Source organism: Phenylobacterium sp. (assembly GCF_036563285.1).
Taxonomy (GTDB): Bacteria; Pseudomonadota; Alphaproteobacteria; order Caulobacterales; family Caulobacteraceae; genus Phenylobacterium.
Window position 1 is genome coordinate 1 of record NZ_DATCMR010000012.1, and the last position, 111950, is coordinate 111950.

At 70.1% G+C, this 111950-nt stretch carries 105 protein-coding genes, 1 tRNA gene and 1 pseudogene (1 of these 107 running past the window's edge); 57 read left to right on the forward strand and 50 right to left on the reverse strand.

The annotated features are described in order from the left end of the window. Positions 1-499 precede the first annotated feature (499 nt). From VIL76_RS18360 to VIL76_RS18370, 3 genes are all read left to right on the forward strand, one after another. Positions 500-991: a hypothetical protein gene (locus VIL76_RS18360; protein WP_332046521.1), complete on the forward strand. Its 492-nt coding sequence runs from the start codon at positions 500-502 to the stop codon at positions 989-991. 119 nt (positions 992-1110) lie between these two features. Then, entirely contained in the window at positions 1111-2400 is a 1290-nt protein-coding gene (locus VIL76_RS18365) for a L,D-transpeptidase family protein (protein ID WP_332046522.1), read from the forward strand. Further along, positions 2381-3496, forward strand: a complete 1116-nt coding sequence (locus tag VIL76_RS18370) for a hypothetical protein (RefSeq protein ID WP_332046523.1) — start codon at positions 2381-2383, stop codon at positions 3494-3496. Before VIL76_RS18365 ends, VIL76_RS18370 begins: the two co-directional genes overlap by 20 nt. Here VIL76_RS18370 and VIL76_RS18375 read toward each other — a convergent pair. Continuing rightward, positions 3480-4184, reverse strand: coding sequence for a VOC family protein (locus VIL76_RS18375; protein ID WP_332046524.1), 705 nt, complete (start codon positions 4182-4184; stop codon positions 3480-3482). The genes VIL76_RS18370 and VIL76_RS18375 overlap by 17 nt on opposite strands. 70 nt (positions 4185-4254) lie before the next feature. On the opposite strand from VIL76_RS18375, the gene VIL76_RS18380 reads away from it, so the two are divergent. Then, the gene (locus tag VIL76_RS18380; RefSeq protein WP_332046525.1) at positions 4255-5076 is read left to right on the forward strand and encodes an enoyl-CoA hydratase; all 822 of its coding nucleotides are present in this window, start codon (positions 4255-4257) and stop codon (positions 5074-5076) included. A 3-nt stretch (positions 5077-5079) separates the two neighbouring features. Here the strand turns inward: VIL76_RS18380 and VIL76_RS18385 are convergent, their stop codons facing one another. After that, positions 5080-7026, reverse strand: coding sequence for a PQQ-binding-like beta-propeller repeat protein (locus VIL76_RS18385; RefSeq protein ID WP_332046526.1), 1947 nt, complete (start codon positions 7024-7026; stop codon positions 5080-5082). Positions 7027-7237: 211 nt separating this feature from the next. Here VIL76_RS18385 and VIL76_RS18390 point away from each other — a divergent pair, with 211 nt between their 5' ends. The 3 genes from VIL76_RS18390 to aspS are packed head-to-tail and all read left to right on the forward strand — an operon-like array spanning position 7238 to position 10979. Continuing rightward, entirely contained in the window at positions 7238-8572 is a 1335-nt protein-coding gene (locus tag VIL76_RS18390; RefSeq protein WP_332046527.1) for a serine hydrolase domain-containing protein, read from the forward strand. A 1-nt stretch (position 8573) separates the two neighbouring features. Further along, entirely contained in the window at positions 8574-9140 is a 567-nt protein-coding gene (locus VIL76_RS18395) for a hypothetical protein (protein WP_332046528.1), read from the forward strand. Positions 9141-9200: 60 nt separating this feature from the next. Next, complete coding sequence (aspS, locus tag VIL76_RS18400) at positions 9201-10979, forward strand: aspartate--tRNA ligase (RefSeq protein WP_332046529.1); 1779 nt, start codon at positions 9201-9203, stop codon at positions 10977-10979. On the opposite strand, the gene VIL76_RS18405 is transcribed toward aspS, so the two are convergent. Next, the gene (locus VIL76_RS18405) at positions 10976-12010 is read right to left on the reverse strand and encodes a pentapeptide repeat-containing protein (RefSeq protein WP_332046530.1); all 1035 of its coding nucleotides are present in this window, start codon (positions 12008-12010) and stop codon (positions 10976-10978) included. The genes aspS and VIL76_RS18405 overlap by 4 nt on opposite strands. An 87-nt stretch (positions 12011-12097) precedes the next feature. Then, positions 12098-14569, reverse strand: a complete 2472-nt coding sequence (locus VIL76_RS18410; RefSeq protein ID WP_332046531.1) for a ribonucleotide reductase — start codon at positions 14567-14569, stop codon at positions 12098-12100. A gap of 180 nt (positions 14570-14749) precedes the next feature. Here VIL76_RS18410 and VIL76_RS18415 point away from each other — a divergent pair, with 180 nt between their 5' ends. Next, complete coding sequence (locus VIL76_RS18415; protein WP_332046532.1) at positions 14750-15151, forward strand: NADH:ubiquinone oxidoreductase subunit NDUFA12; 402 nt, start codon at positions 14750-14752, stop codon at positions 15149-15151. A 7-nt stretch (positions 15152-15158) separates the two neighbouring features. Next, a complete protein-coding gene (locus tag VIL76_RS18420; protein ID WP_332046533.1) occupies positions 15159-15968 on the forward strand; it encodes a DUF2155 domain-containing protein in 810 nt (269 codons plus the stop codon). Here VIL76_RS18420 and aat read toward each other — a convergent pair. The 3 genes and pseudogenes from aat to accB form a co-directional block, all read right to left on the reverse strand. Continuing rightward, positions 15941-16555: pseudogene (gene aat / locus VIL76_RS18425) on the reverse strand (leucyl/phenylalanyl-tRNA--protein transferase); the annotation flags it as partial. The gene VIL76_RS18420 and the pseudogene aat overlap by 28 nt on opposite strands. A gap of 13 nt (positions 16556-16568) precedes the next feature. After that, positions 16569-17927, reverse strand: a complete 1359-nt coding sequence (accC, locus tag VIL76_RS18430; protein ID WP_332046534.1) for an acetyl-CoA carboxylase biotin carboxylase subunit — start codon at positions 17925-17927, stop codon at positions 16569-16571. A gap of 5 nt (positions 17928-17932) precedes the next feature. After that, positions 17933-18424 (reverse strand): acetyl-CoA carboxylase biotin carboxyl carrier protein, encoded by a 492-nt coding sequence (gene accB / locus VIL76_RS18435; RefSeq protein ID WP_332046535.1) that lies wholly within the window; start codon positions 18422-18424, stop codon positions 17933-17935. A gap of 145 nt (positions 18425-18569) precedes the next feature. On the opposite strand from accB, the gene thiS reads away from it, so the two are divergent. Both thiS and VIL76_RS18445 read left to right on the forward strand, forming a co-directional pair. Continuing rightward, positions 18570-18770, forward strand: a complete 201-nt coding sequence (gene thiS / locus VIL76_RS18440) for a sulfur carrier protein ThiS (protein ID WP_332046536.1) — start codon at positions 18570-18572, stop codon at positions 18768-18770. Position 18771: 1 nt separating this feature from the next. After that, positions 18772-19560: a thiazole synthase gene (locus VIL76_RS18445; RefSeq protein ID WP_332046537.1), complete on the forward strand. Its 789-nt coding sequence runs from the start codon at positions 18772-18774 to the stop codon at positions 19558-19560. On the opposite strand, the gene VIL76_RS18450 is transcribed toward VIL76_RS18445, so the two are convergent. Genes VIL76_RS18450 through VIL76_RS18460 form a run of 3 tightly spaced genes read right to left on the reverse strand, consistent with a single transcriptional unit; the run spans position 19557 to position 24466 of the window. Then, positions 19557-20288 (reverse strand): DsbA family protein, encoded by a 732-nt coding sequence (locus tag VIL76_RS18450; RefSeq protein WP_332046538.1) that lies wholly within the window; start codon positions 20286-20288, stop codon positions 19557-19559. The two genes, VIL76_RS18445 and VIL76_RS18450, sit on opposite strands and share 4 nt — an antisense overlap. A 41-nt stretch (positions 20289-20329) precedes the next feature. Then, complete coding sequence (locus VIL76_RS18455; RefSeq protein ID WP_332046539.1) at positions 20330-21736, reverse strand: M48 family metalloprotease; 1407 nt, start codon at positions 21734-21736, stop codon at positions 20330-20332. Between the two features lie 48 nt (positions 21737-21784). Further along, complete coding sequence (locus tag VIL76_RS18460) at positions 21785-24466, reverse strand: ribonuclease E/G (protein WP_332046540.1); 2682 nt, start codon at positions 24464-24466, stop codon at positions 21785-21787. Positions 24467-24884: 418 nt separating this feature from the next. On the opposite strand from VIL76_RS18460, the gene VIL76_RS18465 reads away from it, so the two are divergent. The 3 genes from VIL76_RS18465 to prfB all read left to right on the forward strand — a co-directional run bounded on the left by VIL76_RS18465 (position 24885) and on the right by prfB (position 29771). After that, the gene (locus VIL76_RS18465) at positions 24885-26099 is read left to right on the forward strand and encodes an N-acetylmuramoyl-L-alanine amidase (protein ID WP_332046541.1); all 1215 of its coding nucleotides are present in this window, start codon (positions 24885-24887) and stop codon (positions 26097-26099) included. A gap of 119 nt (positions 26100-26218) precedes the next feature. Further along, the gene (locus VIL76_RS18470; protein WP_332046542.1) at positions 26219-28597 is read left to right on the forward strand and encodes a penicillin-binding protein 1A; all 2379 of its coding nucleotides are present in this window, start codon (positions 26219-26221) and stop codon (positions 28595-28597) included. A gap of 48 nt (positions 28598-28645) precedes the next feature. Then, positions 28646-29771 (forward strand): peptide chain release factor 2 gene (prfB, locus tag VIL76_RS18475; protein WP_332046543.1). Its coding sequence is split into 2 segments (ribosomal slippage): positions 28646-28714 and positions 28716-29771, totalling 1125 coding nucleotides; the frame shifts between segments, so codons are not numbered across the junction. Between the two features lie 148 nt (positions 29772-29919). Here prfB and VIL76_RS18480 read toward each other — a convergent pair. From VIL76_RS18480 to VIL76_RS18505, 6 genes are all read right to left on the reverse strand, one after another. Next, a complete protein-coding gene (locus VIL76_RS18480; protein ID WP_332046544.1) occupies positions 29920-32388 on the reverse strand; it encodes a hypothetical protein in 2469 nt (822 codons plus the stop codon). 70 nt (positions 32389-32458) lie between these two features. Continuing rightward, entirely contained in the window at positions 32459-32899 is a 441-nt protein-coding gene (locus tag VIL76_RS18485; protein WP_332046545.1) for a polymer-forming cytoskeletal protein, read from the reverse strand. Continuing rightward, positions 32877-34034: a M23 family metallopeptidase gene (locus VIL76_RS18490; protein ID WP_332046546.1), complete on the reverse strand. Its 1158-nt coding sequence runs from the start codon at positions 34032-34034 to the stop codon at positions 32877-32879. The genes VIL76_RS18485 and VIL76_RS18490 overlap by 23 nt, the downstream gene beginning before the upstream one ends. A gap of 256 nt (positions 34035-34290) precedes the next feature. Beyond that, entirely contained in the window at positions 34291-34635 is a 345-nt protein-coding gene (locus VIL76_RS18495; RefSeq protein ID WP_332046547.1) for a DUF3140 domain-containing protein, read from the reverse strand. 34 nt (positions 34636-34669) lie between these two features. Continuing rightward, the gene (locus tag VIL76_RS18500) at positions 34670-34891 is read right to left on the reverse strand and encodes a DUF378 domain-containing protein (RefSeq protein ID WP_332046548.1); all 222 of its coding nucleotides are present in this window, start codon (positions 34889-34891) and stop codon (positions 34670-34672) included. Positions 34892-35005: 114 nt separating this feature from the next. Continuing rightward, a complete protein-coding gene (locus VIL76_RS18505) occupies positions 35006-35611 on the reverse strand; it encodes a LuxR C-terminal-related transcriptional regulator (RefSeq protein WP_332046549.1) in 606 nt (201 codons plus the stop codon). Positions 35612-35716: 105 nt separating this feature from the next. Between VIL76_RS18505 and VIL76_RS18510 the strand changes: the two genes are divergently transcribed. Next, entirely contained in the window at positions 35717-36172 is a 456-nt protein-coding gene (locus VIL76_RS18510) for a pyridoxamine 5'-phosphate oxidase family protein (protein WP_332046550.1), read from the forward strand. Here the strand turns inward: VIL76_RS18510 and VIL76_RS18515 are convergent. Beyond that, complete coding sequence (locus VIL76_RS18515) at positions 36169-36630, reverse strand: peroxiredoxin (protein ID WP_332046551.1); 462 nt, start codon at positions 36628-36630, stop codon at positions 36169-36171. The genes VIL76_RS18510 and VIL76_RS18515 overlap by 4 nt on opposite strands. An 8-nt stretch (positions 36631-36638) precedes the next feature. Next, positions 36639-37961: a tyrosine--tRNA ligase gene (gene tyrS / locus VIL76_RS18520; protein WP_332046552.1), complete on the reverse strand. Its 1323-nt coding sequence runs from the start codon at positions 37959-37961 to the stop codon at positions 36639-36641. A gap of 180 nt (positions 37962-38141) precedes the next feature. On the opposite strand from tyrS, the gene VIL76_RS18525 reads away from it, so the two are divergent. The 6 genes from VIL76_RS18525 to VIL76_RS18550 all read left to right on the forward strand — a co-directional run bounded on the left by VIL76_RS18525 (position 38142) and on the right by VIL76_RS18550 (position 46149). After that, positions 38142-39239 (forward strand): anhydro-N-acetylmuramic acid kinase, encoded by a 1098-nt coding sequence (locus VIL76_RS18525; protein WP_332046553.1) that lies wholly within the window; start codon positions 38142-38144, stop codon positions 39237-39239. A gap of 116 nt (positions 39240-39355) precedes the next feature. Further along, positions 39356-41164: an NAD(P)/FAD-dependent oxidoreductase gene (locus VIL76_RS18530; protein ID WP_332046554.1), complete on the forward strand. Its 1809-nt coding sequence runs from the start codon at positions 39356-39358 to the stop codon at positions 41162-41164. 112 nt (positions 41165-41276) lie between these two features. After that, positions 41277-42797 (forward strand): DUF4173 domain-containing protein, encoded by a 1521-nt coding sequence (locus VIL76_RS18535; protein ID WP_332046555.1) that lies wholly within the window; start codon positions 41277-41279, stop codon positions 42795-42797. A gap of 8 nt (positions 42798-42805) precedes the next feature. Continuing rightward, positions 42806-43510, forward strand: a complete 705-nt coding sequence (locus VIL76_RS18540) for a response regulator transcription factor (RefSeq protein WP_332046556.1) — start codon at positions 42806-42808, stop codon at positions 43508-43510. After that, entirely contained in the window at positions 43507-45090 is a 1584-nt protein-coding gene (locus VIL76_RS18545) for a HAMP domain-containing sensor histidine kinase (protein ID WP_332046557.1), read from the forward strand. The genes VIL76_RS18540 and VIL76_RS18545 overlap by 4 nt, the downstream gene beginning before the upstream one ends. Positions 45091-45120: 30 nt before the next feature. Beyond that, entirely contained in the window at positions 45121-46149 is a 1029-nt protein-coding gene (locus VIL76_RS18550; protein WP_332046558.1) for a M23 family metallopeptidase, read from the forward strand. Here the strand turns inward: VIL76_RS18550 and VIL76_RS18555 are convergent. From VIL76_RS18555 to VIL76_RS18565, 3 genes are read right to left on the reverse strand one after another with little or no spacing between them, the layout of a single operon-like run. Next, positions 46146-46514: a nuclear transport factor 2 family protein gene (locus VIL76_RS18555; protein ID WP_332046559.1), complete on the reverse strand. Its 369-nt coding sequence runs from the start codon at positions 46512-46514 to the stop codon at positions 46146-46148. The two genes, VIL76_RS18550 and VIL76_RS18555, sit on opposite strands and share 4 nt — an antisense overlap. A 4-nt stretch (positions 46515-46518) precedes the next feature. After that, a complete protein-coding gene (locus VIL76_RS18560; protein ID WP_332046560.1) occupies positions 46519-47916 on the reverse strand; it encodes a M20/M25/M40 family metallo-hydrolase in 1398 nt (465 codons plus the stop codon). A 5-nt stretch (positions 47917-47921) separates the two neighbouring features. After that, positions 47922-48572 (reverse strand): alpha/beta hydrolase, encoded by a 651-nt coding sequence (locus VIL76_RS18565; protein ID WP_332046561.1) that lies wholly within the window; start codon positions 48570-48572, stop codon positions 47922-47924. A gap of 139 nt (positions 48573-48711) precedes the next feature. Between VIL76_RS18565 and VIL76_RS18570 the strand changes: the two genes are divergently transcribed. From VIL76_RS18570 to VIL76_RS18615, 10 genes are all read left to right on the forward strand, one after another. Beyond that, the gene (locus tag VIL76_RS18570; RefSeq protein WP_332046562.1) at positions 48712-49149 is read left to right on the forward strand and encodes an Rrf2 family transcriptional regulator; all 438 of its coding nucleotides are present in this window, start codon (positions 48712-48714) and stop codon (positions 49147-49149) included. After that, a complete protein-coding gene (locus VIL76_RS18575; RefSeq protein WP_332046563.1) occupies positions 49146-50276 on the forward strand; it encodes a cysteine desulfurase family protein in 1131 nt (376 codons plus the stop codon). The genes VIL76_RS18570 and VIL76_RS18575 overlap by 4 nt, the downstream gene beginning before the upstream one ends. Next, the gene (sufB, locus tag VIL76_RS18580) at positions 50276-51745 is read left to right on the forward strand and encodes a Fe-S cluster assembly protein SufB (RefSeq protein WP_332046564.1); all 1470 of its coding nucleotides are present in this window, start codon (positions 50276-50278) and stop codon (positions 51743-51745) included. Before VIL76_RS18575 ends, sufB begins: the two co-directional genes overlap by 1 nt. Further along, positions 51742-52146: a hypothetical protein gene (locus VIL76_RS18585; RefSeq protein ID WP_332046565.1), complete on the forward strand. Its 405-nt coding sequence runs from the start codon at positions 51742-51744 to the stop codon at positions 52144-52146. Before sufB ends, VIL76_RS18585 begins: the two co-directional genes overlap by 4 nt. After that, on the forward strand, positions 52146-52892 hold the full coding sequence (gene sufC, locus VIL76_RS18590; RefSeq protein ID WP_332046566.1) for a Fe-S cluster assembly ATPase SufC: 747 nt from the start codon (positions 52146-52148) through the stop codon (positions 52890-52892). Before VIL76_RS18585 ends, sufC begins: the two co-directional genes overlap by 1 nt. Further along, complete coding sequence (sufD, locus tag VIL76_RS18595; protein ID WP_332046567.1) at positions 52889-53914, forward strand: Fe-S cluster assembly protein SufD; 1026 nt, start codon at positions 52889-52891, stop codon at positions 53912-53914. The genes sufC and sufD overlap by 4 nt, the downstream gene beginning before the upstream one ends. Before the next feature lie 3 nt (positions 53915-53917). Beyond that, positions 53918-55132, forward strand: coding sequence for a cysteine desulfurase (locus VIL76_RS18600; RefSeq protein WP_332046568.1), 1215 nt, complete (start codon positions 53918-53920; stop codon positions 55130-55132). Beyond that, the gene (locus VIL76_RS18605) at positions 55132-55491 is read left to right on the forward strand and encodes an SUF system Fe-S cluster assembly protein (RefSeq protein ID WP_332046569.1); all 360 of its coding nucleotides are present in this window, start codon (positions 55132-55134) and stop codon (positions 55489-55491) included. The genes VIL76_RS18600 and VIL76_RS18605 overlap by 1 nt, the downstream gene beginning before the upstream one ends. Then, positions 55491-55895, forward strand: a complete 405-nt coding sequence (locus tag VIL76_RS18610; protein WP_332046570.1) for an iron-sulfur cluster assembly accessory protein — start codon at positions 55491-55493, stop codon at positions 55893-55895. Before VIL76_RS18605 ends, VIL76_RS18610 begins: the two co-directional genes overlap by 1 nt. A 67-nt stretch (positions 55896-55962) precedes the next feature. After that, entirely contained in the window at positions 55963-56244 is a 282-nt protein-coding gene (locus VIL76_RS18615) for a 2TM domain-containing protein (protein WP_332046571.1), read from the forward strand. On the opposite strand, the gene VIL76_RS18620 is transcribed toward VIL76_RS18615, so the two are convergent. From VIL76_RS18620 to VIL76_RS18650, 7 genes are all read right to left on the reverse strand, one after another. Next, complete coding sequence (locus tag VIL76_RS18620; RefSeq protein WP_332046572.1) at positions 56241-56459, reverse strand: hypothetical protein; 219 nt, start codon at positions 56457-56459, stop codon at positions 56241-56243. The genes VIL76_RS18615 and VIL76_RS18620 overlap by 4 nt on opposite strands. Then, on the reverse strand, positions 56459-57271 hold the full coding sequence (locus tag VIL76_RS18625) for an enoyl-CoA hydratase/isomerase (RefSeq protein WP_332046573.1): 813 nt from the start codon (positions 57269-57271) through the stop codon (positions 56459-56461). The genes VIL76_RS18620 and VIL76_RS18625 overlap by 1 nt, the downstream gene beginning before the upstream one ends. 81 nt (positions 57272-57352) lie before the next feature. Continuing rightward, positions 57353-58408: a GGDEF domain-containing protein gene (locus tag VIL76_RS18630; protein WP_332046574.1), complete on the reverse strand. Its 1056-nt coding sequence runs from the start codon at positions 58406-58408 to the stop codon at positions 57353-57355. 107 nt (positions 58409-58515) lie between these two features. Next, positions 58516-60201, reverse strand: a complete 1686-nt coding sequence (locus tag VIL76_RS18635) for a DEAD/DEAH box helicase (protein ID WP_332046575.1) — start codon at positions 60199-60201, stop codon at positions 58516-58518. A gap of 155 nt (positions 60202-60356) precedes the next feature. Further along, a complete protein-coding gene (locus VIL76_RS18640; protein ID WP_332046576.1) occupies positions 60357-62291 on the reverse strand; it encodes a PQQ-binding-like beta-propeller repeat protein in 1935 nt (644 codons plus the stop codon). Positions 62292-62370: 79 nt separating this feature from the next. Beyond that, positions 62371-64434, reverse strand: coding sequence for a DNA topoisomerase IV subunit B (parE, locus tag VIL76_RS18645; RefSeq protein WP_332046577.1), 2064 nt, complete (start codon positions 64432-64434; stop codon positions 62371-62373). A gap of 109 nt (positions 64435-64543) precedes the next feature. Then, complete coding sequence (locus tag VIL76_RS18650) at positions 64544-66475, reverse strand: PDZ domain-containing protein (RefSeq protein WP_332046578.1); 1932 nt, start codon at positions 66473-66475, stop codon at positions 64544-64546. A gap of 51 nt (positions 66476-66526) precedes the next feature. Between VIL76_RS18650 and VIL76_RS18655 the strand changes: the two genes are divergently transcribed. Continuing rightward, positions 66527-66892 carry a Kazal-type serine protease inhibitor family protein gene (locus VIL76_RS18655; RefSeq protein ID WP_332046579.1) on the forward strand — a complete coding sequence of 122 codons (366 nt, stop codon included), beginning with the start codon at positions 66527-66529 and terminating at the stop codon, positions 66890-66892. Positions 66893-66947: 55 nt separating this feature from the next. Here VIL76_RS18655 and glnA read toward each other — a convergent pair whose 3' ends face one another. Further along, positions 66948-68357, reverse strand: a complete 1410-nt coding sequence (glnA, locus tag VIL76_RS18660; RefSeq protein WP_332046580.1) for a type I glutamate--ammonia ligase — start codon at positions 68355-68357, stop codon at positions 66948-66950. A gap of 45 nt (positions 68358-68402) precedes the next feature. After that, positions 68403-68741 (reverse strand): P-II family nitrogen regulator, encoded by a 339-nt coding sequence (locus tag VIL76_RS18665; RefSeq protein ID WP_332046581.1) that lies wholly within the window; start codon positions 68739-68741, stop codon positions 68403-68405. A 212-nt stretch (positions 68742-68953) separates the two neighbouring features. Here VIL76_RS18665 and VIL76_RS18670 point away from each other — a divergent pair, with 212 nt between their 5' ends. The 3 genes from VIL76_RS18670 to VIL76_RS18680 are packed head-to-tail and all read left to right on the forward strand — an operon-like array spanning position 68954 to position 72506. After that, entirely contained in the window at positions 68954-70486 is a 1533-nt protein-coding gene (locus VIL76_RS18670; protein WP_332046582.1) for an acetyl-CoA acetyltransferase, read from the forward strand. 2 nt (positions 70487-70488) lie between these two features. Next, positions 70489-71058 (forward strand): histidine phosphatase family protein, encoded by a 570-nt coding sequence (locus tag VIL76_RS18675; protein ID WP_332046583.1) that lies wholly within the window; start codon positions 70489-70491, stop codon positions 71056-71058. After that, positions 71055-72506 (forward strand): NAD(P)H-hydrate dehydratase, encoded by a 1452-nt coding sequence (locus VIL76_RS18680; protein WP_332046584.1) that lies wholly within the window; start codon positions 71055-71057, stop codon positions 72504-72506. The genes VIL76_RS18675 and VIL76_RS18680 overlap by 4 nt, the downstream gene beginning before the upstream one ends. Before the next feature lie 62 nt (positions 72507-72568). Here VIL76_RS18680 and rplI read toward each other — a convergent pair whose 3' ends face one another. From rplI to rpsF, 3 genes are read right to left on the reverse strand one after another with little or no spacing between them, the layout of a single operon-like run. Next, on the reverse strand, positions 72569-73162 hold the full coding sequence (rplI, locus tag VIL76_RS18685; protein ID WP_332046585.1) for a 50S ribosomal protein L9: 594 nt from the start codon (positions 73160-73162) through the stop codon (positions 72569-72571). A 14-nt stretch (positions 73163-73176) separates the two neighbouring features. Next, positions 73177-73458, reverse strand: coding sequence for a 30S ribosomal protein S18 (gene rpsR, locus VIL76_RS18690; protein WP_332046586.1), 282 nt, complete (start codon positions 73456-73458; stop codon positions 73177-73179). An 18-nt stretch (positions 73459-73476) separates the two neighbouring features. Then, positions 73477-73839, reverse strand: coding sequence for a 30S ribosomal protein S6 (gene rpsF / locus VIL76_RS18695; RefSeq protein ID WP_332046587.1), 363 nt, complete (start codon positions 73837-73839; stop codon positions 73477-73479). Between the two features lie 226 nt (positions 73840-74065). On the opposite strand from rpsF, the gene VIL76_RS18700 reads away from it, so the two are divergent. Further along, positions 74066-74557 (forward strand): DUF2059 domain-containing protein, encoded by a 492-nt coding sequence (locus VIL76_RS18700; protein WP_332046588.1) that lies wholly within the window; start codon positions 74066-74068, stop codon positions 74555-74557. A gap of 7 nt (positions 74558-74564) precedes the next feature. Here VIL76_RS18700 and VIL76_RS18705 read toward each other — a convergent pair whose 3' ends face one another. From VIL76_RS18705 to VIL76_RS18735, 7 genes are all read right to left on the reverse strand, one after another. Then, entirely contained in the window at positions 74565-75110 is a 546-nt protein-coding gene (locus VIL76_RS18705; RefSeq protein ID WP_332046589.1) for a peroxiredoxin, read from the reverse strand. Positions 75111-75168: 58 nt separating this feature from the next. Beyond that, positions 75169-76029, reverse strand: a complete 861-nt coding sequence (locus tag VIL76_RS18710; RefSeq protein ID WP_332046590.1) for a calcium-binding protein — start codon at positions 76027-76029, stop codon at positions 75169-75171. A gap of 93 nt (positions 76030-76122) precedes the next feature. Beyond that, the gene (locus VIL76_RS18715) at positions 76123-77091 is read right to left on the reverse strand and encodes a DUF4402 domain-containing protein (protein ID WP_332046591.1); all 969 of its coding nucleotides are present in this window, start codon (positions 77089-77091) and stop codon (positions 76123-76125) included. A gap of 110 nt (positions 77092-77201) precedes the next feature. Continuing rightward, on the reverse strand, positions 77202-80021 hold the full coding sequence (locus VIL76_RS18720) for a hypothetical protein (RefSeq protein WP_332046592.1): 2820 nt from the start codon (positions 80019-80021) through the stop codon (positions 77202-77204). Then, positions 80002-80904: a hypothetical protein gene (locus VIL76_RS18725; protein WP_332046593.1), complete on the reverse strand. Its 903-nt coding sequence runs from the start codon at positions 80902-80904 to the stop codon at positions 80002-80004. Before VIL76_RS18725 ends, VIL76_RS18720 begins: the two co-directional genes overlap by 20 nt. Continuing rightward, complete coding sequence (locus VIL76_RS18730) at positions 80904-81440, reverse strand: hypothetical protein (protein WP_332046594.1); 537 nt, start codon at positions 81438-81440, stop codon at positions 80904-80906. Before VIL76_RS18730 ends, VIL76_RS18725 begins: the two co-directional genes overlap by 1 nt. 74 nt (positions 81441-81514) lie before the next feature. Beyond that, positions 81515-82033: a DUF4402 domain-containing protein gene (locus VIL76_RS18735; protein ID WP_332046595.1), complete on the reverse strand. Its 519-nt coding sequence runs from the start codon at positions 82031-82033 to the stop codon at positions 81515-81517. Between the two features lie 719 nt (positions 82034-82752). Here VIL76_RS18735 and fabD point away from each other — a divergent pair. The 11 genes from fabD (at position 82753) to VIL76_RS18790 (ending at position 90514) form a co-directional block, all read left to right on the forward strand. Further along, on the forward strand, positions 82753-83697 hold the full coding sequence (fabD, locus tag VIL76_RS18740; protein ID WP_332046596.1) for an ACP S-malonyltransferase: 945 nt from the start codon (positions 82753-82755) through the stop codon (positions 83695-83697). A 16-nt stretch (positions 83698-83713) separates the two neighbouring features. Further along, the gene (fabG, locus tag VIL76_RS18745) at positions 83714-84454 is read left to right on the forward strand and encodes a 3-oxoacyl-[acyl-carrier-protein] reductase (RefSeq protein ID WP_332046597.1); all 741 of its coding nucleotides are present in this window, start codon (positions 83714-83716) and stop codon (positions 84452-84454) included. A 122-nt stretch (positions 84455-84576) separates the two neighbouring features. Next, positions 84577-84816 (forward strand): acyl carrier protein, encoded by a 240-nt coding sequence (locus VIL76_RS18750; protein WP_012522113.1) that lies wholly within the window; start codon positions 84577-84579, stop codon positions 84814-84816. Between the two features lie 86 nt (positions 84817-84902). Beyond that, a complete protein-coding gene (gene fabF / locus VIL76_RS18755) occupies positions 84903-86192 on the forward strand; it encodes a beta-ketoacyl-ACP synthase II (protein WP_332046598.1) in 1290 nt (429 codons plus the stop codon). Between the two features lie 74 nt (positions 86193-86266). Beyond that, positions 86267-87235 carry an endolytic transglycosylase MltG gene (gene mltG, locus VIL76_RS18760; protein WP_332046599.1) on the forward strand — a complete coding sequence of 323 codons (969 nt, stop codon included), beginning with the start codon at positions 86267-86269 and terminating at the stop codon, positions 87233-87235. Continuing rightward, on the forward strand, positions 87235-88116 hold the full coding sequence (locus VIL76_RS18765) for a YicC/YloC family endoribonuclease (protein ID WP_332046600.1): 882 nt from the start codon (positions 87235-87237) through the stop codon (positions 88114-88116). Before mltG ends, VIL76_RS18765 begins: the two co-directional genes overlap by 1 nt. A 9-nt stretch (positions 88117-88125) precedes the next feature. Further along, a complete protein-coding gene (gene gmk, locus VIL76_RS18770; protein ID WP_332046775.1) occupies positions 88126-88788 on the forward strand; it encodes a guanylate kinase in 663 nt (220 codons plus the stop codon). 95 nt (positions 88789-88883) lie between these two features. Continuing rightward, positions 88884-89078: a hypothetical protein gene (locus VIL76_RS18775; RefSeq protein ID WP_332046601.1), complete on the forward strand. Its 195-nt coding sequence runs from the start codon at positions 88884-88886 to the stop codon at positions 89076-89078. 161 nt (positions 89079-89239) lie between these two features. Then, positions 89240-89593 (forward strand): response regulator, encoded by a 354-nt coding sequence (locus VIL76_RS18780; protein WP_332046602.1) that lies wholly within the window; start codon positions 89240-89242, stop codon positions 89591-89593. Between the two features lie 70 nt (positions 89594-89663). Beyond that, positions 89664-89858 (forward strand): hypothetical protein, encoded by a 195-nt coding sequence (locus VIL76_RS18785; protein ID WP_332046603.1) that lies wholly within the window; start codon positions 89664-89666, stop codon positions 89856-89858. A gap of 104 nt (positions 89859-89962) precedes the next feature. Continuing rightward, positions 89963-90514, forward strand: a complete 552-nt coding sequence (locus VIL76_RS18790; RefSeq protein ID WP_332046604.1) for an RcnB family protein — start codon at positions 89963-89965, stop codon at positions 90512-90514. Between the two features lie 64 nt (positions 90515-90578). Here the strand turns inward: VIL76_RS18790 and VIL76_RS18795 are convergent, their stop codons facing one another. Beyond that, complete coding sequence (locus tag VIL76_RS18795; protein WP_332046605.1) at positions 90579-90776, reverse strand: hypothetical protein; 198 nt, start codon at positions 90774-90776, stop codon at positions 90579-90581. Between the two features lie 113 nt (positions 90777-90889). Between VIL76_RS18795 and VIL76_RS18800 the strand changes: the two genes are divergently transcribed. From VIL76_RS18800 to VIL76_RS18840, 9 genes are all read left to right on the forward strand, one after another. Next, positions 90890-91063: a hypothetical protein gene (locus VIL76_RS18800; protein WP_332046606.1), complete on the forward strand. Its 174-nt coding sequence runs from the start codon at positions 90890-90892 to the stop codon at positions 91061-91063. Positions 91064-91174: 111 nt separating this feature from the next. Continuing rightward, on the forward strand, positions 91175-92650 hold the full coding sequence (locus VIL76_RS18805; protein ID WP_332046607.1) for a UbiA family prenyltransferase: 1476 nt from the start codon (positions 91175-91177) through the stop codon (positions 92648-92650). Further along, positions 92647-93948, forward strand: a complete 1302-nt coding sequence (locus VIL76_RS18810) for an FAD-binding oxidoreductase (RefSeq protein ID WP_332046608.1) — start codon at positions 92647-92649, stop codon at positions 93946-93948. The genes VIL76_RS18805 and VIL76_RS18810 overlap by 4 nt, the downstream gene beginning before the upstream one ends. Further along, positions 93945-94691: an SDR family NAD(P)-dependent oxidoreductase gene (locus tag VIL76_RS18815; RefSeq protein WP_332046609.1), complete on the forward strand. Its 747-nt coding sequence runs from the start codon at positions 93945-93947 to the stop codon at positions 94689-94691. Before VIL76_RS18810 ends, VIL76_RS18815 begins: the two co-directional genes overlap by 4 nt. Further along, positions 94688-95614, forward strand: coding sequence for an NAD-dependent epimerase/dehydratase family protein (locus tag VIL76_RS18820; protein WP_332046610.1), 927 nt, complete (start codon positions 94688-94690; stop codon positions 95612-95614). The genes VIL76_RS18815 and VIL76_RS18820 overlap by 4 nt, the downstream gene beginning before the upstream one ends. Positions 95615-95616: 2 nt before the next feature. Beyond that, complete coding sequence (locus VIL76_RS18825) at positions 95617-96933, forward strand: NAD(P)/FAD-dependent oxidoreductase (protein ID WP_332046611.1); 1317 nt, start codon at positions 95617-95619, stop codon at positions 96931-96933. Continuing rightward, positions 96933-98273, forward strand: a complete 1341-nt coding sequence (locus VIL76_RS18830) for a hypothetical protein (RefSeq protein WP_332046612.1) — start codon at positions 96933-96935, stop codon at positions 98271-98273. Before VIL76_RS18825 ends, VIL76_RS18830 begins: the two co-directional genes overlap by 1 nt. Positions 98274-98312: 39 nt before the next feature. Further along, complete coding sequence (locus VIL76_RS18835; RefSeq protein WP_332046613.1) at positions 98313-100613, forward strand: hypothetical protein; 2301 nt, start codon at positions 98313-98315, stop codon at positions 100611-100613. Between the two features lie 38 nt (positions 100614-100651). After that, positions 100652-102370, forward strand: a complete 1719-nt coding sequence (locus tag VIL76_RS18840) for a hypothetical protein (RefSeq protein ID WP_332046614.1) — start codon at positions 100652-100654, stop codon at positions 102368-102370. Here VIL76_RS18840 and VIL76_RS18845 read toward each other — a convergent pair. Both VIL76_RS18845 and VIL76_RS18850 read right to left on the reverse strand, forming a co-directional pair. Continuing rightward, on the reverse strand, positions 102367-102798 hold the full coding sequence (locus tag VIL76_RS18845) for a GtrA family protein (protein WP_332046615.1): 432 nt from the start codon (positions 102796-102798) through the stop codon (positions 102367-102369). The two genes, VIL76_RS18840 and VIL76_RS18845, sit on opposite strands and share 4 nt — an antisense overlap. Beyond that, positions 102795-103463 (reverse strand): class I SAM-dependent methyltransferase, encoded by a 669-nt coding sequence (locus tag VIL76_RS18850; protein WP_332046616.1) that lies wholly within the window; start codon positions 103461-103463, stop codon positions 102795-102797. The genes VIL76_RS18845 and VIL76_RS18850 overlap by 4 nt, the downstream gene beginning before the upstream one ends. A 136-nt stretch (positions 103464-103599) precedes the next feature. Here VIL76_RS18850 and VIL76_RS18855 point away from each other — a divergent pair, with 136 nt between their 5' ends. Then, positions 103600-104136 (forward strand): hypothetical protein, encoded by a 537-nt coding sequence (locus VIL76_RS18855; RefSeq protein ID WP_332046617.1) that lies wholly within the window; start codon positions 103600-103602, stop codon positions 104134-104136. Here VIL76_RS18855 and VIL76_RS18860 read toward each other — a convergent pair. The 7 genes from VIL76_RS18860 to VIL76_RS18890 form a co-directional block, all read right to left on the reverse strand. Continuing rightward, positions 104133-105359 (reverse strand): glycosyltransferase, encoded by a 1227-nt coding sequence (locus tag VIL76_RS18860; protein ID WP_332046618.1) that lies wholly within the window; start codon positions 105357-105359, stop codon positions 104133-104135. The two genes, VIL76_RS18855 and VIL76_RS18860, sit on opposite strands and share 4 nt — an antisense overlap. Beyond that, complete coding sequence (locus tag VIL76_RS18865) at positions 105359-107599, reverse strand: glycosyltransferase family 2 protein (protein WP_332046619.1); 2241 nt, start codon at positions 107597-107599, stop codon at positions 105359-105361. Before VIL76_RS18865 ends, VIL76_RS18860 begins: the two co-directional genes overlap by 1 nt. Next, a complete protein-coding gene (locus VIL76_RS18870) occupies positions 107592-109088 on the reverse strand; it encodes a glycosyltransferase (RefSeq protein WP_332046620.1) in 1497 nt (498 codons plus the stop codon). Before VIL76_RS18870 ends, VIL76_RS18865 begins: the two co-directional genes overlap by 8 nt. 140 nt (positions 109089-109228) lie before the next feature. After that, on the reverse strand, positions 109229-109717 hold the full coding sequence (locus tag VIL76_RS18875; RefSeq protein ID WP_332046621.1) for a hypothetical protein: 489 nt from the start codon (positions 109715-109717) through the stop codon (positions 109229-109231). 116 nt (positions 109718-109833) lie between these two features. Continuing rightward, positions 109834-109908: transfer RNA gene (locus VIL76_RS18880), tRNA-Val, on the reverse strand. Positions 109909-109955: 47 nt separating this feature from the next. Continuing rightward, complete coding sequence (gene gph / locus VIL76_RS18885) at positions 109956-110648, reverse strand: phosphoglycolate phosphatase (RefSeq protein ID WP_332046622.1); 693 nt, start codon at positions 110646-110648, stop codon at positions 109956-109958. Continuing rightward, positions 110638-111950: the 3' portion of a M20/M25/M40 family metallo-hydrolase gene (locus tag VIL76_RS18890; protein WP_332046623.1), read on the reverse strand. 931 nt of this gene lie beyond the right edge of the window; only the last 1313 of its 2244 coding nucleotides appear in the window; its start codon lies beyond the right edge, outside the window; it ends in the stop codon at positions 110638-110640. Before VIL76_RS18890 ends, gph begins: the two co-directional genes overlap by 11 nt.

Sequence of the window (111950 nt, forward strand, 5' to 3'; positions counted from 1 at the left end):
GATGCGGCAGCATCGGCGGGAGGGGGACCGGTCGCCGAAGAGCGACCGGTGGAGGGGGCAGGCGACCACGCGGCGCTCGCCACCGCCGACGGCGCGACCGCTGCCGAACCCCCGGACAGCTCGTAGGCGCGGCCTGCCCCCCTCCACCACGCGCTCTTCGGCGCGCGGTCCCCCTCCCGCCACCGCTTCCGCGGTGGGGGAGGTAGCAAGGCGCGCGCCCCGGCGCCCTCATCCGTCCGCGAACCCACGAACACGTCCAAAGCCCCCGGCCTCCCGGCCGGCCGGGCCCGTCCGTGTTTTCCGTGTGGTCCGTGGTCATTTCAGAGCGGCTTCGCCGCCTCCACGGCGCCGCCGAAGCGTAACAGGCGCAAACCTTTGTAACCGCGGCCGGAACCTGGGCCCACGGTCGTGGTTATAGCTCCCGCTGATAGTCACGCCTGTCTGGAACGGCCGCGGTCCGGACAGGGCAGCAGGGAGGTCCGCGGCCAAGGTTCGTCCTATGACCGACACGCCCAAGCTGCCCGCCGCCGAAACCGAGGCCGTCGACGCCGACCGCCGCAAGTTCCTCGGCACGACCGCCGCCATCGTCCCCCCCGCCATGGTCATGCTGCTCTCGACCAGCATGGCCTCCTCCGCCATCGCCGCCTCCGGCGACGTGGCCGTGGTGACCCCGGGCGGCGACAGCGACAACGACATCAACCCGCTGCTGGCCTTCCTCGGCATCCCCGTGGCCGCGGCGGCGACCAACCGCGGTGGGCCTGCGCCGATCGCGGCGGCCGCCCCGGTCGGGACCGCGGCGCCGGCCGCCGTCGAGACCCCGCTCGCCTCGTCCGGCGGCAGCGCCGCCCCGGTGGCCGCAGCGCCCACGCCCGGCTACGCGCCCCGCGCCGTCGCCGCCGCCCCGACCCGCAGGGCTCCGCCCGTGGCCGCCGCCGGCGCGTCGGGCACGCCGCGCGACGTCGCCATCCGTAAGGCCGGGGAACGCGGTTGACGCTCAGCCTGGCCGCTGGGCCGGGCAGGGGGGCGAAGTCACACCGCAGGCGCCGACACGCCGCCCCGCGCCATCCGGCTCTCCGCCGCGCCGCGCTCGCGCTCGGCGCGGTGCTGCTCGTGGCCTTCCTCGTTGTGCTCGTGCGCCTGGGCGCCGCGGCCCCGGTGCGCGCCGTGGCGCTCACCGTCGACGACGAGCTCGCCCGCGCCCACGCGTCGGCCGACGTCGTCGAGTTCTACCAGGCCCGCGAGATGCGCCCGTTCTGGGTCCGCTCCGCCGGCCTGCCGCCGTTCTGGACCCGCGGCGAGCTGCGCCCCGAGGCCCTGCAGATGGCCAAGATCACCGCCGACGCCCTGCCGGCCGAGGTCACCCCCGCCGCCCGCGCCCGTGTCGCGCAGGCCATGGCCGCCGCCCGCTCCGGCCGCCCGGAGGACCTCGCCCGCGCCGAGGTCGCCCTGTCGCTGGCCCTCGTCGACGCCGTCGACAGCCTGCGCCCCGGCCCCGAGATGGCCTTCGTCGACCCAGACCTGCCGACCCGCCCCGGCGCGTTGGAGACCCTCGAGCAGGCCGCCTCCGTCCGCGAGCTGAACCGCTACCTCGCCAACGTCGCGGTCCCGAACCCGGTCTACCGCGACCTGCGCGCGGCCTACGACCGCTACCGTGGCCCCGACGCCGCGCTCATCCAGCTGAACCTGCAGCGCGCCCGCGTCCTGCCCCCGCCCACGTCCAGCCGCTTCATCCTGGTCAACCCCGCCGCCCGCGAGCTCACCGTCTACGAGGACGGCAAGGCCAAGCAGTCCATGCGCGTCATCGTCGGCACGCGCGAGGACGCCACGCCCATGATGGCCGGCCTGATGCGCTACCTGGTCTTCAACCCATACTGGGAGATCCCGGTGGAGATGGTGAAGGAGAGCATCGCGCCCGCGGTGATGCGCCAGGGCCCCGGCTACGTGGCCAACCGCAACTTCCAGGTCCTCTCCGACTGGGGCGACGACGCCGTGCCGCTCGACCCCGCCGCCGTCGACTGGCCTGCCGTGGCCGGCGGCGCCGTGGAGCTGCCCGTCCGCCAGAAGCCCGGCGGCGACAACATGATGGGCCAGGTGAAGTTCATGCTGCCCAACGAGCTGGGCATCTACCTGCACGACACGCCGGACCGGTGGGCCTTCGGCCCGGGCGGCGGCCAGCGCCTGATGAGCGCCGGCTGCGTGCGCCTGGAGCGCGCGGGCGACCTGGTGGCCTGGCTGCTCGGCAAGGACCGCCCCGACCCCGCCAAGGTGGGCTCCAACCACCGTGTCGAGCTCGGCCAGGCCGTGCCGGTCTACATCACCTACCTGACCGCCGCGCCGGGCAAGGGCGGCGTCGTCTTCCACCCCGACGTCTACGGCCGCGATGTCCGCCCTGCTCGCTGAGACGGCCGCGCCGACGGCGCTCGGCCGCTTCGCCGTCTCGCCGGCGGTGCGCCGCATCGAGCTCGGGGCCGCCGCAGCCCTGTTCAGCGAGCGCGCCCAGCAGCTCTACGGCCTCAACCCCACCGCCGACGCCATCTGGCAGGCCCTCGCCGCCGGCGTGGCCGCCGAGGACATCGCCGCCGACCTCGGCCCGCAAGGCGCCGAGTACGTCGACGCCTGTCTCCAGCCCTGGCTCGCCGCCGGCTTCCTCGTCCCCGCTGACCTCGTCACGGGCGCACCGACCTCCGAGCACCACCTCAGCATCGCCGGCCTCGCCTGCCGCATCGCCATCCACGGCCATCTCGACCTCAGCGCCTTCGCACAGTTCGCCGCCCCGGCCGCCGAGGCGCCGCTGCAGCTCACCGCCGTCGAGCACCCCCTCGGCTGGTTCCTGCTGGTGGGCGACGCGCCCCGGGGCCTGTTCCCGCCCAACCGCATCGTCTCCGAGCTGAAGGCGGTCCTCACCGACGAGCTCACCCGCGCGGTCGGAGGCGGCGCCTTCCTGATCCACGCCGGCCTCCTCGCCCACGAGCGGCGCGGCCTGCTGGTCTCCGGCCACCCCGGCGCCGGCAAGACCACGCTCACCCTGGCGCTCGCCGCCCGCGGCTTCGGCTACGGCTCCGACGACATCGTCCGCGTCGACGCCGGCCGCCTGGAAGGCGTGCCCTTCAGCCCCGCGTCCAAATCCGGCGCCTGGGACCTCGCCGCGCCCTACGTCCCCGTCGTCCGCGACCTGCCGGTCCACCTGCGTGGCGACGGGCAGCAGGTCCGCTACGTCCCCACCGCCGGCTTCGAAGCCGGCGATGTGGACAGCCTGGGCTGGGTCCTGCTCCTCGATCGCCGCGCGGGCGCGCGGCCCGTGCTGGAGCCCGTGCCGCCGATGGCGGTGCTGACTGAGCTCCTGGCCAGCGCCTTCGCCGCCGACCACCGCCTGAGCGCCGACGCGCTCGAAGCCTTCGCCGCCCAGCTCGCCGCCGCCGACTGCCGCCGCCTGGTCTACTCGGACCTTGCCGAAGCCGTGGCGGCCATCGAGGCCCTGGTCAGCTCACCAGCCTGACCCGCGTCCCGCACAGCACGACCTCGCCGTCCTGGAGGAGCCCGCGCGCCTGCGCCCGCTGCCGCACCTCGTCTGGACCGCGGACCCGCACGTCGAACGCCGACAGCCCGTCGCCCCGCCCGTCGCGGGCCTCCACGAACCGCACGTCGACGCCCTCCAGCCCCAGCACCTGCGTCCAGCGCCGGCGCATCGCCTCCGGATCGGCCGCCTGGATCTCGCAGCCGACGATCTCCAGCGCGACGTCGTTGCGTACGTTCGCCTGCCAGTCCGGCCCACCCCATTCCCACTTTGCCGGGGGCTCCATCTGGTCGATGGAGACGATGGCGCCGCCGATGTCCTTCGGGTGCAGGTGGGTGGCCCAGACCCCCTCGCGGTCTGTGTTCCAGACGGTGCGCACGCCATTGTCGGCCAGCCGCTGGCGCGCCACGCCGATATCGTCCACCTGGAAGATGGCCATGTAGCCGCCGTCGCCGCCGCGCTTCTCAAGCAGCCGCCCCGCCGTGGTCCCGTCCTGCTTGGGCGAGACCACCTCCAGGAAGGTGTCGCCGATCGGCCAGACGGCGTTCTCGAGACCGAAGTGGCCCACGCCCGGGTCCGGATAGTCGGGGCCCAGGCCCAGCACCTCGGCGATGTCGGCGCGGGCCTTCTGCAGGTCCTTGGCCACCAGCGCGATCTGTCGCAGCCTCATTGTTCGCCTCCCCAAGCTGGTTGGGGCGAAGCTTAGGGCCTATCACGGGCGTCGGACAGAGGAGGGGACGATGGCGCAGATCGACACCGGCACGAAGGACCTGCTGGCGGACCTCGACGGGGGTGTGCTCACGCTCACGCTGAACCGGCCGGAGGCGCGCAACGCCATGAGCGGCGAGATGACCGCGGCGCTCGCCGAACGCCTCGCCTGGGCCGAGCTCGACCCGGACGTGAGGGTCGTGGTGCTCACCGGGGCAGGGCACGGGTTCTGCGCCGGCGGCGACGTGAAGGGCATGAACGCCCGCAACTCCGGAGAGGGCCGGCCGGAGACCCTCGACGAGGCCATCCACCGCCAGCGGGTCAACCAGCGCGCCACCGCCGGCAAGCTCTTCAAGATGCCGAAGCCCACCATCGCCGCCCTGCCGGGCGCGGCGGCCGGCGCGGGGCTCGCCCTGGCGCTGGCCTGCGACCTGCGGGTGATGGCCAAGACCGCAATCCTCACCACCGCCTTCGCCCGCGTCGGCTTCTCCGGCGACTACGGCGGGACCTACTTCCTGACCCAGCTGGTGGGCTCGGCCAAGGCGCGGGAGCTCTACTACCTCTCCGAGCGCATCTCGGCGGAGGAGGCCCTGCGGCTGGGCATCGTCAACTGGGTCGTCGAGCCCGACGAGCTGCAGGCCAAGGCCCGCGAGGTCGCCCAGCGGCTCGCCCGCGGCCCAACCATCGCCTACCGCTACATGAAGGAGAACCTGAACCGCGCCATGGCCGGCGAGGTGGACGACTGCCTGGACCTGGAGGCCACCCACCACGTCCACTGCGGCCAGACGGACGACCACAAGGAAGCCGCCCGCGCCTTCGTGGAAAAACGCGAGCCGGTGTTCTCCGGGCGGTAGCGTCTACTTCCCGTCGACGGAGTAGGCGAGCAGGACGTTGACGCCGTTGGAGCCTACGCGCGCGGCGCCGTTGTTGCCGCTCATCAGGTAGACCATGCCATTGGCTATGGTCGGGCCCATGCCGTCGATCCCGCCGCCGGGCTGGCCCTTGATGCCGTTGACGGTGTCGTAGGTCTGGGCGGTCGTGGAGTGCTCCCAGACGATCTTGCCGGTCTTGGCGTCGTAGGCCCGGAACCACCCGTCGAGGGCGCCTTCGAACACCACGCCAGGCATGATCGCCGGCGCCGCGGACTGGGCCCGGGCGCAGGCGCTGGGCTTGCCCTTGTCGGAGGCGTAGACGCAGGGCGCCTTGGGCGCGGGGGTGGCCCAGAGGATCTTCCCGGTCGCTGGGTCAAGCGCGTAAAGGCCGGGCTTGGCGGGTTGGCGGGTGGTGGCCATCTGCTGGCCGCGCATCTCGCCGAACAGCAGGCCGAGGTCGGAGATCGGCACGTAGACGCGCTCGTCGTCCATGCCGATGCCCCATTCGACGCCGCCCAGCGCCGAGCCGTTGCCCACCTGGGTCTGCCAGAGGACCTTCCCCGTATCGGGGTCGAGTCCATAGACGACGCCGGACTTCTGGCCGGCCACCAGCACCTGCTTGCCGCCCTTCAGGTTGAACAGCACCGGCGTGGCGCCGAAGTCGTAGTCCGGGCCCATGGGCGTGGGGCAGTTGCCGGACTGCGAGTTCGGCCCGCAGCCCATGATGAAGTTGTCCTTCTCGGTGACCTGCCGTTCCCAGCGGATCTTGCCCGTGGCGATCTCCATCGCCATCACGGCATCCGAGCCCTTGGTGTCGACGTCGGTGTAGCTGTCGCCGGTGACCACGTAGGCGAGGCCGCGCTTGCGGTCGACGGACGGGGCCGCCCAGATGGCCGCGCCGGCTGGGCCGGAGACCTCGAGGCCGTTGTCCTTCTCGCGGATCTTGCGACGCCGCTCGTGGACGGTGTGGGTCTTCCAGAGCAGCTTGCCGGTCTTCAGGTCCAGCGCGGCGAGCGAGCCGCGGAAGGTGCAGCAGGCGTAGCTCTTGGCCATGGCCGCGGCCTCCTCGATGGAGGAAATCGGCACCAGCAGCTTGTCGCCGGCGACCACCGGCGAGCCGGTCAGCACCGAGGCCGTGTGGTCCTCGAGCCTGGGCGAGCGCCAGATCTCCTTTCCGGTCTGGGCGTCGAAGGCGCGGACGATGCGGTCGCTCTGGCCCACGAAGGTGGCCCAGCCGCTCGGAGATATGGACGACCGGATGATCATGGGGGTGGTGCGGGCCACGAGGTCGTCCACCACCCAGCGCACGCAGCCGCTCTTCGCATCCAGCGCGTAGAAATGGCCGGAGCGGTTGGTGACCCACAGCCAGTCGCCGACGACCACCGGCTGGCCCCCGCCGGTCATGGAGAAGGCCCACCTCACCTTCAGCCTCGGCACGTCTGCCGGCGAGAGGCCGGGACGACGCTGGAAGCGGCTGGAGGGATCGTCGATCCCGGTGCTGGCCCAGTCCCCCGCGGTGGCGCGGATCGGCGGGTTGCCGGCGGTGCAGCGGGGCAGGGTGCCCACCTGGCCGGTCTTGATCGCCACCTGCGGCATCTCGACGTCGCCGCCGGCGCGGCGCGGCGGCGCAGCGGCCTGGGCCGCAGGCGCCTCCGGGCGACCGACGTAGGCCGACACCGCCTGGATCTCGGCGGCGGACAGGCCTTGGGCCATGGGCCGCATGATGCCGACCGTGAGCGCGCGCTCCACGTCCGCCTTCGGACGCTGCGCAAGGTCGGCGCGGCTCGGCGCCCGCTCGACGGCGGGCTCGTGGCAGCCCTTGCAGCGCGCCTCGTAGATGGCTTGGCCGGAAGGCGCACCCTGGGCCGCGGCAGAGCCGGCGGTGACCAGGCACGCGAAGGCGGCGAGCGCTAGGCTGCGGATGGATGGCATGTTGTCGTTTCCCCCTGCGCGCCAGCATGCGGGTTGACGCTCTGTCCACGCAAGCCGGCGGCGCAGCTTATCGCCCGCTTCTGTCGCGGGCGCGTTGCGGCGCTGAAACCTTGCCGTGCTTGACCGCTCTCGCCGCGGCGCCCGAAGGTGATCGGCAATAACCAAAAGCCTCCGGGGGAATTCCAGAACCATGCTTCGTTGCGCCCACTTAATGGCGGTCCTGTCGGCCGTCTCGCTGGCCCTTGCGCCGGTCTCCACGAGCTACGCGCAGGCCGCCAAGAGGCCGGCCAGCGCCGCGGCGCCAGCCGGCCTGTCGATGGCGTCGAGCCCGGAGGCGGTGGGCTTCGATTCGCAGCGGCTGAAGAAGCTGGACGCCTACATGGCCAAGGTGGTCGCCGACGGCCGCGTGGCCGGCATGACCACCCTGCTGGCCCGCCACGGCAAGATCGTCTCGTACAACACCTACGGCAACAAGAGCCTGGCCACCGGCGAGCCGATGTCCAAGGACACCATCTTCCGCATCTACTCCATGACCAAGCCGATCACCGGCGTGGCCATGATGATCCTCTTCGAGGAGGGCAAGTGGCGGCTGGACGACCCGGTGACCAAGTTCGTGCCGGAGTTCAAGAACCTGAAGGTGGTCAAGCGCATCGACGGCAACGGCCGGATGGAGCTGGAGGACATGGCCCGTCCGCCCACCATGCGCGAGATCATGAGCCACACCGCCGGCTTCGGCTATGGACTGCAGGACGAGCACCCGGTGGACAAGCTCTTCCGCGAGAAAGAAGTCCTGGGCGCCAACGGACTCAAGGACATGATCAACCGGCACGTCGACATCCCGCTGATCTATCAGCCGGGCACGTCGTGGCGGTACTCGTCGGTGGTCGATATTCAGGGCTACATCGTCGAGAAGATCACGGGTCAGACCCTCGGCCAGTTCTTCGAGCAGCGCATCTTCCGGCCGCTGAAGATGAGCGACACGGCGTTCTACGTGCCGCCGGCTAAGGCCAGCCGCCTGGCCGCCGTCTATGTCGGGAACCGCGACACCGGGAAGATCGAGGAAGCCAAGGCGCTGTTCGGGCGGGACATGCCCACGTACCTGACGCCCCCGCGCCTGGAATCCGGCGGCGGCGGCCTGGTCTCCACCACCATGGACTACGCCCGCTTCGCCCAGATGCTGGCCAATGGCGGCGAGCTCGACGGCGTGCGCATCCTGTCGCCGGCCTCGGTGGAGCTGATGGGCACCAATGTGATCCCGAAGAACGTTCTGGTGAGCTCGAACGGCACCACCGCCGCGCGCTTCAACGAGGCGGTGGGCTTCGGGCTCGACTTCATGGTGGTGAACGACCCGCGCGCGGCCGGCACGCTCGAGGGCAAGGGGTCCATGAGCTGGGGCGGCGCGGCCGGCACCTGGTTCTGGGTCGATCCCACCAACGACCTGATCTTCGTGGGCATGATCCAGCGGATGGGCGGCACCGGCGGCGACGACCTGGGCTCCATGGCTCGCACGCTCACCTACCAGGCGCTGGTCCACCCGGAGAAGTAAGTTGGTCGACCAGAAGATCGCCGCCGAGTTCCAGCCCTACCTGGGCTCTGGCGAGCGGATCCTATGGACTGAGCGGCCGGCGCGGGGCATCAGCCTGCGGCCGGCCGACCTCTTCCTCATACCGTTCAGCATGATGTGGCTGGGCTTCGCTGGCTTCTGGGAGTGGAGCGTCGTCCGTATGGGCGCCGATCCATTCATGCTGGTCTTCGGCGCGGCGTTCTTCCTCTTCGGCTTCGCGGTCATGGTGGGGCGGTTCTTCGCCGACGCCTGGATCAGGAGCCGTACGATCTACGCGCTTACCGGCCACCGGGCGCTCGTGCTCCGCCGCGCTTGGTCGGAACGTCTGCTGACAGAGCGGCTACCGGCCAAGGTCACTTTGCAGCGCAATGGGCGGGGCGGCGGCTCCCTGGTTTTCGGCGGCGGCGCCTGGTCGCCATTCGACTTTGCGAGCGGCATGTGCGCGGGGTTCTGGGTGCCTTCGCTGGCCGACCGGGTCCAGTTCATCGGCCTTCCTGACGTTATGGAGCCCTATCGGCTCGCCACGGGGGCGACCGGCTCGACGCCTTGACATTCAAGAGGCCGCGTGCGCCCTTCCGCGCCTCGTAAATCACCCCGTTTTCGCTGAGAAATGCACGCCTACCGCACCCACACCTGCGGCGCGCTCCGCGCCGCCGATGAAGGCCAGACCGTTCGCCTGTCCGGCTGGATCCACAGGAAGCGCGACCACGGCGGCCTGATCTTCGTCGACCTGCGCGACCACTACGGCCTGACCCAGCTGGTCCTGCACCCGGGCACGCCCGGGTTCGCCACGGTCGAGCACCTGCGCGCGGAGAGCGTGATCCGCGTCGACGGCGAGGTGATCGCCCGCACGCCGGAGACGGTGAACCCCAACCTGCCCACCGGTGAGGTGGAGGTGCGGGTGAAGGACGTCGCCGTCCTGTCCGAGGCCGGCGAGCTGCCGCTGCCGGTTTTCGGCGAGCCCGACTACCCCGAGGACATCCGGCTGAAGAACCGCCACCTGGACCTGCGGCGTGAGACCCTGCACAGGAACATCGTGCTGCGCTCCAACGTGATCCAGTCGATCCGCCGGCGCATGATCGAGCAGAACTTCCTGGAGTTCCAGACGCCGATCCTGACGGCCTCGTCTCCGGAAGGCGCGCGGGACTTCCTGGTCCCCTCGCGCCTGCACCCGAGCAAGTTCTACGCGCTGCCGCAGGCGCCCCAGCAGTTCAAGCAGCTGCTGATGGTCTCCGGCTTCGACCGCTACTTCCAGATCGCGCCGTGCTTCCGTGACGAGGACCTGCGCGCCGACCGTTCCCTCGAGTTCTACCAGCTCGACGTGGAGATGGCCTTCGTCACGCAGGAAGACGTCTTCGCCGCCATCGAGCCGGTGATGCACGGGGTGTTCACCGAGTTCGGCGAGGGCAAGCCGGTGACGCCCTATCCCTTCCCGCGGATCCCGTACCGGGAGGCGATCTCCAAGTACGGCTCCGACAAGCCGGACCTGCGCAATCCGATTCAGATGCAGGACGTCTCGGAGCACTTCCGCGGCGGCGGCTTCGGCCTCTTCGCCCGCATCCTGGAGGAGAAGAAGAACGCCGTCTGGGCGATCCCCGGGCCGAAGGGCGGTTCACGGGCGTTCTGCGACCGAATGAACTCGTGGGCGCAGGGCGAGGGCCAGCCGGGCCTGGGCTACATCTTCTGGAGCGAAGACCAGGGCGGCTGGGGCGGCCCGATCGCCAAGAACCTTGGCGCCGAGAAGACCGATGGGCTGATGGGCGCGCTGGGCCTGGGACAGGGCGACGCCGCCTTCTTCGTCGCCGGCGACCCGAAGGCCTTCTACAAGTTCGCCGGCGCAGCGCGGACCAAGGTGGGGACCGACCTGAAGCTGGTCGACGAGGACCGCTTCGAGTTCGTCTGGATCGTCGACTTCCCGATGTTCGAGATGAACGAGGAGTCCAACCACGTCGATTTCTCGCACAACCCGTTCTCGATGCCGCAGGGCGAGCTGGAGGCGCTGAACACCAAGGATCCCTTGGATATCCTCGCCTACCAGTACGACATCGTCTGCAACGGCCACGAGCTGTGCTCCGGCGCGATCCGGAACCACCGCCCGGAGATCATGCTGCGGGCCTTCGAGATCGCCGGGTACGGGCCCGAGGTCGTGGAGGAGCAGTTCGGCGGCATGCTGAACGCCTTCCGGCACGGCGCCCCGCCGCACGGCGGCCTGGCGCCGGGGATCGATCGCATCGTCATGCTGCTGGCCGGCCAGAACGCCATCCGCGAGGTCATCGCCTTCCCGCTGAACCAGCAGGGGCAGGACCTGATGATGAACGCGCCGTCCGAGGTGAGCGACAAGCAGCTCAAGGAGCTGCACATCCGCCTGGCGCCGCCGATCAAGGCCTAGTCGTTGTCGCCTGCGGCGACCAGGTAGCGCGGCGCGGGCAGCGCCGGCACGGCAGGGACCGGAGGCACGGCCGGCATGGCCGGCACGGCCTTGATCGCCGGCACGGCGCGTTCGCGGCGCATGATCAGGCGCACGCCGTGGCTGCAGGCGCGAACCACCATCCCCACCGGCGCGCGGGTGCGGCTGTCGCCGCAGGCCTCGTCCAGCTGGTCCTGGGTGAGGCCGCGGGCGTGGGAGAGGTCGACCCCCTCGATGGAGGCCCGGCGCAGGTCGGCGTCGCGGAAGTCCGCGCCCACGAAGGAGCCGCCGGAGAGATTGGCGTAGTTCAGCTCCGCCGACCGGAATGACGCCTTGTCGAAATGGCCGCCGGAGAGGTTCGCCGCCGTCAGCTCCGAGTCCTGGAAGTCCGCGCCCGAGGCCTGGGCGCGGGCGAAGCTGGCGTGCTGCAGCTCGGCGGACCGGAAGCGGGCCCCCGTGAGACGGGCGCGGGAGAAGTTCGCCGCCTGCGCCTCGCTGTCGCTGAGGTCGGCCTTCACCAGGTTGGCGTCCTGGAACATCCCGCCCTGCATTTCCATGGAGCGGAGGGTGGCGCTCGGCATCTCGGCCCGGGAGAAGTTGCCGCCCGCGGCCTCGCCGTCGGAGAGGTCCGCCCGGGTGAGATTGGCCCCCGCGAACACGATCCCCTGCATCTCCACCGAGCGCAGACGGGCGTGGCTGAGGTTTGCGCCGGAGAAGTTGGCTCCCACCATGTTGGCGTCCGAGAGGTCGGCGCGGGAGAGGTCGGCGCGGCTGAAATTGGAGCCCTGGAAGCGGGCGCCGCGCAGGTCGGTGCCCACCAGGGCCGCTTCCTGGAAGTTGGCGCCCAGGAACTGCGCGTTGGACAGCTTGCGGCCGGAAAGCTCGCACTTCTGGCAGGAGCCGCCGAACTTGGTGCTCCTCGAGACCTCCTTGTCGCCGAAGGCGAGCGCCGCGGACGGGGCCAGCGCCACGACGGCGGCCAGACCGAGGGCGAGACGGGTCAGAGAAACCATAAGCCAGGGCTATCCTTGAGCGACTGGTATCCCATGTGCGCGCTCGGGCCCCACTCCGCCACTTAATTCGCGGTAATTCTTAAGGGCTTAGCCCCCCTGTTCCTCGCCCGATCGCGCCGCCCGCGCCCCGCAGGTTTCGCAGATCAGGGCCGCGCCCTTGCGCACCACGGCGATGTCTCCGCAGGCGGCGCAGACGTCCGCGGCCTCCAGGCGGTTGGCCACGGGAAGGAAGACCAGGTTGTCCGGCGTCGCCCCTCGCGAGAAGCCCCGGGAGATGAACCGGGAGGCCGGTTGCGGCTCGTCGGTCGCCCCGACCTCCGCCTTGCCGCGGCCCAGGCCGTCCGCGTTGAGCTCGTGCTCGTCGGTGTTGGCCAAGTCGTTGCGGCCGAGGTACGAGACGCCCAGCTCCCGGAAGATGTAGTCGAGGATCGAAGTAGCCGACTTCACCGTGTCGTTGCCGGTCACCGGTCCGGCCGGCTCGAAGCGGGTGAAGACGAAGGCGTCCACGAATTCGTCCAGCGGCACGCCGTACTGCAGGCCGATGGAGATCGCGATGGCGAAGTTGTTCATCAGCGAGCGGAAGGCGGCACCCTCCTTGTGCATGTCGATGAAGATCTCGCCAAGCTCGCCGTCGTCGTACTCGCCGGTGTGCAGGTAGACCTTATGGCCGCCCACCGCGGCCTTCTGGATATAACCCTTGCGCCGGTCGGGCAGCTTGCGGCGGGTGCGCTCGCGCTCGACCACCCGCTCGACGATCCGCTCCTGGGGCGCCGCCTCCTCCCGGACCGGGCGGGCTTCCGGCATCGCGGGGATGTGCAGCGAGAGGTCGGCCGTTGGCGGGCTGCGGCGGACGCGCACCGGGGTCGGCGCGAGCAGGGCCGCCTGCACCTCGTCCAGCGTGGCGTCCCATGGCAGGAGGACCTCGGTAAGCGGCAGCGCGCCCAGCGCCGGCCCGAGCGCCGTCAGCATCTCCCGGCAAGCGGCCTCTCCCAGCTCGTCGGCCGAGCGGAAAACCTCCGCCTGCGCGGGCGTGAGCAGGGGGCCGTCGACCAGTGTCCGACGGCCGAGCGCGTGGGCCGAGGCGGCGGCGACCTCGTCGGCGGTGAAGCCCGCGAGCGCCAGCACGTCCAGCGTAGGATCGGCCATCTGGGCCGCCGAGGCGCCCAGGACGTCGCGCACGAAGCCCCCGCCGATCACCGAAGGCGCGAAGGCGTCCGGCAGCCGGACCACGAAGGGCAGGGCGGCTTCGGCCGCGCCGATCTCATGGTCGGTGAAGCCGCGCGCGGCCAGGGCCTTGCGGTCGATCGCAGGCGCGCCGGCGAGCTGCCCCGCCCCCAGCAGCCAGGCCCGCGCCTCGCCCAGGTCGATCCCCATCACGGCCAGGCTGCGCACGGCGGCGCCGGCCAGGGTGCGCACCATCTCGCCGTCGGAGGTCTCGGCCCCCACCACCGGGCCGCTCCAGGGCGCCGCGGCCAGGCTTCCACCGCCCAGGCGCAGCGACAGCTCGGGGTCCGCGAAGGCGCCGAGGGTCACGGCCAGGGGGGCGCCGGAGGTCTCCAGCGCCTTGCCGGCCGCCAAATAGAGCTCGCGGGCCGTCTCGCGCCCCTCGGGGCTTGCATAGTCGAGGCCGTGGGCGACGAGCCACTCCCCGAGGCCGGCCAAGCCCAAGCGGGCAGGGCCGTCGGTGGCGGCGGCCAGGGCCTTGGCCAGCAGCCGGACGGCGGCCTCGAAGGCCGCGATGTCGAAGGCGTCGTCGGACCAGAAGGCCATCAGGTTGACGCCGCCGTGCAGGGCGCTGGCGGCCTGGGCGGCGGCTTGCGCGCTTGCGGCGTCCGGCGCCGACGCGACCGACCCGGTGGTCCAGGAAGCCAGGGCGACGGCGCGGCCGGCCTCCCCCCTGAGCGCCTCGGGTGTGGCGGCCACGACGAGGGCGAGCCCCGCGTCGTGGTCTGCGGGCGGGTCGGCCGTCCAGGCGACCTCCCCGGCGCGGGCCAGGGCGATGGCTTCCAGGATGGCGGCGTCGTCGGCGCCCGCGGCGCGCGCGGCTTCCGCGGCTCGGGCCAGGCTGGCGTTCCTCGCCGGGTCGGCGCAGGCCTCCGCGTCGCCTTCGCAGCGCAGCACCGCGTCCATCACCGACTGCAGCCGCGCGGCGAGCCGGCCTGCGGCGGCCCGGGCGGCGGCCCGGCCCCGGTGGGCGGCCACGTGGGCGGACAGGGTTGCCGCGAACTGCGGCGCGGAATCGGAGATCACGTGGGGCGGAGCCGCCGCGGGGGGCGCGCCGATGGCGACGGCGCCACGGAGCAGGCCCTCGGTCAGGTCGTCGCGAAAGCGGCTGCGGGCGCGGGCGTCCTTCAGGAGGCCCTTGGCCTGAGCCTGCAGGGCCAGCGCCTCGGCGTAGCTCACGATGGCTTGGGTCACGTCGGCCTCCCCCTGCGCCCAGTCGAGCCAGGCTTCGGACCGCGCATCGGTCCAGGCGGCTGGCGCACGGACCGCGGCGAGCTCGCCCGCCAGCTCGAGGATCCGGTCCTCGATTCCGTCCTGCGCCGCCCCGTCATCCATCCGCCGACTCCCCGTCGGTCGGAGGGTAGGCGGCGTCTCGCGCGAGGGGCAATAGATGTTGCGGTCGCAGATGGGTTCATCCCCAACATCTTGCCTGTGGGCCGCCGCTGGACGGTGTGGAGGCGCCCGCCTATAGTCCGCCCGCCCTTCTCCTCCCCCTGCGCACCCGAGGCCGGTTTCGTGTTGTTCCTGAAGAAGATCTTCACCTGGTGGAACGGCTCCACCTTCGGCATCGACTGGACCATCAAGAAGCGCGGCGTCTTCGTCGGCCAGGACGACTTCGGGAACCGCTACTACGAGGCCAAGGACGTCCGCGACAGCTACGACGGCCGCAAGCGCCGCTGGGTGATCTTCAAGGGCTACGCGGACGCCTCCAAGGTGCCTGCCGAGTGGCACGGCTGGCTGCACCATACCTTCGACGAGCCGCCGACCACCCAGCCCCTGCTGCGCAGGTCCTGGGAGAAGGACCACAACCCGAACCTGTCGGGCACCATCTACGCCTACCGACCGAAGGGCTCGCTGGCCCGTGGCGGGGAGCGGCAGAGGGCCACAGGCGACTACGAGGCGTGGAAGCCGGAATAATCCGTCCATGCGAGTCGCGTCTGTCCGTTGGCTGAAGCGTAGCGCCTGGGTCTCGGCCCTCGGCGCCGCGGCCTTGTCCGGCCTGGTCTCGGCCCAGCCTGCGCCGCCCCTGGCGCCGCCGGACGAGCCCGCGCCCGGGCCGACCGCCCCGGTCGCCGAGGAGGCGCCGCCGATCAACGTGCCGCCCCCGGCCCCCATCGTGGCGCCGCCGCTGACCGAGAAGGAGGTGGCGCCGGCCCCTCCTAAGGAAGAGGCCGCCAAGCCGCCCGAGGCGCCGCTGCGCCGGGCGCGCTACGACGTCGCCATCCTGCAGGCGCTGGACAAGGTCACCGCCGAGAGCCTCCGCTTCGAGGCCGCCGTCGGCCGGCCGGTGCGCTACAAGAACCTGGTCTTCACCGTCCGCGCCTGCGAGCGCTCGACGCCGGAGGAGGCGGTGGAGGACGCCATCGCCTACCTGACCATCGAGAGCCAGCCGCGGCCCCAGCCGGGCCGCTCCACGCCGGCCGCGCGCCAGGCTTTCAAGGGATGGATGTACGCCGCCTCACCGGGCCTCCACCCGATGGAGCATCCGGTCTACGACGCCTGGCTGATCAACTGCAGGGCCTCTGCGCCCGTGACGCCCGTCGTCGCCCGCACCGTGCCCGCCGCGCCAGCGCCTAAGGCGGCTCCGCCCGCCAAGGCGCCCCCGGCCAAGGCTGCCCCCTCTGTCGCCGCAGCGCCGGCCCCCAAGGCCGCGCCGCCAGTCGCCACGCCGCCGCCCAAGGCGGTCCCGCCGGCCGCGGAGCCGGCGCCTGCCGCGCCTGAGCCCAAGGCGTAGAAGTCGGCCCCTACGGCCAAAGCCCGCTTCAGCCTGCGGTGGTACTCGGCGCGGCTGATCTCCTCGGCCCCGAACTGCCGCAGGTGCTCGGTCATGAACTGGGCGTCCAGCAGGGTGAAGCCGCCGGCGATCAGGCGCGCCACCAGGTGGACCAGGGCGACCTTCGAGGCCTCCCGTGTGCGCGAGAACATGCTCTCGCCGAAGAAGGCCCCCTTCAGCGCCACGCCATAGAGTCCGCCGACCAGGCGGCCGTCCTGCCAGCACTCCACGCTGTGGGCGCAGCCCATCTCGTGCAGCCGTCCGTAAAGCCGCTCGATGGGATAGTTGATCCAGGTCTCCGTCCGCCCGGGCCCCGACGCTGCGCACTCGCTCACGACCCGGCTGAAGGCCGTGTCGGTGCGGACTTCGAAAGGATCGCCCCGCACGGTCCGGGCCAGCCGGCGCGAGACGTGGAACCGCTCGAGCGGGATCACGCCGCGCCGCTCCGGATCGATGAGGAAGACCTGCCGGTCCTCGCGCGCGTCCGCCATGGGAAAGACGCCGCGCGCGTAGCAGGCGAGGAGGTCCTTGGCCGAGAAGCCCTGCATGGGCTTCAACCTATCAGGCGGCCTGGGCGGCCGCCTGGCTCTTCATCCAGTTTTCCAGCCAGTGGATGTTGTAGTCGCCGCGGATGATGTCCGGCTGGGTCATCAGCTCCTGGAAGAGCGGGATGTTGGTGTCGATGCCGCCCACCACCACCTCGTTGAGGCAGCGGCAGAGGCGGGCGATGCACTCCTCCCGGTCGCGGCCATGGACGATCAGCTTGCCCACCAGGCTGTCGTAGTAGGGCGGGATCGAATAGCCGGCGTAGAGCGCGGAATCGAGCCGCACGCCCAGCCCCCCGGGGGCATGGAAGTCGGTGACCAGGCCTGGCGACGGAACGAAGGTCTTGGGGTTCTCTGCGTTGATCCGGCACTCGATGGCGTGGCCTTCGAAGACCACGTCTTCCTGCCGGAACGACAGGGGCTCGCCGGCGGCGATGCGGATCTGCTCGCGCACCAGGTCGATGCCGGTGATCGCCTCGGTGACCGGGTGCTCCACCTGCAGGCGGGTATTCATCTCGATGAAGAAGAACTCGCCGTTCTCGTACAGGAACTCGATGGTGCCGACGCCGAGGTAGCCGATCGCCTTCACGGCATCGACCACCACCTTGCCGATGGCGGCCCGGGCCTTGGCGTCGATCACCGGGGAGGGGGCCTCCTCCAGCACTTTCTGGTGGCGGCGCTGCAGGGAGCAGTCGCGCTCGCCCAGGTGGCAGACGTTGCCGAAGCTGTCGGCGATCACCTGCAGCTCGATGTGCCGCGGGGTCTGCAGGTAGCGCTCCATGTAGACGGCGTCGTCGCCGAACGCCGCCTTGGCCTCGGAGCGGGCGGTGCCGACCGCCTCGGCGAGGTCCTCCTGCGTCTGGGCCACCTTCATGCCGCGTCCGCCGCCGCCGGCGGCGGCCTTGATCAGCACCGGGAAGCCGATCTCCTTGGCCGCGGCGAAGGCCTCCTCCTCGGTGGTGACGGCGCCGTCGGAGCCGGGGACCACCGGGATTCCGGCGTCCTTCACCGCCTGCTTGGCGGTGATCTTGTCGCCCATCATCCGGATGTGCTCCGGCTTCGGCCCGATGAAGGTGAAGCCGTGGGCGTTCACGATCTCGGCGAAGCGGGCGTTTTCCGATAGGAATCCGTAGCCTGGATGGATTCCCTGAGCTCCGGTGATCTCCGCCGCGGCGATGATCGAGGGGATGTTCAGGTAGCTCTTGGCGGCCGGCGCCGGGCCGATGCAGACGCTCTCGTCGGCAAGCCGCACCCACATGGCCCCGCTGTCGGCCTCGGAGTGCACGGCGACGGTGGAGATGCCCATCTCCTTGCAGGCCCGATGGACGCGGAGCGCGATCTCGCCTCGGTTGGCGATCAGGATCTTTTCGAACATGGCGACTACTCAATGACCGCGAGCGGTTCGCCGAACTCCACGGGCTGGCCATCCTCCACCAGGATCTCCACGACCTTGCCGGCCTTGGGCGCGGGGATCGGGTTCATGGTCTTCATGGCCTCGACGATCATCAGAGTCTGGCCGGCCGTGACCGTGTCGCCCACCTTGATGAAGGGCGGCGCCTCCGGCTGCGGCTGCATGTAGACGGTGCCGACCATCGGGGAATTGACGGTGTCGCCCTTCGCCCGCTGGGCCGGAGCCGCCTCCGCAGGGGCCGCCGCGGCAGGCGCGGCCGCCGGGGCCTGCGCCGGGGCGGCAGGGGCCGGGGCCGCCACGTGCATGACGGGTGCGGCGCCCAGCGTCTTGGCGACGCGGATCTTCAGCGAGCCCTGCTCCACCTCGATCTCGGAGAGGCCGGTGTCGGTGAGGATGTCGGCCAGTTTGCGCACCAGGCGGGCGTCGAACAGATCGGCGGGAGCCTTGGGACTGCTAGCCATGGATGATCCTTGCTCCGTTTTCGCACTCGAAGGGCCTTGCGGCCCTTGTGGGCTCAACGATCAGGTCTGAACGACGCCGAATTCGGCCCTGCCGTCGAATCCGGCGTCTTGTAACGGCCGGCGGCGGGGGTCACAAGCAGGGGCCATGAACCTGATCCTCAATGGCGAGCCCAGAGCGGTCGGCGGGGTCCGCGACATCGCCGGCCTGGTGGCTCAGCTCGGCCTAGACGCCCGCAAGGTGGCGGTGGAGCGCAACCTGGAGATCGTGCCAAGGTCGGCCTATGCGGAGACCGCGCTTGCCGACGGCGACCGCATCGAAATCGTGCACTTCATTGGAGGCGGCTGAGATGGACGGAACCCAAGTGGCCGAGGACACCTGGTCCGTCGCCGGACGCACCTTCCGCTCGCGCCTCATCGTCGGCACCGGCAAGTACAAGGACTACGCCCAGAACGCCGCGGCGGCCGAGGCGGCCGGGGCCGAGATCGTCACCGTGGCCTTGCGGCGGGTGAACCTGTCCGACCCCAGCCAGCCGATGCTGGTGGACCACGTGAAGCCGGACCGCTTCACCTTCCTGCCCAACACCGCCGGCTGCTACACGGGCGAGGAGGCGGTGCGCCTCCTCCGCTTGGCCCGCGAGGCCGGCGGCTGGGACCTTGTGAAGCTGGAGGTGCTCTCCAACACCAAGCACCTGCTCCCCGACATGGAAGAGACTTTGCGGGCCCTGAAGATGCTGGTCTCGGAGGGCTTCCAGGTGATGGTCTATTGCTCCGACGACCCGGTGTACGCCAAGAAGCTGGAGCACGCGGGCGCGGCGGCGATCATGCCGCTGGGGGCGCCGATCGGCTCTGGCCGCGGCATCCAGAATGTCCTGAACCTCGGCCTCATCATCGAGCAGGCCACCGTGCCCGTGCTGGTCGACGCCGGAGTGGGCACGGCTTCCGACGCGTCGCTGGCCATGGAGCTGGGTTGCGATGCGGTCCTGATGAACACCGCGATCGCCGAGGCCCGCGACCCGATCCGGATGGCGCGCGCCATGAAGCACGCGGTCATCGCCGGCCGTGAGGCCTACTCGGCCGGCCGTATGCCGAAGCGGATGTACGCCGACCCGTCCTCGCCGCTGTCGGGGCTGATCTAGCTCTCGGTCTGCGCCGGCGGCCGCTTCAGGTCGCCGGCCTTGGCGACGGTGATCGCCGCGCGCAGGGCGTTCAAGTCGGCGCCGGGGATCAGGGTCTCGCCGACCACGAATGCGGGCGTGCCCTCGATCTGCAAGGCGCTGGCGAGCTGGCGGACGTCGGCGATATGCCGCTCGATCGCAGGGTCGGCGGCAGCCTTTCGCACCTGCGCCGGATCGAGGCCCAGGGCGCGCAGGTGCCGGTCGATGCCGGCCTCGTCCAGCGCCCGCTCGGCCATCCAGCGGCTGTAGAGCTCGAGGCCCTTCTGCTTGCCGGCTGGGGTCAGGGCGACCTTGGCGGCGGTGTCGGAGACGCTGCCGAAGATCGGCATCTCCTTGAAGACGAACCGGACGTCCGGGTTCTCCTGGATGAGCTTCACGATCTCGGGCGCCGCGGTTTTGCAGTAGCCGCAGCGGTAGTCGTAGAACTCGACGACCGTGACCTTGCCCTGCGGGTTGATCACCAGGTCGCGGGGATCGCGCTCCAGCTGGGCGCGGTATTTGCGCAGCGCCTCGGTCGACGCTTCGCGGGCGGCCACCTGGCGCTTCTCCTGCAGCTTAGTCGCCACTTCCTCGAGCACCTCTGGGTTCTCGAGCAGATAGGCGCGCACCTTCTGGCCGAAGGCGGCGTCGCCCGGCTTGTCGCAGGCGGTCAGCGAAAGGGCGGCGAGCGCCATCAGGAGGTGGGGCATGGGTTTCATGGTCGGCAGATAGGCGCTTGCGCGGCCTGGGGCTAGCGGCGGACCTGGCCGCGCGAGATGGACCCTTCGCCGGCAAGTTCCTTCAGGTCGTCCTTGCTGGGCTGCGAGGCGAGCACGATGTCGGTCGCCCGGCGGAATCCGGGCGTGTCCTTCGGGAGCATCTCGCGGGCCCGCATGGCGAAGATCCGCGCCTGACGCTTGTCGCCGATGTTGAAGTTGTATTCGGCGGTGGCGAGGCGGGCGAGGCCGTCGTCGCCGCGCTTGTCGTAGGCCTCGGCCAGGAGGCGCCAGGCGGTGGCGTTGTCCTCCTCCTGGGTGAGCGCCTTCTTCAGCTCGGCGATGCCCTCGTCGATCTTCGCCTTGTCGTCGATGGCGATCAGGGTCTGGCCCAGGTTGACGCGCAGCAGCGGCGCCTCGGGCTTCAGCTCCACGGACTTGCGCTGCGGCGCCTCGGCCTCGGCGGCGCGGCCGAACTCGAAGAGGATCTGTCCCTTCAGCTCCCACAGGTAGGGGTTGTTCGGCTGCTCGGCGATCAGGGCGTCGACCATCTTCAGCGCCTTCTCCGGCTCCTTGAGCTGGTAGTAGGCGATCGCGCGGGCGTAGCGGGCGGGATAGGACTTGTCGGTCTCCGCGTACTTCACGATGGCGACCTGCGGATTGATGAACCCGTCCAGCTTGGCCTTCATGATGGCGTGCTCGGCCATGGCCTCCGGGCTGTCCACCTTGTCGTAGTGGGACATGGTCTCGACCTTGCGGCGCAGGGACTCGATGCGGTCCGAGGAGAGCGGGTGGGTGCGGAAGTAGGCGAACCGCCGGCTCTCGTTGAACACCTCCTGATACCGGAAGTTGTCGAAGAACTCGGCGAGCCCCCTGCCGGAGAGGCCCGCCTTCTCGAGCAGGGTGGCGCCGGCCTGGTCGGCGCGGCCCTCCTGCTCACGGCTGTAGCCGAGCGCGCCCAGGGTGCCGAAATAGCCGGCGCTGCCCACCAGGCCCGCCGCGGCGTCCGGCGCCCCGGCAAGGGCGGCCAGCACCCCCAGGCCCATGGTCAGCAGGAAGGGCTTCATGCCGGCGCGCTGCAGGTCGCCGGAGCGGGCGCTGTGGCCCGCCGCCAGGTGACCGACTTCGTGGCCGATGACGCCCTGCAGCTCGTTGGGGTTCTTGCTTTCCAGGATCAGGCCGGTGTTGACGCCCATCACGCCGGGACCGGCGAAGGCGTTCAGCTCCTTCGAGCCGACCAGGATGATCTGGACGTTCTTGGGCTCGATGCCGGCCGCACGCAGGATCGGCTCGGAGTCCTTCAGCAGGATCTCCTCGATCTCGGTGTCGCGGATCAGGGACATGCCTTCCTGCGCCCTGGCTGGCGCGGCCGGCAGCACCAGGCTGGCGGCGAGCGTCGCCGCCATCGCAATCCGGGACACCAGGCGGGCAGGGGAGACCATGCGCAAACCTTCCAACACGCTCCCCCTGCCCACCTAGAACCTAGCGCCTCAACCCCGGCGCCACCAGCCTTTGCGAGGCGCAGGCGGTGGGGCGGTAATCTCTTCCGGCGCGGGACCGGTGCTCACCGGCCGGCGCGACGGCGTGCGCGGCGCGTCCGGCTCGGCGTTCGCGGCAACAGGGGCCAGGGCGACCGGCTCGGGCTCGGGCTGCGGCGCAGCCTGGACGACGGGCTCGGGCGCGGGCTGCGGCGCAGGCTCCTCGACGGGGGTGTCGGCCACGACGGGAGCTTCGGCCAGCGGACCCTCGGCGACCGCTTCGACGGCGGGCGCAGCCTCGGCGACCGTGGCCTCGGCCTTGTCGCGGCCACGGCCACGCGGCCGGCGGGCGCGCTTCGGCTTCTCCTCGGCGGCCGGCAGCTCGACCCATATATCCTCGTCGCCGGACGACGCCGCGGCGACGGTGGGCGGAGGCGCGGGCGTGGGCGCGGCGGCTTCAGCGGTGATCGGCGCGGCGCGCCGTTCGTCGTTGGCCGGGGTCGGAGCGCCGGCGGGGGCCGCATCCTGGGCCCCCTTCAGGTCCTCGGCCGGGTCGTACCAGACGAAGGGATCGTCGCCGTAGGGCACCCACGGGCGCGTCCAGGCGAAGGCGTCCTGCGGACGGGCGTCGTCGCGCATGCGGCGGCCGCCGCGACGGCCGCGACGGCGGCGGCGGCCGTGGCCGCCTTCCTCGTCGTCGGCCGGACGGGATTCCTGAGGAGGCCGCGGCTCGCGCTGATCGGAGCGCGGCTCGCGCGCCTCGCCGGCTTCGCGGGGCTCGTCTCCGCGGCGGCCCCGGCGCCGGCGGCGACGGCCGCGACGGCCTTCGGCGTCCTCGCGGTCGCCCTCGTCGCGGCGCTGCTGCTGCGGCTGGGCCTCGGTCTCGTCCGCCTCGTCTTCCTCTTCGTCGTCCTCCTCCTCTTCGTCGTCGAAGGCCTCGTCGTCGAAGGCTTCTTCAGCGGAGGGCTCGTATGGCTGGACCAGCGCCTGGGCGACAGGGGCGGCGTGCTCGGCGCGCGTCTCGCTGGCCGTGCGCTCGATCTGGTGGTCGGCGTGGGCCATGGTGTCGTCGATCACCACCGTCACGAAGAGCCCGAAGCTCTGGTGCAGGCGGGCGAGATGGGCGCGCTTCTCGTTGAGGATGTAGAGGCCGACGGCGCGAGGCACGGTGAGGGTGGCTTCCCCGCCGCCCTTCAAGGCCTCGATCTCCAGGGCTCGTAGCGCGGCCAGCGCGCTGGATTCCACCGAGCGGACGCGGCCGGTGCCGGCGCAGTGCTCGCAGACGTGGGTGGTGCCCTCCAGCACGCCGGTGCGGCGGCGCTGGCGGGAGATCTCCATCAGGCCGAAGGCGCTGATCTTGCCCATCTGCACGCGGGCGCGGTCGTCCTTCAGGCAGTCCTTCAGCTTCTTCTCGACGGCCCGGTTGTTCTTGGGCTCGTCCATGTCGATGAAGTCGATGACGATCAGGCCAGCCAGGTCGCGCAGGCGCAGCTGGCGGGCGGCTTCCTCGGCCGCCTCCATGTTGGTCTTCAGCGCCGTGGCCTCGATGTTCCGCTCGCGGGTGGAGCGGCCGGAGTTCACGTCGACGGCGACCAAGGCCTCGGTCTGGTTGATCACCAGGTACCCGCCCGAACGGAGCGGAACGACCGGCGAGTAGATCTGCGAGAGGTGGTCCTCGACCCGGTGCTTGACGAACAACGGGGTCGGCTCGCGGTAGAGCTGCACCTTCTTCGCCTGGCTGGGCATCAGCATGCGCATGAACTCGCGCGCTTCCTTGAAGCTCGCCTCGCCCTCGACGAATACGTCGTCGATGTCCTTGTCGTACAGGTCGCGGATCGCCCGCTTCACGAGGTCCTCTTCCTCGTAGATCAGCGCAGGCGCGATCGAGTGCAGGGTAGTCTCGCGGATATTCTCCCAGAGCCTCAGCAGGTAGTCGTAGTCCCGCTTCAGCTCGGCCTTGGTGCGCTTGGCGCCCGCCGTGCGCACGATCAGCCCCATGCCCTGCGGCACGTCCAGGCTCTGGACGATGGTCTTCAGGCGCTTGCGGTCGGTGGCGGTGGTGATCTTGCGGCTGATGCCGCCGCCTCGGGCGGTGTTCGGCATCAGGACGCCGTAGCGGCCGGCCAGCGACAGGTAGGTCGTGAGCGCCGCCCCCTTGTTGCCGCGCTCTTCCTTGACGACCTGGACCAGCATGATCTGCCGGCGGCGGATCACCTCCTGGATCTTGTACTTGCGCATCAGCCGACGGCGGCGGCGGGCAAGCTCCTCCTCCATGACGTCGTCGTCGTCCTCGGAGGCCGATGCGCCGTTGTCGTCATCGTCCTCGTCCTCGGAGCCGGCTTCGACGTCGTCGCCGCCTCGCGAGCCGCGCCCGCGGCGACCGCGGGTCTCGTGGTGCTCTTCCTCTTCCTCGGCCTCTTCGCGCAGCAGGGCTTCGCGGTCGGCGACCGGGATCTGGTAGTAGTCGGGGTGGATTTCGTTGAAGGCCAGGAAGCCGTGGCGGTTGCCGCCGTACTCGATGAAGGCCGCCTGCAGGGACGGCTCAACGCGCGTCACCTTGGCGAGATAGATGTTCCCTCTGAGCTGCTTCCTGTTCTGGCTCTCGAAATCGAACTCTTCAACGCGGTTTCCGTCGACGACCACCACACGCGTCTCTTCCGCGTGGGCTGCGTCGATCAACATAGTCTTGGACATTTAAGTCTCCACGGCGCGCAGAGCGCTGCCGGTGCATGGGACGGGCGCGCGCGCCGCCCGGGAAGACGCCGATAGCGGCGTCTCGGGCGGCCTTAGGCCGGAATGTGGCGTGAGCTGCGCAGCCCATCAGGTGTGTTCCCAGGCGCGTCCCTGAAGGGGCGCGGATCGGATGATGCGTCGTGGCCGAGGATTCGGTCGAAGCCGACGCGGGCTTGTTTCGCGCGGTCCGTGGCCTCGCTCGAAGGAGCGGAAGGCGCTTTGGGGCGCGGCCGGACTTTGCAACACCGGGCGGCAAAAGGAAAGCCGCGACCTCTGCGGCGCGTGGAAAGGTCTGGTTAACCCTTTGTCCACCGAGGCCGCGTCTATATGTGCGCTTCAAGTGCGGACCTGAAGTCCGTAGGCTGGGCGCCAAGGCAAAATGCTGACGCGTATGGGGCAGGGTGTGTGGCGCTACCGGGGTCGGGCCCTCGTGGTCTCGGCCGCAGCCGCCGTGTGCCTGGCGGCCGTCGCCGTCGGACACGCCGCGACCGCGGTGGGCGCAAGCCTCCTCAAGGTCCGGCTCGGCGGCGACTCCGCCCAGACCCGCATTGTCATCGACCTGGAGCGTTCGGCCTCGGCCAAGGTGGTCGCCGACGGCGCGGCCGACGGCCGCGTGGTGCTGATGCTCCCCGGGGTCTCGGCCGCCAGTGTCCAGCAGGGGGCGGGCCAGGGGCTGGTGAAGACCTGGATGGTGGACCAGACCGCCGGCGGCGCCCGCCTGCAGATGGACATCGCCTCGGGGGCCAAGCTGAAGCGCCGCTTCCTGCTGCCGCCGGCCGACGGCGTGGAGCACTACCGCTACGTCGTCGACGTGGCCCCGTTGGCGCCCGGCGAGATCCAGATGGCCAGGGCCGCCGCGCCGCCGCCGATCCCGGTGCTGCGGCCCAAGCTGGTCGCCGCCAAGGACCCGCTCCCGCTCAAGAAGGTCATCGTCATCGACGCCGGCCACGGCGGCCAGGACCCGGGCGCCCACGGGGCGGCGAACCTGGAAAAGGACGTCAATCTGGCCGCCGCGCGGGCGCTGAAGACGCGGCTGGAGCGCACCGGCCGCTACAAGGTGGTGATGACCCGCGACGCCGACGTCTACGTGCCGCTGGAAAGCCGGGTCCGCATCGCCCAGCGCGCCGACGCCGACCTGTTCATCTCGCTGCACTCGGACTCGGGCCCTGACGCCAGCCTGTCCGGCGCCAGCGTTTACACGCTCTCCGACAAGGCCAGCCGCCGGGCGACCCGCTTCGTCTCCAAGGACGACTGGTTCATGAAGGCCAGCCTATCCGGCGACCGCGGCGTCTCCGACATCCTGCTCGACCTGACGCAGCGGGCGACGCGAAACCGGTCCTCGGCCTTCGCCCAGATGGTGGTGGCCAGCATCGAGGGCGAGGCCCCCCTGCTGCGCCGCAGCCACCGCGACGCCGGCTTCATGGTGTTGTTGGCGCCCGACGTGCCGGCCGTGCTGCTGGAGATGGGCTTCATCTCCAATCCGGCCGACGAGCGGCTGCTGACCGACGCGTCCCGCCGTGGCGCGCTGATGAACTCGGTGGCCGACGCCATCGAGGGCTATTTCGGCGAGCCCACCCGGCTTGCGGCGCGCTGACGCGGCGCCCTTTCCGGGCCGTTGGCGCCCGCGCCGACGCACGCTAGACGAGGCCTGACGAAGAGCGGCTCCCGCTCTGGAGGCAGGTCGAGTTGAATCCCCCCGAAAGATGGGTCGCAATGGCCGGCGTCGCCGTGCTGAGCGCCATTGCGGTGGCCGGGTTCTCGGCCGCCATCTGGGCCGCCGTGCTGTTCCACGACATGCCCGACGCCGGCGACCTGGCCGACTACCATCCGCCGACGGCGACGCGCGCCTACGCCTGGGACGGCACGCTGATCGGCGAGTTCTCCCGCGAGCGGCGGATCTACGTCCCCTACGACGCTATCCCGACCCAGCTGGCCCAGGCCTTCCTGGCGGCCGAAGACCACAGCTTCTTCGAGCACGGCGGCGTCGACGTGGGCGGGATCGGCCGCGCCATGGCCAAGAACGTGCTGAACGCGGCCCAGGGCCGGCGCATGGAAGGCGGCTCGACGATCACCCAGCAGGTGGCCAAGAACGTCCTTTTGACCAACGACCCGACCATTGGGCGCAAGCTCAAGGAGGCGATTCTCGCCGGCCGGCTGGAGCAGACCCTCACCAAGGAGCGGATCCTCGAGCTCTACCTGAACGAGATCTGGCTCGGGTACCGGTCGTACGGGGTGGGGGCCGCGGCCTACAACTACTTCGGCAAGTCGATCTCGGACCTTAGCCTGGCGGAGAGCGCCTATCTGGCCGCCGTGCCCAAGGGGCCCGACAATTACCACCCGATCCGCCGCAAGGCCGAGGCGATCGGCCGCCGCAACTGGGTGATCGACCAGATGGCCGGCCTGGGCTGGGTCACCCGCGCCGAGGCCGAGGCCGCCAAGCGCGAGGACCTGGTGGTCCAGGCCGAGCCCACCCGCTCGAAGTACCGCGACGCCGACTACTTCGTGGAAGAGGTCCGCCGCCGCGGCCTCGCCACCCTGGGCCCACGCATCAACGAGGGCGGCTACTACATGCGCACCACACTCGACCCGCGCCTGCAGAGCGCGGCCCGCGTGGCGCTGATGAACGGGCTGGAGCGCTACGACCGCCGGCACGGCTGGCGCGGCCCGTGGGGCAACGTCACCACGCTCGCCGGGTGGGAAGAGGTGGCCAAGAAGAAGTCGCGGCCCGCCGAGCGCCGGACCTGGCGCGCCGCCGTGGTGACCAGCGTCGCCGGCGGCACGGTGAGGGTGCGCACCATCGAGGGGCAGGAGGGCGCGCTCGCCGCCCAGGACGTGGCCTGGGCCCGCGCCGGCAAGGGCATCGGGTCCGGCGACCTGGTGTTCGTGGCCCCTGACGAGGAGGGCGGCTCCGCGCTGCGCCTGAAGCAGGTGCCGATCGTCAACGGCGCCCTCGTGGCCATGGAGCCGCATTCCGGCCGCGTGCTGGCGATGGTGGGCGGCTATTCGTTCTCGCTCTCCAGCTTCAACCGCGCGACCCAGGCCCAGCGGCAGCCCGGATCGGCCATCAAGCCGATCGTCTACGCCGCGGCCCTGGAGAGCGGCTACACGCCCGCCAGCGTCATCATGGACGCCCCGATCACTCTCGTGGGCGCCGGCGGCCAGGCCTGGCGGCCGGAGAATTACGAGGGCAAGTACTACGGCGCCCTGCAGCTGCGGAAAGGCCTCGAGCTCTCCCGCAACACCATGACCGTGCGTCTCGCCCAGGGCGTCGGCATGACCAAGATCTCGAGCCTTGCCGAGCGCCTGGGGGTGACCAAGAAGATGGACAAGGTCCTGGCCATGGCCCTGGGCTCCGGCGAAACCACCGTGTTCCGCATGGCCGGCGCCTACTCGTCCTTCGTGAACGGCGGCAAGAAGGTCGAGCCTCACCTGATCGAGCTGGTCCAGGACCGCGAGGGCAAGACCATCTACAAGGCCGACCGGCGCGACTGCGACCGCTGCGACGCCGGCTTCTCCGGAGACGAGAGCCCCCGCATCGCGCCGGCCGGCGCCCAGGTGATGGACCCGATCACCGCCTACCAGATCACCTCCATGCTGCAGGGGGTGGTCCAGCGCGGCACGGCCGTCTCCGCCTCGTCGCTGGGCTATCCGCTGGGCGGCAAGACGGGGACGACCAACGACTACCGCTCAGCCTGGTTCATGGGCTTCTCGCCGGACCTGGTGGTCGGCGTCTACGTGGGCTTCGACGACAACCGCAGCCTCGGCAAGGGCGAGACCGGCAGTCAGTCGGCGGTGCCGATTTTCATCGATTTCATGAAGGTGGCCCTGGAGAACCTTCCGAAGGAGGAGTTCGCCGCGCCGAAGAACGCCAAGTACGCCATGGTGCGCGGCGTCCGCGAGGCGTTCCGGCCCGGCACCGAGCCCAGGGTGGCGACCGCCCCCACGGCGGCCGGCGGCGTCGCGGCGCCCCGCGGTCCGCAGCCCTACAACAAGGTCTGGCAGAACGGCGTCACCGGCGCCCCGAGCGCAGCCGGCGCGGTGGCCCCGCCGCCGCCGAAGCGGCCGGCCGACGACACCAACGGCTTGTTCTGACCTTCCGCCCGCGCTATCTGCCGCGGCCCCATTCACCGGAGCTTTCCCATGAGAGCGGATGTCGAGGCCGCGAAGGCCGACATCGAGCAGTCGATCGAACTGCTCAGGAGGCGTCTTTGACTGGGAGCCCGCGCTCCGCAAGCTGGACGAGCTGAACGCCCGGGTCGAGGACCCGAGCCTGTGGGACGACGCCGGCAAGGCCCAGGCCCTGATGCGCGAGCGCACCCAGCTCGCCGCCAAGGTCGAGGCGGTGCAGTCGCTGGAGCGCGACCTCGCCGACGCCCTGGGCTACGCCGAGATGGCGGAGGAGGAGGGCGACGAGGCCGCCTTCGGGGAGGCCTGCGCCCAGCTCAAGGGCATCAAGGAGCGGGCCGCCCGAGCCGAGCTGGAGGCCCTGCTGTCCGGCGAGGCCGACGGCAACGACGCCTTCGTCGAGATCAACTCCGGGGCCGGCGGCACCGAGTCCAACGACTGGGCCGGCATGCTGCTGCGCATGTACACCCGCTGGGCCAACGCCCACGGCATGGAGGTGGAGTTCCTCGAGGAGACCACGGGCGAACAGGCCGGCATCAAGTCGGCCACCCTGCAGGTGAAGGGGCCCAACGCCTACGGGTGGCTGAAGACCGAGGCCGGTGTCCACCGGCTGGTGCGCATCTCGCCGTTCGACGCCGCCGCCAAGCGGCACACCTCGTTCGCCTCGGTCTGGGTCTACCCCGTGGTGGACGACAACATCGAGATCGAGATCAATCCGTCCGACGTGCGCACGGACACCTACCGGGCGTCAGGGGCTGGCGGCCAGCACGTCAACAAGACCGACAGCGCCGTGCGCCTCACCCACATCCCCACCGGCATCGCGGTCGCCTGCCAGAACCAGCGCTCGCAGCACCAGAACCGCGACCAGGCCTGGAAGATGCTGAAGGCCCGCCTCTACGAGCTGGAGCTGGAGAAGCGCGAGGCGGCGCAGGCTGCGATTGAGGAGCAGAAGACGGACATCGGCTGGGGCCACCAGATCCGCAGCTACGTCCTGCAGCCGTACCAGATGGTGAAGGACCTCAGGACCGAGGTGGAGACCAGCGACACCCAAGGCGTGCTGGACGGTGACCTCGACCCGTTCATGGGCGCCGCCCTGGCCCAGCGGGTCGGCGCGACACGGGACGCCAAGGCCGACGCCTGAGGCGTGGTACACGCCGTGGCAGGCCTATCTGCACCACCCAGCGCGACAACTCTCGCGACGGCCTAAGTCTATGACTTACAATGAGAAAGACCCTATCATTGTATATCGAGGCGCGCTGATCGCCGAGGAATTGCGGCCGCGATCCTCCTCAGGTTCCGAAAATCCACCCGGGCGTCAGCGACGACAGCTGAGTGCCGATGAGCACGATCCGGCCGACGACTCCAGTGGCGTCCGTCACATCGACAATGACGTCGCCTCCTTGCTGGATCGCTGTGAAGGTGCTGCCCGGCAGGATGTAGATCCGGTCGCCTTCCAACCGGTTGAAGTCTGTCACCCAGTCCATGCCGGATCCGGCAAAAGCGTGGAAAATGTCGGCGCCCGCGCCGCCGGTTACGGTGTCGTCTCCCCGATCCCCGGAAAGCCAGTCATCGCCGGTGCCGCCCCGAACGATGTCGTCTCCCTGGCCGCCACGCACGACGTCGGCGCCGTCGCCGCCATCGGAAGTGTCATTGCCCAGATTGCCGAGGAGGAGGTCAGCGCCTGCGTTCCCGGCAAGTTGGTCCTGGTCCTTGCCCCCAACCACCCAATCGTCGCCGGCGCCGCCCCGCAGGTCATCGTCACCGTGATTGCCATGGAGGTAGTCGAACGCCGGTCCGCCGATGAGGAGGTCGTTGCCGCCCCCGCCGGAAACCATGCCTGTCACCCTCCCGCCACTGGAGCCGTCATAGGTTTCGGCGAAACCGCCCATGACGACAGCGCCGTTGATGGCGCCAGCGTTCTGCAGCGTGATGCCATTGCCGTTTAGGCGCACTTCGCCGTTGAGCACCCCTGTAGCCTCGTTCACGAACGTCCGCGCGTAGGCCGCGTAACCGTCATAGGACTGCTGGCTGAAGTCGAGTGCGATGTCGCCCTGGATGAGACCCGCGTTCCCGTACTCGTCGCCGAACGGCCGATAATCTCCATGAGCATGGATGGATACCGCCGTGTTCTGCGCCCGCCCCGTAGCGCGATGCGAGACCACGATCGATGCCCCCGCTTCGTTGCGGAACCAGGAGTACGGCGCGCCGAGATAGACGCCCCAGCTCTGGCCGTACTGGCCACCGTGGTCGGAGACATTTAACGCGCCCCAGTTGCGAAAGCCGGAGCCTCCGGACAGCAGGTTTGGCAGGAAGAATCCGCGCGTGAATTCGCCCCCGTCGACACGGATCGTGCCGTAGTTCAAGTACGCGCCGGCCGTCGCGTACGAACTCACACCGGTTGCGTCGCCGGTCGATGTGATCTCCACGAGGCCATGGTTCTCGAAGCTCGGTCCCTTGAACCCGGGCACGAAATACCCGACAGCCTCCCCAAGGGCGTCCCTGCTGTTAAGTCGAAGCACGCCCGTGCTCTCGATCTCGAACCACTGGCGCGGCCCTCCGTCCTCGGCCCACACAGAGGAGCCGGTTACGGTGCCGGCAATGGTGAAGACCGCTGAAACGGTTGTCGTGTCAGGGTTCCACAGGGTGAAACTGCGCCCGTGTGCGATCGTCTCGCCAGACCCTATGCGCATGGACGTTGTAATCACCGTGCGGGGTATGGCCAGGCTGCCTTCCCCGGCCTTAAGGGGGGTCGTTGAAAAGTCGATGACCTCGATGCCCGTCTCGGTGTCGAGGAACAGGAAGCGCCCGTCCGAGGAAAACTCAAGCGCGCCGTCATTGTCGTGAGCGTCAGGGCCGACGTGCGCTTGAGTCTTGATGACGCCAAGCTGCTGCCAAGACCGGGTGTCGAACACCGCGATCTCGGCCTTGTTGTAAGGCATCACGAAGAGCTGCTTGCCGTCCGGCGTGAACTGCACGCTCTCGATGTGGAAGTCGAAGTCGAAACTCAGGTCACGCACCAGTCGCATCGACAGATCGGCGATGATGAGCGAACCCGACTGAGCAGGGATTGCGACCAGCCCGGCGGCCTCGCTGATGTCGGCGTGCTCTAAGAGGAATGCTCCACTGTGGCCCGGCAATGCCCCCACGCTCAAGTGGCCGACGATCTGGCCCGTCGTCCCGTCGAAGAGCGACGCCCTGCCACCCGAGCCTCCCGTCTGAGGGACCAGCACATAGCGATGGCTCTCGGACACCGTGAGTGTGGGCCTTGGGAACTCAATCCCCGCCGCGAGGACGGCGGCGGTAGGTGAGGGGGCATCGCCTGTGATGATACGCAGTTCGGTGCTTCCCGACCCGGAGTAGTCCGTCGCCAGCAGGGCGCGATTGTCGCTCAATACGGCGACATCGGCCGGGCTGATCTCAGAGCGTTGGGTGGTGAAGGAGAGTGTCTCCACCCGTCCATCGCCGAGCCACACGCGGTGGTAGTAGAGGGTTGAGGGGCCCTGCGGAAAACCGGTCGGACCTATCGGAGCGGCTTGGTAGAAAGTTTCTCCGATCAAGACATAGCGGCCGTCAGGAGAGACGGCGACGTCGGTCAGCGTGTGGGCGCCCGGGATGCTGATCGAAGTGATCTGCCCCGTTTGAGGGTTCAAACTGTGCAGGGCGCCATTCGAGGTGAACAGCAGACGCTGGCTGTGCGGGTCCCAGACGAACCCGCCGATGTCGCCATACCCGGAGATCGTCCGGCTCAAATCTGTCATGAAACCAAGCCCCCAGGCGATCGGGACTTAGTCCGTGGTCGGAGTCAACCCAAGGCGACGCTTGTCAGCCTTACTCCGCCGGTTCGGCGGGGGCTTCGAGGGCCGGGATCTCGACGGCGGCGGTGGCGGGCTCGTAGCGGAGGCTGCGGCCTTCGAAGCGGGCGCCGGTGTCGATGGTCAGTTGGGCGTGGGTCACGTCGCCGATCACCTGGGCGCTGGCGTGCAGGCGCACCTGCTGGGCCGTGACGGAGCCGATCACCCGGCCGCGGACGTCCACGGCCTCGGCCTCGATCGCGCCCTCCACGTGACCGGTCTCGCCGATGGTCAGGCGGCCGACGCGCAGGTCGCCGTGCAGGATGCCGTCCAGCTGCACGTCGCCATCGGAGGCGAGGTCGCCGTTCAGGGTGACGTTCTCGGCGATCAGCGAGGCGGCGATCGGGCGGCGGGCCGGGCCGGGCTCGCCGGCCTCGGGACGCGGGGAGGCCGGCTTAGCCGGCTTGCTGGAGAACATACTGTCCGGCCCTTACGAAGCGGTCGGGATTCTGGGCGCGGCCGTTGACCCACACCTCGTAGTGCAGGTGCGTGCCGGTGGAGCGCCCGGTGGAGCCCATACCGCCCAGCCGCTGGCCGACGGCGACCCGCTGTCCGGCGCGGACGCCGATGGAATGCAGGTGGGCGTAGCGGGTCTTGAAGCCGCGCCCGTGGTCCACCTCGACGGTGTTGCCGTAGCCGGAGCGCACGCCGGTAAAGGAGACCACGCCCGGCGCGGTCGAATAGACCGGCGTCATGGTGCCGCCGGCGAAGTCGAGGCCGGAGTGGTACGCCGGACGGCGGGTGAACGGGTCATAGCGGACGCCGAAGCCGCTGGTCTTGGGCGTGTTGGCGGTAGGCTTGGCGAACGGCAGCCGCTGGGCGGCCTCGGACAGCGCGCGGGCCTCCGACATGTCGCTGGCGGCATGCTGGATGCGCTCGGCGAAAGCCTCGTCGACGTCGAGCACGGCGGCGAGCGCGCGCGGATCCTTGGACTCGATCAGCGGACCGCCGAGCGAGCCGCCCTTTGGCATGTAGGTGGAGGGCGACAGGCCGGCGAGGCGGAAGGCCAGGCGCAGGCGATCGGCGCGGCTCTTGGCGAAGGTGTCGGCGGCGTCCAGGAGCTGCTCCTGGCTGATGCGCACCATCTCCACGCGACGGGTCGGATTGGCGTCCGTGGCGGCGAGCGCGCGGCTGATCGCCGGCGTCAGCGCCTCGGCGGCCCCCGGCGTCCCTTTCACGTCGGTGAGCAGCAGGGCGAGCGCGGCGTGGCGCTTCTCGATGGCGACGGCCAGCTCCTCGGTGGAGCCGTCGGCGGCGTTGAGCTGGGCGACGGCCGAGTTCAGGCGCGCCTGGCGGTCGGCGATCCAGCGCTCATACTTGGCCTGGGTGCGGGCGATCTCGCGGTCGGCCGAGGAGGCGGAGAAGACGCCGACCAGCATGGCGGCGGTGGAGATCCCGAGCCACAGGGCGGCGCCGGCGACCACGCCCGCGGCGACCATCTGCTTCTTGGTGGAGAGGACGAAGGCCTTCATCTCGCCGCCGGCGCGGACGTAGAGGTGGCGTTCGGGAAAAAGCTCTTCGAGCGAGCGGCGAAGGCGCGCCAGGCGTTGCATACTGTTCGTGTAGGTCCCCAGCCCCGTGGACGCTCGCGATATGCAACGAATAGTTTCAGCCGCGCAAGGTGGTTTGCGCGCGCTGCGGGCGTAGGGGGACCGAATGCCGCAAGGCTGAGGCCCAGTCCGCGATTCGTCAAACGTCTGTTGGGCGTGTTGCCCAACATGCGGCCGGGCGCGACAAATCCGCCACAGTGACGCTCGCGGCGTTGCGGGTGACCTGCGGCGAGGGGCCTTACCGTCGGAGCACGGGCGCTCAGCGCTCTTCGCGATCCCCGGTGAGGAAGCGCTTGAGGGGATCATGCCCCCAGTTCATCAGCGAATAGCGCCAGCGCGACGTGAGCATGTTCGCCGGGGCCTGCGCGGTATGCCGGCGAATGAACCCGGTCGCCTTGCGCATGAGGGCGTAATCCGCCTCGGTGAGGTCGCGGCCGCTCTTGGCGAGGATCTCCGCGATCCGGCGGCCGCTCGCGTGCCCGACGCTCTCGCGCAGGCTTGCGTCCGCGCCCTTCCAGCCGACGCGTCGGCTCTCGTCGGTGTCGAGCCAGACGATCAGCTCGGCGGCGCTCATGTTCACCGCCACCGCGAAGGCCTGCGCCACCCGGTGGCGGTCGGCGCCGCCACCGGGTCGCAGCCTAGCCGTGCGCAGGGCTACGGCTGCCGGCCCCGATCCCCCGGAAGAGGGGGACCAGCTGCCAGGCGGCAGAGACGCCCACCAGAACGTAGACGGCGCGGCTCAGCGGCGACATCTCGCCGAAGATGGCCGCGACGAGATCGAAGTCGAACAGGCCGACGAGTCCCCAGTTCAGGCCGCCGACGATCAGCAGCACCAGGGTGATGGTGTTCACGATACGCATGAATCTCTCCTGCGGAACCGCGGCGTGATCGAAATGGCCGCCGGGTTTTCCCATCGCAGGACCTACGCCCGCCGGCCGGCGCCTGCGATATGGCCTTTGGGCCGTAGGCGGGTGTTAGAGGCCGGCCTCGACGGCCATCCGGATCGCCTCGGCCGACGTGGCCACGCCCAGTCCGTCCAGCAGCAGGGCGCGGTGCATCTTCACGGTCCTCTCGCTGATCTTGAGCTCCCAGGCGATCTGCTTGTTCAGCAGGCCGCGGGCCATGAGCTGGAGCACCTGCCGTCGGCGGGCGGGCAGGGCGGCCACCTTCTCCGCGGCTCCGGACTGGCGGCGCGCCAGGGCGCCGTCGGCCTGGGGCCCCAGGTCGACCTGGGAGCCCAGGAACCAGGCAAGCTCACCCTCGGGTCCGAACAGCGGGGTGATCATCACCCCATTGCGGAAGGCGCGGCCATCGCGACGGTAGTTGACGATATCGACCAGCACCGGCCGTGCATCGCGCACGGCCGCCCGGATCTGCTCATTCGTCGCCGGATCCGTGGCGGGGCCCGCCAGGAAGCGGCAGTTGCGTCCGAGGATCTCGGCTTCCGAATAGCCCGTGAGTTTGCAGAACGCCTCGTTGGCCAGCTCGAGGGGGTTGTCCGGGCGCCGAGGATTGCTGGCGACCATGGCGATAGGGCTCAGGCCGATCGCCTCGATCAGGGCTCGCTCATCGTCCGCCATGCGGTGACCCGGCTCCGCTCATAGGTCCGATACGTCCCTTGTACCGTATGCCGGAGCGCCAGCAGCCCCCAGGTCGTTCTCGGCCCACAACCAAGGAGCAACCTGATGGCCGACCTGACGCTCGAGGACATCGCCGAAAAGATGCGCGATATCGACATCGCGGTGCTGTCGACCCGCACCTCAACAGGGGCGATCGCGGGCCGACCGATGAGCAACAACGGCCAGGTGGAGTTCGACGGGGACACCTACTTCTTCACGCTGGATGACACCGGGACAGTCCAGGACATCTCGAGCGATCCGAATGTCGGGGTGAGCTATCGGGCGAAGTCCGGCCCGCTGGGCATGAAGCCGTTCTTCATCACGCTCGAAGGCAGCGCCGAGCTGATCCGCGACAAGGCGCGGTTCGCCGAGCATTGGACCAACGACCTCGACGTCTGGTTCAAGGACGGCATCGAGACCCCCGGCCTGGTGATGATCAAGGTGCACGCCGAGCGCCTCCACTATTGGGACGGCTTCGAGGAGGGCGAGATCCCCCTGCAGGGCGCTGCGCGGGCCGCCTAGAGCGCCTTCGCCGCGTCCAGCACCTGCTGGGCGTGGCTGGCGACCTTCACCTTGCGCCAGATGCGGCGGATGACGCCGTCCCTGATCAGGAAGGTGGAGCGGTCGATGCCCATGTACTGGCGGCCGTAGAGGCTCTTCTCGACCCAGGAGCCGTAGCGGGCGATGACCTCGCCCTCGGGATCGGAGGCGAGGCGCACGGCCAGGCCGTACTTCGCCGCGAAGTTCTGGTGCCGCTTCACGCTGTCCTTGGAGACGCCGACCACCGTGGCGCGGGCCTTCTCGAAGTCGGCGGCCAGAGCGCTGAAGTCCTTGGCTTCGGTCGTGCAGCCTGGCGTGTCGTCCTTCGGATAGAAGTAGAGCACCAGGGTCTTTCCGGCGAAGTCGGAGAGGCGGACGGGGCCGTCCGCGCTCTCCAGTTCGAACTCCGGCGCCTTCGCGCCTTCGCTGATGTCTGTCATTCATTCCCTCAGACGGGTTTCACCAGGACGATCTTCTTCTTGCCCGCCGCCAGCTTGACCACGCCGTCGACGAGGTCGGCGGCGGTGACGGTGCGGTTGGCGTCGGTCTCCGGCTTGTCGTTCAGGCGCAAGCCGCCGCCCTGGGCCAGGCGCCGGGCCTCGCCGCGGGAGGCGGCCAGCCCGGCGTCGACGGCGAGCGCGGCCAGGACGATGCCGGCCTCGAGCTCCGCAGCCGGGATCTCGTGCGTCGGCAGGTCGGCCGACAGTCCGCCGCGCTCGAAGGCGGCTTCGGCGGCGGCGGCAGCCTTGGCGGCTTCCTCCGGGCCGTGCAGGAGGGTGGTGGCGGCGTTGGCCAGCACCTTCTTGGCCTCGTTGATCTGGGCGCCCGGAAGCGCTTCGAGACGCGCGATCTCGTCCAGCGGCAGGTCGGTGAAGAGCCGCAGGAACCGCCCGACGTCAGCGTCCTCGGTGTTCCGCCAGAACTGCCAGTAGTCGTACGGCGAACGCATGTCGGCGTTGAGCCAGACGGCTCCACCGACGGTCTTGCCCATCTTCTGGCCCGACGCGGTGGAGAGGAGCGGGGTGGTGAGGCCGAACGCGGGCTTGCCGTCCACGCGGCGGATCAGCTCCACGCCGTTGACGATATTGCCCCACTGGTCGGAGCCGCCCATCTGCAGCAGGCAGCCGTAGCGGCGCTCCAGCTCCAGGAAGTCCACCGACTGCATCAGCATGTAGTTGAACTCGAGGAAGGTCATCGGCTGCTCGCGCTCGAGGCGGAGCTTCACGCTGTCGAAGGCGAGCATGCGGTTGATGGTGAAGTGGACGCCGTACTTGCGCAGAAACTCGACGTAGCCGAACGACGACAGCCACTCGTCGTTGTTGACCATGACCGCGTCGGTTGGCCCGTCACCGAAGCGCAGGAACTTCGCGAAGGTGCCCTTGATGGCCGCGATGTTGCCGTTGATCTGCTCATCGGTGAGCAGCGGGCGCTGGCCCTCCTTGTCGGTCGGGTCACCCACCTTCGTCGTGCCGCCGCCCATGACGACGATCGGTTTGTGCCCGGTCTGCTGCAGCCGGCGCAGCGTCATGATCGAGAACAGGTGGCCCACGTGCAGGGACGCGGCGGTGGCGTCGAAGCCAATGTACGCCGTGATCGGGCCGTTCGCGGCGGCTTCGTCGAGCTCGGCCGGATGGGTGATCTGCTGGATATGGCCGCGCGCCTGCAGGGTCTTCAGGAACTCGGACTTGAAGGCGGGCTCGGACATCTGGGGCTCGGCAGAACTTCGGTGCGCGGGCTCTAGCACGGCGCGGTTCAGGATTTCGAGGGACATGGCTGGCTCCTTGGGGTGAGGAGGCCGGCGTCGTTCTGATCGGCAGAGGGCGCCGGCCGGTTCAGGCAGGCGCGAGGGATCGGGCCTGCGTCTAGGGCAGGCGGTAATAGCGGCCGAACAGCGGGCGGCTTCCGATCATGGCAGCTAGCTAGGTGACCCGACCCATGGCAGTCAAGCCGCATGCGCGTGCTGGGCTTCATGACCGGGACCTCCCTCGACGCCGTCGACATGGCGGTGCTGGAGACCGACGGCGAAGAGATCCAGGCGTTCGGCCCGGCCGGGGAGCGCAAGCTCAGCGAGCCGGTGCGGGAGCTGATGCTCGAGGCCACCATGGAGGCCCTGAAGCGGACCGAGGCGGCGCCGGAGGTGTTCGGCAAGGCCGCGCGGGCCGGGGCGGAGGAGCATTTCGCCGCCGCCGAGGCCTTCCTGGCGGCCAACGGCCTCGCCTGGGGCGACCTCGACCTGATCGGCATGCACGGGCAGACGGTGCTGCACGAGCGACCGCAGGGCGGCCGGCCAGGGCGGACGGTCCAGCTCGGCGACGCCGAGTGGCTGGCGACGCGGACCGGCGTGCCCGTGGCGCACGACTTCCGCTCCGCGGACATGGCGGCCGGCGGGGAGGGGGCGCCGATCGCGCCGGTGTACCACGTGGCCAACGCGCGGCGCTCGGGGCTGGAGCCGCCGCTGGCGGTGCTGAACGTGGGCGGGGTCGCCAACGTCACCTTCTGGTCGGGCGGCGAGGACTTCACCGCCTTCGACACCGGGCCCGGCAACGGGATGATCGACCTCCTGGTGCAGGATCGCGGCGCCGGCCGGTTCGACGACAAGGGCCGCTATGCGAGCGTCGGCAAGGCCAACGAGGGGATCGTGCGTGCGCTGCTGGCGCATCCCTATTTCGAGGCGAAGCCGCCGAAGTCGCTGGACCGCTACGACTTCTCCCTGGAGCCGCTGAAGGGCGTCGAGCTGGAGGACGCCTGCGCGACGCTGGTGGCGTTCATGGCCGAAGCCGTGAAGCTGGCCTTCGCGCACGTGGAGCCGCCAAAGGCGCTGATCGTCACCGGCGGCGGGCGGCACAATCCGGAGATCATGAAGGCGCTCACGCAGCGGCTGCCGTGCCCGGTCAAGGCGGCCGAGGACGTGGGCTGGCGCGGCGACGCCATCGAGGCCGAGGCGATCGCCTACATCGCGGCGCGGACGGCGCGCGGGCTGCCGATCACGTTCCCGGGGACGACGGGGCTGAAGGCGCCGATGAGCGGCGGCAGGATCGCGAGGGCGTAATTTCCCTCCCCTGGAGGGGAGGGAAAGCGCGGCTCCTGCGTTCGATCGACCTGACCCCAGGTCACGCTTGCGTTCAAACGGGTGTTCGACAACGCTGGTCCGGCGGAGGAGCAGCGATGGCGGACGACATCTCGGTGGGCGAGGACCTCGGCTTCGATCCGGAGGCGCTGAGGGCCAGGTACCGCGCCGAGCGGGACAAGCGGCTGCGGGCCGACGGCAACGCGCAGTACATCGATGTCAGCCGGTTCTCGCACTACCTGGACGACCCCTATGTGGAGCCGGGGTTCAGCCGCAGCCCCCTGACCGACGAGGTCGAGGTGGTCGTGGTGGGCGGCGGGTTCGGCGGGCAGCTCGCCGCCGCGCGGCTGAAGCAGGCCGGCGTCACCGACGTGCGGATCATCGAGAAGGGCGGGGACTTCGGGGGCACCTGGTACTGGAACAGGTACCCGGGCGCGGCCTGCGACATCGAGAGCTACATCTACCTGCCGCTGCTGGAGGAAGTGGGCTTCATGCCCACCGAGAAGTACTCCCGCGCCCCGGAGATCCTGCGGCACAGCCGGCTCATCGGCGAGAAGTTCGGCCTGTACGACAACGCCTGCTTCCAGACCGAGGTGACGAAGCTGGCGTGGGACGAGGCGGCGGCGCGCTGGATCGTCCACACCAACCGCGACGACGCCATGCGCGCGCAGTTCGTGGTCATGGCCAACGGGCCGCTGCACCGGCCGAAGCTGCCGGGCATCCCCGGCATCGAGAGCTTCAGGGGCCACAGCTTCCACACCAGCCGCTGGGACTACGGCTACACGGGCGGAGACGCGAACGGCGGCCTGACCGGGCTGAAGGACAAGGTGGTGGGGATCATCGGCACGGGCGCCACGGCCGTGCAGTGCGTGCCGCACCTGGGCGAGGGGGCCAAGCAGCTCTACGTCTTCCAGCGCACGCCCTCGTCCATCGACGTGCGGGCGAACCGGCCGACCGACCCGGAGTGGGCGAAGAGCCTGCCGCCGGGGTGGCAGCAGGAGCGGATGGACAACTTCAACGTCCTGGTCTCCGGCGGCTTCGCGGACAAGGACCTGGTCAACGACGGCTGGACCGACATCATCGGCAACATCCTGCTGCTGGCGCGGAAGAAGATGATGGCGGGCGAGCCGGTGGAGAACCCGGCCGAGCTGATGCAGCTGGCCGACTTCAAGAAGATGGAGCAGGTGCGCGCCCGGGTGGACGCCATCGTGCGCGACCGGCAGACAGCGGAGGCGCTGAAGCCCTACTACAACCAGTTCTGCAAGCGGCCCTGCTTCCACGACGAGTACCTGGCGACCTTCAACCGGCCGAACGTGGAGCTGGTGGACACGCAAGGCCGAGGTGTGGAGCGGATCACCGAGACAGGCGTGGTGGCGAACGGGCGCGAGTACAGGCTCGACTGCCTGATCTATGCGACCGGGTTCGAGGTGGGCACCGACTACACCCGGCGCGCCGGCTACGAGGTCTATGGGCGCGGGGGCCAGACGCTGACGGAGAAGTGGAAGGACGGGGCCTCTACCCTGCACGGGCTGCTCTCCCGCGGCTTCCCCAACTGCTTCATCGTCTCGAACGTACAGTCGGGCTTCTCGGCCAACTTCCCGCACATGATCAACGAGCAGTCCAAGCACATCGCCTATGTGCTGGCCGAGGCCAAGGCGCGGCAGGCGCGGACGGTGGAGCCTTCCCAGGCTGCGGAGGAGGCCTGGGTGAAGACGATCGAGGACCTCTCGATCATGCGCGAGCAGTTCCTCGCTGAGTGCACGCCCGGCTACTACAACAACGAGGGCAACGTGCAGGCCATGGCCAAGCGCAACGGCTCATACGGCGCCGGACCGGTCGCCTTCGTGAAGGTGCTGGAGGACTGGCGCGCCGAGGGCGAGCTCAAGGGGCTGGAGCTGGGGGCCTAGGGGCCTCTGCACCGAATCTGCACGGCAGCGCCTTGGGCGGCGGACGGCGTCGCCGTCAGGGCTCAACAGGCCGGCGTTAGACCTGGGACCCTGATTAATGGGGTTCCTCGACGTGCGCGCGCATCTTCCGACGTTCTGGATCAAGGCGGCGCTGCTGGCCGGCCTCGTGGCGCTGGCCGACCAGCTGCTGTTCACCGCGCCGGACCTGGGCGGGAACATGGGGATGGTGCTGCTGGGGTTCGTGGCCGCCGCGGGCCTGGCGCACCGGGCGATCTGGAAGAGCCGCGTGGGGCTGACGGCGCTCGGGAGCGCCGCGGCCCTGGCGCTGGTGCAGATCGAGCACGCGACGATCGTGGGCTGGCTGATGTTCTGGACCGCGCTGGCGGTGGCGGTGCTGGCGCCGCGCGCGGCCGCGTCGGACGGGGCGTGGCAGTGGTGGCAGCGGCTGGTGGTGCTCGGGCTGAAGGGCCTGATCGCGCCGGTCGCCGACCTGCTGCGGCTGCTGAAGACCCGCGAGCGGCGCGGGCGGATCAGGCCTCAGGCCGTGCTGCTGACGCTGGCGCTGCCGGCGATCGGCGGGGTGGTGTTCTTCGCCCTGTTCGCGGCGGCCAACCCGGTGATCGGCGACTGGTTCTCGGCGCTCAGCCTGCCGACGCCGGACTTCGAGCGGATCATCCCCAGCGCCTTCGTCGCCCTGCTGGCCTGGGGGGCGCTTAGGCCGCACAGCCTGCGCCGCCCGCTGAGGACGGTGGACGCCCAGGGCGAGCTCGACCTGCCGGGCGTCACCCTTCGGTCGATCACGCTCTCGCTGGTGGTGTTCAACGCCATCTTCGCCCTGCAGAACGGGCTCGACGTCGCCTTCCTTTGGAGCGGGGCGCCGCTGCCGGAAGGGATGACGCTCGCGGAGTATGCGCACCGCGGCGCCTATCCGCTGATCGCCACGGCGCTGCTGGCGGGTGTCTTCGTGGTGGTGTTCCTCCGGCCTGGGACGGCGACGGCGGACGCGCCGCTGGTGCGCCGGCTGGTGATCCTCTGGATCGTGCAGAACCTGTTCCTGGTAGCCTCCACGGCGCTGCGGACCATCGACTACATCGACGTCTATTCGCTGACGCGCCTGCGGATCGCGGCCCTGCTCTGGATGGGGCTGGTGGCGACGGGGCTGGGGCTGATCGCCTGGCGGCTCCTGAAGGCCAAGAGCACCGCGTGGCTGATCAACGCCAACGTGCTGGGGGCGGGCGTGGTGCTGGCCGGCTGCGCGGTGGTGGACCTGGGAGCCGTGGCGGCGGCGTGGAACGTGCGCCACGCGCGCGAGGCCGGAGGCCGCGGCGAGGCGCTGGACGTCTGCTACCTGCAGGGGCTTGGCGGCGGGGCGGCGGTGTCCCTGGCGCAGCTGGAGCGGATGGACGTGGATCCCGAGCTGAAGGCGCGGGCGGCCTGGGCGCGGGCGCAGGCGGTCGGGAAGCTGGAGGAGAACCACGCCGACTGGCGCACCTGGACGTTCCGCGACGCGCGGCGGCTGTCGCGAGTGCAGGCGCTGACCCAAGGCCTGCCGCCGCCGAGGCCCACGCCGTGCCGGCCTGCTGCGCCTCGGTTGACGGCGCCTCAGTTGACGGCTCCGGCGAACCCCCGATGATCGGGCGCATGCAGCACACCGTCCTGGTGGTCGACGACGATCCGCACATCCGCCAGCTCCTGGTGTTCGCCCTGGGCAAGGCCGGACTGGCCGCGCGCGAGGCGGAGGACGGGGAGGCGGCGCTGGCGGCGATCGCGGAGGTCCAGCCCGACCTGGTGATCCTGGACATCAACATGCCGCGGCTGAACGGGCTCGACGTCTGCCGCAAGATCCGCGCGCAGGGCGACCTGCCGATCCTGTTCCTGTCGTCGCGGGACGACGAGATCGACCGGGTGCTGGGCATCGAGCTGGGCGGCGACGACTATGTGGTGAAGCCGTTCAGCCCGCGGGAGGTGACCGCGCGGGTGCAGGCGATCCTGCGGCGCGCGTCCGCCTCCGCCAAGGCTCCGGAGGACAGGCCGCAGCTCGCCCAGGGCCGGCTGAAGCTTGACCCCGACAGCTGGACGGCGACCTGGAACGGCGCGGATGTGAGCCTGACCGTCACCGAGTTCTCGATCCTGAAGGCGCTGATGGCGGCGCCCTCCAAGGTGTTCAGCCGCGACCAGATCATCGACCGGCTGCACGGACCGGGGTTCGCGATCACCGACCGGACCATCGACAGCCATGTGCGCAACCTGCGCGGCAAGTTCGCAGCGCTGGGCGGGCAGGACGTGATCGAGACGCGGCCGGGCGTCGGCTACCGGCTGGGGCCCTGCCTCGGCGAGCCTGCGTGATCGACCGCCTCAAGGCCCTGGCCAAGCGGCACTGGCCGCGGCTGCGGCTGCGGACCATCCTGTTCGCGGTGCTGTTCTTCACCGCCGCCATGCCGGGCATCGGGGCGATCAGCCTGCGGGTCTACGAGAACACCCTCGTGCGGCAGACGGAGGCCGAGCTGGTGGCGCAGGGCGCGGTGCTGGCGGCGGCCGCGAGCGTCGCCTGGCCGGGGGCGGCGGCGGAGCCGGCGCCGGACCCCGCGGCGCCGGGCTACTACGAGCCGGAGCCGTCGAAGCTGGACCTGTCGCGCACGCCCGTGCTGCCCGAGCGGCCGGCCCCCGGGCCCGCGGCACGGCCGGCGGACCCGGCTGCGTTGGCCGCCGCGGCCGAGGTCGAGCGGATCATCCAGCGGACCACACGCACGACGCTGGCTTCGGTGGTCGTGCTGGACCGCCATGGGATCGTCGCCCGCGGCCAGGGGCAGGGCGGCGACCTCTCGGCGCTGCCGGAGGTGCAGGCGGCGCTGAAGGGGCAGTCGCACTCCGTGTTCCGGGTGAATGGCGACTACAGCCCGCGCTACCGGTTCGAGTGGCTGAGCCGGGCCTCGGGCATCCGGCTGCACCACGCCCGGCCCATTGAGGCCGGCGGGCAGGTGGTGGGGGTGCTGCTGCTGTCGCGCTCGCCGCGGGCGCTGTTCCGCGGGCTCTACGAGGACCGTGGAAAGATCGCGATCGGCGTCGTCGTCATCTTCGCGATCCTGGTGCTGTTGGCGGGGCTGGTCTCGCGTGGCGTGACGCGGCCGATCGAGGCGCTCTCGGCCGCGTCGCGGGACCTCGCGGCCGGTGGCGGGAAGCTGCCGCAGACGCCGCAGACCGCGGCGGTGGAGATCCAGGCCCTCTACGAGGACTTCCGCACCATGGCCGAGCGGATCGAGCGCCGGTCCGGCTACCTGCGCGACTTCGCCGCCGCGGTGAGCCACGAGTTCAAGACGCCGCTGGCCGGCATCTCCGGCGCGGTGGAGCTGCTGCAGGACCACTTCGAGACCATGTCGGGCGCCGAGCGGCGGCGGTTCCTGGACAACATCGCCGCCGACAGCGAGCGGCTGTCGCAGCTCGTCACCCGGCTGCTGGACCTCGCGCGCGCCGACATGGCCAGTCCCGAGGGCGGGGTCGCGGCGGATCTCGCGGAACCGGTGCGGCGCGCGGCGGATGGCGCTCGGACGGCCGCGTTCGACGTGACGGTGGCGCTGCCCGAGCGGCTGCCGCCGGTGACCGTGCCGGCCGCGACAATCGAGAGCGTGCTCTCGGTGCTGTTGCAGAACGCCTGCCAGGCCGGCGCCACCCGGGCGGAGGTGGGCGTGAAGGTGATGCGCAGCGAGGTGATCCTAAGCGTGACCGACGACGGGCCCGGCGTGCCCGAGCCCGACCGCGAGCGCCTATTCGAGCCGTTCTTCACCAGCCGGCGGGCGGAGGGCGGCACCGGACTGGGGCTGCCGATTGCGCGGTCCCTGCTGGCGGCGAGCCAGGGGCGGCTCACCTTGGCGCCTTCCCTGTCTGGCGCGCGTTTCGAAGCCGCCCTCCCGCGCGCGGAGCGCCCCTGAATCGTCAAACTCCGGAGGCTGCATCGGCCCATGCGCCACGCCCTGCCGCTCCTCGCCGCCCTCGCCATCGTCGCCTGCGACGGCGGCCCCGCCCCGAAAGCCGAGGCCGCCCAGCCCGCCGCGCTGCCGCCGCCGCCTGAAGGGCCGCGACTCGCTTTCCCGCTGGCCTGCCGGATCGGCGTGGACTGCGAGGTGCAGCGCTACGTGGACCGCGATCCGGGGCCGGGCCTGCTCGACTACCGCTGCGGCCGACGGACGGGCGAAGCGCACGACGGGGTGGACATCCGGCTCGTGGACATGGCGCTCCAGGCCCGCGGCGTCGACGTGCTGGCCGCCGCGGCCGGGCGGGTGGTGGCGACCCGGGACGGCGTGGAGGACGTCTCCGTGGCCAAGGTCGGGCGCGCGGCGGTGGACGCGGTGGAGTGCGGCAACCGGGTGGCCATCAACCACGGCGACGGCTGGATCAGTGACTACTGCCACATGGCTAAGGGCAGCATCCGGGTGAAGACCGGCGACGTGGTGGCGGCCGGCCAGCCGATCGGCCGGGTGGGGCTCTCCGGCCTGACCGAGTTCCCGCACGTGCATATGTCGGTCCGCCACAACAACGTCGTGGTCGACCCCTTCGCGCCGGGACCGGTGTCGCCAGGGGCGTGCCCGGCGCAGGCCCCGCTGTGGACGCCGCAGGCGGCGGTGGCCATGACCTACAAGGCGGGCGTGATCCTCAACGCCGGCTTCGCCGGCGAGCCGGTGACCATGGAGGCCATCGAGGCCGGGCGGGTCGCGCCGTTCACGGCGGCCTCGCCGGTCGTGGCGACCTACCTTCGGGCCCTGCAGCTCGACCGAGGCGACGAGCTGGAGCTGGTGCTGACCGGCCCAGGCGGCGCCCGGCTCGCCGAGTACCGCTCGCCGCCGCTCGACAACGACAAGGCCCAGCAGTTCAACTTCATCGGCAAGCGCCGGCCGCCGGCGGGCTGGCCGCCCGGCGAGTACCGGGCCGAGCTGCGGGTGCACCGCGGCCGGAAGGTGGTGCTGCAAAAGACGCTGTCGACCCGGATCTAGCCGTCGCCGACGGTCACGAAAAGCTCGCTCTCGAGCACCCACTGGCCGGTGACCTTGCGCCAGCAGGCCAGGTAGGTCCCCGAATAGCCCGAACCGGTCCAGCGGCCGGACTCCGCGGCGCGTGCGCCGGCGGCGTCGAGCTCTACGGTCACCGTGGTGCGGACGTAGGGCGTGAAGGCGGGGTCGGCGAACTGGGCGGCGAACGCCTGCACGACGGCGTCGGCACCGGTGATCAGCGCCCCGTCGCCGGCGATCAGCTTCATGTCTGGCGCGAAGAACGGCCGCAGGCGCTCGGCCTCGCGGGCCGCGATCAGCTTGTTGGTCAGCTTCCGGCGGGCGCGGATGGCGTCCTCGGGCGACGTCATGGCCTCAGCGCAGACCGATGTAGGTCTTAACCAGGTCGTAGAGGTAGTCGCGGCCCTCGTAGACGGAGCGGACGCGGATGCGCTCGTTGAGCCCGTGGGCGCCGTTGCCGTCGGGGTCTCCGAAGATGCCGGGAACGCCGTAGACCGGGATGCCGGCCGGGCCGAAGTAGCGGCCGTCCGTGGCGCCGGACGACATGGCGGGGATCACCGGCACGCCGGGGAAGTGCTTAGCGGCCAGCGCCTTCATCGGGCCGACCACCTTCTCGTCGAGCGGTGGGCTGACGGCGATCGGCCGGACCGGCGGGATCACCTCGACCTTCACCTCCGGGTCGCCGATGACGCGGACCAGGGTTTCGCGCGTGCCCTCCACCGTCTCGCCGGGGAAGATCCGGCAGTTCACTACCGCGGTCGCCCGCTGAGGCAGGGCGTTGTTGGCGTGGCCGGCGTCGAGGCGGGTGGTGACGCAGTTGGTGTGCAGGATCGAGTTGACGTTCACGTCCGTGGCCGCGATGCGGGCCGCCTCGGCGTCGGACGGATTGGCCATGAGGCGGGTGAGCGCCTGGCCGGCGGCGTCTCCGCGCCTGGCCCTGAGCTCGAATCCGACGCGGGTCGTGTCGGTGAACTTGGCCGGGAAGACGTGCGCCTGGATCTTCAGCAGCGCCTTGGCGAGCTGATAAATGGCGTTGTCAGGCCTCGGCCGCGAGGAGTGGCCGCCAGGGTTGGTCACGGTGACCAGGTAGCTCTGGGCCGCCTTCTCGCCGACCTGGATCGAGAGCCGTTCGTACTTGCCGTCGGCGGTGAGCACCCCGCCGCCGCCCTCGTTGAGGACGAACTCGGCGTCGACCAGCTCGCGGTGATTCTTCACCAGCCAGTCGGCGCCGTTGAAGGCCTCGGCGGTCTCCTCGCCGCAGGTGAGCGCCATCTTCAGCGTGCGGCGGGGCTGGCGCCCCTCGCGCTTCAGCCGGATGAAGGTGTCGACCCAGATGGCGTCCATGGCCTTCATGTCGGCGACGCCGCGACCGTAAAAATAGCCGCCTTCCTCGATGAACTCGAAGGGGTCGCGGGTCCAGTCCTCGCGCCGGGCCTCCACCACGTCCAGGTGGCCGAGCAGCAGGATGGGCTTCTGGCGGGCGTCGGAGCCCCGCAGGACGGCGGTGAGGCCGCCTTCCTTCGGATGGGCCGGGTCGACCATGACGCGGACATCGGCGTCCGGGTATCCGGCGGCCTTCAGGCGTGTGGCGAGCTGTTCGGCGGCTTTGGTGCAGCTGCCGGCCGAGAGTGCGGTGTTGGTCTCGACCAACTCCTCGTAGATCTCCCGGAAAGCCGCTTGGTCGGGCCGCAGCGCCTGCGCCTGCGCGGCGCCGGCGATGAGAGCGAGTGCGGCGGCGACCAGGGCCTTCATCGAGGTCACGCCGGCTCGGCGGCCAGGCGCTTGTCGAGGTAAGCCCCGACGCGCGTTTCGAGGTCGGGCAGGTTCTCCATCCAGAAGTGAGTGGCGCCGTCCACAACGTCGTAGTCGATGGTGATGCCCTTCTGGGTGCGCAGCTTGGAGACCACGCGCTCCACCTCGATGGGCGGGACCACGCTGTCGGCGCCGCCGTGCAGGATCAGGCCGGAGGCCGGGCAGGGGGCCAGGAAGGAGAAGTCGTAGGCGTTGGTGGGCGGCGAGACCGAGATGAAGCCGTCGGTCTCCGGCCGGCGCATCAGGAGCTGCATGCCGACCCAGGCGCCGAAGGAGTAGCCGGCGACCCAGCACTGGGAGGCGGCCGGGTTGGTGGATTGCAGCCAGTCGAGCGCCGTGGCGGCGTCCGCCAGCTCGCCGATGCCTGAGTCGAACTCGCCCTGGGAACGGCCGACGCCGCGGAAGTTGAAGCGCAGGACCGAGAAGCCGCGCTTCATGAACAGGTGGAAGAGCTGCACGGTGACGGGGTTGTTCATCTGGCCGCCCGCCTTGGGGTGCGGGTGCAGGATCAGCGCCACCGGCGCGGTTTCGCTCTTGCCCTGCGAGTAGCGTCCTTCGATCCGCCCGGCGGCCCCGGTCAGAACAACTTCTGGCATACGAACCCTCTTCGACCGCCCGTAGAATACTTGACTGCTGCGCTGGGTCTTCCTAAGTGCCGGACCTTCCCCGCGCGCGGCGGCGGCTTGTAGCACAGGCTTATCCCGATGCGCGCGAAAACTGCATCGGGTCAGGACCATGCGCCTCTCCACAAAGGGCCGGTACGCCGTCATGGCGATGGCGGACCTCGCCCGCCGCCAGGACGCGGCCGAACGTGCGGTGGCGCTGGCCGACATCGCCGCGCGGCAGGAGATCTCGCTCTCCTACCTGGAGCAGCTGTTCGCGCGTCTGCGCCGAAAGGGGCTGGTGCAGAGCGCCCGCGGGCCGGGGGGCGGCTACCGCCTGGCCAGGGCCGCCGACGCCACCACCATCGCCGAGATCGTCCACGCGGTGGACGAACCCATCCGAGCCACCCGCTGCTCGTCGCCGGGCAAGGGCTGCATGCTGAAGGGCGAGCGTTGCCTGACCCACGATTTGTGGGAGAGCCTCGGCCACCAGATCGACAACTATCTCGGCTCGGTAAGCCTGGCCGACGTGATCGGCGGACGCCTGGCGGGCGGCCAGCGGGCCGCATGAGCCTCTACCTCGATCATAACGCCACGACGCGCGTGCGGCCGGAGGCGGTCGCTGCAGTGACGCGGGCGCTGGAGGCGGGGGGCAACCCCTCGTCCGTGCATGCCGCCGGCCGCGCCGCGCGGGCGGTGGTCGAGCAGGCGCGCCAGCACGTGGCGGACCTGATCGCCGCGCCGGCCTCGACGGTGGTGTTCACCTCCGGCGGAACGGAAGCCAATGCGCTCGCCATCGAGAGCGCCGTGGCGGCGGGATCGAAGCGCCTGATCGTCTCGGCCATCGAGCACGACAGCACCCAGGAGACGGCGCGCGCCAGCGGAGCTGCGGTGGAAGTGCTGCCGGTGGACGGCGACGGGGTCGCAGACCTCGGCTGGCTCGCCGAGCGCCTGGGCCGCTGGGACGCGGCGGACGGCAGGCCGTTCGTGGCCCTGATGCTGGCCAACAACGAGACGGGCGTGATCCAGCCGGTCGAGGAAGCTTCCAAGATCGTCCGGGCCGCCGACGGCTGGCTGCACGTGGACGCCATCCAGGCGGCCGGCAAGATCGTCGTCGACAGCCGCGGGATCGGGGCGGACACGCTTTCCGTCTCCGCGCACAAGATCGGAGGGCCCCAAGGCGTGGGCGCGCTCACCTTCGGGCCGCGTGCGACGCTGTCCAGGCGCCAGCACGGCGGCGGGCAGGAGCGCGGCCGGCGCGGCGGCACCGAGAACGTCCCGGGCATCGCCGGCTTCGGCGCGGCGGCCAAGGCGGCCAACGCCCGTGAGCTGGAGCACCAGGCGGCCTGGCGCGACGCGGCGGCCGAGAAGATGAAGGCGGCTGGCGCCGTGGTGATGGGCGAGGCCGCCCCCAGGCTGCCGCAGACCCTGTGCGTGGCGACGCCCGGGTTCGCCTCGGAGCTGCAGGTCATGGCGCTCGACCTCGCCGGCGTGATGGTGAGCGCGGGCTCGGCCTGCTCATCGGGCAAGGTGAAGGCTTCGCCGGTGCTTTCCGCCATGGGGCAGGGAGAGCTGGCGTCGTGCGCCATCCGCGTATCCGGCGGTTGGGACACCACGGACGCCGACTGGAACAGGTTCGCCGAGGCTTGGTTGGAAGCCCGCGCCCGGCACGCCGCGCGCCGGAAGGAAGTCGCGTAATGGCCGTCGCCAAACAGACCGTCGAGCATGTCCAAAGCCTGGAGCGCTACAAGCACGGCTTCGTCACCGACATCGAGCAGGACTTCGCGCCCAAGGGGCTGAACGAGGACATCGTCCGGTTCATCTCGGCGAAGAAGAACGAGCCGGAGTGGATGCTGGAGTGGCGGCTGGAGGCCTTCCGCCGCTGGCTCGCCATGGACGAGCCCGCCTGGGCCAAGGTGAGCTTCCCGCGGATCGACTACCAGGACAGCTACTACTACGCCGCGCCGAAGCAGAAGGTGGGGCCGAAGAGCCTCGACGAGGTCGATCCGGACCTCCTGGAGACCTACAAGAAGCTGGGCATCCCGCTGCGCGAGCAGGAGGTGCTGGCCGGCGTCGAGGGCGCGCCGCGATACGCCGTGGACGCTGTGTTCGACAGCGTCTCCGTGGTGACGACCTTCAAGAAGGAGCTCGCCGAGGCGGGGGTCATCTTCTGCTCGATGAGCGAGGCGATCCGCGAGCACCCCGAGCTGGTGAAGCAGTACCTGGGCACCGTGGTCCCGGTGAGCGACAACTACTTCGCCTGCCTGAACGCGGCGGTCTTCTCCGACGGCAGCTTCGTCTATGTGCCGCCGGGCGTGCGCTGTCCGATGGAGCTCTCCACCTATTTCCGGATCAATGCCGAGAACTCCGGCCAGTTCGAGCGCACCCTGATCATCGCCGACAAGGGCGCCTACGTCTCGTACCTGGAGGGCTGCACGGCCCCGATGCGGGACGAGAACCAGCTGCACGCGGCCGTCGTCGAGCTGGTCACGCTCGATGACGCCGAGATCAAATATTCGACCGTCCAGAACTGGTACCCGGGCGATCCCGAGACCGGGAAGGGCGGCATCTACAACTTCGTCACCAAGCGGGCCGACTGCCGCGGCGACCGCTCGAAGGTGAGCTGGACGCAGGTGGAGACCGGCTCGTCGATCACCTGGAAGTACCCGTCCTGCGTGCTGCGCGGGGAGGGTAGCTCGGGCGAGTTCTACTCCATCGCCATCACCAACGGCCGCCAGCAGGCCGACACCGGGACGAAGATGATCCACCTTGGGGCGAACACCCGCTCGCGGATCATCTCCAAGGGGATCAGCGCCGGGAAGAGCTCCAACACCTACCGCGGCCTGGTCTCGGCGCACCCGAAGGCCAAGGGTGCTCGCAACTTCACCCAGTGCGACAGCCTGCTGATCGGGAAGCACTGCGCCGCCCACACGGTGCCCTACATCGAGGCCCGCAACGGCCAGTCGGTGTTCGAGCACGAGGCGACGACGACGCGGCTTTCGGAAGACCAGTTGTTCTACGCCATGCAGCGCGGGCTCTCCCAGGAGGAGGCGGTGCAGCTGCTGGTGAACGGCTTCGTGAAGGACGTGCTCCAGGAGCTGCCCATGGAGTTCGCCGTGGAGGCCCAGAAGCTGGTGGCCATCTCGCTGGAAGGGAGCGTGGGGTGACGACGCGGACGAAGAAGCTCGCGAAGCTTTCGCTGAAGGACGCCTTCGAGGCCGAGTACACGCGCCGCCAGGCTGAGCGCCGTGCGCGCGAGGAGGCGGAGCGCCGCCAGCAGGAGCAGGACCTGGCGCAGGCCGAGGAGCTGCACGACCTGCTCGCCTCGGAGCCGGCGTTCCTGGCCAAGCACGGCCTCACCGTCGACCGGCGCCGCTACACGGTGAGCCTCGACCATGCCGATTACCGCATCCAGGCCTACTGGGAGGGCGGGCGCGCGAGCGTGACCTCCTCCGACAAGCGCTTCACCCCGCCCGGCTCCGCCGCGCCTCGCAAGCAGGAGAGCGTCGAGACCGTGGAAGACGCCCTGCGCGTCATGGCCCAGTACCTCGCCGACGAGACCCGTTGATGCTGAACGTCCAGAACCTCCATGCCTCGGTGGACGAGAAGGAGATCCTGAAGGGTCTCACCCTGGAGGTGCCGGCGGGCGAGGTGCACGCGATCATGGGGCCGAACGGGGCGGGCAAGTCGACCCTGTCCTACGTCCTGACCGGCCGGCAGGGCTACGAGGTCACGCAAGGCACAGCCACGCTCGACGGCGAGGACCTGCTGGCGCTGGACCCCAGCGAGCGGGCCGCCAAGGGCGTGTTCCTGTCGTTCCAGTATCCGCTGGAGATCCCGGGCGTGCCGGCGCTGACCTTCATCCGCACGGCGCTGAGCGCCCAGAAGAAGGCGCGCGGCGAGCCGGAGGTGACCGCTCCGGAGTTCCTGAAGCTGGCGCGCCAGAAGGCGGGCGAGCTGAAGATCGACTTCGACATGCTCAAGCGCGCGCTCAACGTCGGGTTCTCCGGCGGTGAGAAGAAGCGGATGGAAATCCTTCAGATGGCGATGCTTTCGCCGCGCTTCCTGATCCTCGACGAGACCGATTCCGGGCTCGATATCGACGCGCTCAGGATCGTTGCCGACGGGGTGAACAACCTGCGCTCGCCCGAGCGGGCCATGCTGGTGATCACCCACTATCAGCGGCTGCTCGACTACATCAAACCGGACCGGGTGCATGTGCTCTCGGGAGGCCGGATCGTGGCGTCCGGCGGGCCGGAGCTGGCGCTGGAGCTGGAGCGCGAAGGCTACGACAAGTACGCGAGGGCCGCTTGAACCTGGCCGCCGCCATACGCGAGCGCGATGTCGCGCAACTGCCCGGCAAGCGGGACGAGGACTGGCGCTGGACCGATCTGCGCGGGCTGATCCGCGTGCTGCCTGACGCCTCGCCGCCGTTCGAGGGCGAGGTGACGGAGGGCCCGTTCGACGGGCTGACGAAGGAACGCCACTGGATCCTCAACGGGCGCACCCCGCAGCACATCGAGGTGGGGCCGGGCCAGGAGCGCGTGGCCAGCCTGCGGCTGGTCTCGCGCGGAGCGGGCTCGCACGCGGGCGATGTGGTTGTTCGGGTGGCCGAGGGCGGGCGGCTGGTGCTGCTGGAGAGCTATGAGAGCGACGGCGGTTCGGTCGCGCAGACCTCCCTCACCATCGCGGTCGCCAAGGGCGGCAGCGTCGAGCGCGTCGTGCTCGCCGCCGACCATGAGGACGCCGTCTCCGTGAGCCAGGCGGACGTGGAGCTCGCCCCCGAAGCCCGATTCGCCCAGACTGTGCTCACTTCAGGCGCGCGCCGGCAGCGCACCGAGACGACGGTGCGCCATCCGGGCGGACATGCGGAGCTGAGGCTCGACGGCGTCTACCTGCTCGCCGGCAAGCGCCACGCCGACATCACCACCGTCGTCGCCCACGCGGGCCTGGATGGCCGCACCGGGCAGCTGACCAAGGGCGTGGTCCGCGACCAAGCGCGCGGCGTCTTCCAGGGCCGGATCGTGGTCTCCGAGGGGGCCGACAGAACGGACGCGCGGATGGGCCACCACGCCCTCATCCTGTCGGACCGCGCCGAAGTCGACGCCAAGCCGGAGCTGGAGATCTACGCCGACGACGTCTCCTGCGCGCATGGCAACACGGTGGGCGCGCTGGACGAGGACGCGCTGTTCTACGCCCGGCAGCGGGGCATACCGGAGGCCGAGGCCCGGGCCATGCTGACCGAGGCCTTCATCGGCGAGGTGGTGGACCGCATCGAGCACCAGGGCGCGCGCGACGCCGTGCGGCGCTGGGCGGCGGAAAGGCTGAGGGGCTAGGCCATGGCCTTCGACGCCGAAGCGATCCGCGCCGAGTTCCCGATCCTGCAGCGGCAGGTGAACGGCAAGCCGCTGGTCTACCTCGACAGCGCGGCCTCCGCCCAGAAGCCGCGGGCCGTGATCGAGGCCATGGTCCACGCCATGGAGCACTCCTACGCCAACGTGCACCGGGGGCTGCACACGCTCGCCAACGAGACCACCGACGCCTACGAGGGCGCGCGCAAGAAAATCGCCGCCTTCATCGGCGCGGAGCCGAACGAGGTGGTGTTCACCAAGGGCGGCACCGAGGCGATCAACCTGGTCGCGGCCGGCATCGGGACGTACCTGCAGCCCGGCGACGAGATCGTGCTCTCGGAGATGGAGCACCACGCGAACATCGTCCCCTGGCACTTCCTGCGCGAGCGCAAGGGCGTGGTGCTGAAGTGGGCGCCGATCACCGAGGACGGCGCGCTGGATGTCGAGGCCTTCCAGCGGCTGCTGGGCCCGAAAACCAGGGTCGTGGCGCTCAGCCACATGTCCAACGTGCTCGGCACCATCAATCCGGCGATGGAGCTGACGCGGATGGCCCACGAGGCCGGCGCCGTGGTGCTGCTCGACGGCTGCCAGGCCATCGTCCACAAGCCGGTGGACGTGAAGGCGCTGGACGTCGATTTCTACGTCTTCTCCGGCCACAAGCTCTACGGCCCCACCGGTATCGGCGCGCTCTACGGCAAGGCCGAGAAGCTGGCCGCCCTTCCGCCTTACCAGGGCGGCGGCGAGATGATCGGCCAGGTCTCGATGGACGAGATCACCTACGCCGATCCGCCGCACCGGTTCGAGGCGGGCACGCCGGCGATCCTGGAGGCCATCGGCTTCGGGGCGGCGGTCGACTGGCTCTCGGGCCTCGATCGGATCGCCATCGCCGAACACGAGCACCGGCTCTACGCACGTGTCCGGGAGCGCCTGCAGGGCGCCAACTGGCTGCGCGTGCTCGGCGAGGCGGAGGGGAAGGGGGCGATCCTGTCCTTCACCGTAGACGGGGCGCACGCCCACGACGTGGCCCAGATCCTCGACCGCTACGGGATCGCGGTGCGGGCAGGGACCCACTGCGCCGAGCCGCTGATGCGCCGATTTGGCTGCACGTCGAGCGCTCGGGCCTCCTTCGCCCTATATAATACCGAACAGGAGGCCGACGCCTTCGTGGACGCTTTGACCAAGACTCAGGCTTTCTTCTCGTGATGGACGACGCAGCGATCGAAACCGCAAGCCCGACTCCCCTCAGCCAGGCGGAGCTCGACGCGCTGACCGACAAGCTGATCGAGCAGCTGAAGACCGTCTACGACCCGGAAATCCCGGTGGACATCTACGAGCTGGGCCTCATCTACAAGGTCGACGTCTCGGACGATAAGGACGTGGTCATCGACATGACCTTGACGGCGCCCGGCTGCCCGGTGGCCGGCGAGATGCCGGGCTGGGTCGAGGACGCGGTCAAGGAGATCCCTGAGGTGAAGTCCTGCAAGGTCGAGCTGGTGTTCGATCCGCCATGGGACCCGTCGCGCATGAGCGACGAGGCCAAGCTGCAGCTGAACATGTTCTGATGAGCGACCTCGGCTTCACCCCAGCTCCGCGAGCCCGCCGTCCCCGCCCAAAGGTGGTCACCCTCTCAGAGAGCGCTGCCGAGCGCGTGCGCGAGATCATGGGCCGCGCGGAGAAGCCCTATGCGGGACTTCGCGTCGGCGTGAAGAACGGCGGATGCGCGGGCCAGGAGTACGTCCTGGAATACGCCGACACCGCCAATCCTCTGGACGAGGTGGTGGAGGACAAGGGCGTCACCATCCTGGTGGAGCCCAAGGCCGTGCTGTTCCTGGTCGGCACCGAGATCGACTACGAGGTGAACAAGCTCTCGGCCAAGTTCGTGTTCCGCAACCCCAACGAGACCGACGCCTGCGGCTGCGGCGAGAGCGTCACCATCCAGCCGGCGAAGCCCGACGAGGCGGCCTAAACGTCCCGGTAGGCGACGTTAACCTTTACCACTTATGCTTGCGGCCAACTGACCAGGGGAGCGGGCAGTGGCTGAGGATACCGAACTGGACCTGCGCCGCAGGGCCGAGCAGCGGGCGGACGCCAAGATCGGCTTCCGCAAGCACTTCATCGCCTATGTGCTGGTCAACGGCGCGTTCATCGCCATCAACCTGCTGACTTCGCGGGACTATCTCTGGTTCATCTGGCCGTTGCTCGGCTGGGGGATCGGCGTGGTCGCCCACTTCGCCGCCGTCTACATCGACGACGGGGCAGCGCGCGAGCGCGCGGTGATGGCCGAGATGGAGCGGATGCGCGAGCGCGAGCGCTAGGGCTCTTCCGGCTGGTCCTGGGCAGGGGCCACGGCGCGTTTGCGCCGGCTGACGAGGATCAGCGCCAGGCCCGCGATGTCCAGCAGGCCGCCGTACCAGGTCCACCGGATGTCGCCGGTCATGAAGCTGCCGGGCAGGATGTTCAGTCCCTGCAGCACCCAGACATTGCCGACCACGATCGCCAGGACCCCGACGATCAGCAGGAGGGTGCGCATCAGCGGCCCTTGAACTGCGCCGGGCGCTTCTGGAGGAAGGCGGTGACGCCTTCGCGGAAGTCCTCGGTGCGGCCGGCGTCGCGCTGGACGGTGCGCTCGGCGTGCAGCTGCTCGGCCCACTCCGCATCCAGGCTCTCCCAGATCAGCCGGCGGATGTAGGCCAGCGACTTGGGTCCGTCGGCCAGGGCGCGGGCGAGGTCCCTGGCGGTCGCCATCAGCTCGGCGTCGGGGACGCAGCGGTTGATCAGGCCCCACTCCAGCGCGGTGCGGGCGGGCAGCTTTTCGCCCAGCAGGGCCAGCTCCATGGCGCGGGCCTTGCCCACCAGCCGGGGCAGGAGGTAGGTCGCCCCGCCGTCGGGGACGAGTCCGATGCGGCGGAAGGCCTGCAGGAAATAGGCGCTCTCGGCCGCCACGATGAGGTCGCAGGCCAGCGCCAGGGAGGCGCCCACGCCTGCCGCCGGACCGTTCACCGCCGCTACGATGGGCTTGGGGTAGTTTCGCAAGCTGGTGACGAACGGGTTGTAGACCGTCTCCAGGCCCGCGCCGGCGTCGCTCTCTTCGCGGCTGGAGCCCGCCGCAGGGCCGCCGCCTGAAAGATTGGCGCCGGAGCAGAAGCCCCGGCCTTCGCCGGTGAGGATCACGCAGCGCACCGCGTCGTCGGCGGCGTGCCTCTCGAAAGCGGCGCGCAGGCCGGCCACCATGTCGACGCCGGCGGCGTTCAGCGTGCCGGGATCGTTCAGGGCGATGATCGCGACCCCGTCCTCGACGGAGGTGCGGACCTTCTCGGCCGTGGCGGTGGCGGCGTCGACCATGGCGTGCTCCTTCGAAACTCGTGCTGGCGAGCTTGCGGAGCATACCCCGGCGTCAGCCAAGGGTGGAATGCAGCAGCAGCCTTAAGCGGCCGAGGCTATGGGATCGGCGGTGCTGGTGCGGTTGCGGCCCGCGCGCTTGGAGGCGTAGAGGGCCGCGTCGGCGCGTTCCAGGAGGGCGGCGACCGGCTCGCCCGGCTGTCGCTCCGCCAGGCCGGAGGAGACGGTGACCGCCCCCAGGTCCTCGTTGGTGGAGCGGCGCTTCAGGATGCGGGAGGCGACCTCCTCGCGGACTTCCTCGAGCACGGCCACGGCCACGCGGGCGTTCTCGCCCGGGAAGATGACCGCGAACTCCTCGCCGCCGTAACGGGCAGCCACGCGGGGGTGCTCGCCGGCGCGGCCGATGACGCTGGCCACATAGCGGATCACCTGGTCGCCGGTCTGGTGGCCCCAGGTGTCGTTGAAGCTCTTGAAGTGGTCGATGTCGATGACGGCCAGCGTCAGGGTCTCGCCGGAGGCGTCGGCCTGGGCGCAGGCCTTCTCGAGCGCCTCGTCAAACGCCTTGCGGTTGGCGAGGTTGGTGAGCGCGTCGGTCATGGCGTCGCGGCGCACCATCTCCAGGTGCTCGCGCAGACGGGAGACCTCGGCCGTGGTGTCGGCCAGCTGGGTCTCCAGGGTCTTGTTCTCTTCCTGCACCCGATGGGTGGCGGTGGTCAGGCTCTCGACCATGGCCTTGATGGCCTTCGCGTCGCCGGTGTCGATCGACTTGGACGCGGTGGCCAGGGTCTGGCCGTAGGCCTCGCTCGTCTCCCGGGCCGATTCGATGGCGCGCGTGACGCTGTCCAGTTCCTTGGACAGGGCATCCCCGGCATCGAGGATCTCGCCGTTCAGGCGCGCCTTGGGCAGGTACTGGGCGGCCAGGTGCTCGCTCACCGTGTCGGTGAAGGGCTCGCCGGACTCGATGAGCTGGTTGATCTCGGTAGTGAGGGGGCTTTCCTCGTCACCGGACACGTAGTGCAGCCACAGCTCGAAATTGAGCGGCGTCGGCCAGACCTTGTGCGCCTCCATCGCCTGCAGGACCTTGCGGGCTAGGGCATAGGCCTGCGGACCGCGAAGCGTGAGTTCGACGTCAGCGGACATTTGGCTCGTTAATTCCCACACCGGAGCCGATCCGCGAGCGGTCAGCCCTCTCCGTGGGCAAGCCTACGCCGGATAGCCAAACGGGCGGTTAAGACGCCAGGCCGTGGTCAGTCGTCGGCCGGACGTGGGGCAGGGGCGCGCTGCAGGAACGCTGGCACGTCGCTGCCGAAGCCGACGACGCGGTCCGGATCGCGTTCACCACGTTCCCGGTCGCGCTCGCGGTCGCGGCTGCGGTCACGGTCATGGCCGTAGCGGTCGCGCTCGTTGCGGTCACGGCCTTCAGGGCGCTCGGCCCGTTGCGGACGCTCGCCGCGCTCCCGACGCGGGCCGCGCTCGCCGCGCTCCGGGCGCTCGCTGCGCTCGGACCGCTCGCGGGGAGGTCTCGCCTCGCGCTCGACGTCGGCAGGGGCGGGCGCCGCAGCTTCGACGGGCTCGACCGCCTCGGTGCGCGGCTTGCGCTCGCGGCCGCGGCGGGGCTTGGGCGCCTCCTGCTCCGGCGGGGGCGCGCCCGGGTCGAAGGGCTCCATGGAGGCCACTTCGCCGTGCGGCTTGACCTCACGGGGGCGGCGGTCGCGATCGCGGCTGGATCGTTCACGGCTGCGGCCGCCGCCTTCGCGGCCGCCACGGCCGGCGCGCGGCTCGTCCTTGATGCTGCCCCAGTCGATCCCCTCGAGCTTGATCTCCTCGGGCGCCTTGCCGATCAGCTTCAGGACCTTGTCCAGGTTGCGGCTGTCGGCCGGGGTCACGATCATGAACGCTTGGCCCGAGCGTCCGGCGCGGCCGGTGCGGCCGATGCGGTGGACGTAATCGTCCGCATGGTGCGGCACGTCGTAGTTGAAGACGTGGCTCACGTCCGGGATGTCGAGGCCGCGGGCGGCCACGTCGGAGGCGCACAGGAGCCGCAGCTCGCCGGAGCGGAAGCTCTCCAGGGTGCGCATGCGGGTGGACTGGTCGAGGTCGCCGTGGATTGGGGCGGCGTCCAGGCCGTGCTTGCGCAGCGACTTGGCGACGACGTCGACCTCGGATTTGCGATTGCAGAAGACGATGCCGTTCTTCACGTCCGCGCGGCCGATCAGCTCGCGCAGGGCCGTGCGCTTGGCCTTCGGGTCGGCGGTGGGGATGCGCACCAGGTTCTGGGTGATGGTCTCGGCGGTCGTGGCCGGGCGGGAGGCCTCGATGCGGATGGGGTCCTTGAGGAACTGCTTGGTGAGCCGGGTGATCTCCGGCGGCATGGTGGCCGAGAAGAACAGCGTCTGCTTCTTCGCCGGCGTCAGCTTGAAGATGCGTTCCAGGTCCGGGATGAAGCCCATGTCGAGCATGCGGTCGGCTTCGTCGACCACCATGATCTGCACGCCGGTCATCAGGAGCTTGCCGCGCTCGAAGTGATCGAGCAGCCGCCCGGGGGTGGCGATCAGCACGTCGACTCCGCGGTCCAGCTTCTGCTCCTGGTCGGAGAAGGAGACGCCGCCGATCAGCAGCGCCCAAGTGAGCTTCTGGCCCTTGGCGTACTTCTCGAAGGAGGCGGCGACCTGGTCGGCAAGCTCCCGCGTCGGTGCGATCACCAAGGCGCGCGGCATGCGCGCCTTGGCGCGGCCGGCCGCCAGGCGGTCGATCATCGGCAGGGTGAAGGCGGCGGTCTTGCCGGTGCCCGTCTGGGCGATGCCCAGCACGTCCTTGCCGACAAGGGCCACGGGAATGGCCTCGGCCTGGATCGGAGTGGCGGTGGTGTAGCCGGTGTCGGCCACGGCCTGCAGGGTCGCAGGCGAGAGGCCCAGTTCGGTGAATTCAGTCATTCGTTACAGGTGAGGCGGCGGCCCTCCGTTTGAAAACGTAGGCGCGCCACGGCGGCGCGGACGGAAGTCGTCGCGCGCGGCGGAAGATACGGGCGGCGACGCCCAAGTCAACGCACGCCCGGTAACCGAGTTCATGAGCCGCAGTGTTTAGGCCGCTATTTCCCGTCGACCGAGTAGGCCAGGAGCACGTTTACGCCATTTCCGCCGGTGTTCGCCGCGCCGTTGAAACCGCTCATGGTGTAGACCATGCCGCTGGCGATGGCCGGGCCTAGGCCGTCGATGGAGCCGCCGGGCTGGCCCTTCACGCCGTTGACCGTGTCGTAGGTCTGCTCCGTCGTCGAGTGGGCCCAGATGATCTTCCCGGTCGCCGAGTCATAGCCGCGGAACCAGCCGTCGACGGTGCCGGAGAAGACCACGCCTGGCATGGCCGAGGGCGCGGCCGATTGGGCGCGGATGCAGCCGCCGGGCGCCCGGTCGCGGGAACGGTCGCCGTGGTAGCGGCAAGGCGCTTTGGGGGCCTTGGTCTGCCAGAGGATCTTGCCCGTGGCCGGGTCGATGGCCGAAAGGCCGGGGTTGGGCGGGTAGGGGATGAACGGTTCGGGTGGCTTGCCCTGGCCGCGCCGGATCTCCTCGAAGAGGCCGCCGATGTCGGCGTTGGCCACGTAGAGCCGTTGGTTGTCGGCGGCCATGCCCCACTCGATGCCGCCCAGCGAGGAGCCCACGCCGACGGTGGTCTTCCACAGCAGCTTCCCGGTGTCGGGGTCCATGCCGTAGACGATCCCCGACTTCTGGCCGGACAGGACGATCTGCCTGCCGGTCTTCAGGGTGTGGACGATCGGCGTGGCGCCGAAGTCGAAGTCCGGCCCGAGCTCTTCCGGGCAGTTCGCCGGTTTGACCGCCGTGCCGTAGCAGCCGGTGATGAAGTTGTCGTTCTCGGTCACCTGATGCGACCAGCGGATCTTGCCGGTCTTCATGTCCATGGCGACGATCGCGTCCGCGCCCTTGGTGGGGGCGTCAACGTAGCTGTCGCCGGTCGCGACGTAGACGAGGCCGCGCTTGGGATCGGCGCTGGGGGCCGACCAGATTGCGCCGCCGGCCGGGCCCCACATCTGCGTGCCGGCCGAGTTCTTTCCCAGCTTCCCGAGCGGCTCGGTGATCACATAGGTCTGCCACTGCTTGGCGCCGGTCTTCAGGTCGAGTGCGACGAGGGACCCGCGGAAGGTGCAGCACTCGTAGGTGTTGGCCCGCGCTCCGCCCTCTTCGCCCGAGGTGGTGGGGACGAACACCTGGTCGCCGACCACGAGCGGGGTGCCGGTGATGCCGGCGAGGCGGTGGCTCTCGATCTCGGGGCTCTTCCAGATGTCCTTGCCGGTTTGGGCGTCGATGGCGCGCACGGTGCGGGTGCGCTCGCCCACGAAGGTGGCCCAGCCGGAGGGCGAGATCGCGGTCTTCACGATCATCGGGGTCGTGCGCGAGGTGACGTCGTCACGCACCCAGCGCACGCAGCCGGTCTTCGCGTCCAGGGCGTAGAGCTTGCCGGTGCGGTTCGCCATGTAGAGCCAGTCGCCGATCACCGTGGGCATTGAGCCGCCGGGCATGGCGAAGGCCCACTTCACCTTCAACTTCGGCACGTCGGCCTTGCTGAGGCCGGGGTTGGGCTGGAATCGGTGCGAGGTGGGCTCGAAGCCGACGCTGGTCCAGTCCGACCCGGTCGGGCGGATCACGGGGGCGGGGCCGGCGCACATCTTGTCGACGCCGAGCTGCTGGGCCGACAGCTGGCGGCCGCGGGAGGCCGGGGCCGGCGCTAGGTAGGCCGCGATCGCCTGCTTGTCGGCCGCGGTAAGGCCGGCCGCCATGGGCGCCATGACGCCGTTCGTGAGGACCTGTACAATGTGGGCCTGGGGCATGGCGGCCAGCGCGCGACGGTCGGCGGCGCGCTCCACGGCCGGCTCGTGGCAGCCCTTGCAGCGGGAGTTGAACAGCGCCTGGCCGTCCGGGGGCCCCTCCTCGGCGCCCATCGCCAGCGGCGCCCCGAACACAGCCGCAAACCCGAGCGCCAGCGCGCCCGCCACCCAAGCCTGAACTCTCATAGGACGCTTCCCCCGGACGCGTTCGTCGTTTGCGCCACTGTTGCGGCGCTCGTTTGCGGGAAGATTGCAGCCCTGCGCGTCAGACGTCGAGGTCGGCGGCGGCGAACTCGGCGTTCTCCTGGATGAAGCGGAAGCGCAGCTCCGGCTTGCGGCCCATGAGGGCCTCCACGAGGTCTGCGACCGTCTCCTCCGCGCGGGGCAGGGTGACCTTGGCCAGGGTGCGCTTGGAAGGATCCATGGTGGTCTCCTTCAGCTGCGCCGGCATCATCTCGCCGAGCCCCTTGAAGCGGCTGATCTCGGGCTTCTTGCCCTTGAATTCAGTCGCCAGCAGCTGGTCGCGGTGGGCGTCGTCGCGGGCGTACATGGACTTGCCGCCGTGGCTGATTCGGTAGAGCGGCGGCAGCGCCAGGAACAGCCGGCCCGAGCGGATCATCTCCGGCATGGTCCGGTAGAAGAAGGTGATCAGAAGGCTGGCGATGTGGGCGCCGTCGACGTCGGCGTCCGTCATGATGATGATCCGCTCGTAACGCAGCTCTTCTTCCTTGAACTTCGAGCCCCCCTGGACGCCGAGCGCCAGCATCAGGTCGGAGAGCTCCTTGTTGCCGCCCGTCTTGTCGAGCGAGGCGGACGCGACGTTCAGGATCTTCCCGCGCAGAGGCAGGATCGCCTGGGTGCGGCGGTCGCGGGCCTGCTTGGCCGAGCCGCCGGCGCTGTCGCCTTCCACGAGGAAGATCTCGGTGCCGTCGGTGGCCTGGCCGGAGCAGTCGGCGAGCTTGCCGGGCAGGCGCAGTTTCCTCGTGGCCGACGCGCGGGCGACCTCCTTGTCGCGGCGGCGTTTCAGCCGCTCTTCGGCGCGCTCGATGACGAACTGAAGCAGGGCCGAGGCGGCCTTGGGCTGGGCGGTCAACCAGTGGTCGAAGGGGTCGGCGATCGCCTTCTCGACCAGGCGCTGGGCCTCTGAGGAGGAGAGCTTCTCCTTGGTCTGGCCCTGGAACTCCGGGTCGCGGATGAAGACGCTGATGAGGGCGCCGGCCTGGGCGACCACGTCGTCGGCGGTGATGAGGCCGCCGCGCTTCTCGCCGACCATCTCGGCGTACTGCTTGAGCCCGCGCGTCAGCACGGCGCGCAGGCCGGCCTCATGGGTGCCGCCCTCCGGCGTCGGGACCGTGTTGCAGTAGGACTGCATGAAGCCGTCGGCCTCGCCGAAGCCGGCCGGCGTCCAGGTCACGGCCCACTCCACCTTGCCCGCCTCGCCAGGGCGCTCGTAGCGGCCGGCGAAGGGCTCGGGGGTCACGGTCTCGATGGACTTCACCCGCTCGGCGAGGAAGTCGGCCAGGCCGTTGGGGAAGCGGAAGGTCGCCTCCGCCGGGGTCTGGTCATGGATGCGCGACGGGTCGCAGCGCCAGCGGATCTCGACGCCGCCGAACAGATAGGCCTTGGACCTCGCCATCCGGTAGAGCCGCGCCGGCTTGAAGGCCACGCCCTCGCCGAAGATGACGGGATCGGGCAGGAAGGCGATCTGGGTCCCCTTCTTGCGCGTCGGGCCCAGCTTCTCGATGCCGCCGATCGCCTTGCCACGGGTGAAGGCCTGGCGCCACTCGAACCCGTCCTTCCAGGCGGTGACCTCGACCCGCTCGGAGAGCGCGTTGACCACCGAGACGCCGACGCCGTGCAGGCCGCCGGAGGTCTCGTAGGCCTTGCCGGAGAACTTTCCGCCGGAGTGCAGGACGGTCATGATGACCTCCAGCGCCGACTTGCCCGGATATTTCGGGTGTGGATCGACCGGGATGCCGCGGCCGTCGTCCTTGACGGTCAGCATGCCCTCGGCGTCGAGGCTGACCTCGATGACCTTGGCGTGGCCGGCGACGGCCTCGTCCATGGAGTTGTCGAGCACCTCGGCGAACAGGTGGTGCAGCGCCCGCTCGTCGGTGCCGCCGATGTACATGCCCGGCCGCTTACGGACGGGCTCCAGGCCCTCCAGGACCTCGATGTCGGCGGCGGAGTAGCCCGAGGTCTTGACCCCGACCACGGCGGGATCGACCCGTGGTTCATGGCTCTCTGCGAGCGGCGGCGCAGGCACAGGATTGAGTGCGTCGTCGGAACCGAAGAGGTCGGGCAGGGACTGGGCGGCGGACTTGGGCATGAGCCTTCGAAGGTGAGCCGATTCTGGACCTGCCCGGTATGGCGACCCGCCCGCCCTAAGGCAATGCGACCCCTGCGGCCGGACCCGATCCAGTCACAGGTTTCGCGACCTACTTCTTCGGCGCGTAGATCGCCGCCAGCCGGTCGGGTGTCCCGGCGATCCGCTCCAGGCGCGGGTAGCGCAGGCCGCCGCGGTAGTCGATCGCCACCGTGCGGTAGTGGTCGCCGTCCTTCAGCAGCAGGCTGATCGGCTGTCCGGACCTGGCCCCAGTGATCGCCTCCTTCAGCCGGTCGGCGTCGTAGGCGATGCCGTTCACCGCGACGATCTTGTCGCCGACAGTGAGCCCCGCCTTGAACGCCGGGCCTTCCCACAGAACCGAGGTGAGCGTCGCCTCGCGGTCCAGCGTGGCGCCGATCGAATAGGTGAGGTCGACCATGCGCCGGGTGGCTTCGTTGTCCTTCCAGTAGTCGGTGGGCGCGTCGGTGTAGACGAGGCGGTAGCCGCCGCGCTCCAGCCCATCGAGTGGGTATTCCGGCGCCACCTGGCGCAGGCGCTTCGTGAGGAAGCCGGCCCAGTCGTAGGGCGTTACCCGGTTCAACTCGGCCACGACCTCCTCGAAGGTGAAGGTGACGGGCGTCCAGCTGCCGTCGCGGATGCCGAAGAAGGCGCGGGCGAAGTCGTCCAGCGACTTGCGGCCGCCGGTGCGCTCGCGGATCAGGGTGTCGGCGTCGAGCCAGACGAGCTGGCCTTCGGAATAGTAGTCCTCGCTGCGCTGCCAGCTGGTCCACGGCTGCGGGCGGCGGTTGGCGATGATCGGGTCGTTGGTGGTGTCCTCCACCGAACGCCACTGCCGACCCGGCCGGCCTTCCGAGTAGGTGGCGGCCGTCATGGCCAGGGCGTCGAGGCTCTGCTGCAGCGTGACGAGGCCGGAGCGGGCGCCGAGCACGAAGCCCCAGTACTGGTCCTGGCCCTCGTAGACCCAGAGCAGGCTGTCGCGCATGGGCACGTTGTAGTTGGGCGTCCAGAGATCCGCCGGCCGGCGGAACTTGCCCACCCAGGAATGGCTGTACTCGTGGGGCAGCAGGTTGCGGGACGGCGCCTTGCGGTTCCAGTCCGTGAAGTAGCTGGGGGTGGTGGCGTTCTCGCTGGAGCGGTGGTGCTCCAGGCCGATGCCGCCCATCCGGTCAGTGAGCGCGAACAGGAACTCGTAGTGGTCGAAGTGGCGGGCGCCGAACAGCCGATCAGCCTGGCGGATGAGCTCGCGATGCTTCTCGATCTGCTCGGGGGTGGCGGCCAGCAGTTCCGGCCGGTCGGCCACGATGTTGAGGCGCACGGGCGACTTGCCGCTGGTGTCGAGGTCGTACTGCCTGAAGTGGCGGCCGGCGAACATCGGCGAGTCCAGCAGGGTCTCGAAGTCGGTGCGCTTGAAACGGACGTGGCCGCCCTCGTTGGACGCGGTCTCCAGCGCCGTGCCGTAGCCCCAGCCGGCGGGCAGGCGGATCGCGGCGTCCACCGGGATACGACGGGCGAAGTAGCCGGCCGGGTACATGGCCAGCGAGATCCACTGGGCGTTCAGCATCTCCGGCGTCATCACCACCCGGCCCTGGTCGCCGGCGGTGGGGGAGAGGTACTGCCACTCAACCTCCAGGTTGGCGGCGCCGGCCGGCGGCGTGACGTGGAAGGCGAAGACCTGGACGGGATCGCGGCTCCAGGGGATCGCCTGGCCGTTCGCCCGTACGACCAGGCCGGCGACGTTGAAGAGGGCGTTGCGCGGCGAGTGCCCGCCGGGCACCCACTGCGGATAAAGCAGGGTCATCGGGCCGCGGCGCACCACCGGGATCGTCTGGCGCACACGGAAGATGCGCCGGTCGATGTCGGTGGCGTCCACCTCCAGCTTGAGTACGCCGGGGTAGGGGGCGTCCTGCGGCGCGGGGATCGCCGGCGGCAGGGGGAGCGCCTGCGGGCCCTCGGACGGCTGGGCGAAAGCCGGGCCGGCGAGGAGGAGGGCCGCGGCGAGGGCGGTGCGAACGAAGGGGGTCATGCGTTGCTTCTAGAGCGCCCGTGGGCCGGGCCGCAATTCAGGGAGATGGGATTGCTTCGCAACCTGATGGTGATCGCCGCCGCGGCGGCCTTGCTCGGGGCGTGCCAGCAGAGCGGGGCGGAAGCCGACCCGCCGAGCCCGCCGCCCAATACCTCGCGGCCTACGGCGGATACCGGCCAGATGTGCGGGGGCATCGCCGGGATCGCCTGCCGCAAGCCGGGCGACTTCTGCAAGACGGCGCCGCAAGCCCAGTGCGGCGCCGCCGACCAGGCGGGGACCTGCGCGCCGAAACCACAGGTCTGCACGCGCATATTCCAGCCGGTCTGCGGCTGCGACGGCAGGACCTACGGCAACGACTGCGAAGCGGCCGCGGCTGGGGTCAGCGTGTCGTCCGCCGGCGAGTGCAAGGCGGCATAGCCAAAGGGCCGCAGATCGCTCCGCGGCCCTTCGCATTCAGCTCAGCAAGTGCGGCCTAGCACTTGTAATACATGTCGAATTCCACCGGGTGCGGGTGGAGCTGGAGGCGCATGACCTCTTCCATCTTCAGCTCGATGTAGGCGTCGATGAAATCGTCGTCCATGACGCCGCCCTTCTTGAGGAAGGCGCGGTCCTTGTCGAGGTTCTCCAGGGCTTCGCGGAGCGATCCGCAGACCTCGGGGACCTTCTTCTGCTCGCGCGGCGGCAGGTCGTAGAGGTTCTTGTCCATGGCCGGGCCGGGATCGATCTTGTTCTCGATGCCGTCGAGGCCGGCCATGAGCAGGGCCACGAAGGTCAGGTACGGGTTGCCCATGGGGTCCGGGAAGCGGGCCTCGATGCGCTTGGCCTTCGGTGAATCCACGTGCGGGATGCGGATCGAGGCCGAGCGGTTGCGGGCCGAGTAGGCCAGCTTCACCGGGGCTTCGTAGCCGGGCACCAGGCGCTTGTAGGAGTTGGTGGTGGAGTTGGAGAAGGCGTTGATCGCCTTGGCGTGCTTGATGATGCCGCCGATGTACCAGAGGCACATGTCGGACAGCCCGGCGTACTTGTCGCCGGCGAACATCGGCTTGCCGCCCTTCCAGATCGACTGGTGGACGTGCATGCCCGAGCCGTTGTCGCCGAACATCGGCTTGGCCATGAAGGTCGCCGTCTTGCCGTAGGCGTGCGCCACGTTGTGGATCACGTACTTATAGAGCTGCATCCGATCGGCCATGGTGATCAGCTCGTCGAATTTCAGGCCGAGTTCGTGCTGGGCCGGCGCCACCTCGTGGTGATGCTTCTCGGGCTTCATGCCGAGCTCGCCCATGACCGCCAGCATCTCGCCGCGCAGGTCCTGACCGGAGTCGACCGGATTCACCGGGAAATAGCCACCCTTGGGACCCGGGCGGTGGCCCATGTTGCCCTCGGGGTACTGCTTGGCGGAATTCCCCGGCAGCTCGGTGGAGTCGTAGGAGTAGCCGGTGTCGTGCGGGGCGGTGTTCCAGCGCACGTCGTCGAAGATGAAGAACTCGGCCTCGGGGCCGAAGTACACGGTGTCGCCGATGCCGGCCGACTTGATGTAGTTCAGCGCCGCCTTGGCGATCGAGCGGGGGTCGCGGTTGTAGGGCGTGTTGGTGTCCGGGTTCACCACGTCGCAGAACAGCACGAGCGTGGTCTGCTGGTAGAACGGGTCGATGTGGGCGGAATCGAGGTCCGGCCGCAGCTTCATGTCGCTCTCGTTGATGGCCTTCCAGCCGGAGATCGACGAGCCGTCGAACATGGTGCCGTCGGTGAGGAAATCGTCGTCGACGAGATCGATGTCGAAGGTCACGTGCTGCAGCTTCCCGCGGATGTCGGTGAAGCGCACGTCCACGTACTTGACGTCCTTCTCCTTGATCTGAGCCAGGATGTCGGCGGCTGACGGCATGGTGGTGATCCCCTTTGGTTGTTCTTGATGATCAGAGGCGGCGGACTAGATGGCGTCGGGGCCGGTCTCGCCGGTGCGGATACGCATGACGTCGAGGACGTCGGAGACGAAGATCTTGCCGTCGCCGATGCGGCCGGTGCGGGCGGCGCCGGCAATGGCCTCGAGAGCGCGGTCGAGCTGGTTGTCGTCGATCACCACCTCGATCTTGATCTTGGGCAGGAAGTCCACGACGTACTCCGCGCCGCGGTAGAGCTCGGTCTGGCCCTTCTGGCGCCCGTAGCCCTTGGCTTCGATCACCGTCATGCCCTGGACGCCCAGCTCCTGCAGGGCCTCCTTCACTTCATCGAGCTTGAACGGCTTGATGACGGCTTCGATCTTTTTCATACGGCCCCCGCGTTCGGGCGGGACGGAGCACGGCCCGTGGGGCCGGGACAAGGGCGCGGACGCCGCAGATGGCGCAAGGCGCCTCCGGAAAAGCGCGGCGCCCGGAAATTAGGCGCCTGCAGCCCAATTTCCGACCAGTGTGGGAAATCGCCTTGTGAGGCGGCTTTCGGCCCTTAGGATCGCGCCCGACCGGCAGCGGAGGCGGGCAAGGCATGGCGGGAAGCGCCCCAGTTCTGATCGGAGCGGGCCAATTCACGTACCGGGGCGACCCGGGGGTTTCGCCGTCGCCGACGGCTCTGCTGAAGATTGCGGCGGAACGGGCGGCGCTGGATGCCGGAATCGGGGCCGTGGGCCTGAAGGCGATCCAGGACCTGGCGGTGGTGGGCTTCACCATCGACGCGCCGGGCTCCCGCCGGGTGTTCCCCCACTCGACCAATGCGCCGGCCAGCCTGGCCAAGGCGATCGGAGCGGAGCCTCGCTGGAGCGTCTATTCGGAGATGGGCGGCAACACGCCCCAGTCCCTGATCAATACCCTGGCCGAGCGGATCGCCCGCGGGGAGGCGGACCTGGCGCTCACCGTGGGCTGCGAGTTCCTGGGCTCGGCCATGAAGCGGATGGCAAAGGGCCTTCCCTTTGACGACTGGGCCGAGGACCACGACCAGCCGCCGCCGCAGCGGATCGGCGACCCCCGGCGTGGCGTCACCGAGTACGAGGCCCGCCACGGGATCAACCGGCCGATCAATATCTACCCCCTGTTCGAGAATGCGCTCAGGGCCCGGGACGGCCGCTCGATCCCCGAGCACCAGCGGCGGATGGGCGAACTGTTCGCCCGGTTCACGGACGTGGCGGCGGAGAACCCGGAGGCGTGGTTCCCGGTGAAGCGTTCGGCCGAGGAACTGGTCACCGTCTCCGAGAAGAACCGGATGATCGGCTTCCCCTATCCAAAGCTGCTCAACGCCATCATGGAGGTCGACCAGTCGGCCGCCGTGATCCTCGCCAGCGAGGAAAAGGCCCGCGAGCTGGGCGTCCCGGAGGAGAAGTGGGTTTACCTGCACGGCTGCGGCGACGCCGCGGACCTCTGGCACCCGCTGGACCGGCAGGACTTCCACTCCAGCCCGGCCATGCGCCGGACCGGCCAGAAGGCGCTGGAGATGGCCGGCGTGTCTCTCGACCGGATCGACCTCTTCGACCTCTATTCCTGCTTCCCCGTGGCGGTGGAGATCGGCGCCGAGGAGCTGGGGCTGTCGCTGGACGATCCACGCGGGTTGACCGTGACCGGGGGCCTCCCCTACGCCGGAGGGCCCGGGAACAACTACGTCATGCACTCTGTCGCGGTGATGATGCAGAAGCTGCGCCGCCGGCCGGGGGCGTACGGCCTCGTCACCGGCAACGGCTGGTACCTGACAAAGCAGTCGACGGGGATCTACTCCACCCAGCGCCCCGACAAGCCCTTCGAGCGCGAGGACCCCGCGGTGCTGCAGCGGGAGATCGACGCCCTGCCGCATCCGGAGATCGTCGAGCAGCCGCAGGGGCGGGGCGTCATCGAAACATACACGGTGGTGCACAAGCGCGAGGGCCCGTTCCTCGGCATCGTGGTGGGACGCGACGAGGCGGGGCGGCGGTTCTGCGCCAACACCCCGAACGACGCGGCCTTCCTCAATGTCTTTGAAGCGTCAGAACAGGTGGGTAGAGCAGGTACGGTGAGCCAGACCGCCGACGGCCTGAACCTCTTCACCCCGGAATAGCCATGCCCCGCCTGTACCTCATCCGTCACGGCAAGCCCGCGTCCACCTGGGGCGGCGAGGACGAGGACCCGGGCCTGGACGAGACCGGCCAAACGCAGGCGGAGGCCGCGCGGGACTGGCTGCTGTCGCAGCCCGCCGAACACCGGCCCCAGCGGGTGGTGAGCTCGCCCCTGCGGCGCTGCCGCGAGACTGCCGAGCCCACGGCGCGGGCGCTCGGCGTGCACGTCGAGATCGATCCTGTCGTGGGCGAAATCCCGACGCCGGCGGCCCTGCACCCGTCCGAGCGCGGAAGTTGGCTGCGGCAGGTGTTCCAGGGCACCTGGCAGTCGATCAATGGCGATTTGGACTACGACGCCTGGCGGCTCGACGTCGTGGGCTCGCTCCGGGCGCGTGGCGACACCGCCGTCTTCTCGCACTACGTGGCCATCAACGCCGTGGTCTCGCACCTGCTGGCTGACGACAGGGTGCTGCATTTCCGGCCCGACCACGCCTCCATCACCATCCTGGAGACCGACGGGACCGAGCTGGTGCTGGTGGCCAAGGGCCGGGAAGCGACGACGGGGGTGCTGTGACCGCGCGGCCGATCCTCACCGTCGCCGAGACCGCCGCGGCGGACCAGGCCGCCATCGCGGCCGGCACGCCCGGCCTCGAACTGATGGAGCGGGCCGGGATGGCGGTGGCTGACGCCATATGCGCGCGGTTCGACCCCAGGCCGACGTCGGTCCTCTGCGGGCCGGGCAACAACGGCGGCGACGGATATGTCGCGGCGCGGCTGCTCAAGTCCCGCGGCTGGGACGTCTGGGTGGAGAAGCTGGCGGATCCTTCGGCCGACGACGCCAGGGCCGCGGCCGCGCGCTGGACCGGCGAGACCCTGCCGGTCTCCCAGTCGAATCGCATGGCCGAGCTCGTTGTCGACGGCCTGTTCGGCGCCGGCCTCTCGCGGCCGCTCGAGGGGGAGGCGGCGCGGCTGGCGCGCGGCTCGGAGCGCATGCGCGATCGGGTGGTGGCCATCGACACGCCCAGCGGCCTTTGCGGCGACACGGGAAAGCCGCTGGGTGAGGCCGCCTTCTGCGCCGGCCTGACCGTCACCTTCCACGCGCGGAAGCCGGCCCACGTCCTGGAGCCCGGGAAGAGCCGCTGCGGGGAGGTGGTGGTGGCGGACATCGGCCTTGCCGAGACGCCCGGCCGCACCGTGGAGAACGGACAGGAGCTGTGGCTTCCGCGCTTCCCCTGGCCTGACGCGACGTCGCACAAGCATGCCCGCGGCCGGATGGTGGTTGTGAGCGGCGAAGCCTGGACCACCGGAGCCGCGCGGCTCGCAGCTCGGGCCGGCCTGCGGATCGGGGCTGGCTTGGTGACGGTGCTGTCGCCGCCCGACGCCCTCAGCGTCAACGCCGCGCATCTGGAGGCCGTGATGCTGCGGCCGTTCGAGACGGACGCCGAACTTGAGCAGATTGCCGTCGACGTCGACGCCGCGGTGATCGGGCCCGCCGCGGGGGTGACCGAGACGACACTGCTCAACGTCATGGCGCTGGCGCGCACCGGCGCGGCCCTGGTGCTGGACGCCGACGCCATCACGGTCTTCCGCGACGACCCGGAGGAGCTGTTCTCGGTGCTCGACCGCGACGACGTTCTCACCCCGCATCCGGGCGAGTTCGAGCGGCTGTTCCCCGGCCTGCTCGCCGGCGCGCCTGAGCGGATTGCGGCGGCGCGCCAGGCGGCCGAGCGGGCAGGGGCCGTGGTCCTGCTGAAGGGCTCCGACACGGTCGTGGCCTCGCCTGACGGCCGGGCGGCCGTGAGCCTCAACGGCTCGCCCTGGCTGGCCACAGCCGGTTCCGGCGACGTGCTGGCCGGCTTCATCGCGGGGCTGATCGCCCAGGGCATGGAGAGCTTCGAGGCGGCCTGCGCCGCGGCCTGGATCCAGTCCGAAGCCGCCGAGCTGCACGGGCCGGGCCTGATCTCCGAGGACCTGCCGGGCCTTGCGCCGTCCGTCCTGCGGCGCCTGCACGACGAACGCTAGCGGACCAAAGAAAACGGCGCGGGATCGCTCCCGCGCCGTCTGTCTTGTCGTCGAGGCCGTGCTTACGCCGAGGCGTCGGCGCCGAACTCGCTCGCCAGCTGGCCCGCGCCGCCTTCGAGGAGGTCGGCGGCGGCTTCTTCGGCCGCGACGCGCTCTTCCTCGAACTGGGCGTTGATGACGTTCTCGCCGCGCGCCTGGCGCTCGGCTTCGTCCTGGCTGCGCGCGATGTTCAGGGTGACGGTGACGGTCACCTCCGGGTGCAGGCGCACCTTCACGTCGTGCATGCCGAGCGTCTTGATCGGCTTGTCCAGCACGACCATGGCGCGTTCGACCTTGCCGCCTTCGGCGTTGACCGCGTCGGCCACGTCGCGGCCGGAGACCGAGCCGTAGAGCTGGCCGCTCTCACCCGCCTGACGGATCAGGATGTAGGTGGAGCCGTCGAGCTTCTCGCCGGACTTGCCGGCGGCGTCCTTGGCCTTGGCGTTGCGCGCCTCGATGTCGGCGCGCTGGCCCTCGAAGACCTTCATGTTGGCTTCAGTGGCGCGCAGCGCCTTGGAGCGCGGCAGGAGGAAGTTGCGGGCGAAGCCGTCCTTGACGTTGACGACGTCGCCGAGGCCGCCCCAGCCTTCCACGCGTTCGAGCAGAATGACTTTCATGTGCGTCGCCCCCCTTACTTCACGACGTAGGGGAGGAGCGCCAGGAAGCGGGCGCGCTTGATGGCCTTGGCCAGCTCACGCTGCTTCTTGGCGGACACCGCGGTGATCCGCGACGGCACGATCTTGCCGCGCTCGGAAACGTAGCGCTGCAGGAGCTTGACGTCCTTGTAGTCGATCTTCGGGGCGTTGGCGCCGGAGAACGGGCAGACCTTGCGGCGGCGGAAGAACGGGCGGCGGGCGCCGCCGGCGGAGGAGCCGGCCGCAGCGGCCGGGGCCGTGGAGGTTTCGTCGGTCATGTCGAGGATCCCCCTTTCTTAGAACTGAGGAACGTCGTCGCGGCGTTCGCGGTCGCGATCGCGGCGGGCGAGGATGGGGGAGAGCTCGAGGTCCAGCTCGTCGACGCGGACGGTCAGGAACCGCAGGACGTCTTCGTTGATGCCGAGCTGGCGTTCCATCTCCTTCACGGCGTCGGCCGGAGCGTCGATGGCGAGCAGGGAGTAGTGACCCTTGCGGTTCTTCTTGATCCGGTAGGTCAGGTTGCGCAGGCCCCAGTACTCGATCTTGGCGACGTTGCCGCCGGCTTCCTCGATCTGGTGCTTGAGCTGGTCGTTGAGAGCTTCGGCCTGTTGCGGCGAGATGTCCTGCCGCGTGATGACCACGTGTTCGTAGAGCGCCATTTGTCCTTCTTCCGTTGCGGAGGCGGCGCGTCCGGCGGCGGAAGTCCGCCGGATACGATGGCTCTCAGCGCGGCGGCCGGGGGTTTCCCGACCCATTCGCGTTCCGCGTGAGACCGCTTCCTTGAAGAGGCGGGCAGATAGGCGAAAACCGCTGGTGGAGCAAGGGTTTTCGCCTTGCCGCGGCGGCCTGGCTCGGGGCACGCTCGCCCGAGGCAGGGGGGAATCCATGTTTCTGAAGACCGTTTCGGCGCTGGGCTGCGCCGCCGTACTGGCGTTCGGCGCCGGCGCCGCAGATGCCGCGCCCACCGCCAAGCAGGTGGAGCTGGCCCGCCGCTACATGGCCGCCCTGCACATGGAGGAGATGATGGGCTCGATGATGCAGAACCTCGCGCCCGCCATGTTGGACAACATCGCCAAGCGCAGCGGCGGCCAGGTCCCGCCGGAGCTGCGCAAGGCGTTCACCGAAGCCTCGGCGGAGTCCATGCAGGCCATGACGCCGAGGATGGTTGAGGTGATGGTCCCGGCTATCGCCGACACCTTCACCGAGGCGGAACTGCAGGCGGCGGTGGCCTATTACGAAAGCCCGCTGGCCAAATCCCTTCTGGCCAAGACCGGAGCTTACATGGCCAAGGTCCAGCCTGCGATCACCCGCCTGATGCCGGAAATGCAGGCCGACCTCGAGGGCCGGCTCTGCAGGAAGATCGAATGCCCGAAGTAGGCCGCGCCTACCTCTTCTTGGCGGTCTTGAAGCTCTGCACGGCGCTGAGCGTCTCCGAGACGTGCTGGGACGGGTCGAGCTTGGAGTGGACGTGCAGGATCTGGCCCGAGGGCGCGATCACGTAGGAGGTGCGGTCCGACCAGTCCGGCTTCTGGGGCAGGACAGCATCGTACTGCTTGGCGATCTTGGCGCCGGGATCGGCGGCCACGGGGAACTTGCCGGAGCACTTGTCGGTGTCGGAGGAGATCTGCTGCAGCTTGTCCAGGTTGCCGGCGGTGACGCCAATCACCGTGGCGCCCGCGGCTTTGAACTGGGGCGTGGCGTCGGCGAACATCTTCGCCTCGAGATTGCAGCCCTTCGTGTCGGCCGCGGGGAAGAAGTAGAGCACCACCGGCCCCTTCTTGCGCGCCTGAGCGAGGTTGAAGGTCAGCGCCTTGCCGGCCTGGAAGCCGGGAGCGGTGAAGTCGGGCGCCTTGTCGCCGGCCTTCAGGGCGGCGGCGGCGGGCGTGGCGGCGAGCGCGGCGAGGGCCGCGGCGATGGCGATGCGTTTCATGGAACTCCTCCCAGAGATGTCGGGAGGAGCTTACACGGCCTGAGGGGACGCCGGAACGTCAGAACTCGAAGATGAACCCGCTCTCGCGCAGGGAGGAGAGCTTCACGCCCTCCAGGAAGATGCTGTCGTCACCGTCGACGGAGGTGATCCGCACCCCGCCGTTCTCGGAAGTGACCAGACCCAGCGAGAACAGGCCGCCGTAGCTGCCAGCGAAGCTGGAATCGAGGACGATCTTGTCGGTCTTCACGTCATAATCGGTGATGACGTCGTCGCCCGACCCGGCGGCGAAGCGGAAGTGGTCCGGACTATTGCCGCCGGTGAGCGTGTCGTTGCCCGAGCCACCCGTGAGGGTGTCGGACCCGTTGTCGCCGTAGATCTTGTCGTTGCCTGCGCCGCCGAACAGCCGGTCCGTGCCGTTGTTGCCGTGGATCGTGTCAGCGCCCAGACCGCCGTCGATGGTGTCGTGCTGGTTGCCGCCGTTGAGCACGTCGTTGCCCTTCAGCTGGTAGAGGATGCGCGGGTCGTTGCTGGTGGGCGTGAACGTCTGTGGATGGTTGAGGCCGTTGATGGTCTGGCCCTGCACGGCGTTCCCCGTGACTGTCACGGTGACGGTGGCCGGGTTGCTGCCCTCGTACCAGCTGTCGCGGACGATGTACTGGAAGGTGATCGTGTGGGCGCCCGTGTCGAAGCTCGGGTCGTCGGCGTAGAACCGCAGGCCGACGCGGCCGCTGGGCAGGAAGACCACCTCGATCCGGCCGACCTCGTTGCCGTGTTCGTCGACGGCGGGCGTATACTCGGGCAGGCCGAAGACGTCGAAGGCGTCGGCGTCCGTGTCGTTAGCGAAGACGTCGATGTCCACGTACGCGCCGGAGGCCACGCTTGCGGTGTCGTCATTCGCCACAGGCGGAGTATTGGCCATGGTGGTCCCCGATCTGAGTGCGCCGCCGTAGCACAGCTTCACGGCAATCTGAACCCGTATTGCAGGAGCGGCGCCAAATGGCCGCGCCGCTTCCTAGGAGTAGTTCACCGTAATGGTGTAAATCCCCTTGTAGGCGCCCGTCGTGGTAGAACTGCTGAAGTTTATCGAGCCACCGATGTAGAAGAAGAACTCTCCGCTCAGCGGGATCAGTTGGGCGCCCTGAGCGGTGTTGCTCACCGACATGGGGAGGCTCCCGCCGCTCGGCTGCCGGGTGAGCGTCAGGGTCGGGATCGGCGTCACCGAAACCGAAATCTGCTGCCCCGGCGTGCCGGTGACCTTGTATTTGCCGATCGTATGGCCGCGCACCTGCTGGGCCCCTGTAAGGCTCCAGGAGGCCTCGGCGCCTTGTCCCCCAGCCGGATAGGTCACGCTGCCCGACTGACCGGCCATCAGGGCCAGGGTCCCGAAATCGAGCGGTGTGACCTGGCTGAGCGAGATACCGGCTTGCACATTGGCGTTGGCAGCCAGGTTGCGGCTCGCGCTGGTCACCCCGCTCGCCGTCACCTGCACCGTGTAGGGCCCGGTGGCGGTTCCGATCGTGCCGGTCGCCGCGATCGGCCAGACCACACCGAGCCGGAACGACTTGGAATTGTTGTTGCCGACGCCCGCGATCACGAAGCTCAGAGAGGCGCCGCCGCTCGTGGGGCCGCTCTTCCACGTGGCGGCCCCGCTGTAGCCGAAGGCCGCCGACAGGCCGGTGATCTGCTTGCCGCGCCCCGTGCCTGCTGCGGTGGTGATCGTGACGGTGGTGTCGTTGCCGCAGCTGCTGCCGCCCGAGCAGTTGATGACGATCGTGGTCAGGGCTGTCCGCGTGGGCGTGGGCGGGATGAACCCCCCTGCGCCGCCGGTCACCGAGGTCGAGCCCGTGCTGGCGACCACGGTGAAGGTTGTGTCGCCCGCCGCCGCCGAGGCAACCTTGCCGATATTCGGGTTGGTGGTCGTGGCGGTGATCGAGAACGCCGCGGCGGCGAAACTCTTCGGCCCATAACTCGCAACCGCCACGAAGAACAGAAGTCCAAGCGCCCGGAGAAAGACAATCCCGGGTTGCGGCCATCTCGTTATTCTTGCCGAAAGGGGGGATCGGCGGAGGTTCATCGGGCCTCTATACGCGGTTATTGTGTTTCTTGTACCGGCGTTGCTGTCGCAGCGCTCTGCTGCGGGCGTGGTTCGAAGGCCACCTCCGCACTCGCGTCGCTATTGAAGCCTTCCGATGAAATGACAACGCTCAGCGGCTTCAGAAGGCGCATTCGCAGCCGCTGGGCCTGCTCGGGGTTGAGTTGGACGGTGTATTTGCCCGCCACCACGCCCTCGAAGCTCGCCGCGCCGTCGAACTCGGTCTTGGCTTCCACGATCTTGCCGTCTTCGCCCACGAGCTGGAGCTGCACCGCCGAGAGCCCCACCAGTGAACCGTCGCCGCGCCGCAACAGGATGCGCACCATGACGTCGCCCGTCGGGCGCATGGGATAGGCCACCTCGGTGACGCTGCCCGGCCGGGGGTTCACCTGGATGCTCACCGGCGGCGACCTCAGCGACGGGTTGTCGAGCTCGTCGAGGCTGACGGTGAGGCGCGCGGTGGCCGTGGAGCCGAGGCCGGTGATCAGGACCCGGCCCTCCTCGTTGGTCGCGAAGTTGCGCCCCGAGCTGGTGATGATGAGGTTGCGCACGCCGCCTTCGCCCGCGTCGCGCTCGCCGTTGCCGTTCTGGTCGAGGAAGGCGTGGAAGGCCACCGATCCGCCGCCGCCGACCCCTTCCGAGACCACGCCGTAGCGGCGGCGCACCGGATCGAAGGCGAGGCCGAAATTCACCTGGGCGGCGACCCGCCAGCTCTTGTCCTGGTTGCTGTAGTCGGTGGTCAGGGCGAAATCGCCGAACTTGGTGCGGGTGATCGCCGAGGCGGTGACGTTGAAGCTCTCGAGATTGTCCAGCGACTGGCCGAGGCCGAGGCGCAGGCTGGTCCGTTCCGACAGGTCCCGGTCGGCCGTGATCGCCAGCGCGCGCAGGTGGAACTCGGGCAGGATGTCGTAGTCGATCGTGCTGCGGATCTGCCAGGTGTAGCTGCGGAACGTCGAGGCGGCGAAGAAGCCCGTCAGCCGGGTGTCGTCACGGTTGCGCCCATAGTCGTGGCTGTATTCCAGTCCGCCCGACAGGAGCAGGGCGCCGGTGGTGGCCGACGCCCGGAAGGCCCCCAGGAGGCCGATCTCGCCGTCCGAGTACTCGGTGCGCGCTGTCCGGAAGGAGAGGGGGATGATCCGCCCGAGAAACTGCACGTTGCCGTCGAGGTTCAGCTCGCCGCGGCTGACGAGGGAGCGGGTGAAGTCGACGCCCGGGCCGTTTTCGTCGAGGAACCCGTTCTGGAACAGCAGGTAGCGCACGACGGTCGAGACGCCGAACACCTGGCCCGCGAGCCCAATGCCCTCCGCCGTGCCGCCCTCGCTGTCCATGGCGAGGTCGAGCTGCGTGACGAAGCCGAGCAGGGAGGTGCGCGCGCCCAGTCCATAGAGCCCGCGCGAGGCGCCGCCCGGCGCGGGGATCAGCGCCGCGCCCCCGGTCACGGTGATGAACTGGGTCAAGCCGTAGTTGATCCCGGCAACCACCCGCAGCCGGCCGGCCGAGTCGCTGATGAAGTCGGTCACCTCCTCGTCTGCGAGGAGGAAGAGCGAGCGCTCCTGCTGGACGGCGGCGAACTCGAAGGTCATCTCGCCGCGGGCGAGCTGCGCGCCGCCGACATTGACGATGCGGGTATTCTCGTCGCGCTCCCCGTGCGGTCCGTAGGTCACCACGCGCACGACGTTGACGCCGCGGGTCAGCGGCACGTTGAGGAACTCGTAGCGGCCCTTGTTGGGCGTGTTCTGGCCGCCCTGCAGGACGTCGTTGACGTAGAGCTCGACATCGTAGCCGAGCGGCAGCTCGCCGCGGAGGTCGACGCGGTTGAAGACATTGGTCTGGTCGAGAGGCACGGTCGACAGGGCAAAGCCGCGCCCGTTCAGGCTGCGCGGGCCCAGCGCGAAGCTCGGTGTGTAGACGTCGCCGATGCTGATCTGCCGGGCCTTGAGCGGGCCCAGCAGCCGGCCCTCGACCGAGCGACGCTCGAAGGTCAGGCGCGCGACGGCCGGACCGCCGCGCTCGTCGGATCCGACATAGGCCTGGTAGCCGCCGTAGAGCAGGTCCCCGGCGGCGCGAACATCGTACCGGAAGGGGAACGCCGGCCCTTGCTCCGCTCCGGTGCGGGTGCCGGCCCCCAGGCTGAGGCTCACGTCGAAGTTGGGCATGCTGAAGGGGCCGTAGGGCGACGGGACCCTGAGCAGCTCTTCCTGCGCGCCTGGCGCGCCCTCCGCCGACCTGAGGCGGGCCAGCCGCTCGAGCCGCGACTGGATCGGGATCGGCTCCTTGGCGACGACGCTGATCGCCAGCTCGTTCGGATTGACCTTCAGCTCCAGGGGCAGGAGCCGGTTGATCGCCGAGGCGCGCAGATAGATCTCGTTCGGGGTGACGGCCACGTCCTGCGCGCCCAGCGGCACGGTGCGGCCGCCGACCCGCGCGGTGCCGGTGGCGAGGTCCACCACCAGGGATGTGCGCGACTGCCCCAGGCGCCCCACGATCCGCCGCTCGGCGGGAAGTACGTCGATATCGTATTCGAGGAAGCGGGCAAGCTCGCTCAACGGGATCAGCGGGTCCTGCGGCTCGCCGTAGGCGGCCAGGCCCTCGGTCAGGGTCAGCTTGTCCAGGTCGAGCGCGAAGAGCAGCAGGCTCTCCGGGTCGATCTTGCCCGACGCGGTGAGTGGCGCCGCCTCAGGCGCGATGGCGGCGGCCGGCGACGAGGAGGAGGCAGGATTGGAGGCCGCAGCGGGCTGGGCCCGTGCGACCTGGACGGTCAGCAGTGAGAGGGTTGCGCCGGCGAACCAAGCAAGGCGGCTACAAGTCCATTTTCGCAAGCAGCTTGCCCGGCGAGGTGTCGTCGTCTGTGAAGGTTATTTCCAGCCGCTGGCGCCCCGGATCGCGTGCGAGCGGGATCTTCACGTGCCGCCGCGAAATCTCCGGATAGACCCCGAGCCCGCGGGCAATGCCCAGGGGCTCCCCCCCTTTTTGCCCCTGAACGCGCACTTCAATGTTGCCGAAGAGCGAGCTGGTGCCCCGGCGCACGACGTCGAAGCTGATCACCGGCGTGCGCTTGGGCGCCCGGCCGTCGGTGGACATTTCCGCGTATTCCACGCGGGCGTTCTCGATCGCGGCCTGCACCTCCGGATCCGTGAACCGGACGATGACAGGAATGCTGATGCCGAACACAGACGTGATGGCGAACACCAGGTTGTTCGGGTCGGCCGCGGCGGCCGCTTCGGCGCTCAGGCCGGCGTCGGCGGGCGGAATGGTGGTGACCGTCAGGTGCGTGCGGAACTCGCCGGTGGCGCCCGGCGGCACGCTGGCGACACGCAGGCGCACCGTCTGGCCCTGGCCCGGGGGCAGGGTGACCCGGCGCGGGGAGACCAGGACGACGTCCTTGGCCGACTTCAGCTGGCCGGCGATCGGCTTGGCTTCGGGGTTGTTGGCCGCGTCGCTCGCGGCCATGATCTCGCCGGAGGGCAGCATCACCCGGTCGACGAGGGCGATGTCGAATGTGCCGGCCTGGCCGCCCTGATTGTAGATGTAGACCGTCGCCGAGCGCCGGTTTTTGTCGAACGTCACGCGCTTGGGCGTGATGTTCAGGTTGGCGGGGACGGTGGTGACGGTCGCCTGCGCAGGGCCGGGCTGCTGAGCCTGGGCGCTATAGCCGGTCAGCCCGGCGAGCAGGCCGACAGCCGCCAGAATTTGGACGCGCATCAATTGTACTGAACCAGGAGAACGACGACGCCTTCATAGGGGCCCGGGACGAGTTCGCCGCCGCCGGAGCCGAAGTTGAGAGTGCCGCCAACGTTGACGCTCATTGTGTCGCCAGTGGGGCCGCCCACGACCACGCCGTTGCCGCCCAGGTCGTAGTTGCTGTTGGTGCTGGTTTTCACGGTCAAGGACTCCGTTCCCCCAGTGCGGACGACCTGAAATTCCGCAGGAACGGCCATCGACACTGCTTCGCCAGCTTGGCCGTGAATGGTTAATACGGCATTGCTGCCGATTGAGCCGGGGGTGCCGGCGCCCGCAGAGGTAGCACCGTTCGACTGAAGCCCTGAGGTCCCCGTCACCGACTGGGTCGTGACGGAGGGCAGTACGAGCGTCGTGACCACGTCGACGCGAGCCACGTCGACCAGCGTGACGCTGGCCTCCGCAGTCGCGCGCGACGAAACGCCGTTCGCCGCCCCCGATCCAGCGGAGGCGGCCAGCAGGCAGGTTGTCGCGCAGACGAGTAGGGGCGCTCTGTTCATCGCCTCACGCTATCTGCAAATCCGTTGCCGCGAGCTGAACGCCGGGATGGCGTCCAGCTCCGGCGACAGACAACTCAGTTATAGTGCACTTCGACCGTGAAGGTGCCGGTCTTGGCGGTCGTGCTGGTCGTGTCCGCGAGCACGATGTCGATGGTGCCGCCGACCGTGAAGTCGAAGTCGCTGTCGCCGTCGGTGACGAGCGTGGTCGGCGCGGTGCCGCCCCAGCTGTAGGTGAGGGCGACCGGGTTGGTCAGGCCGGTGACCGTGGCGGTGGTCGGCGCGGTCCACGCGATGGTGGCGCCGTTCTCACCGGTCACGTGGAAGGCCGCGGCCGATTGGCCGGTGCCGACGAAGACCGGGCCGTTGGTGGAGTTCGACAGGCCGCCGCCGGGCGCGATCGTGGCCGTGCCCACAGCCTTGGCGACCTTGCCGAAGACCAGGTCCGCGTCCTTAACGATGGCGATCGGCGCCAGCAGGGTCACCGAGGCGGTGGCCGTGGCGGTCGAGGTGGCCTGCGCGTTGGCGGCCGAAGCGGTCGCGGACAGCGCAGCGGCGCTGACGGCGGCGAGGAGGATCTTCTGGCGAGTGTTCATTTTAGCCCCAGGCTGAGTTGGTCTTGTGAAACGCGAATTTGGTCTTGGCGGAGACTTTATCGTTTACCGGCTGTCCATCCTGATTGGCGTCAAACACCTCTCGGATGCGTCCTTATTATTTTTAAACTGCCGGTTGCGAGCCCCTCATTTAACGAACGGTTATCCACGCCCCTCTAGAACTGCGCCGGCTGACTGTCAAGTTTGAAAGCAACCGGTAACCAAATCGGCCCCCCGTTTTGGGGAATGTGCCGAACTGGGACGCAATCCTTAAGAGTTGCCTAACCCCTGCAAGTGCGATGCACAGGGATCGTGTGCAAAATAGCTTCTGCTAATCTTGGCGCACACGGGAAAACGCGACGCTTTAGGACGCTGTACTTACGAATAGCATATTTCGTCGGTTAACAACCGCCGTTATCCAAAATCCCGCAGGTGCGGGTTCTTTGAACAGGTCGGCGTCTGCTCGCCAATAAGCCCCCCGCTATGCTGTCGAAGCCCCAGAATAGGTAGGCCGCGACAATCCGCCCCGCGAACACACACTCACACGTTCGCGACACAGCAACGCTTGGCTACGGCAAAGGTTTCTCCGCAGGGTTGATCTATTTTCGACCTGCACCAACCGGTGGAGTATGCTCGCCGGGACCTTCGGCCCCGCCTTGCTGGCGAAGGCCTAATCCCCTAACCGTCGCCGGCGCTGAATCGGATGCGCCGGAGCCTTTCTCATGAGCCTCGCCTTCATCTTCCCCGGCCAGGGCAGTCAGGCCGTCGGCATGGGCGCCGACCTTGCCGAAGCCTTCGCGCCCGCGCGCGAGGTGTTCCAGGAGGTGGACGACGCCCTGGGCCAGAAGCTGTCGAACCTGATGCGGGAGGGGCCGGAGGGCGACCTGACCCTTACCGAGAATGCCCAGCCGGCGCTGATGGCGGTGAGCGTGGCGGTGATGCGGGTGCTCGAGCGCGAGTTCGGCGTCGGTGTCGAGAAGGCCGCTTTCGTCGCCGGCCACAGCCTCGGCGAGTATTCGGCCTTGGCGTCCGCCGGCGCCATCAGCCTGGCCGACGCCGCCCGCCTCCTGAAGCTGCGAGGCCAGGCCATGCAGCGGGCCGTGCCGGTGGGGGGCGGCGCCATGGCCTCTCTGATAGGGCCGAAGACCGACGTGGCGCTGGCGGAGGAAGCCGCCGCGGCGGGCGCCGAGCTGGGCGTCTGCGTCGTCGCGAACGACAACAACCAGGGCAATGTGGTGATCTCCGGCGCCAAGGCGGCCGTGGACCGCGCGATCGAGAAGGCCAAGGAGCTCGGCGCGCGGGCCATCCCGCTCAACGTCTCGGCTCCCTTCCACTGCCCGCTGATGCAGCCCGCGGCCGACGAGATGGCGCAGGCGCTGGCCGAGGCCACCATCCTGGCGCCACGCGCGCCTTTGGTGGCCAACGTCACCGCGCGGCCGACGAACGATCCCGAAACCATCCGCCGGCTACTGGTGGAGCAGGTCACCGGCCGGGTCCGCTGGCGCGAGAGCGTGCTGTGGCTGGCCGGGGAGGGTGGCGTGACCCGCTTCGCCGAGGCGGGCGCCGGCAAGGTGCTCTCCGGCATGGCCAAGCGCATCGCTCCGGACGCCGAGGCGACGCCGCTCAACGCCCCCAACGACCTCGAAGCCTTCGCCAAGAGCCTCTAAGGAGACAAACGCCGCCATGTTCGACCTGACCGGCAAGACCGCCCTCGTCACCGGCGCCACCGGCGGCCTCGGCGGCGCGATCGCCAAGGCGCTTCACGCGCAGGGCGCCCACGTCGTCCTCTCCGGCACCCGCGAGGCGGTCCTGCAGGAGCTGGCCGGCGGACTCGGGCAGCGCGTCTCCGTCGCCGCCGCCAACCTCTCCGACGCGGCGGCCGTCGACGGCCTGATCGAGGCGGCCGAGGGCGCTGCGGGCAATCCGCTCGACATCGTCGTCGCCAACGCCGGCATCACCCGCGACGGCCTGCTCATGCGAATGAAGGACGAGGACTGGGAGGCCGTGATCAAGGTCAACCTGGAGAGCTACTTCCGCCTCGCGCGCGCCTCCATGCGCGGGATGATGAAGCGCCGGCACGGCCGCATCATCGGCATCACCTCGGTGGTGGGCGTGATGGGCAATCCGGGCCAGGCCAACTACGCCGCGTCCAAGGCCGGGATGATCGGCTTCTCCAAGGCGCTCGCCCAGGAAGTGGCCAGCCGCGGCATCACCGTCAACTGCGTGGCCCCCGGCTTCATCGAGAGCCCGATGACCGACGCACTGAACGAGCAGCAGAAGACCCAGATCCTCGGCACCATCCCCGCGGGCAAGCTGGGTGCGGGGGCCGACGTGGCCGCGGCCTGCGTCTACCTCGCCAGCGACGAAGCCGCCTACGTCACCGGCCAGACCCTGCACGTCAACGGCGGCATGGCCATGATCTAAGCCTCGCCAGCCGGGAGGGAACATGCTACCCGGCGGCCCGAACCAAACACCCTTGGCGACGGTTGACTTCACCGTCGGCCTCGCCGAGACAGCAAGCTTGACTAGCCTGAGGGACCTACCTGATGTCCGACGTCCTTGAACGCGTCCGTAAGATCGTGATCGAGCATCTCGATGCTGATCCCGAGAAGGTCACCGAGAAGGCCTCCTTCATCGACGACCTGGGCGCCGACAGCCTCGACAACGTCGAGCTGGTGATGGCCTTCGAAGAGGAGTTCGACATCGAAATCCCCGACGACGCGGCCGAGCACATCCAGACGGTCGGCGACGCCGTGAAGTTCATCCAGGAGCGACTGGGCGCTTAAGCGCTTGATCTCTACCCGGATTTTGGCCGCCGCGTCGCCGAGGGCTCATGCCCGGAGCCGCGGCGGTCTTCGTTTGAGGTGAACCGATGCGTCGTGTGGTCGTAACCGGAATCGGACTGGTGACCCCGCTGGGGTCCGGTGTCGAGCACGCCTGGAAGGCGATCCTGGCCGGCAAGTCCGGCGCCGGCCGCATCAGCGCCTTCGATCCCTCCGCCTTCGCCTGCCAAGTGGCCTGCGAAGTGCCGCGCGTCGATGGCCGCGGCGGCGGCGGGCCGGACGTGCCGGGCTCGTTCGATCCCAACGAGACCCTTGCGCCGAAGGACCAGCGCCGGGTCGACGACTTCATCCTCTACGCCATCGCCGCCGCCGACGAGGCGGTGAAGGATTCCGGCTGGATGCCCGGCGAGGACGACAACGAAGGCCGCGAGCGCACGGGCGTGATGATCGGCTCCGGCATCGGCGGCCTCGGCGCCATCGCCGAGACCGCGGTCGAGCTGCACGAGAAGGGGCCGCGTCGGATCAGCCCGTTCTTCATCCCCTCGGCGCTGATCAACCTGGCCAGCGGCCAGGTCTCGATCCGCTGGGGCTTCAAGGGTCCGAACCACTCCGTCGTCACCGCCTGCGCCACCGGCGCCCATGCCATCGGCGACGCCGCGCGGATCATCAAGTACGGCGACGCCGACGTGATGGTGGCGGGCGGCGCGGAAGGCTCGGTGGTGCCGGTGGGCATCGCCGGCTTCGTGGCCTGCCGGGCCATGTCCACCGGCTTCAACGACACGCCGGAGAAGGCCAGCCGCCCCTACGACAAGGACCGCGACGGCTTCGTCATGGGCGAGGGCGCCGGCGTCCTGGTGCTCGAGGAGTACGAGCACGCCAAGGCCCGCGGGGCGAAGATCTATGCCGAGGTGGCCGGCTACGGGATGGCCGGCGATGCCTACCACATCACCGCCCCGGCCGAGGACGGCGACGGCGGCTTCCGCGCCATGCGCGCGGCGCTGAAGGACGCCGGCGTAGAGCCCGCAGACATCGACTACATCAACGCCCACGGCACCTCCACGCCGCTCGGCGACGAGATCGAGCTGGGCGCCGTCGAGCGCCTGCTGGGCAACGCCGCGGCCAAGGTGACCATGAGCTCGACCAAGTCGGCCACCGGCCACCTGCTGGGCGCCGCCGGCGCCATCGAGGCGGCCTTCACCGTGCTGGCCATCCGCGACCAGATCGCGCCGCCGACGATCAACCTGGAGAATCCCTCCGTGGAGACCCCCATCGACCTCGTGCCGAACAAGGCCAAGCCGATGGAGATCAACGTGGCGCTCTCCAACTCCTTCGGCTTCGGCGGCACCAACGCCTCGGTGGTGTTCAAGAAGGTCGCGTGAGCCGACGCCCGCGCCCGCGACGCAGCTGGAGCCGGCGCAAGGCGCCTCCAGGGCCCCTCAGGCTGGTGGGAGGCGTGCTCTTCGCCCTCACCGCGTTCGCGGTGGTGGCCGGCGCCTGGGTGCTCTTCACCTATGCGGGGCCGGGGCCCGCCAGTAAGCCGACCACTGTGGTGCTGGAACGCGGCTCCGGCGTGACCGGGATCGCCGACGATCTGGCGAAGGCCGGGCTGATCCGGTCGAAGGCCGTGTTCCTCGCCTTCGTCCAGCTGACGGGGGCGGGCAAACGGCTGCAGGCGGGCGAGTACGAGTTCAAGCCCCGCGCCTCCATGGCCGGCATCATGAGCGACATCCGCGAAGGCCGGGTGGTGAAGCACTACGTCACCGTCCCCGAAGGCTGGACCAGCGACATGGCGCTGGAAGCGGTGATGAAGCAGCCCGTGCTGGTGGGCGAGGCCCAGGCCCCGCCAGAAGGCGCCCTGCTGCCGGACACCTACCAGGTGCAGCGCGGCGACGCGCGTCAGGCTGTGCTCCAGCGCATGGTCGAGGCCCAGGACAGGCTGATGGCCGAGCTTTGGCCGAAGCGCGCGGCCGACCTGCCGTTCTCTACCCCTGATGAGGCGGTCACCCTGGCCTCCATCGTCGAGAAGGAGACCGGCGTCGCGGCCGAGCGGCCGCGGATCGCGGCGGTGTTCGTCAACCGGCTGCGCTCAGGCATGCGGCTGGAGAGCGACCCCACCATCATCTACGGCATCAGCAAGGGCCGGCCGCTCGGACGCGGAATCCTCGCCTCGGAGATCGCCGCGGCGACGGCCTACAACACCTACCAGATCGCGGGCCTCCCCCCGACGCCGATCGCCAACCCGGGCCGCGCGTCGATCGAGGCGGTGCTCAATCCGCCGAAGACGACCGAGCTGTTCTTCGTGGCCAACGGCAAGGGCGGGCACGTCTTCGCCTCGACCTTCGACGAGCACCAGCGCAACGTCGCCAACTGGAGGGCCGTGGAGCGGCAGCAGGCCGCGGCGGCGGCCCGGGGAGGGCGCTGATGCCGATCTCGGGGATGACCGGCTTCGGCCGGACCGAAGGCGCGCTCGGCGCCTGGAGCTGGGCTGTCGAGGCCCGCTCGGTGAACGGCCGCAACCTGGAGGTCCGCTTCCGCGGCCCGCCGGGGTTCGAGGGGCTCGAGCGGGCGGCGCGCGAGGGGGCGCAGGCCCGGTTCCAGCGGGGCCAGCTCACCATCGGGCTGCAAGCGAAGCGGGCGGAGGGCGCCGGCGCCGTGCGCCTGAACCTCGAGCAGCTGGAGCGCTATCTGGCGGCGGGCGAGGCCTATGTCGCGGCCGGCCGCGCACAGCCGCCCACGCTGGACGGGCTCCTGGCGCTGAAGGGCGTCATCGAGGCGGCTGACGCGCTGGAGGATCCGGAGGCGCAGACCGAGCTGGAGGCCGTCATGGCCGCGTCGATCGCTCAGGCGCTGGACGGCCTAGCGGCCGCGCGCCAGGAAGAGGGCGCGGCGCTCACCGGCGTGCTGTCGGGGCTCGTGGACCGTATCGCGAGCCTGGTCTCGGCGGCCGAGGCCCAGGCGGCCGAGCAGCCGGCGGCGATCAAGGAACGCTACCAGCGCCGGATGGTGGAGCTCGCCGGCGACGCCGTGTCCGAGGAGCGGATCGTGCAGGAAGCCGCCGCGATGGCCGGCAAGGCCGACGTGCGCGAGGAGATCGACCGGCTGGGCGGGCACGTCGACGCCGCCCGCGCCCTGGTGGGCGGCGACGGCGCGGTGGGCCGGCGGCTGGACTTCCTGACCCAGGAGTTCATGCGCGAGGCCAACACCCTGTGCTCCAAGTCGGCGCTCTCCGCCTTGACCGCGACCGGGCTGGACCTCAAAGCCGTCATCGAGCAGTTCCGCGAGCAGGTCCAGAATGTGGAGTAGGCGGTCTTGATCGCGCACGACGACCACCACGCCAAGCCCTGGGAGACCGTCCGGCGCGGCCTGCTCCTGCTGGTCTCCAGCCCGGCGGGCGCCGGGAAGACCTCGCTCTCGCGGCGCCTGGCCGCCGACTACGCCGGCATGACCCTGTCGATCTCCGCCACCACCCGCGCCCCCCGCCCGGGCGAGCAGGAGGGCCGGGAGTACTTCTTCAAGTCGCGGCCTGAGTTCGAGGCGATGATCGAGCGCGACGAGCTGTTCGAGTGGGCCGAGGTGAATGGCCAGCTCTACGGCACGCCGAAGGCGCCGGTGATCTCGGCCATGGAGGCTGGCCGCGACGTGCTGTTCGACATCGACTGGCAGGGCGCGCGGCAGATCGCGACCAAGGCCCCGGACGATTCGGTGCGGGTCTTCATCCTGCCGCCGTCGTGGCAGGATCTGGCGCGGCGGCTGCACGCCCGCGCCCAGGACAGCGTCGAGGTCATCGAGCAGCGCCTGGACCTTGGCAAGCGCGAGATCATGCACTGGCGCGAGTACGACTACATCATCGTCAACAAGGACTTCGACCGGGCCTACGCCGACCTGATCCACATCTACCGCGCCGAGCGGATGAAGCCGGGCCGCAACCCCTGGCTCCCGCCCTTCGTCGAGGACCTGCTGTCCGAAAAGGTCTGACGGCCGAGCCTACGTAGTTCCCCCAGCCGTAGGACCCCCGAATGGCGGTGGCCGCCCCGCCGGAGCATCTGTGAGCCTGGTTTGCGAGTAGGCTCATGTACCGGCTTAATGTGTTCCACGACGGACGGACGACCCCCACCCAGACCGTGGCGTTGAGCCAGGCGGGCGATGTCCTGACCAGCATTCCCATGCTGCTGGAGCAATTTCCCGACTGCGCCAGGGTCGAGGTGACGGCCGGCGCGGTTCGTCTGTTCTCCGTTGACTGCAAGGGAAACCGAATCCCGTCCTGACAACCTGTGGATGGCGCGCCGCTATCGGAGATAGCGGCTTGGAATCCCCGGCGAAATCGCTATGTCGGGTTCCTGACGCGGCGCGAAGACCGCGATGACCGGACAAGTGACGACGAGGGACAATGGCCGCGGCGGCGCGACGACTGGAGCGTGGGGCGCGCGTGCTCGTAGTCGAGGACGAGCCGGGGGTCTGCGCTATCATCTCCGATATCCTGGACGACGCCGGCTACGACACCCACTGCGTGGAGAGCGACCGCGCCGCTTACTCGATATTGGCGCGCGCGCGCCGCTACGATGCCCTGGTGGTCGACATCAACCTGGGCGCCGGGACGACCGGGTTCGACGTCGCCCGCTTCGCGCGCCAGATGCAGCCGGACCTGGCGGTGATGTACGTCACCGGGCAGGCCTCGCCCGAAGCCTTCAAGGCGTTCGGCGTACCGGACTCCGGCTTCCTGCCGAAACCGTTCGACGCGGCGGACCTCGTGCTGACCCTCGAGACACTGCTCGGCGTATGATCATGGACCCGAGGCCAGGAACCGAGCTTGGCCGCAGGGCGTTCGCGCTCAAGCTTCCGGTGTGAGTGCCATGAACAGCTACCGGCTCTACTACCTCGACTACGCAGGCCACATCCACGAGGCGCGGACCTTCGACTGCGCCGACGACGCCCACGCCCAGCGGCTGGCGGAGGCCCAGGCCGACCGCCGCTCCATGGAGCTGTGGACGGGCCAGCGCCTGGTGCGCGCCTACGCCCACGTTCCCGACGCCGACGTCGACGCGTAACGCCGCTCGCCACACCGTCGCCATGGAGATGAGCGGCGGGTTCAGCGGGGGTTCAGCCAGCCGGCGCCATTCATCCTGGGCGTGTCGTGTTGGAGGCGAGGCCCATGAAGAAGATTCTGTACGCCATGTCGGCGCTGGCCGTGGTGGCGGCCCCTGTAGCGGCCAGCGCCGCGCCGGGCGATTACGGGCGGCACGAGCGGCGGGAGGACCGGCGAGAGCTGCGCGAGGACCGCCGCGAGCTGCGCGAGGACCGGCGCGACGCACGCCGTGACGGCGTGATCACCCGCTACGAGCGCCGCGAGCTCGACCGCGACCGGCGCGAAGTGCGCCGCGACCAGCGCGAGCTGCGCTACGACCGGCGCAACGCCGACAGCTGGCGCGGCCGCACCGAATGGCGGGATTACCGCGGCGCCCGCGGCGGCTACTGGTACGCGCCGGGCTACGGCTACCGCGCCTATTCGCCGAGCTACCGCACCTACTGGCGGCGCGGCGCCTACGTGCCGATGACCTACCGCAGCTACTACGTCCAGGACCCGTACTACTACGGCCTGTACGCCCCGCCTCCGGGGCACCGCTGGGTCTACGCCGACGGCAACTTCGTCCTGATGGCGCTGGCCACAGGCCTGATCCTCGAGGTGATGGCCGGGGGCTGGTAGGCGCGGCCGCGGCACGAAACGACAAGCCCCGGCTGTTGCGCCGGGGCTTCTTCGTTTCGGGCTCCTAGTCTTCCTTGAAGCTGCGGGGCTCCGGCGGCAGGTCGACGCGCGAGAGCGCGCCGCTCGCCGAGAGTATCTCCGCGGCTTCGCGCGCGAGGTTCTCGGCTTCGCGCTTGGTGGGGGCCGTGGCGAGCGTCTCGCCGTCGGCTGCTACGCCCCAGCGCCGGCCTTCGCGCTTAACCTCGAGACGCGACGGTTGCATTGAATATCCTTCCAGACGCCCCCCGGGATGGCCGACTTTAACAAAAGGCTGGCAGCGCCGGTTCCTCCGTCCCGCCGTTGCGCCACGCCGCCCGGACGGCGCAAGCTGCCGGCATGTCCGATGAGCGCCCTCCCATCACCGACGCCGAGTACCGCGTCGTGCGCGGGCCCTGGCCGCGTTGGGCCTACCGGATGGGGCTGTGGGGCCTGGCGCTGTGGACCGGCGCCATCGTCGCGGCGTGCATCCTCCTGGCCTTCCTCGTGATGGCGCTGTGGCCTGACCCCTGAGGGGCGGTTGACTCCGCCGCGGCGAGACTCAAGGGTCCGGCCCCCGCACTTGCCGCTGTGAATCGCACGCAGCGGTCTGCAAGATGCGGTCGAGTCGAATGGGGTGGGAGCGTGGGGCGCGGATCGGCGCAGGGCTTTGCGGAGGAGCGGTCGCCGGCGGCGGCGCAGGCGCTCGCCCCGCTGGTGGTCGACCTGGACGGCACCCTGATCCGCAGCGACACCCTGGACGAGAGCTTCGCCTCGGCCTTCTTCCGCCGCCCGTTCCTGACGCTCTGGACCGTGATCGTAAGCCTGCTCGGCGGGCGGGCGCAGCTGAAGGCGGCGCTGTGCCGGCTGGGCCCGATCGAGGCCGAGACCCTGCCGTTCCGGCACGAGTTGATCGCCTATCTGGCGGATCAGAAGCGCGAGGGCCGCGAGCTGCACCTGGCGACTGCTGCGCACTGCGACATCGCCGAGCGGGTGGCGGCGAGCACCGGCCTGTTCGACCAAGTATTCTCCAGCGACGGGGCGCGCAACCTGAAGGGCCGCGGCAAGGCCGAGGTCCTGGCCGCGGCGTTCCCCGACGGCTTCGCCTATGCCGGCGACAGCCGTGCGGACCTGGCCGTCTGGGCGTGCGCCAAGAGCGGCGTGGTGGTGGGCTCGCCCGCCTTTGCCCAGGAGGTAGCGTCGCGCACGCCGGTGGAGCGCCACATCGAGCGCACCGCCGCGGGCTTCAAACCCTGGATCAAGGCGGCTCGTCCGCACCAGTGGTCCAAGAACGCCATGATCGTGGTCCCTGTCGTTCTCGGGTGGAACCACCTGACCCTGGCGGGCGGCCTTGCCGTCCTGGCGGCCCTGGTCCTGTTCTCGCTGCTGAGCTCGCTCACCTACGTCGTCAACGACATCGCCGACTTGGCGGCCGACCGGCGGCACCCGACCAAGCGCGCCCGGCCGTTCGCCTCCGGAGCCCTGCCGGTGCGCTACGGGCTAGTTGGCGCGATCGTGGGGATACCGGCGGTGCTGACGGCGGCCTGGTTCGTCGCGCCGCCGCTGGCCGCCTGCATGGCCGCCTACGGGATCGTCACCGTCGCCTATTCCAGCGGCCTGAAGCGGATCCCGATCCTCGACTGCTTCATCATCGGCTCGCTGTTCACCCTGCGCCTCATCGCCGGGATCACCGCGGCGAGCCTTATCTGGTCCCCATGGCTGCTCACCTTCGCGGCCTCGTTCTTCTTCTCGCTGGCGCTGGCGAAGCGGCACACCGAGCTGGTCGGCGGCGGACCGGCGGCGGTGGGACCGGTCCCCGGACGCGGGTACCGCTACGAGGATCGCGGCCTGACCCTGGTGTTCGGGATCGCGGCGGCGACGGCTTCGATCATCATCCTCGTGCTCTACCTGATGGAGGAGGTGTTCCCGCAGGGCTTCTACGGCCATCCGCAGTGGCTGTGGGCCGCCCCGCCGATCCTGTTCCTGTGGGTCAGCCGCATCTGGCTGCTCGCCAACCGCGGCGAGATGCACGACGACCCGGTGGTGTTCGCGCTCAAGGACCGGGTGAGCCTGGGGCTCGGCGCGGTGCTCGCCGCCGCCTTCCTCCTCGCGCTGGTTTGAGCGCCTTCCGCACCACCACCGGGCTGACTTCCTGGGGTCGCGTCGACCGCCCCCGGCAGGACGTCGCCACGCCCCGCTGGGCCGACGAGCTTGCGGGTCTTGTCGGCGGCGAGCGCCTTCTGGCGGTCGGGCTGGGGCGGTCCTATGGCGACAGCGGCCTGAACCCCGACGGCCGCGTCGTGGCCATGCGCGGCCTGGACCGCGTCCACGGCTTCGATGCCGCCACCGGCGTCGTCCGCGCCGACGCCGGCTTATCCCTCGACGACCTCATCCGGCTCGCTCTGCCGCACGGCTGGTTCCCGGCGGTGGTCCCGGGGACCAAGTACGTGACCCTCGGCGGCGCCATCGCCAATGACATCCATGGCAAGAACCACCACCGCGAGGGGACCTTCGGCCGCCACGTGCGCCGGCTATGTCTCCTCAGGACAGACGGCTCGGTGCGCGAGCTCGCGCCGGGGGACCCGCTGTTCGCCGCCACGGTCGGCGGCCTCGGGCTGACCGGCGTGATCGCCTGGGCCGAGATCCAGCTGTCCCCGGTGTCGGGCGCCTGGATGGCCTCCGAGGACATCGCCTTCAACAGGCTGTCGGAGTTCTTCGATCTGGCCGAGGCCAGCGAGGCGGGGTTCGACTACACCGTCTCCTGGATCGACTGCACGACGCGCAACGGGCGCGGAATCTTCTCCCGCGCGAACCCGGACGGAAGTCCCGACCGTACGCCGCACGACCCGCCGAAGATCGCCCTGCCGCTGGACTTCCCGTCGTTCGCGCTCAACCCGCTGACCCTGAAGGCCTTCAACACCTTCCGCTTCGCCGCCAAGAGCGCCATGGCGGGCAAGAAGACCGTCCACTACGAGACCTTCCAGTTCCCGCTGGACGCCATCGGCCAGTGGAACCGCCTCTACGGGCCCAAAGGCTTCTATCAATACCAGTGCGCCATCCCGTCGGCGGCCGCGCGCGACGCCACCGCCGAGCTCATGAGCCAGATCGCCAGGAGCGGGCAGGGGTCGTTCCTGGCGGTGCTGAAGACCTTCGGGGACGTGCCCTCGCCGGGCCTGCTCTCATTCCCGATCAAGGGCGCGACCCTGGCCCTGGATTTCCAGAATGGCGGCGATGCGACGCTCAGGCTGCTTGAACGCCTGGACCGGGTGGTGCTGGAAGCAGGCGGCCGGCTCTACCCCGCCAAGGACGGGCGGATCAGCGCGGCGATGTTCCGGGCGAGCTATCCCAACCTTGAGGAGTTCATGAAGCATCGCGATCCGGGCCTGACCTCGGCGTTCTGGCGCAGGGTGGCGGCATGACCGGCCACGTCATCGTACTGGGGGCGACGTCCGCCATGGCCGAGGCCACGGCGCGGCTCTACGCCGCCGAGGGAGCCTCGCTCACGCTGGTCGGGCGGCAGGCGGAGCGGCTGGAGGCTATCGCGGCGGACCTGAAGGCGCGCGGGGCGAGCGCCGTCGACACGGCCGTCGAGGACCTGGGCCAGGCGAAGGCGCCGGCGAAGCGCCTCTCCGACTGGGCGGGCGGACGGACCGTGGATGCGGTGCTGCTGTTCTACGGGGTGCTCGGCGACCAGGCCCGTGCCGAAAGCGACCTCGACCACGCCGCCGAGGTTCTGCAGGTGGACTTCACCAGCGCCGCTCTCTGGAGCCTGGCCGCCGCCAGCTTGCTGGAGGGGCAGGGGCGGGGCGCCCTCGTTGTCGTGGGGTCGGTTGCGGGCGACCGGGGGCGGCAGTCGAACTACGTCTATGGCGCGGCGAAGGGCGGGCTGGGGGTGCTGGTGCAGGGCATCGCCCACCGGCTGGCGTTGAGGAACTCGGGCGCGCGGGCGGTGCTGGTGAAGCCGGGCTTCGTCGACACGCCGATGACCGACCGCATGGCCAAGGGTGGCCCGCTGTGGGCCACGCCGGAGGCAGTGGCGAAGATCGTCCGGCGCGCCGCCGAGCGCGGTGGGCCGGTGCAGTACGCGCCGGGCTTCTGGCGGCTGATCATGCTGGTCATCCGCGTGATCCCGTCGGCCATTTTCCACAAGCGCCCACTGTGAAGACCGTCCTCGTCACCGGCGCCGCCGGCCTGGTCGGCCAGAACCTGATCCCGCGCCTGAAGGACCGCGGCTACCGGGTCATCGGCATCGACAAGCATCCGACCAACACCAAGCGCCTCGCCGAACTGCACCCGGATATCCGGGTCATCGAGGCGGACCTGGCGAAGCCCGGTGACTGGCAGGCGGCCTTCGGAGGTGTCGACGCCGTGGTGCTGAACCAGGCCCAGATCGGCGGCCTCGACCGCGCCGAGTTCGTGGCCAACAACGTCACCGCCACCGAGCACATCCTGGACGCCATTGGCCGGCACGAGGTCCCGTACTTCGTGCACATCTCCTCCTCGGTGGTGAACTCCCAGGCCCAGGATCTCTACGTGGAGACCAAGACGGCGCAGGAGAAGATCGTCGCCGGACATCCGACGCCGCACGCAATCCTTCGGCCGACACTGATGTTCGGCTGGTTCGACAGGAAGCACCTGGGGTGGCTGCGACGGTTCATGGACCGCTCGCCGGTGTTTCCTATTCCCGGCAATGGCCGCTACCGGCGCCAGCCGCTCTACGCCGGGGACTTCTCGGCGGTGATCGCCTCGGCCATCGAGCGCGGGACCACCGGCGCTTACGACATCTCCGGCCGCCGCGAGATCGACTACGTGGAGCTGATCCGCGCCATCAAGCGGATCAGCGGCGCGAAGGCGGCCATCGTTCACATCCCATACGGCCTGTTCTGGATCCTGCTGTGGCTCTACGCCCGGTTCGACAGGAACCCGCCGTTCACGACGAACCAGCTGGCGGCGCTGGTCATCCCCGAGGTGTTCCCGGTGATCGACTGGCCGGAGATCTTCGGCGTGCGCGAGACGCCGCTGGACGAGGCGCTGACCGAAACCTTCCGCGATCCGCGCTACAGCCACATCGTGCTGGACTTCTGAGCATGACCAAGACGGTGATCATCGGCGCCGGCGCCATGGGACTGGCCGCCGCCCACTACGCCCTGAAGCTGGGCCACGAGGTCGACGTCATCGAGGCCGACGCAGTGCCCGGCGGGATGGCGGCCCACTTCGACTTCGATGGCCTGTCGATCGAGCGGTTCTACCACTTCGTCTGCAAGCCGGACCGGCCGACCTTCGCGTTGATGGAGGACCTCGGCATCGGCGACAAGATGCGCTGGCGCGACACGTCGATGGCCTATTTCAAGGGCGGCAAGCTGCACAAATGGGGCGATCCGATCTCGCTCCTGACCAGCAGCCTGCTGAACCCGGTGGAGAAATTCCGCTACGGCCTGCAGATGTTCCTGACCTCGAAGCGCAGGAGCTTCGACGACTTGGAGAACCGCACCGCCAAGGCCTGGATCGAAGGCGGCGCCGGCAGGAGCGTCTACGACAAGCTCTGGCGGCCGCTGATGGACCTGAAGTTCTACCAGTACGCGGACGACGTCTCCGCCGCCTGGATCGCCACTCGGGTCCGCCGCATCGGCAACTCGCGCAAGTCGCTGTTCCAGGAGGAGCTCGGCTACATCGAGGGCGGCTCGGAGACGCTTGTTAAGGCGCTGGTGGACTCCATCGAGCGGCAGGGCGGACGCATTCACCTGAAGACGCCCGCCGAGCGGATCGAGACCGAGGACGGCCGCGTCACCGGCGTACGGGCCGGAGGAAAGCTGTTCCCCGCGCAGGCTGTGATCTCCACAGTGCCCACGCCATTCGTCTCCAGCATCGCGCCCGACCTGCCGGAGCCCTCGAAGCGGGCCTACGAGGCAATCCGCAACATCGGGGTGATCTGTGTGGTCCATAAGCTGAAGCGGCGCGTCAGCCCGCACTTCTGGGTCAACATCGTCGAGCCGGGCATCGAGATCCCCGGGATCATCGAGTTCTCGAACCTGCGGCCGATGCCCGACACGGTCGTCTATGTGCCCTACTACATGCCGACGGACCATCCGAAGTGGAGCTGGTCCGACGAACAGCTGGCGGACGAGAGCTTCGGCTACATCCGGCGGATCAATCCGCAGATCACCGAGGCCGACCGGCTGGCCAGCAAGGTGGGCCGCCTGCGCTACGCCCAGCCGCTCTGCGAGCCGGGGTTCGCGGCCAAGATCCCGCCGGTCCGCACGCCGATCGAGGGGCTGCAGATCGCCGACACCTGCTTCTATTATCCAGAGGACCGGGGGGTGTCGGAGGGGGCGCGGCTGGCCAAGGAGATGGCCAGGGCGATCGGGACCGACCACCAGCCGCGGAGGGAGCCGGAGTTCGCGTGATGCGAAGCATGCTGCGATGGACGCCGTGGCTGACTTTGGCCGCGCCGCTGGCGCTGGCGGTCATGACCACGCTCGCCGTTGTGGACGCCTACACTCCCGCGCCCTTCCAGGATTACTGGGACACGCTCTACTGGTGGCGCGAGGCGGTGCGGAAGGGCTTCCCGTGGAGCTGGCTGCCCTCGCAGCACAACGAGCACCGCATCCTGCTGCCGCGGCTCGTCTTCCTCGCGGACTTTGCCTGGTTCCGCGGGACCAATGTTCTGAACATGGCGGTGATCGCCCTGACGCAGGCGTTGGGGGCGCTGCTATTCCTCAGGGCCGGGCTGAGGCGAGGCGGCGCGCTGGCGATCGTCGGTACGGCGCTGGCCCTCGGCCTGATCGTCTCCCTCGTCCAGTGGGAGAACCTGTTCTGGGGCTTCCAGGTCCAGATGACGGGCGTGGCCGCGACGGCTGCCTGGGCGATCTGGCACTTCAGCCACGCGGACGCGGATGGGGCGAACCGCGCCGGCCGGCTGGGGGCGGCGGTCCTGCTGCTGGCGGTGGCGACCTTCACCATGGCCAACGGCCTCTTCGCCGGGATCGCGATGGTGCTGGCGGGGCTCGCGGCACGCCGCAACTGGCGCAGTCTGGCGCTCGTGGGCGCCCTCACGGCGGGACTGATGGGGCTTTATCTGTGGGGCTACCATCCGGTGGCGAGCCACTCCCCGGCCAGCGCGGCGCTGCAGGACCCCGCGGGCTTCGTCACCTACGCCCTGAACTACCTCGGCAATCCGTGCGCGCTGGGGGACCGGCCCCGGGCCGCGGCGTTCGGGGCGATCGGGACGGCGCTGACCGCGGCCATGACCGTCCTCGTGTTCCGCGACCGGGGCCGCGATCCCGCCCAACTCGCCATGTTCGGGATCGTGCTGTTCGCCGGCATGAGCGCGGCAGCCACGGCGCTCGGCCGGCTCAGCCTCGGGCTCGAGTATTCGCTCTCGTCCCGCTACGCGACCGGCGCCTGCTACTTCTGGGCGGCTCAGGCGCTGTTCTGGGCCTTCCGCGTGCAGGGGTGGAGCCGGGTCTTCCAGTGGGCGCTGGGCGCCGCCTTCGTGACCGCGCTGCTCGTGCTCTTCAAGGTGCAGGACACGCACCGGCCGGGCCTGGAGGATGCGGACCGGCGCATCGAGCGCGCGGTGGCGGCCATGGTGTCGGGCAGGGCCGACGACGAGGCGTTCAAGAGCCTCTATCCCGACCCCGACAAGGTCCGCTACCTCGGCGACTTCCTGTGCGAGCAGCGGATGTCGGTGTTCGCGCGGCGGCCGGACGATGCGCCGCCATGCCCGCGCTTGACGACACAGTAGCGCTCCGGGTTGCATCGCCGGATCGGGGGAGGGCGTGACGTGAGGGATTCGGTGGACCGGGGCGCCCGGCTGGGGGCGCTCGCCTTGGGCGTGCTCGCGGCGCTGTTCGCCATGCTCATGACCTGGCGCGACCCGATGTACCCGGGCGCCGGGCTCGACCCGTCGTGGATCCTGGCGGCCGAGTTCGCGGCTCGGAAGGGCCTGGTCTACGGCCGCGACTTCATCTTCACCTTCGGGCCGTACCACTACCTGGTCACGCGGATGTTCGATCCGCAGACCTTCCCGCTCCTGCTGTTCTACGACGCCTTCGCCGTGGTCGCGGTTTTCTGGGTGGCGATCCGCAACCGGTCGATCCTCGGTCTGATCGCCCTGGCCGTGGCCTTCGTGTTCCTGCACGTCCGCAGCGACTCGCTGATCGCGCTTTCGCTCTTCGCAGTGTTCCTGATCGCTCTGCAGCGGCGCGACCTCTGGGGGTTCATCTTCGTGGTCCTGGCGAGCCCCCTGCTGCTCGCCAAGCTGTCGTTCATCCTCGTCCTGCTGCCGCTGGTGATGCTGGCCGACCTGGAGCGCGCCGTCGCCCGGCGGGTCCCCTACCTGGCGCTCGCCCTGCTGGCCTCGCTGTTCGCGGCCTATGTGGCGGCGGGACAGCCGGCCGCCGCGGTCGGGGACTTCGTGGCGTCCATCGTGCAGGTGATCGGCGGCTACGGCGCGGCCATGCAGATCGAGGGCCCCGGCCGCGAGATCGCCTTTGCGGTGGGCGTGATCGCCATCGTCGTGCTGTTCGCCGCCTTCCTTGCGGCCCTAGCGTGGCGGGGCGAGCGGAGGGACCTGCGCCCCGTGGCGGTGGTGCTAGGCGCCATCTGGGTGCTGTTCGTGCTGTTTAAGATGGGGTTCGTCCGCCAGGACGGGCACATCCTGATGTTCCATGCCGCCGCTCCGGTGGTGCTCGTGCTGGTCTGGTCTTGGTTCGACCGGCCGGACCGAAGCCGCGTGTTCGCCGGGGTGTTCGCCGTCCTCTTCGCGGTCCTGCTGGCGCACGGCTTCTACTGGCAGGGATATGCGCTGCGTCCGGCCCTGGACGCGAAGGTGGACGTGGCTGTCAACGCCCGGGCGGCCGTCGCCGCCGTGCCCGCGCAGCTGAGGAGCGGCCTCGGCTGGGCGACCGGGCGCAAGCTTCCCGAGGCGCGCATGAACCGCGCCAACGCCGAGAAGGCGCTGATGCGGACTTTCCCCGCCTCGGTCAGCGGTTCGGTGGACGCCATCCCGCTGGAGCTTTCCGAGATCATCGCGTCGGGCCTCGACTACCGCCCGCGGCCGACGCCGCAGAGCTACCAGGCCAACACGCCGTGGCTGCAGGAGAAGGATCGCGCCTTCCTGCAGGGGCCGCGCGCGCCCGACACCTTGTTCCTGCGGGTGGAGGACATCGACGGGCGCCTCCCGACCCTGTCGTTGGGTCCCTCCGCGCCGGTGATCGCCGCGCGCTACGACGCGGTGGACAGCCACCCGCTGGGGCTGATCTTGAAACGCCGCGCGAGCCCGCGGCCGGTAAGCGTTCGCCAGGGCGCCGCCCAGACCGTCGGCCTGGACCAGTGGGCCACCCTGCCGCCGGCGCCTGGCACGCTGGTGATGGCCCGCATCGAGGTAGAGCGCACCCTGGCCGGCCGGCTGATGGGCGTGCTGTTCCGCGAGCCGGTGATCAACATCACCCTGCGCACGGCCAGCGGCCGCGAGGCGGTGTTCCGCTTCATTCCCGGCATGGCGCAGCTCGGCTTTCCGGTCTCGCCCCTGCCGCCAACCTTCGAGACCGGGGCGGCCATCCTGCTGGACCCCGGCTGGGCGGCGCTGGGCGAGCCGGTCACCGGCGTGAAGCTCAGCTCCAAGGGTGGCTGGGCATACGGCGAGGCCCGGATCGCCTTCGACGAGGTGCGGGTGGCCCCCGGATTCGGCGGCGCCCTGCAGGGCATGCCGCTGATCGCGGCCAGCCTGACGGGCTCAGACCCGCGGCACGCGGCGACCTTCAACGGGACCGAGATCTTCGCCCACGCCCCGACCGTGCTGAAGGCCAGCATCGCGCAGGGCGCACACCTGAAGGGCGTAGCGGGCCTGCACCCGCAGCCGCCGGGCACCAAGCCGGGCAACGGCGTGCGTTTCATCGTGACCCGCTTCTCGCCCACCGGGACCCCACAGGTGGTGCTCGATGCGCACGTGGCCGCCAACGCGCCGCCGGTGCCCTTCGACGTGCAGGTGGAGCCGGGCGGCGCGCTGCAGCTCGAAACCCGCGACGAGAGCAACAGCGACTACGACTGGAGCTACTGGGGGCAGCTTGAGCTTGCGCCCTGACGTCCCGTACCTTGGGACAGGGGCGAGGGGGCTTGGTCATGGCCGATGCCGAAGTAGGCGATGAGGCGATGCGCGCCGGCGGCCGGCGGCTGTTCGTCGCCGCGGCCTGGGCGCTGGCGCTGGTTCCGGGGCTGTGGCTCGCCCTCGACGGACTGCGCGCCGCGACGGATGCCTACACGCCGGTTCCCTTCTGGGACCACTGGGCCACGGTCGCCGACTACTTGCGGGCAAAGCGAGACGGGCTGAGCTGGCAGATCCTGTTCGCGCAGAGCAACGAGCACCGGATCCTGTTCCCGCGGCTGCTGATGTTCGCGGACCTGGAGTTCTTCAAGGGCCGCAGCGGACTGCTCTACGGCGGCATCCTGGCCTGCCAGGCGGCGCTGCTGGCGCTGTTCGGCGTCGTGGCCGCAAGGCTGCGGACGAACCGCACGCCGGCGCTGGCGGCCCTGGGGGTGGCGGCCGCGCTCGTCTTCTCCCTGGGGCAGTGGGAGAACCTCATCTGGGCCTTCCAGGTGACCTTCCTGATGGTCGCCGCGGCGGGGGCCTGGTCGGCCTACCTCTTCTGCCTGGCGCTGGCGCAACGCGAGCGGCCGAGCGCCGCGCTCTGGGGCGGATCGGCGGTCCTGCTCGTGGTGTCCGCCTTCTCCATGGCCAACGGCATGGTCGCCGGGGGCGCCTGCATCGGCGTGGGCCTGCTCGCCCGCTTGCCATGGCGCTGGCTGCTGGCGCACGCGGTGCTCGTGGCGGTGGTCGCCGCCCTGTATTTCCACGGCTACCAGTCCGCGCCTGACGCGAGCTTCGCCGGCCCGCTGAGAGACCCGGCCGGCTTCGTCCGGTTCGTCGCCATCTACCTGGGCAACCCGGCGCGGGCGTGGGGTCTGTCGCTCGCGCCCTGGCTGGGGGCGCTGGGCCTGGCGCTCAGCATGGCGGCGGCGCTGCGGGTCCTGCTGGGCCGCGACCGCGACGCCGGGCGGCTGGCGCTCGTCACCCTGATGGCCTTCGTCGTCGGCTCGGCTGCGATCACGGCGGCCGGGCGGATGGCCCACGGGGTGGAGCAGGGCCTGGTCAGCCGCTACCTGACCTTCGGCTTGATGTTCTGGGCCGCGCAGCTGGTCTACTGGGCCTCGCTCCTGCCGGTGCGCGGGCCGCGGACGCTGCTCGCCTGGGCCGCCGCGCTTGCCGTACTGGCCTATCCGCTGGGCGTGCTGCAGGCCCGCGCCGAGCCGGAGGTCGCCGCCCGCGCCGCCCGGATCCGCACCGGGGTGATCGCCCTGTGGGCCGGCGCCGACGATCCGCAGGCGTTAGGCGGTGTGAACTGGAACGTACCGGCGATGATGGAGCAGGTCGCGGCCCTGAAGGCCCGCCGGCTGTCCATCTTCGCGGACCGGCCGCGGTTCGAAACGGGCGCGGTGCTGCCGGCGGGCGAGGTGCGGCCCAACGGCTGCGTGGCCGCCTTCGACATGATCCAGAAGGCGCCGGAGGGCTCGGGCTGGCGGGCGTCCGGCTGGGCGTGGGACGTGGCGGCCGGCGCGCCGGTTGAGGCCGTAGTGCTCGTCGACGCCGCCGGGCGGGTGGTAACGGTGGGGGCTTCCGGCGGCTGGCGGGCCGACGTGCCGCCGGTCGTGCCGCAGGTTGGCTCGGACTACTCGGGCTGGAACGCCTCGATCGCCGCCGGGCCGAGCTTCCCGGTGCAGGCGTTCGGGCTTCTGAAGGACGGGGGCCGCTGCGACCTCGGGGCCAAGCCCCAGCCGGGCTAACGCGGCGGCTCGCCCGCGGGGCGGAAGGTGATGAACTTGTGGGCTGCGAAGTTCACCACCACCGGCAGGATGATGCCGACGCCGTGCGCCAGCGCCTTCGAGGCTGCGTCCGGCAGGAAGTGGCCGAACAGGTGGCTGTGCAGGAACAGGGCGGCCCCCAGCGTGACCGGGAAAGCCAGGGCGTTGAAGAAGGCGAACCAGGCGAGCTCCCGGCGCAGGCCCTTGCCTGACGGTGGGAAGACGAAGAGGCGATTCAGCAGGAAGGCGGTCGCCAGGCCCACGCCATAGGCCGCCACCACGCTGGGCAGGTACTCCAGCCACAGGTCGAAGACGAACCGGGAGCCGAAGTTGGCGGCGGCCGCCGCGCCGCCGGCCAGGAGGAAGTTCTTGAACTCTCGCGTCAGGTAGATCGAGAGCAGCGCCTTCACGCCGCCGCCTCGGGCTTGCGCGCGACGAGCAGGAACTGCTTGCCCAGCACCTTCCAGGCGATGGGCAGGGCGAGATAGCCCTCGATGAGGAAGTCCGCGGTCGGCGCGCCGCTGTTCATGGTGAAGGGCAGGAAGCGCGGGATCACCTTCTCGAGCGTGAAGCCGGCCATCATCAGCCCCTCGCCGAGCGAACGGTCCGAGAGCGGCAGGTAATGGTCGTAGAAGTCCCAGTACTCCTTGTAGGCGTAGCGGATGTTCGGCCCGAGCAGGATGATCGTGCCGCCGGGCTTCAGGACGCGCAGCGCCTCGCGCAGGACCTGGTCGCACTCGTCCTTGCTCCGCAGGTGCTCCAGGAAGTTCGACGAGAAGACCACGTCGACCGCGCCGGTCTTCACGGGCGAAAGGTCGGTGGCCGGGGTGCGGTGGAAGCGGACGTCCGGCGCCAGTCGTCCGGCGGCGTCCGGGTTAAGATCGACTGCGTGCTTCTCGCGCGCCTCGATGTTGTTGATGAACTCGCCGTATCCGCAGGCGATGTCGAGCACGGCCGCGTCCTTGGCGATCAGCTTCGAGAAGAACGAGCGGCAGAGCACGCGCCAGACGGCGTTGCGCCGCTCCAGCCCGGCCTGGCGGAACCGCGCGTCGTAGAGAACGGAGAGATCGGTCATCGCCCCCGGTGTTTAGCGTGAGTTTGCGCGGCAAGGCGAGGCGCAGATGCCATTCACCGCCGATCTTCGCGGCAGGGTTTTCACAGCCCCGCCGTCCAGCTATGGGGGACCCACAGAAATGCTCGGGACAAGCGCAATGAGTTGGACCGCCCTCCGCCTCGCCGGCCTCACGCTCGCTGCCGCGGCCACGCTCGCGGCCTGCGACCGGGCCGCGGACCGCACCGAGACGGCCGCTGCGCCCGCAGCCCAGGCGCCCGCGGCGCCCGCCGCGCCGGCGGTGGCCAACGCGCTGGGCCAGCTCGGCTCCGACCTCCTGGCCTCTGACGCGCGCAAGAGCGCCCAGTTCACCGCGCCCGACGAGATCTTCGCCCATGCGCCCACGCTGATGAAGGCCCAGCTCGCGGCGCCCCTTCACCTGAAGGGCGTGGCCGGGATGAAGCCGCAACCCCCCGGCAAGCCGCCGGGCGGCAACGGCGTCCACTTCGTGATCAGCAAGCTCGGCCCGGACGGCGCCGCCCAGGTGCTGTTCGAGGCCCGAATCGCCCCGAACGCGCCGGCCGTGCCGTTCGACGTCCAGCTCGAGCAGGGCACGACCCTGCAGCTCGAGACCAAGGAGATGGGCGACACCGACTACGACTGGTCCTACTGGGGCCGGCTGCAGGCGGTCCCTTAAGCCCGGACGACGGCGGCCCGGTAGAGCTGGCTGTAGAGGAAGGCCTCCTCCTCGACCCGCCAGGGCAGAGGGACGGCCTGGGCCCAGGCCCGCAGCTGTTCCGGCCGCTCGCTGATGTCGCGCAGGGCCGCGCTCCAGGCGGCGAGGTCGGCGGCCGGCAGGGCCAGGCCCGCGCCGGTCTGGCGGATCACCTCGCCCTGGTTGCCGAGGTCGGAGACCAACGTCGGCAGGCCGGCGGCGAAGCCCTCGTGCAGGGAGAGCCCGAACGACTCCGGCACCTGGCTGGGCACGGCCAGCACGTCGAAGCGGGCCAACAGGGCGGGCGCCGCGGTGGGCGGGATCGCCTTCTCCAGGGTCATTGGCGCGCGGGCGGCCAGCTCGCGGATCTCCTCTGCGACGGCCGGCTCGTAGCAGGGCCCGACGATGCGCAGCTTCAGGTTCGGCGCCTCGGCAGCCGCGAAGGCGCGGGCGAGCATGAGGGCGCCCTTGGCCTGGGATACGGTGCCTAGGTAGCCGACGGTGCGTGCGCCCCGGCGGTTGCGCGGCCGCGGCCGGCCGAAGCGCACCAGGTCGACGCCGTTCCGCACCACGAAGACCTTCAGGTCCGGATGCTCGTCGCGTAGCCGCCCGGCCACGTAGTCGGAGACCGCGGCCACCGCCGAGGCGGCGTGCAGCAGGTGGGCCAGCCGGCGGGTGCGCTCCACATAGCGCTCGTCCTCGGCCAGCGGCTCCTGGCGGCACCAGGTGCGGCAGGCCTCCCCGTCACGTGGGCCGTCGCAAAGCTCGCCGTTTAGCCGGACCAGGTTGATGCGGTAGCAGAGGCTGAAGAAGTCCGTGGTGGTGACGATGTAGGGGACATGCCGCTCCGCAAGCACCTCGACCGCCTCCACGAGGCGGAAGGCGTGCATGACGTGGGCGACGTCGAACTCGGGCCGGCCGCGCAGGAAGGCCTCGGCCTTGGCGCGCAGGTCCGGATTCTCGAAGAAGCCGAGCTCTGTGAGCGGCGGCTCGGCGATCCGCACGGCGGTGACCGGCACGCCCTCCACCACCTGGGTGAAGAGCCCGTCCGCGCCCTCGCGCCAGCGGGCGCCGTCGGCGGTGGCGGTGAGGATCTCGACGTGGGCGCCGTCGGCCTGGGCGGCGTGGGCGAGGTTCAGGGTCACTCGCTCGGTGCCGCCGGCGAAGTCCGGCATGAACTGGTGCACGACATAGAGGATGCGCATCAGATCCCCGCCGTCATGAGGGTGCGGAGCTCCTCGACCAGCCGGGCGTCGGGTTTCGGACCGGCCTTGGCGACGTGGAGGTAGAGGAAGGCTAGCTGGGCGCCCACGGTGGCGGCCAGCGTCTTGCGGGCGGCCGAGGAGAGCTCGTTCGCCAGGTGCTCGTCCACCTCGCCGTAGGTCCGGGTCACGAAGCCGGCGAGGTGATCGAGGCGGTCGGCATACATGTTGCGGACCTGCTCGGCCTCGGCGCGCCAGGCTTCGTCCTTGCGGCGGATGGCCTTAGCGAGCCAGGGCGCCAGCGGGGCGAAGCCGAAATCCACCGGTGCGGCGGCCTCGGACCCGACCTGCGCCGCGCGCACGGCTGCGGAGAAGGTGCGCAGCTCCTCGGTGGCGTCGGCGCCGATGGCTGGCCGCCAGGCCTCGGCCAGCGGCGCCAGCAGGGCGGCTCCGGTCGCGGCGCCTGCGGCCGAGCGGGCGGCCGGGACCTCGAAGTCGGGGAACACCTCGGTCAGGAACACCACGTCCACGAAGGTGCGCTTCAGGTGATAGGCCGTGGGCCGGTTGTGCGAGTGGACGACCCGCACCGAGGACAGCATCGCCGTCTTTAGCCCATCGCGGAGCAGGCGGACGCCCAGCATCAGGTCCTCGGCGTAGCGGCCGTGGTAGCGGTACTTGTGGAAGGTCCCGGCCGGGATCATGCACGCCACGTCGCTGAGCTGGCCCTGGGCGCGCAGCGACATGTGATCGTCAGTGATCATCTCGCCGATCCGGTCTCGGTCGCGGCAGCCCAGGAAGCGGTAGTGGGTGTCGATGGCGGCGTTGTAGAGCAGCTCGCTGTCGCGCCTGGGGAACTCGGAGCAGGAGACGGCGGCCGCGCGCATCTCCTCCGACGCTGGCTCGGTGAGGGCGACGGCCAGGCTGTGCAGCCACCAGTCGCCCACCGGATAGGCGTCCTGGACGGTGAACAGGTAGAGCTCGCCGGTGGCGTTGTCGGCGCCCAGGTTGCGGGCGTGGCTGTGCGAGAACTCGCTGTTGGGGATGCGCACGACCGTGCAGCCGAACTCCTCCGCGAGCGTGTCGGTGCCGTCGACCGAGCCGGAATCCACCACCACGATCTCGACTCCGCCGAGGCCCTTCTGGGCCTTTAGCTTGCGCAGCAGCCAGTAGAACTCGGGGCCCGCGTTATACGTGGGGATGATCACCGAGACGGTGACATCGAGCGGCGGGGGCGGTTGCGGCGCCAGCTCGCCGATCACGGCGGCGTCGCCGGGGGCTGGGAAGGCCACCTTGTGAGGCGGCGGCCGCGGCGGGGGCTGCGGCTCCAGCGGCTCTGCCGGCGCCGCACCATCTGGGACCTGAGGCAGCACGAGAGGCACGACCCGCCTCCCGGTGAGCAGCCGCGCCAGCCAGCGAACCGGTCCGGTGAGGCGCCACGACGAGGAGCCGAGCAGGGCGTGCAGGTGCGACTGGTGGGCGGCCACGGCCTGGCGCAAGGCCGCGGCCTGGGCCTCGGTGTGGGTGGCGCGCGCCTGCTCGGTGCGCAGCGCCGCGGTCAGCTGGTCGTTGAGCGCGGCGGTCTCGGCGCGTACGGCGTTCAGCACCTCAAGCCGGTGATGGAGGATGCTGTTCAGGGCCTCGTGGCGCTGGCCCTCCTCGGTCCGCAGTTGGGTCAGGTGGTCGAGCTGCTGGGCGGATTCGGCGCGAAGCGCCTCCAGCTGCTCGGCGTGCCGCGCGGCCGCCGCGGTCAGTCGCCGGTTGTCGTCTTCCGCCGTCTGCAGGCGAGCGAGGAGGTGGTCGAGGGCCTGGGCGATGCGGTCGGGCGTCGCCGGCGTGGCGGAGGCGTCGCCGGAGAGAGTCAGCAGGACCTGCAGCGCCTCGCCGGAGATCGCCGGATCCAGGCCCACGGTGAAGCCCGCGCCGTCGGCGACGGCCTCGACGCGCACGGCTCCGTCGGCGGTGGCGAAACGCAGGCCGCGGCTCTCGCGCAGGAGCTCGCCCGCGCCCGCCCAGCGATAGAGGTCCGCCCCGTCCTTGCGGCGGATCACCAGCCGGTGCAGGCGGAAGCGCGCGCCGGAGGGCACAGCGACCTGCAGCGCCGCCACCGCGGAGGCCTCCACCGGGGCGTCGATCACGTAGCGCTCGGGCCGGCCGAACAGGACCAGGCGCGCGTTGGCCGCACGCTTCGCGCTGAACGCCGCGTCCGCCGTGCGGGTCAGCACCGACAGGGTCAGCTCATCCATGCGCAGCGCCCATGAGGTCGCACGACATGCCGCTGAGCCGCATCGGCGCCGGCGCGGGGCGGGGACCCAGACCCATGCGCTGGGCCTCGCCGGACGCGAAGAGGTCTGCCAGGGCGTCCTCAGACGGCAGGACCAGGCCATTGCCCGGGCGGCTCGCGAGCGCGGCCGCCCCGCCGCTGTCAGCGAAAGCGATCACCGGCACGCCCGCCGCGACGGCCTCGTGGGCCGTCAGGCAGAAGGTCTCCGGGCAGATCGACCAGACGACGGCGAGGTCGACGCCATGCGCCTTCACCGCCCCTATCATGGCGTCGGGATGCTCGGCAGAGGCTGTGACCCGGTGGAAGTTCACCTGCGCCCGCAGGTCCGGCGCCTCGCCGAAATGGTGGAACTCGTACCGCGCGTCGCCGGCGAACTGGGCCGCCAGGGCGGCGAAGGCCGGCCAGCCCTTGTGCGGCAGGGGCAGGCCCAGGAAGGCGACGCGGACGGCGCGTTCCGCCTGCGGCGCCGTAGCGCCGGGCGTCTGCAGCTCGGCGTGCGGGTGGACCAGCACGCTGCCGGGCGCGGCGGAGCGGGCGCGGGTCCAGATCTCGGCGGCGACGGCCGACGGCGCGACGATCAAGGGGTCGAGCGCCGCGAAGACCACGTCGTGCGCCTCCAGGTGCCGCGCGCGGAGAGGTCCGTAGACGCAGGTCCGGCAGATCTCGGCGCCCCGTGGCGGCCCGCCGCAGAACCGCTCGTCGTTCCACAGCAGGGTGTAGCCGTCGCAGGCGGCGGCGAAGTCGTGCACCCAGAAGAAGCTCTGCGCCGGACGGCACGCCGCCAGCATGTCGGCGAGGCGCTCCGGATGATGTCCCAGCAGGTTGTGGATGGCGACGCTCGAACGCGCCGCCGGGCCCAGCGCCTCGCCCAGGGCGGCCATGGCGGGGAGCGGGAAGGCGCCGATCCGTTCGCCGTCCTTCAGGACCACGACCGCGTAGTCCGGATCGTCGGAGACGGCCGGCAGCCTCACTGCCGGGAACAGATGGATGTGGGCGCGCCGGCCCCGCACCCCTTCGCCCTCGCGGCCGATGCAGAGCTGCACGCCGCCCACCATGGCGGTGTAGTCATCGTGGCTGACGGTGACGTGGGCTTGGTTGACGCCCGCCAACGCTGCAGTGAGCAGGCCAGGGTCGTCCAGCGCCACTTCGCCTGCCGCACGGCGGGCGGCGGCGATGCGTTCGGGCACGCTCGGCAGGTCGCTCCTGAGCGCCACGCGCCAGTCCGGCGGGGCCGGCGCCCAGCCTTGGGCCCGGCCGACCGTCAGGTAGTGGAAGAACGGCGGGAGGCCCGAGGCCTCCACCTGCGGGTGCTGGGCCAGGTACCAGGCGGTGGAGAACCACGGCGCGGGGTCGCGCCGCTCGCGCCAGCCCGTGAGCAGGTAGTGAAGCGCCGGGTCCAGGCCGCCCTCGACCACGTCGCGGTAGAAATCGACGTAGAATTCCCGGTCCATGGCCTCGCTGACCGCGACGAGCTGCTCGTCGAAGCTTGGCGTCGGCGCAGCCGGCCGGCGCGGACGCGCCGCCCGGCGCTGGACGGGCCCGCTGCGTCCGGAGGATCGAGAAGGCCGCGGCCCCTCGGGCTTGGGCCTGCTCAAAGAGTGGCCTCGCCGAGCTTGCAGGCAGTCTTGGCGGCCGCGTCGACGCCGAAGACGGCGACCTTGCCCGAGGTGACGGTGCTGGAGGCCTGGAAGCCCACGTCCGGCCGGGTGACGTCCTTGAGCGCCGCCGGCACGTCCGGCCGCGCGATGCCGCCCTGGCCGAAGCCCACGATCCTGCCGCTCGGGTCGGCGACGATGATCTGCCCGGCGCCAGCCCCGGCGGCCGGTATCCAGGACCAGCCCACGATGTTGACCCGCTCGGGCGACCGCTCCGTGGCGCCGTCCACAAAGGCCTTGCAGTCGAAGGTCCCAGGGAAGGCCGTGGCGACGGATTGGCCCATCAGGCCCTCGGCCCAGGCCGGGAGCGCGGGGGCGGCCGCGGCGACCGGCGCAGGGGCGGGCGCAGCCTGGCCGTCGCGTTGCTTCGGCTGGTCGCAGCCGGCGACCAGGGCCAGAGCGGCCAGCATCAGGACCTTGCGCATGTTCCACCGACTCCTCGGTGGTGGGCTTAGCAACTGGGGCGGGTCATTTCCAGCCGCGCGGCCCGGGACGGCTGCGGCGGTCGAGCGAGAAGGCGCTGCTAAGTCGTTGGAAAGGATGGTGGATGCGACAGGGATTGAACCTGTGACCCCCTCGGTGTGAACGAGGTGCTCTCCCGCTGAGCTACGCATCCGCCTGGCGCCGGTCGGCGCGGGAAGGTGGGGCGTATAGCGTGCGCCCCTAATCGCCGCAAGCGGCGAGCAGTTGCGCGCAGGCCGCCGGCAGCTCGTCGAAGTGGTGGACCAGGGCGTCGGGGGCAAGCTCGGCCACGGGGACGTCCGAATAGCCGAAGCTGACCAGGACCAGCGGCGCGCCGGCGTTGCGGGCGGCGGCGGCGTCGGTAGCGGAATCGCCGACCAGCAGGGCGCGCCCGAGCGAGCCGCCGCCGGCCTGGACGGCGAACTCGAGGTGGCGCGGGTCAGGCTTGGCGACGCCGGCCGCGTCCGGGCCCACGATGGCGGCGAAGAGGCGGCTCATGCCGAGCGCGTCGAGCAGGGCGTTGGATAGCCCCGTCGGCTTGTTGGTGCAGACGCAGAGCGTAGCGCCCTCCGATCGCAATCGGTCCAGCGCCTGCCGGCAGCCGGGGAAGGGCCGGCTCTCATCGGCGATGCGCCCCAGGTAGTGCGGGATGAAGCGGTCGAAGAGGCCCTGCTCGCGTTCGGGGTCGAGGTGGGCGCCGGCGGCGATGAAGCCGCGCTGCAGGAGCCGGCGCGCGCCGTGGCCGATGAACGGGCGCGCCTCCTCCAGTGGCAGGGCGGGGAGGCCCTCCTGCGTCAGCAGGTGGTTCAGGGTCCCGATGAGGTCGGGCGCGGTGTCGACCAGGGTGCCGTCGAGGTCGAACGCGACGACGGCGCCCGCAAGCTCAGCGGCCATCGACGATCGCGGCCGCCCGGTCGATGCCGCTGGCATAGTCGGAAATCGCCTGTGCCGTCAGGCCGATGTACCGCTGCGCGTCGTCGTAGCGACGCTCCTCGATCGCCTCGCGTACGCCCGGCAGGGTCTTCGCGCCATACCCGGTGAAACGGCCAGGCGCGTAGAGCATGTGCTTGTACCAGGGACGGAAGGGCAGGCCCTCCTCGCGCAGCAGCGCCTGGTCCAGCGGCCGCACGGCGGCGTCGAGGCGCGTCTTCTGGGCGCGCCCGAGGGCGGGCCCTTTGGCCGCGATGGCGGCGTCATAGGCCCCGGCGCTGGCCTTCAGCTTCGCGACCGCGGCCTCCAGCGGCCGGAAGTCGAGGGCGACGGCGGGCGCCAGCGCCGGCGGCGGGGCGTGCGGCTCGGTGGGGTCGTCGGCCAGGTTGTAGGCGTTGGCGGCCAGCAGGCGCGCGCGGGTCTGCGACTCCTCGCGCCGCTGGTCGGCCAGCCTCTTCACCTCGTCGAGATAGCCCGCGACCGTGTCGGCGACGTCGCCGTAGCGCTGCGGCGGCAGGTCGGCGTCGGCGAGCCGGATGACCAGCCGCCCCGCGGTCTTGGCGAGGGCGCCGGCATAGGCGTGGCCGGGGTCCACGAACCGGCTGTGGTGCTCGTAGGTGTCGTAGGCCGAGTGGTAGACGCCCGCATCCTCGCCTTCGCCGCCAAAGCCGATGTTGATCGCCGGCAGGCCCAGGTGCTGCAGGAAGGTGGAATAGTCCGACCCGGAGCCCAGGGCGCTCAGCGGCAGGTCGCGGGCCGGATCGGCGGCTGCGCGGGCCTGGGCGCGCAGGGCCTCCGAAGCCCCGGGCTCCGAAGACGCTACAAGAGTGCGGGCCCGCAGGCGGTCGCGGACGGAGACCTTGGTCTGCGGGTCGACCACGTCGGCGGCCACCTGGTTCATCAGGCGCTGGTACTCGTGGCTGCCGCCCATGCCGAGGAAGCCGCGGCCGTTGGTGTCGGAGTTGATGTAGATGACCGCCTTCTTCTTGAGCTCTGCGGCGTGGTCCTCGGCCCACTCGGTGGAGCCCAGCAGCATCGGCTCCTCGGCGTCCCAGCTCGTGTAGACGATCGTTCGTTTCGGCCGCCAGCCAGACTTCACCAGCTCGCCCATGGCCTTGGCCTCGCCCATCATGGCCGCGTGGCCGGAGAGCGGGTCCGACGCGCCGTAGACCCAGCCGTCCCGGTGGTTGCCGCGGATGACCCACTCGTTGGGTTTTTCGCGGCCCTTGAGCCTAGCGATGACGTTGTGGGCCGGCTTCAGCGACC

Coding starts and splice junctions, on each gene's coding strand:
- VIL76_RS18450 (WP_332046538.1), bottom strand. CDS start 20,288: ATGCCCCACCTCCTGATGGCGCTCGCCGCCCTTTCGCTGACCGCCTGC.
- VIL76_RS18750 (WP_012522113.1), top strand. CDS start 84,577: ATGTCCGACGTCCTTGAACGCGTCCGTAAGATCGTGATCGAGCATCTC.
- VIL76_RS18855 (WP_332046617.1), top strand. CDS start 103,600: ATGAGTTGGACCGCCCTCCGCCTCGCCGGCCTCACGCTCGCTGCCGCG.
- glnA (WP_332046580.1), bottom strand. CDS start 68,357: ATGCCGTCAGCCGCCGACATCCTGGCTCAGATCAAGGAGAAGGACGTC.
- VIL76_RS18800 (WP_332046606.1), top strand. CDS start 90,890: ATGTCCGATGAGCGCCCTCCCATCACCGACGCCGAGTACCGCGTCGTG.
- fabD (WP_332046596.1), top strand. CDS start 82,753: ATGAGCCTCGCCTTCATCTTCCCCGGCCAGGGCAGTCAGGCCGTCGGC.
- rpsF (WP_332046587.1), bottom strand. CDS start 73,839: ATGGCGCTCTACGAACACGTGGTCATCACGCGGCAGGACATCTCGCCG.
- fabG (WP_332046597.1), top strand. CDS start 83,714: ATGTTCGACCTGACCGGCAAGACCGCCCTCGTCACCGGCGCCACCGGC.
- gph (WP_332046622.1), bottom strand. CDS start 110,648: ATGGCCGCTGAGCTTGCGGGCGCCGTCGTCGCGTTCGACCTCGACGGC.
- accB (WP_332046535.1), bottom strand. CDS start 18,424: ATGGCTAGCAGTCCCAAGGCTCCCGCCGATCTGTTCGACGCCCGCCTG.
- fabF (WP_332046598.1), top strand. CDS start 84,903: ATGCGTCGTGTGGTCGTAACCGGAATCGGACTGGTGACCCCGCTGGGG.
- VIL76_RS18505 (WP_332046549.1), bottom strand. CDS start 35,611: ATGGCGGACGATGAGCGAGCCCTGATCGAGGCGATCGGCCTGAGCCCT.
- VIL76_RS18465 (WP_332046541.1), top strand. CDS start 24,885: ATGCTGACGCGTATGGGGCAGGGTGTGTGGCGCTACCGGGGTCGGGCC.
- VIL76_RS18555 (WP_332046559.1), bottom strand. CDS start 46,514: ATGACGTCGCCCGAGGACGCCATCCGCGCCCGCCGGAAGCTGACCAAC.
- VIL76_RS18410 (WP_332046531.1), bottom strand. CDS start 14,569: ATGGATGACGGGGCGGCGCAGGACGGAATCGAGGACCGGATCCTCGAG.
- VIL76_RS18710 (WP_332046590.1), bottom strand. CDS start 76,029: ATGGCCAATACTCCGCCTGTGGCGAATGACGACACCGCAAGCGTGGCC.
- rpsR (WP_332046586.1), bottom strand. CDS start 73,458: ATGACCGACGAAACCTCCACGGCCCCGGCCGCTGCGGCCGGCTCCTCC.
- VIL76_RS18360 (WP_332046521.1), top strand. CDS start 500: ATGACCGACACGCCCAAGCTGCCCGCCGCCGAAACCGAGGCCGTCGAC.
- VIL76_RS18455 (WP_332046539.1), bottom strand. CDS start 21,736: ATGGTCTCCCCTGCCCGCCTGGTGTCCCGGATTGCGATGGCGGCGACG.
- VIL76_RS18530 (WP_332046554.1), top strand. CDS start 39,356: ATGGCGGACGACATCTCGGTGGGCGAGGACCTCGGCTTCGATCCGGAG.
- VIL76_RS18870 (WP_332046620.1), bottom strand. CDS start 109,088: ATGGACCGGGAATTCTACGTCGATTTCTACCGCGACGTGGTCGAGGGC.
- VIL76_RS18375 (WP_332046524.1), bottom strand. CDS start 4,184: ATGAGGCTGCGACAGATCGCGCTGGTGGCCAAGGACCTGCAGAAGGCC.
- VIL76_RS18700 (WP_332046588.1), top strand. CDS start 74,066: ATGTTTCTGAAGACCGTTTCGGCGCTGGGCTGCGCCGCCGTACTGGCG.
- VIL76_RS18420 (WP_332046533.1), top strand. CDS start 15,159: ATGCGAGTCGCGTCTGTCCGTTGGCTGAAGCGTAGCGCCTGGGTCTCG.
- VIL76_RS18510 (WP_332046550.1), top strand. CDS start 35,717: ATGGCCGACCTGACGCTCGAGGACATCGCCGAAAAGATGCGCGATATC.
- VIL76_RS18560 (WP_332046560.1), bottom strand. CDS start 47,916: ATGAAGGCCCTGGTCGCCGCCGCACTCGCTCTCATCGCCGGCGCCGCG.
- VIL76_RS18460 (WP_332046540.1), bottom strand. CDS start 24,466: ATGTCCAAGACTATGTTGATCGACGCAGCCCACGCGGAAGAGACGCGT.
- VIL76_RS18875 (WP_332046621.1), bottom strand. CDS start 109,717: ATGCGCAAGGTCCTGATGCTGGCCGCTCTGGCCCTGGTCGCCGGCTGC.
- VIL76_RS18860 (WP_332046618.1), bottom strand. CDS start 105,359: ATGCGCATCCTCTATGTCGTGCACCAGTTCATGCCGGACTTCGCCGGC.
- VIL76_RS18775 (WP_332046601.1), top strand. CDS start 88,884: ATGTACCGGCTTAATGTGTTCCACGACGGACGGACGACCCCCACCCAG.
- VIL76_RS18390 (WP_332046527.1), top strand. CDS start 7,238: ATGGCGGTCCTGTCGGCCGTCTCGCTGGCCCTTGCGCCGGTCTCCACG.
- accC (WP_332046534.1), bottom strand. CDS start 17,927: ATGTTCGAAAAGATCCTGATCGCCAACCGAGGCGAGATCGCGCTCCGC.
- aspS (WP_332046529.1), top strand. CDS start 9,201: ATGCACGCCTACCGCACCCACACCTGCGGCGCGCTCCGCGCCGCCGAT.
- VIL76_RS18525 (WP_332046553.1), top strand. CDS start 38,142: ATGCGCGTGCTGGGCTTCATGACCGGGACCTCCCTCGACGCCGTCGAC.
- VIL76_RS18785 (WP_332046603.1), top strand. CDS start 89,664: ATGAACAGCTACCGGCTCTACTACCTCGACTACGCAGGCCACATCCAC.
- VIL76_RS18830 (WP_332046612.1), top strand. CDS start 96,933: ATGCGAAGCATGCTGCGATGGACGCCGTGGCTGACTTTGGCCGCGCCG.
- VIL76_RS18515 (WP_332046551.1), bottom strand. CDS start 36,630: ATGACAGACATCAGCGAAGGCGCGAAGGCGCCGGAGTTCGAACTGGAG.
- VIL76_RS18840 (WP_332046614.1), top strand. CDS start 100,652: ATGGCCGATGCCGAAGTAGGCGATGAGGCGATGCGCGCCGGCGGCCGG.
- VIL76_RS18600 (WP_332046568.1), top strand. CDS start 53,918: ATGGCCTTCGACGCCGAAGCGATCCGCGCCGAGTTCCCGATCCTGCAG.
- VIL76_RS18380 (WP_332046525.1), top strand. CDS start 4,255: ATGGCGCAGATCGACACCGGCACGAAGGACCTGCTGGCGGACCTCGAC.
- VIL76_RS18790 (WP_332046604.1), top strand. CDS start 89,963: ATGAAGAAGATTCTGTACGCCATGTCGGCGCTGGCCGTGGTGGCGGCC.
- VIL76_RS18725 (WP_332046593.1), bottom strand. CDS start 80,904: ATGCGCGTCCAAATTCTGGCGGCTGTCGGCCTGCTCGCCGGGCTGACC.
- VIL76_RS18405 (WP_332046530.1), bottom strand. CDS start 12,010: ATGGTTTCTCTGACCCGTCTCGCCCTCGGTCTGGCCGCCGTCGTGGCG.
- VIL76_RS18850 (WP_332046616.1), bottom strand. CDS start 103,463: ATGACCGATCTCTCCGTTCTCTACGACGCGCGGTTCCGCCAGGCCGGG.
- rplI (WP_332046585.1), bottom strand. CDS start 73,162: ATGAAAGTCATTCTGCTCGAACGCGTGGAAGGCTGGGGCGGCCTCGGC.
- VIL76_RS18470 (WP_332046542.1), top strand. CDS start 26,219: ATGGCCGGCGTCGCCGTGCTGAGCGCCATTGCGGTGGCCGGGTTCTCG.
- VIL76_RS18550 (WP_332046558.1), top strand. CDS start 45,121: ATGCGCCACGCCCTGCCGCTCCTCGCCGCCCTCGCCATCGTCGCCTGC.
- tyrS (WP_332046552.1), bottom strand. CDS start 37,961: ATGTCCCTCGAAATCCTGAACCGCGCCGTGCTAGAGCCCGCGCACCGA.
- VIL76_RS18445 (WP_332046537.1), top strand. CDS start 18,772: ATGGACGGAACCCAAGTGGCCGAGGACACCTGGTCCGTCGCCGGACGC.
- VIL76_RS18650 (WP_332046578.1), bottom strand. CDS start 66,475: ATGACCCCCTTCGTTCGCACCGCCCTCGCCGCGGCCCTCCTCCTCGCC.
- VIL76_RS18480 (WP_332046544.1), bottom strand. CDS start 32,388: ATGACAGATTTGAGCCGGACGATCTCCGGGTATGGCGACATCGGCGGG.
- VIL76_RS18640 (WP_332046576.1), bottom strand. CDS start 62,291: ATGAGAGTTCAGGCTTGGGTGGCGGGCGCGCTGGCGCTCGGGTTTGCG.
- VIL76_RS18575 (WP_332046563.1), top strand. CDS start 49,146: ATGAGCCTCTACCTCGATCATAACGCCACGACGCGCGTGCGGCCGGAG.
- VIL76_RS18570 (WP_332046562.1), top strand. CDS start 48,712: ATGCGCCTCTCCACAAAGGGCCGGTACGCCGTCATGGCGATGGCGGAC.
- VIL76_RS18485 (WP_332046545.1), bottom strand. CDS start 32,899: ATGTTCTCCAGCAAGCCGGCTAAGCCGGCCTCCCCGCGTCCCGAGGCC.
- VIL76_RS18565 (WP_332046561.1), bottom strand. CDS start 48,572: ATGCCAGAAGTTGTTCTGACCGGGGCCGCCGGGCGGATCGAAGGACGC.
- VIL76_RS18865 (WP_332046619.1), bottom strand. CDS start 107,599: ATGGATGAGCTGACCCTGTCGGTGCTGACCCGCACGGCGGACGCGGCG.
- VIL76_RS18635 (WP_332046575.1), bottom strand. CDS start 60,201: ATGACTGAATTCACCGAACTGGGCCTCTCGCCTGCGACCCTGCAGGCC.
- VIL76_RS18625 (WP_332046573.1), bottom strand. CDS start 57,271: ATGGTCGACGCCGCCACCGCCACGGCCGAGAAGGTCCGCACCTCCGTC.
- VIL76_RS18735 (WP_332046595.1), bottom strand. CDS start 82,033: ATGAACACTCGCCAGAAGATCCTCCTCGCCGCCGTCAGCGCCGCTGCG.
- VIL76_RS18705 (WP_332046589.1), bottom strand. CDS start 75,110: ATGAAACGCATCGCCATCGCCGCGGCCCTCGCCGCGCTCGCCGCCACG.
- VIL76_RS18630 (WP_332046574.1), bottom strand. CDS start 58,408: ATGTCCGCTGACGTCGAACTCACGCTTCGCGGTCCGCAGGCCTATGCC.
- VIL76_RS18540 (WP_332046556.1), top strand. CDS start 42,806: ATGCAGCACACCGTCCTGGTGGTCGACGACGATCCGCACATCCGCCAG.
- VIL76_RS18670 (WP_332046582.1), top strand. CDS start 68,954: ATGGCGGGAAGCGCCCCAGTTCTGATCGGAGCGGGCCAATTCACGTAC.
- VIL76_RS18620 (WP_332046572.1), bottom strand. CDS start 56,459: ATGCGCACCCTCCTGCTGATCGTCGGGGTCCTGGCGATCGTGGTCGGC.
- VIL76_RS18610 (WP_332046570.1), top strand. CDS start 55,491: ATGAGCGACCTCGGCTTCACCCCAGCTCCGCGAGCCCGCCGTCCCCGC.
- VIL76_RS18665 (WP_332046581.1), bottom strand. CDS start 68,741: ATGAAAAAGATCGAAGCCGTCATCAAGCCGTTCAAGCTCGATGAAGTG.
- VIL76_RS18815 (WP_332046609.1), top strand. CDS start 93,945: ATGACCGGCCACGTCATCGTACTGGGGGCGACGTCCGCCATGGCCGAG.
- VIL76_RS18730 (WP_332046594.1), bottom strand. CDS start 81,440: ATGAACAGAGCGCCCCTACTCGTCTGCGCGACAACCTGCCTGCTGGCC.
- VIL76_RS18605 (WP_332046569.1), top strand. CDS start 55,132: ATGGACGACGCAGCGATCGAAACCGCAAGCCCGACTCCCCTCAGCCAG.
- VIL76_RS18490 (WP_332046546.1), bottom strand. CDS start 34,034: ATGCAACGCCTGGCGCGCCTTCGCCGCTCGCTCGAAGAGCTTTTTCCC.
- parE (WP_332046577.1), bottom strand. CDS start 64,434: ATGCCCAAGTCCGCCGCCCAGTCCCTGCCCGACCTCTTCGGTTCCGAC.
- VIL76_RS18765 (WP_332046600.1), top strand. CDS start 87,235: ATGCCGATCTCGGGGATGACCGGCTTCGGCCGGACCGAAGGCGCGCTC.
- VIL76_RS18675 (WP_332046583.1), top strand. CDS start 70,489: ATGCCCCGCCTGTACCTCATCCGTCACGGCAAGCCCGCGTCCACCTGG.
- sufB (WP_332046564.1), top strand. CDS start 50,276: ATGGCCGTCGCCAAACAGACCGTCGAGCATGTCCAAAGCCTGGAGCGC.
- VIL76_RS18825 (WP_332046611.1), top strand. CDS start 95,617: ATGACCAAGACGGTGATCATCGGCGCCGGCGCCATGGGACTGGCCGCC.
- VIL76_RS18500 (WP_332046548.1), bottom strand. CDS start 34,891: ATGCGTATCGTGAACACCATCACCCTGGTGCTGCTGATCGTCGGCGGC.
- VIL76_RS18370 (WP_332046523.1), top strand. CDS start 2,381: ATGTCCGCCCTGCTCGCTGAGACGGCCGCGCCGACGGCGCTCGGCCGC.
- sufC (WP_332046566.1), top strand. CDS start 52,146: ATGCTGAACGTCCAGAACCTCCATGCCTCGGTGGACGAGAAGGAGATC.
- VIL76_RS18385 (WP_332046526.1), bottom strand. CDS start 7,026: ATGCCATCCATCCGCAGCCTAGCGCTCGCCGCCTTCGCGTGCCTGGTC.
- VIL76_RS18795 (WP_332046605.1), bottom strand. CDS start 90,776: ATGCAACCGTCGCGTCTCGAGGTTAAGCGCGAAGGCCGGCGCTGGGGC.
- thiS (WP_332046536.1), top strand. CDS start 18,570: ATGAACCTGATCCTCAATGGCGAGCCCAGAGCGGTCGGCGGGGTCCGC.